Source organism: Paracoccus sp. BR5-17 (genome assembly GCF_055693925.1).
The window spans coordinates 55,967-143,678 of sequence record NZ_JBVFUV010000005.1 but is presented as its reverse complement, the minus strand read 5'-3'; the positions used below and the strand labels follow the sequence as shown (position 1 = coordinate 143,678).

Here is an 87,712-nt window from a genome sequence, read left to right as displayed (position 1 = left end):
CGCGCGAGCGCACCGACGCGGACTGGATCGTGGCCATGGACGACGACGGGCGCCCCCGGCCGGGCGCCTTCGCGGCCCTGCGCGCCCTGGACCTGAGCGGCTGGGACGCCATCGGCGCGGCGGTGTTCCATCCCGACGGCAGCATCTGCGAGATGAACCGGCCCTATCGCAACCCCTTCTGGAATCCCGGCGCCTTCCTGCGCACCCTGGCCCGGATGCCCCTGGGCCGCGGCCGCCGGGGCTTTCACCTGCCCGACGCGGATTACCGGCCCGATCACCCGGCAGGCGGCGCGGTGCGGCCCGTCGACATGACCAGCTTCGTGGGCTTCTTCCTGTCGCGCGACGCGCTGAAGGCGGCGGGGCTGCCCGATCCGCGGCTGTTCATCTATGGCGACGACCAGCTTTACACGCTGCAGATGCGCCGCAAGGGCCTGAGGATCGGCTTTGCCCCGCAGGTGCGCTTCGAACACGACACCTCGGCCCGGCAGGGCCAGTCGGGCGTGGTGCTGCGGCCGATGTGGAAGGTCTATTACATGTACCGCAACGCCCTGATCGCCTATCGCGTCGCGGCGGGGCCGTGGTTCTGGCCCCTGGTCCCGGTGCTGCTGCGCAAGTGGCGCCGCAAGGCCGGCGACTACGGCGCCGACGCGCCGCTGTTCCGCGCCCTTCTGGACCAGGCGGTGCGCGACGGCCTGGCCGCCCGCCTGGACCGCCCGCATGACGAGGTGCTGCGCCTGGCCGGGCGGCACTGAGGCGGATCCCCGGCTTGCGCGGGGAAAGCGCCCGGCGGACATCATCCAGGCGGGGGATCGTCCGCGGGAAGGTCGCGGGCGGGGCGGTCGTGGGCGGGGCGGTCGTGGGCGGGCGGCGCGGCCCCGTTCCCCGACCCCGCGGCCGGGCGGGCCGCAGCCCCGGTTCCGGCCCCGGCGCCGGTTCCGGCCTCGGGCTCGGACAGGTTGCGGATCACCTGGTCGAAGACCTCCAGGAACCGTGCCCGATCGCCTGCCGCCACCCCGTCCAGGGCGCGTTCCGCGATCTGGCGGGCGAAGGGCAGGATCGCCTCGGCGGTGCGCCGCCCGGCGGAGCTGAGCTGCAGGATCACCCGCCGCCGGTCCAGGCCGTCGCGGCTGCGCTGAACCAGCCCGTCGCGGGTCAGCGCCTCGAGAACGCCGGTCGAGGAGGCTTTCTCGATCCCCAGCCGGGCGGCAATTTCAGTTTGGGTCAGCGGCCCCGATTCCCACAGCGTGCGCAGGTGAAGATACTGCGCCGCCGTCATGCCGCGGCGGGACAGATGGTCCTGAAGCCTGCGGTTGTACAGTCGGTGCGCCATGCGCAGCGCCGCGCCAAAGCCCGAGGCGGTCGGGCGGGTCGGGTCCGGGGATGTCATGGCCTGCCTTCCAGCACTTTCTTCTTGACCGGGATAGTAAGGCAATCTTATCGTATGTCCACCATATGAATGGCCTGTGACTCAAGGGGGAGGGGTCTTCATGGCTCGCACCAGGTTGTGCAGCACCCGCGATCTGCCCGGGGACGGGGTGCATATCGTCCAGAGCGGCCGCCACGAGATCGGCATCATCCGCCACGAGGGGCGCCTTCACGCCTATCGCAACCTCTGCCCCCACCAGGGCGGCCCGGTCTGCGAGGGCGTGCGCATCGCCCGCGTCGTCGCCGTTCTCGACGAGGAGCGGCGCTTTGCCCGGCACGATTTCGACACCGGGCGGATGCAGATCGTCTGCCCGTGGCACGGCTGGGAATTCAGCCTTGAGACCGGCGAGGCCGTGGGCGATCCCGCCTATCGCCTGCGCCGCTACGAGGTCGAGGAATGCGACGGGGAAATCTATGCCGACCTCTGAGCCCATGACCGCCGGCGACGCCGCGCTGCGGCTGGCCGAGGCGCTCGAGGCGGGCGAGGCGCTTCCGGGGCCGGTGCTGCAGCGGGTCCTGGCGGCCCTGGTGCGCGACTTCGGGCGCCGCCGCGACCTGGACGGCCGGGCGCGCCCCTTCGCCCCCGGCGACGACGTGCCCGCCACCGCCGTGGCGCAGACCGCCCTGGGGATGCTGGAGGCCGCCGACATGGCGGTGTTCGAACTGGGCATGTGGCAGTCGATCAAGCGGGCGCCGGCTGGCGGCGCCGACAGCGGAATAGGACAGCGCGATGAAGGACCATCCGGCCTCCGATCCGGCCATCGAGGAATTCGACACCACGCGGCTGCTGGCCAATGCCGCCCGCCAAGCGCGCGAACGGCGCTATCGGGACTTCTTCATCATGGATGTGGACGCCCACCACTACGAGACGGAATCGCTGCCCGAGATCCTGTCCTATGCCGATGATCCGGTGATGCGCCACCAGGGGCTGTCGTCGGGCAATGTCGGCCGGTCGGGCCTGCTGCCTGCGCCGCTGGGGTCGCAGGACATGTCGGGCCGGGTGACGCGCTATCCCGGCCGCGCCCGCGAGAAGGTGCCCCCCTCGCCGCATCGCGACATCACCCTGACCCGGCGGTGGATGGACGCGCTTGGCGTGGACATGGCCTGCCTGTTTCCCACCCCGATGCTGATGCTGCCCACCCATCCCCAGCCCGATGTCGAGGTGGGCATGGCACGGGCCTACAACCGCTGGCTGTGCGAACGCATCCTCGAGGAAGACCCGCGGATCTGCTCGATGATCTACCTGCCGCTGAACGAGCCCCACGAGGCCGAGCGGATGGTGGCCGAATTCGGCGGCCGCCGCGGCGTCGTGGGCTTCTTGACCACCGGCTATCTGAAGCGCCCGGTCCATGACAATGCCAACATGCGCGTCTTCGCCGCCCTCGAGGAGCGCGGCCTGCCGCTGGGCTTCCACGCCGCCTACAACTGGTCGGACACCTCGCTGGCGCAGCTCAACCGCTTCATCTCGGTCCATGCCCTGGGATTTGCGTTCTGCAACATCATCCACATGACCAACTGGATCATCAACGGCATGCCCGAACGGTTCCCGCGCCTGCAGACCGTCTGGATCGAAAGCGGTCTGGCCTGGGTGCCGTTCCTGATGCAGCGGCTGGACAACGAATACATGATGCGCACCTCCGAGGCGCCGCTGCTGAAGAAGAAGCCGTCGGACTACATGCGCGAGATGTTCTATTCCACCCAGCCGATGGAGATGGTGAACAACCGCGACGCGCTTGAAGTCACCTTCAGGATGATGAACGCCGAAACCCAGCTGCTCTATTCCTCGGACTATCCGCACTGGGACATGGACCTGCCCTCGACGATCTACGACCTGCCCTTCCTGGACGAGAAGGCCAGGCGCAACATCCTGGGCGGCAACGCGCTCAGGCTGTTCGGGATCGAGCCGGTCCATGCCGAGTGGAAGCTGGCAGAGCGGGCGGCCGCGGCCGGAAAGGCCGCAGGCTGACAGCGACCGGCTGAAGGATGGCGGGCGGCCGGCGGACAGGCGCCGTCGGGCCCCCATCCGTCGGGCCCCCCATCCGGTCAGGCCCTCTCGAGCAGGCCGCCGCCGATCGCGGCCACATCCCGGCAGCCCAGAAGCCGCATCGTGCGGGCGAATTCCTCGGCCAGGATGGCAAGCGCCGCGGCGGCGCCCGCCTCGCCCCCGGCGGCCAGCCCGTAAAGCACCGCCCGCCCGACCATCACCGCATCGGCCCCGCGGGCCAGGGCGCGGGCGATGTCGGCGCCGCGCCGGATGCCACCGTCCATCAGCACCGCCGCCCGGCCCGCGACCGCTTCGGCGACGGCGGGCAGGGCGTCGATCGTCGCCACGGCCCCGTCCAGTTGCCGCCCGCCGTGGTTGGACACCACGATGCCCTCGCAGCCCAGGGCCAGGGCGCGGCGCGCGTCGTCGGGCGACAGGATCCCCTTTATCACCAGCCGTCCGTCCCAGCCGTCCCGGATCCGCGCCAGGTCGTCCCAGTCGAAGGCCGGGTTGCGTTGGCGGCGGGAATAGTCGGCCATCTGGGCGGCGGTCGCGCCGGGGGCAGGAAGCCCGCGACGTTCTCGAGCCGGGGCATCCCGCCGCCGGCCAGCCAGACCGAAGCCAGCCAGCGGGGATGGGCAAGCCCGTCCAGCACGATGCGCGGCGACAGGGTCACGTTGTGGGCGAAGCGGTTGCGCCGGTCGCGCTCGCGGTTGCCGGGCACCAGCGAGATCGACCGTGACCACGATCACCCGGCAGCCGGCCCCGGCGGCCTGCGCCATCAGCGCCGCCGAGAACTCTGGCCCGCCCCAGGGATAGAGCTGGAACCAGGGCGGCGACGGAACGGCGGCGGCGACGGTGCGAAGATCGGCGTTGGCGCCGGTGGACAGGGTGAAGGCCACCCCGGCGGCGGCGGCGGCGCGCGCCAGGCACAGGTCGCCCTGGTGCCAGAAAAGGCCGTTCAGCCCCGTCGGCGCGACCACCAGCGGCAGCGCCAGCGGCGTCTCCAGGACCGTAGTCGCGGTGTCGATCCGGCCCCCGCCAGCACGCGCGGGCGAAACCGCAGCGCGTCCAGGGCGGACCTGTTGGCGGCCAGGGTCGTCTCGTCCTCGGCGCCGCCGTCGAGATAGTCGAAGACCACCTTCGGCAGGCGCCGCCGCGCGTCCCGGCGCAGGGCCTCGACATTGATCGCCTGGCGGGCCATCGCGGTCCAGTCGCTGCGGGTCAGCCCGGCGATCATCTCGGGCGCGTAGCCCGGCGCCACGCGCGCGTCGATCACCACCGCGCGCCCCGCCCGGGCCAGCCCGACCGCCCGGCGCACCGCCTGGGCCAGTTCGCCCGCGGTCGTCACCGGGCCGATGCCCTCCAGCCCCTGGGCGCGGGCGATCCCGGCGATGTCGATGTCGGGCTCGCCGATGCGCTGACCGATCCAGCGGTTGGCCACCGGGCGGTCGCGCATCCGCGCCACCCGTTCCTGATGCACCTCGTCGTTGAAGAAGGACCGGTTGTTGGCCACCACCGCGACGAAGGGCACCCGGTAATGGGCCGCCGTCCAGAAGGCCGAGGCCGACATCATCGTGTCGCCGTCGCCCAGGACGGCGACCGCCAGCCGGCCGGGATCGGTCCGCGACAGCGCCAGGGCCGCGCCGATCAGCATCCCCGGACCCGAGCCGATGCCGCCGCCGCCGTCGCTGCCCAGATAGTCCAGCGGATGGCGGAAATGCCAGCTTTGCCCGACCCAGCCCAGCGGCAGGCGCACCAGCAGCGCGCGGCTTCCCGCCAGCCCCTCGCCCAGGGCGGCGGCAAGGACCGCCATGTCCAGCGGCGCCGCCGGATCGGCGGCGGGCAGCGCCGGCGCCACGGGACCGGCCTCGGGCGGGGTTCCCGGCCCCAGGGACAGCGCGTCGGCGATGGCATCGACCGCCGCATCGGGGTCGGTGGCCAGGTGCAGCGCCGCCCGCGGCAGGGCCTGGTGTTCGGTTCCCGGGCCGCGGTGCAGCTGGTGGTCCATCGAGGCGATCACCGTCGGCGCGCCGGCCCCCGCCTGGCGCATGGTGCCCGCCACGTCCACCCAGTCGAGCGCCAGCACCGCGTCGGCCTGGGCCAGGGCGGCGGCGCCGGCCGCATCGAGGAAATGGCCCGGCGCCCCGACATGCAGGGGGTGATCGGTCGGAAAGGCCGCGGCCTGCTTCATGTCGGTCAGGACCTGCGCCCCCAGGGCCTCGGCCAGGGCGACCCGCCGCGCCCAGGCATCCGCCCGCCGCGAGACGCGCCCGGCCAGGATCACCGGGCGCCGGACCCCGCGCAGAAGCGCGATGGCGGCGGCGACATCCTGGGGCGCCGGCAGGGGCGGGCGAGGGAACGGCAAAGGCCGCGGGATCCGGCAGGTCGGGCTCGCTCTCCAGCCGGCGTTCCTGCAGCGCGACGTCGAAATTCACGTAGCACGGCCCCCGCGGCACCGTCCGCGCCACGCGGTCGGCGCGGATCAGGGCCTCGGCCGCCGCCGGGATCGACATGGGCTGGTCGTCCCACTTGAGGAAGTCGCGCACCAGGGCCGCCTGGTCGCGCGAGGTGTGCAGCCAGTCGATCCAGGGCCGGCGCAGCGCCGCGTCGATCGGGCCGGTGGCGCCCAGGATCAGCATCGGCACCCGGTCGCACCAGGCGTTGAAGATGGCCATGCTGCCATGCATCAGCCCGACATTGGCATGAAGCGCCACCGCCATCGGGCTGCCGCTGACCTTGGCCCAGCCGTGGGCGATCGCGACCGCGTGTTCCTCGTGCAGGCACAGCAGCATCGCCGGGGCGCGGTTGCCGTTGAAGTTCACCAGGCTGTCGTGCAGGCCGCGATAGCTCGACCCGGGATTGAGGGCCAGGAAGGGAATGTCCAGCCGGCGCAGCATCTCGGCCAGGGCATCGCTGCCCCAGCGGCAGAGCCCGGCCGGACCCGTCCGCCGGCACCTGCTGCGGCAGGTCGATGCCTTCCGCCGGCCCTTCCGCAGGGGCCCGGCCCTCGTCGGGACTTTGCTTCATGCCTCGCTCCTGTCGGATCGGGCGGCGCTGTCGCCGCGGCCCGCGGGGAATGCAAGCGGACCCCACCGGCGCCGTCAATACGCCACCCGCCCCGCCGCGACGGATTTTCACTATGTGAGAGCGGGTTTGACAGGATGGGGCGGATGGTGTTCCATTCCCGCAGGGGGAAGCTCTGGGAGGAGGGGACCTGTGGTTCTGGAAATCTCTGCTGTCGGCAAGTCCTTTCCGGTGGCCGACGGTCCGGCGGTGAAGGCGCTCTCGGATGTGACGCTGTCGGTCGCGCAGGGGGAATTCGTCTCGATCATCGGCCCCAGCGGCTGCGGGAAATCGACGCTGTTCAACATCGTCGGCGGGCTGATCACCGAATTCGACGGATCGGTGCGCGTCGACGGCCACGAGATCCGCGGCCCCCACCGCGAGATCGGCATGGTCTTCCAGGAGGAATCGACCTTCCCCTGGCGCAGCGCCCTGCGCAACGTCGAACTGCCGCTGGAGATCGCCGGCGTGCCGCGGGCCGAGCGGCACGAGAGGGCGCGCGAACTGCTGCGCCTGGTCGGGCTGGAAGGGTTCGAATCCCGCTTCCCCCGCGAGATGTCGGGGGGGATGCGCCAGCGGGTGTCGATCGCCCGCACCCTGGCCTTCGAGCCGCGGATCATGCTGATGGACGAGCCCTTCGGCGCGCTCGACGAGCAGACCCGGCTTCTTCTGGGCGACAAGGTCCTGAAGATCTGGCAGAAGATCCGCCAGACCACCCTTCTCATCACCCACAACATCACCGAGGCGGTGCAGATGAGCGACCGCGTGGTGGTGATGTCGCACCGGCCCGGCCGGATCAAGCGGATCATCGACATCGACCTGCCGCGCCCGCGCGAGTTCCGAGGCCATGCAGGACCACAAGTTCGGCGACTATGTCGGCATGATCTGGACCGACCTGCGCGAGGAAGCCTCGCGGCACATGGAGGAAAGCGAGGAGGGGCGCGCGTCGCCTGAGCGGCGCCGGGCCTTCGCGCCCGCGCCCGATCGAGAAACCGCCGATGCCGCAGCCGGGGAGGGCCGGGCATCCAGCAGACCGGGGAGGAAACATGACTGCATTCAGGACCATAACCGCCGGGGCCATCGCCGTGGCCTGCCTGTCGGCCGCTCCGGCGGCCGCGCTCGACAAGGTGCGGATCACCAATGCCCAGGAGGGGTTCTGGGACCAGAACTTCATCGAATGGGGCGCCGAGGCCGGCATCTTCGAGAAGCACGGCATCGATCTGGAGGTCATCTGGACCGACGGCGGCGCCAATGCCCAGCAGGCGGTGATCTCGGGCAGCGTCGACATGTCCTTCGGCACCGGCGCCCTGGGCGTGATCAGCGCCTGGGCCCAAGGCGCGCCGATCGAGATCACCGCCGCGACCATGACCGGCGCATCGGATCTGTTCTGGTATGCCAAGGCCGACAGCGGCATCACCTCCATGGCCGACACCCAGGGCCGGACGGTGGCCTATTCGCGGCCCGGATCCTCGACCAACCTGATCGCCGCGAAGCTGGTCGAGATCGCCGGAACCGATGCCGAACTGGTCGGCATCGGCGGGCCGGCGGCGTCGATGACGGCGGTCATGTCCGACCAGATCGACGTGGGCTGGTCCTCGGCCCCCTTCGGCTATGACCGGATCGCGGCGGGCGAGCTGGTCCGGGTCGCCACCGGCAACGACGTGCCGGGGGTGGCCGAGCAGGTGGTGCGGGTGCAGATCGCCAACCGCAACTTCCTGGAGGCCAATCCCGACGTCGTGCGGCGCTATTTCGACGCGTTCCGCGAGACGCTGGAATGGGCCTATACCGAGGACGAGGCGCTGCAGAAATGGGCCGACATCCACGGCCTCGACCTGGAGACCGCCCGCCAGATCCGCGACGAGATCTACCCGCGCGAGGCCGTCGCCCCCTATCCGATCACCGGCCTCGAGGCCAATGTGCGCGACGCCGTCGAGACCGGGCGGCTGGACGCGATGCTGAGCCCCGAGGACATGGAGCGGATGCTGGCGGTGGCCGCCGAACTGCACGGGGCCGGCGCCGAGTGAGGATGCCGTCATGACCGCACGGCGCCCCGCCGCCCCCTGAGGCCGGTCCTTGCCGGCCTCGTGCTGCCGGTCCTCGTCGGGCTCGCGCTCGAGGTGGCGGCGCGTTCGGGCTGGGTCTCGCCCTTCCTGCTGCCGCCGCCAAGCCGGGTGATCGCCGCCGTCCCCGACCTGTTCCTGCGCGAGGGGCTGATCGGGCTTTTCGCGCTGTCGACGGGGATCACGCTGCTGGCCTCGCTGATCGCGGTGCTGATCGGCATTCCCGCGGGCTTCCTGCTGTATCTGCGCCGCGATCTGGGCGCGGCCTATGAAAGCTGGCTGGGGGCGATCTTCTCGGCCCCGGTCATCCTGCTCTATCCGCTGTTTCTGGTGATCCTGGGGCGGGGGCTGCAGACGCTGGTGGTGATGGGCGTGCTGGTCGGCGTGACCCCGGTGCTGCTCAGCACCTATCGCGGCCTGCAGGGGGTGCCGGCGGTCTATCTGCGCGTGGCGCGCAGCTTCAACATGCCGCGCCGCGAGATCTGGTGGAAGGTGCTGGCCCCTGCGGCCCTGCCCTCGATCTTCACCGGGATCCGGCTGACGCTGATCTACACGATGATCAACACCATCGCGATGGAGTTCCTGATCGCCATCGGCGGCCTGGGCTTTCTGGTCGGCAATCTCTACGACCGCTACCAGATACCCGACATGTACGCGGCCGTGGGCTTCGTGATCGTGGCCAGCATTCTGTTCTTCGCGCTTATCGACAGGGTGGAAAAATGGTCGACCCGAGCCTAGGCCGCATCGCCGGTCCGCGGCGGCGCATCCCGCTGGACCGGATCACCCGGATCCGGCTGGTCACGATCCTGCTGATCCTGGCCGCCTACGAGGCCGTGGCGCGGTCGGGCATCTTCTTCGAGGGCGTGATGCCGTCGTCGCTGGCGGTGCTTGCGGCCCTGGTCCGCACGCTGGCCGATCCCGGCTTCTACCCGCATCTGGGCCGCACGGCCCTGGAGGTCGCCATCGGCTTTCCGCTGGGGGTGCTGCTGGGGCTGGCCGCGGGGATCGTGTTCGGCATGTCCCGCGGCCTGGCGGCGATCTTCAACCCCTGGGTGCAGTATCTGGCGCCGACGCCGAAGATCGTCTTCTTCCCGATCCTGCTGCTGCTGTTCGGGGTGGACATGGGCTCGAAGATCGCCATGGCGGCGATATCGGCCTTCTTCCCCACCGCCATCGCCGCCTATGCGGGGATGCGCCAGATCCCGCCGATCTATCTGAAGGTGGCGCGGACGCTGAACGCGACGCGGCTGCAGATGCTGCGCATCGTCTATGTCCCGTCGCTGGTGGCCCCGATCCTCACCAGCCTCAGGCTGGCGCTCGGGGTGGCGATCGTCGGCACCCTGCTGGCCGAGATCAAGATGTCGAACCTGGGCCTGGGTTATCTGGTCATCCAGCACTACAATTTCCTGCGGATGCCCGAGATGTATGCCGTCCTGCTGCTGACCTTCGCCATCGCGGTCGGGGCGAATGCGGCGATGGAATGGCTGACCGGGCGCATCGAACACGATCGCCACGTCAACGGGGACTGACGGGCCTGCCGGGCAGGCCAGGGGGCACGCGGCAAGGCCCCCTTCAGGCGCCGCAGGCCGCCAGGGCTTTTCCAGGGACAGCGGGTCGGCCTCGAAGGATCCAGGGAATACCGGGTGAAGGGCGTGCCGATCCGGTAGGCGGGCCGGACATAGTCGGGCTTGAGGCGCCCGCGGACGCCGGCCCAGGCGCACCCGACCTGCTGGGCCATCACCCGATAGACGTCGGTCATGTGCCCGCAGGGCAGGATCTCGATCACCTGCCGCAAGCGGGCGTCGTGCTGGCGGTAAAGCAGCGGCGCAAGGCCGGCGCCGTGAACGGCGACAATGGTTTCGGCGTGGTGGAACAGGGCGAACTGGTCGGCGGGCGACAGGGTTTCGGGATAGACGGTGACATAGCCCCGGGCGGCCAGCATGGCCTCGATCTGGCTCTGGTTCGACAGGCAGCGGGTGCCGCGCCGGGGCAGGAAGACCCGCCGCGCGCCCGTGTCGCGGCCCGCCATCGCGGCAGACAGCACCTCCAGCATCCCCGAACCGACGACACAGTGGCGGCGCAGGGGGCGCAGGACGCTTCGGTGGTCCAGCTCGACGCCGATGCCCGGGCCGCTGATGGCCGCGTCCGAGGTCTGGACGCTCAGCCCCAGAAGCCGCGCCGCCTGCAGGATGTATCCCGGGATGGCCGCAGGCAGCAGCAGCGTGACCTGCGTAGGGCCCAGCCCGGCCCTGTCGCACAGCAGAAAGACCAGCGGCAGGTGGCTGTTGAGGAAATGCGCCCAGTTCTCGGGGCTGTTGAACCGCAGGTCGATCCCCACCTCGCCCTGCAGCGCCTCGCCTTGCCGCGACTCGGGGCGGGCGGGCCTGCGGGGCAGAAGGCGTGCCAGCCGCCGACGGCGTCCCGGCGCGGCATAGGCTGGAAAGCCCGGCACCGCCCGATAGCGGATCTGCCCGCCCGGCACGGTCTTGGCGGGCAGCAGGACATGTTCGCAATCGGGCACGAACCGGTCGATCAGATAGGACTGCGCCGTGAAAAGATCCGCGGCCGCCGCGGCAAGCGGCGCCACATCGACCTGGCCCGCCAGATCGGCAGGGATCATTCCATCATCTCCCGCGCCTGCTTGGCCGCCCTGTCCTGGCGATAGCCGTTCAGGACCACGCCCAGGACATTGGTGTATTCGGCCACCTCGCGTTCGCAGCTGTCGAAGTCGCCGTAGCGGGTCTGTTCGGCGCGCGCCACGATCAGCGCGCAGTCCACATGCTGCAGGAAGGCGCGCGCATCGTCGCCGATCAGGATCGAGGGCAGGTCGAAGATCATGATGTCGGGATCGTATTCGGCCTGCACCGCGGCCAGCGTCTCGCGGGTGGAGCCCGACATCAGCAGGCGCGTCGGGTCGGGATCCGGCACCCCCGACAGGGCAAGCGCCAGGTTCGGGCCGATGCGGCGGGCATGATCGCCAAAGCGCGTCTCGCCCCGCAGCAGGGGGGCGATCGCGGGCGGTTCGGCGATGCCCAGTTTCCGGGCGACCGCCGGATCGCGCAGGTCGAAGTCGAAAAGCATCGTGCGCAGTTCGGGCTGCCGTCCCAGCCCCAGGGCCAGGTTCAGGGCGATGGTTGTCTTGCCCGAACGCGGCAGGGGCGAGGTGATCGCCAGCCGCCGCCAGCCGTTCTGGCGCATCTGGTACAGGATCTTGGTGCGCAGCACGTCGAAGGGCGTGGATTCGGCCGAAGCCTGCCGGGACAGGATGCGCGCCTGGATCATCGCCCTGTGATCCGGCTTGGCCGGGGTCAGGGCCTGCCAGGCCGCGTCCGGGCCGGTCTGGCCGGGGCCGTCCTGGGCGGTTTCCGCAGCGCCGGGCGCCGTGCCGGGCAGCGGCCCGGGCGCGGCGGCCTGCGGCGGCGGGGGGCCGCCTGCCCGCCCTCGGCGCGCTTGCGGCGGGCCATCTCGAGGGCGGCCTGAAGTTTTTCCATTTCCGTTCCTCCGCGCGCCGGTTCAGCCAAGACCCAGACGCGACACGACTTTCTGTGCCAGAAGATCCAGCGGCATGTACTGGGTGTGGATCGCCCACAGCCCCAGGGGGATCAGCACCAGAACGGCCAGCGTCAGGGCCATCATGACCATCTGGCGGCGGCGCCGTTCCTGGCGGCTTTCGATATAGGGAATGACGGCCAGGGCCGAAACCTGGAACCGCGCCTGCAGTTCGGCGGGACGGCGGATGGCGTTGTTCAGAAGCTCCATCAGCGCGAAGAACCCGCCCGCCAGGGCCAGGCCAAGCCCCACCCCGGCCGCGGCGATCTTCAGCCGGTTGGGCCCCGAGGGCAGGCCCGGAACCGACGCCGCCTCGAGAACCGAGATGCGCTGCCCCCGGGCCGAGGCCTCGATCCGTTCGGCGGTGCGCGCCTGCCCCAGGCTGGCCACCGCCCCGTCGTAGCGCGCCCGGATATTGGCCAGGTCGCGCTCCAGCGAGGTCAGGGTGATGGCATTGGCGGCGGTGGCGGAAATGGACAGCGCCAGATCCTCGAGTTCGGCATTGGCCTGTTCAAGCTCGGCCCGCAACGAGGCCGCGCGGCTGTCCATCTGCGCCAGGTTCACGTCCAGCAGCGAATTGCCGGTCCCCTGGGCTTCGGCCGGCGCGCCCTGCGCCTCGACCAGGCGTTCGGTCGCGGCGATGCGGTTGCGCAGCGCCTGCACGCGCGGGCTGTTTTCCGCATAGATGCTGAGCACCCCGTTCAGTTCGGCCTGCAGCGCCGCCAGCTGCTGCTGTTCGGGCGTCGCCGGCGCCCCCGAGGCCTGGATGCTGCCGGTCTGTTCGAACAGGCGCAGCATGTCCTGGCGCTGCGCCTCGATCTGGGCCAGCTCGCTCTCCAGCCGGGCGGCGCGTTCCTGCAGCATCGCCTGGCGGTTCTGGCGGAAGGACAGGTTCTCGGGCAGCGCCTCGGCATTGGCGTTCTTGAATTCCAGGATCCGGGCGTTCTGCTGGTCCAGGTCGGCGCTCAGCCGCTCGACCTCCTGCTGGTAGAAGTTCAGCCGCTCCTCGGCCTGGCCCAGCCGGGTGCGGCTGTTGGCGGCCAGGATCAGGGTGGTGTATTCGTTGACCACCGCCGCCGCGATCCGGGGATCGGGGGAGCTGAAGCTCAGGGTCATCATGGCGGCCTGGTCGCGGCCCCCGGCGCGCCGGATCGAGGTGTCCTCCTGCATGAGGTCCACCTTCTCGTCGGCCGACAGGGTGCTGTCGCGGCCATAGACGTTCAGCTTGTTGGCCACGTCGATCAGGTTCGCCCGCGTCATCAGCTGCTGCTCGATCAGCTGCAGGGTCTCCTCGGACGACAGCTGGACAAGGCCATCCTCCTGGATCTGGGGGGCCTCGACCAGCAGCCGGGCCGAGGCCATGTAGATCGGCTGCGCCCGCAGGGCCCAGACCGCCCCGAAGACCGAACAGATGATGAAAAGCGCCAGCATGATCGGAAGCCGCCGCAGGATCAGGGACCAGTAGAAGCGCAAGTCGATCATGAGATGTCCCGTTTCACTTCCTGATCGCGCGCCAGCACCAGCCGCGGCACCTGGCGGTCGGCGCTGTCGGCCCGGGCCGTCAGGATCAGCCCGTCGGCGATCAGTTCGTCGATCAGCTCGGCGGTGACGACGGATTGCCCGCTTGCCGCCCCATAGACCAGGGCCAGATCGGCGATCTTGTTGATCATGCGCGGGATCCCCCCGGATTCTGCATGGATGCGCGCGGCCGCCGCCGCGTCGATTTCGCCGCCGTGCCCGCCCGCCTTGATCAGGCGGTGGCGGATATAGTCGCGCACGGTCTCGGCGTCGAAGCCGTTCAGGTGGAAGGTGGCGCTGACCCGCTGCGCGAACTGGCGCAGTTCGGGGCGGGTGATGATGTCGCGCAGCTCGGGCTGGCCCAGAAGGATCAGCTGCAGCAGTTCGTCGCTGCCCGAGTTGATGTTGGTCAGCATCCGCAGTTCTTCCAGGGTTTCGGCGCCCAGGTTCTGCGCCTCGTCGAAGATCAGCACCACCAGCCGTCCCGCCGCGTATTCGGCCAGGACGAAATCCTGGAAGGTCTGGAACATGCTCACATAGTCGGCCCCCGCCGGAACGGCGATGCCGAAGGCGTTGAGGATCCACCGCAGCAGGTCGCCCCGGTCGCCGCGCGCGTTCGAGATCAGCCCGATCGTCACGCGGTTGTCCACCTGCCGCAGCAGCGCCTGGATCAGCGTGGTCTTGCCGGTCCCCACCTCGCCGGTGACGACGGTCAGGGGCGCGCAGGTGACAAGCCCGTATTCCAGCACGGCGAACGCCTTGCGGTGCCGGTCGGACCAGAACAGCATGTCCGGATCCGGCAGGATCGAGAAGGGGCGGACCTTGAATCCGTAATGATCGAGATACAGCAGATCCTTGACCCCTGCGAATGAACCACGGCGACGATTATAGCAGGGATATAGACCACCGTCCCCCGCACTGACCAGAGCAGGCTTCGCAGCGGCGCCCGCCCGCGCCGGGTCCCGGCCGCCCGAGATCGCCGCGAAAACTGCCCGGTCGATGGGCTTTTGCAATCATTGGCTTAGCATTTCCGGAACTTTCAATCCAGGGATGCGGATCCGTGATGGAACCCAACCAGATCGGCAAAGTTTTAATAAAGTTTTAAAGTCTTTGTTCAGGTCCCCCGATGCGCGTGCTAGCCTAGCGATGTCCCGGTTCATGGCTGCAGACAGGGTTCCCGGACCCTCTGCCGGCCAAGGGTTCAACCCCGCCCGTGACGTGTTTTTGCAGTGTCACCTCTTTCAAGAGGAGTTTACCGAATGAATATGCGCGCCATCGAGATGGACCCCGCCGCCGCCAAGGAAATCCTGGCGGTTTCTTGTGGTGCGGGGGTCGAATCGAACCGGCCGCAGGGCCTGTACGGCAACGGCGCCAAGCGTGTCTTCGAGACCTGCCTGATCCTGGCGGCGGCGCCCGTCGTGCTGCCCTTCATCCTGCTGATGGCGATGATCATCGCCTGCGACGGGGCCAACCCGTTCTTCGCCCAGAAGCGGGTCGGCCAAGGCGGCAAGGTGTTCCGCATCTGGAAGCTGCGCACCATGGTCGCCAATGCCGAGGACGAGCTGGCCCATTACCTGGCGGCGAACCCCGAGGCCCGGGCCGAATGGGAACGCACGCAGAAGCTGAAATGCGATCCCCGCGTCACCTGGATCGGACGCTTCCTGCGCAAGACCTCGATGGACGAACTGCCGCAGCTGTTCAACGTGCTGAACGGCACCATGTCGCTGGTCGGCCCGCGCCCGATGATGGTCGATCAGGCGCTGATGTATTACGGCAAGGCCTATTACCGGCTGCGCCCCGGCATCACCGGGCTGTGGCAGATCTCGGCGCGCAACGAGATCCGAATTCACCGCCCGCGTCCGCTATGACGAGGTCTATGCCCGCAGCCTGTCATGCTGGAATGATATTGGCATTCTGGCGCGGACCGTTAAGGTCGTGCTGCGCGGCACAGGCTACTGAGCCGCGTCCCCTCGCGCGGCCGGCCGGTGATCGGCCACGCCCTGATCCATAGAGACCGCCTGCCATGACCCCCCAGAACGACCCCCGCCCCGCCCCCGCCCGCCGCGGGCGCGCCCGCCTGTCCGTCTCGGTGGTCCTGGCCCTGGGGCTGAGCCTGCCGCTGGCGGGCTGCAAGACCTCGGCCGAACGGGCCGACGAATATTACCGCTCGGGGCTGGAGCTTGTCGAACAGGGCGACATCGACCGCGCCATCCTGCAGTTCCGCAACGTCTTCAACGAGGACGGCACCCATTACGAGGCGCGCCGGACGCTGGCCGAACTGTATCGCGACCAGGGCCGCGACCGGGAAGCCTATGCCCAGTATCTGCGCCTGGCCGAACAGTATCCCGACGATCTTCCCACCCGCATCGCCCTGGCGCGGCTGGCCTTCGACAGCAACGACCGCCAGGAATTCGAACGCCACGCAAGCCGGGCGCAGGAACTGGCCCCCGACGATCCCGAGGTGCAGGCCATCACCCTGACCCAACGCTACACCGCGCAGCGCGAAGCCGGCGACACCGAGGCCCTGGCCGAGATCGCCCGGCAGGCCGAGGAACTGTCGCGCCAGCGTCCCGACGACGTGCTGCTGCTGGGCATCCTGCTGGACCAGGCGGCGCAGGAGTCCGACCTCGAACGGTCTGGCGCCATCCTCGACCGGCTGATGGCGCTGCAGCCCGACAACCGGCTGCGCTACGTGCAGCGCCTGGCCTGGCTGGTCGAACAGGGCGACCCCGCCGCGATCGAGGCGCATCTGCGCGCCACCATCGAGCGGTTCCCCGACGATACCACCGCCCGCGCCGACCTGGTGCGCTTCTATGTCTCGCAGGACCGCGACGCCGATGCCGAGGCCTATCTGCGCGATCTGGCCGCGGCCGCGGCCCAGGACGATCCGGGGCCGCGGGTGGACCTGATCCGCTTCGTCGAGCTGACCCGGGGCGAGGAGGCCGCGCGCGCCGAGGCCGAGGCCGCCCTGGCCGCCGGCGGCGATCCGCTGGTCTTCGACCAGATCCTTGCGAACTTCGATTTCCGCGCCGGCAATGCCGATGCCGCCATCGCGCGGCTGCGCGACCGGCTGGCCGCGGTTCAGGAACCCTCGCCGCAGGCCCGCGACATGCGGGTGCAACTGGCGCGGATGCTGCAGTCCCAGGGCGAGGAAGCCGAGGCCCAGGAGCTTGTCGCCCAGGTCGTGGCCGAGGATCCGGCCCATCTGGGCGCCCTGAAGATGCAGGCGAACTGGGACATCCGCGAGGATCGCATCGACGAGGCGGTGATGGATCTGCGCGCGGTCCTGGACCAGGCCCCGCAGGATGTCGAGGCGATGAGCCTGATGGCCGACGCCTATTACCGCGCCGGAGAGCCGGATCTGATGCGCGATTACCTGTCCCAGGCCGCGGCCGCCTCGGACCATGCCCCGGCCGAAACGCTCCGCCTGGCGCGCGTCCTTCTGGACGAGGGCCGCCACCGCCCGGCCGAGGACGCCCTGCTGCCCGCGCTGCGCAACAACCCCGATAACGTCGAGCTGCTTTCCCTGCTGGGCCGGGCCTATCTCGAGATGCCGGATCTGCCCCGCGCCCAGGGGGTCGTCGACCGCCTGAACGAGATCGGCACCCCGCCGGCGCTTGACCGGGCGCGCCAGATCGAACTGGCCCTGGTCGGGCGCGAGGGGGGCCAGCAGGCCGCCATCGACTATCTGGAGCAGTTTTCCGCCGAAACCGGCGAATCCGTCCAGGCGCAGCTGGGCCTGATGCGCGCCCGGCTGGGCGCGAACGACCTGCCGGGCGCCCAGGCGGTTCTGGACCGGCTGGTGGGCCAGCACCCGGACGATCCCCTGGTCCGCCAGGCCCAGGCCGCGATGGCCGCGGCCCGGGGCGAGGGCGACGAGGCCCGCCGCATCCTGGACGCGCTGATCGCCGAGGATCCCGACAACGGCGCCGCCCACATGATGCGCCTGCGCCTGGTGTCCCAGTTCCAGGGCGACGCCGCGGCGGCCGAGGTGCTGGAGGCCAGCCTGGCGCAGAGGCCCGATGACCCGGATCTGCTTTGGGCCAAGGCCGGGCTGCTGGAACGGCAGGGCGACATCGAAGGCGCCATCGCCATCTTCGAACGGCTCTACGACGAGGATTCCGATTCGGTCGTCGTGGCCAACAACCTGGCCAGCCTGCTGGCCACCCATCATGCCGACGATCCCGAACGCCTGGCCCGCGCCACGGCGGTCGCCCGGCGCCTGCGCGACACCACCTTGCCGCCCTTCATGGACACCTATGGCTGGCTGCTGCACCTGAACGGCGACAGCGAAGCCGCCCTGCCCTATCTGGAAGGCGCCGCCGCGGCCCTGCCCGAGGATGGGGCGGTCCAGCTGCACCTGGGCATCGTCCAGGCGGCTCTGGGCCGGACCGAGGAAGCCGAGGCGCAGCTGACCCGGGGGCTGGAGATGATCGGGGACCGCCAGGGCAGCACCGTCGTCATGGCGCGCGAGACGCTGGACAGCCTGCGCAACCCGCAGCCCGCCGGCACCGACGCCGGGGCCGGGACCGACGCCGGGACCCAGGACGGCGCCCAGGACGGGGCCGGGGCCGCAGCCCCTGCCGACACCCGGGCCGATGCGGGGGCCGGGGCCTCCGCGGGCTCGGCGCCCGGATCGGCCCCGCCTGAGACGAACTGAGGCGGGCGCTTGTGGCAGCAGGGTGACAGGAAGGATATTTCTTTCCGCGACCGGCGCCTGTTCACGGTCGATCAAACGAAAAAGGTGCAAGGCAATGGATGACATGGGCTATCGTCGGCAAAAGGGGAGAGACGGGGTGATGACGATCCTGCTGCGTATGCTGATGGGACTGGCGCTGTGCCTGCCCCTTTCGTGGACGACCGGGGCCGCGGCCCAGGAATACCGCATCCAGTCCGGCGACCGCCTGTCGATCGAGGTGCTGGAGGATCCGTCGCTGAACCGGACCCTGGTGGTCCTGCCCAGCGGAACCATAGACTTCCCCTATGCGGGCAGCATCCGCGTCGCGGGCCAGTCGCCGACGACGGTGGGCAGCCAGATCAGCCAGGCGCTTGCCGGCGTCCTGGCCTCGCCCCCCACGGTCTTCGTCACCGCCACGCCCCTGATCGAACCCGTCCTGCCCACCGAGGAAGTCCAGGACGTGGTCAACATCTACATCATGGGCGAGGCGAGCGCGCCGGGCCCCAAGGCGGTCCTGCCCGGCACCACCTTCCTGCAGGCGCTGTCGCAGGCGGGCGGGCTGACGCCCTTCGCCGCCACCAAGCGGATCCAGCTGCGCCGCGCCTCGAGGCCGGGGCAGGTCATCACCGTGAACTATGCCGCGATCATGCGCGGGGCGGGCATCAACCTCGATCCGGTGCTGGCCGAAGGCGACGTCATCATCATTCCCGAACGCGGCCTGTTCGAGTGACGGGGATGCGGCGCCTGGGCAACGGGGCGGGTCTGGCGGGGCTTCTGGCCCTGCTGCCTCTGGGCCTGCAGGCCCAGCAGGCCGACCCCGCCGCGCCCGAGGCGCGGCTGACCCTGGGCCAGCAGATCGCGGTCGAGGACGGGGATCTGATCGGCATCACCCCGGTGGACGTGCTGCTGCGCACCGGCACCCGGGTGCAGACGCTGGAATTCTCGCTGTCAGCGCCCTTCCGGCTGAACGACCCCGAGGAGGACAGCAGCTTCGCCCTGGGCGATCCCCAGGCCCGCCTGCTGCTGCGGCGCGGCGCCCGCAACTCCGCCATCGAGGCGGAACTGCGCTATCGCGAGAACGACCTGGACGAGGAAATCCTGTTCGATGACCTCAGCAACGAATTCGTCACCCTCGACGACGGGCGGCTGGCGCAGACGGATGCGCGCCTGACCTATGTCTTCGGCCGCGAGGCCAGGCTGGGCGGAGAGTTCGGTCTGTCCTGGCTGAAGCGCGACTACAGCGGCACCACCGACCCGGACCTGGACGACAGCGAGACCCGCCGCGGCGACGTCACCTTCTATCTGGAACCCACGCCCCTGATCCGCGCCCGCATCCTGGCCCAGGTCAGCCGCACGGATGGCGACGTGACCGACAGCCGGGCCGACCGCTATGGCGCAGGCGCGTCGCTGCAGGTGGACAAGCTGACCAACCTGGATGTCGAACTGGCCCGCACCGATATCCGGCGCGAGGAGACCGACGGCTCGATAGAGGAAGCCGAAGGCCCCTCGGTCCGGCTGAACCTGACCCGCTCGCGCCCCTTGGGGGACTGGTCGCTGGCCTTCGCCTCGGAGCCGGGCACGGCGGGGCGGCGCGAGGATCTCACCCTGGGCCGCAGCCTGGATCTGCCCCGCTTCGATCTGTCGGGCCAGGTCGGCGTGACGCGGTTCCGGGACAACTACGACCCGATCTTCCAGATCGCCTATGTCCAGCAGATCACCCGGCTGTCCGAACTGCGCGCCTCGCTCAGCCGCAGCGCGGTCACCGACGACGACGGGGACGAGGCGCTGAACACCGACATCACCGCCAACTACAGCCGCCAGATCTCCGAGGTGTCCAGCATCGCCGCCGATATCCGCTATCGCGAAAGCGAGGTGCAGTCGGGCGACAGCGAGGATGCGCGGTCGGTGTCCTTCGGCCTGAACTACAGCCGCGCCCTGCCCAACGAGTTTTCCCTGGTCGCCGGCGCCAACGTGATCCGCAGCCAGGACAGCGACGACGAAAGCGACGACGAGGAACGCATCTATGTCGGCGTGAACCGCAGCTTCAGCTTCCTGCCCTGACCCGCCAGCCTAAGCGGCCCGGCTGCCGCCCGGTCCGGGGCCGGAAGGGAGGTCCCTGATCACATCCTGGCCGCCCTTCCCGCAGAACTGACACGCGTCAGGCGACGATCGTCCTGATCAACAGGCTTGATGAATGACTAGCGCCTAAAGATATCTTTCAGATGACTGGTTGGCCGGAGGACAAGCCTGTCAAAGTTCTTAAACACGGGCGAACGCGCAGGCGTTTTACCATTGAACATCAAGCGCAGAACAGCCACACGGTCTACAAGAAGAACATGAATGAGAATCCCCCTGTTATTGCAACTAAAGTGTATGCGATGAAATTTAATTGACTGACATCGCCAAGTTTTTTATCAAATGCCCAAGCCAATATATACAGCAGTAGCGGATGAACAAGATAAACTGTATAAATTGAAGATGAAAGAACCCGGCTTACCCGGTTGCTGCTCGAGAAAAATCTCCAGAAGATCCAGTTAGCTGTGATGACAAGGATCACAGAAATGAAATATTTTGCCAAGCTGCCCGCAGGGCCCCAACCAGGACCACGGTATAGGTAGATAAATAGGCCTGCAATAATTCCCATCAACAAAAGAGCCAAATTCGGCGTCTGCATCGCTTTTCGCAGAGCTAGACAATGATAACTTACTGCTCCAGCAAGATAAAAAGGAAGGTGCGAGAAAATTGGTGTAGCTAGCCGAGGCAATGGATAGTTCCTACTGAAGATAGCGTAGATGAACATATAGACAACATAAACCACTGCAAATCCAATAGCCAATTTTTTAGCAGATATTGAATCGAGCAAAGAGGCATAATACCGGATAATATTTATGACTAATGCCAACAAGAATACATAAATAATGAGGACCAGCAGAAACCACAGATGTAGTTCTGGCCCGTCCCATCGACTATCAAGAACAGACTGCAGTGCTTGGTTGAAGGTATAGCTGCCGTAAGGAACGTTTTCAAGGAAACCGTATCTTAAATATATAATCGCAGGGTTTATTAGAATAAAAGTCGACAATAATGGCAGAGCCAGACCGGCAGTTCTATTTTCAAGAAATTCCCTGGCGCCATACCGTGCCAGAAGCATTGCTCCAAAGTATCCAGATACGAAAAAAAATGTTTCCATCCTGAAAATGGGTGACAATGCTGCTGCTTTCTCGATCCAGCCAAACTCGCCCATGGCTGCCGCGTGGTAGTAGACCCCAAAAATCATGCAAAATACCCGCAGATTATCAAGATGATGAAGGCGCACTGCGTCGGGTTGAATATTTGCTGTCATCACATGCTCTAAAAGCTACAGGTCACGCCACACTATAGCCTGCATTACCTTGGACGGGCTAGGCTTTGCACCTGTTGATGCTGCATGACTTGGTTCGGCCACCTCAGAGAAAAAGAGCGGGCGATCTTACGACAGTCCCTGCCGCGTCCCGGCGGCCGTCAGCCGAGCACGCGCACCAGCCCCAGGGTGATGACCGGGAAGGCGACCAGCACGGCGATGCGGATCATGTCGCTGATCAGGAAGGGCAGGACGCCCCGGAAGCTTTCCATCATCGGCACGTCGCGGGCCATGCCGTTGATGATGAAGACGTTCATCCCCACCGGCGGGGTGATCAGGCCGACCTCGACCACGACGACGGCCAGGATGCCGAACCAGATCAGCGTCTCCTCGCGCGGCATCCCGAAATCCAGCCCGCCGATGATCGGGTAGAAGATCGGGATGGTCAGCAGCAGCATCGACATCGAGATCCATGACGCAGCCCAGCACCAGATACAGGGCCAGCATCGCCAGAAGGATCATCATGGGCGACAGGCCCGGATCGCGGATCGCGGTGGCCAGCATCATCGGCGTCTGGGTCTGCGCCAGGAAGGCGTTGAAGATCTCGGCCCCCAGAAGGATCAGGAAGATCATGCCCGTCGTTCCGGCCGTGCCGCGCAGGCAGTCGGCGATGCCGCGCAGGCGCATCCCGCCATGCAGGACGGCCAGCACGCCCGTGCCGAAGGCGCCGACGGCGGCGGCCTCGGTGGGGGTGAACCAGCCGCGATACATGCCGACGATCACCAGGGCGAAGATCAGCATCAGCGACCACGTCTCGCGCAGGGCGGCCAGCCGTTCCGGCCAGCCGGCGCGGGGACCGGCGGGACCGTCCTGGGGGTTGCGGCGCACGAAGACCGCGACCGCCAGCATATAGCCCGCCGCCGCCAGGACCCCCGGCACCATCGCCGCCACGAACATCCTGGCGATGCTCATCTCGGCCATCAGCGCATAGAGGACCAGGATGACCGAGGGCGGGATCAGGATCCCCAGCGTGCCCCCCGCCGCCAGCGATCCGGTGGCAAGCGCGCCGCTGTAGTTGTAGCGGCGCATTTCCGGCAGGGCGACCTGGCTCATGGTGGCGGCGGTGGCCAGCGACGACCCGCAGATCGCCCCGAAGGCCGCGCAGCCGCCGATCGAGGCCATCGCCAGGCCGCCCCGGCGATGGCCCAGGAAGGCCGCCGCCGTGCGATACAGCGCGCGGCTCATCCCCGCCTTGGTCGCGAATTCGCCCATCAGCACGAACAGCGGGATGACCGACAGCGAATAGGTCGAGAACTGGTAGTAGGTCGAGGTCTTGAGGAAGGCCAGCAGCGGCGCCGTGCCCGTCCACATCGCATAGCCCCCCAGCCCCACGGCCAGCATCGCCACCCCGATGGGGATGCGCAGCGCCATCAGCGCCAGCAGCACCGCGAAAGAGGTCAGCCCGGCGCCGATCCCCGTCATGTCCGGGCCTGCCGCAGATGGCCGATCATGGTGGCCGCGCAGGTCGCGACCAGCAGCGCCATGGCCGGCATGATGACGGGAAAGGCCCACCACAGCGGGATGCCCAGCACCATGGTCTGTTCGCCGTACTGGCGCATCTCGGCGCCGCCGTGCAACAGCCGCCAAGCCAGAAGCGCGGCGATCAGCAGATACAGCAGGTCGCCCAGGGCCTCGAGCAGGTGATTGCCGCGCGGGCTGGCCTTGCTGGTGAAGAAATCGACCAGCACGTTGCCGCCGCTGACCTGGCACCAGGGCAGGAAGCAGAAGATCGCCACGGCGCTGCCCAGTTCGACCAGTTCGAAATCGCCGGGGACCGGCGCCCCCAGGACCGACCGCCTGACGACGCTGGCGACCGTCATCAGCATCATCGCCAGGACCACCAGCCCGCCGATGGCGGCGAAGACACGGCAGAGGGCGGCCAGCCAGCCGGGCACGGGGACCGGAAGGGCCCGTTCCGAAGGCTCTGCCGCGCCGGCCATGTCGTCGCCCCCGCCCGGCGTCACGGCGCGCGCGCCCTGTCCAGCATCGCGCGCGCGTCATCCAGCATCGCCTGCCCGTCATGGCCCGCCTCGGTCATGGACCTGACCCAGGCATCGATCACCGGCTGGCTGGCGTCGCGCCATTCGGCCAGGTCTTCCTCGGGGATGACGGTGATGGTGTTGCCGGCATCGACGGCCTTCTGGCGCTCGGCCGCTTCGGCCTCGTCGAAGGCCTTGCCGGCAAGCGCCGCCAGGGCCGCGCCCGAATTGTCGTCGATGACCTTTTTCAGGTCGTCGGGCAGGCCGTCATAGACCGCCTGGTTCATCACCAGGGCCATCACCGCCGAGGACAGGCCGCCGTTCTCGGTGCCGAATTCGGTGTGGTTGCGGGTGACGTCGTCGATCCGCAGGCTGCCGAACACCTCCCAGGGGATCACGGCGCCGTCGATCACGCCGGTGGTCAGCGCCTGGGGCACCTCGGGGACGGGCATGCCCACGGCGGTCGCGCCCAGGGCGTTCAGCCCGTCGGTCATGGTGCGGGACGGCGCGCGGACCTTCAGCCCGGCCAGATCGGCCAGCGAGGCCACGGCCTTGTCCTTGGTGTGCAGCTTGTAGGCCGAGGGCGCGTGGATCAGCAGCGGATGCACGCCCGCCAGCTCCTCGGCCATGTATTTCGCCTGGTATTCCTGCAGCGCGGCGGTGGTTTCCGTGGCGCTGCCCGACAGGAAGGGCAGCTCGAACACCTCGGACACCGGGAAGCGGCCGGGGGTATAGCCAAACAGCGTCCAGGCCACGTCCACCACCCCGTCGCGGGCCTGGTCGAACAGCTGCGGCGGCCTGCCGCCCAGCTGCATCGAGGGATAGATCTGCACGTCGATCCGCCCGCCGGACTGTTCCTCGATCATCCTTTCCCAGGGCTCCAGCACGCCGGTCTGGATCGGCGCGTCCGCCGACAGGAAGTGGTGGACGCGCAGCGTCACCTCTTGCGCCGTCGCGGCGGTGCCCAGGCAAAGCGCGGCCAGGGTGGCCAGCAGGGCCGTTCGTGTCATCTGGTCTTCCTCCCCCTTGGTGATTGCTCAAGACTGGCCGGTATGGCGGCCGGGCGCAAGGATGGCGGCCCAGTCGTGCCCGGGCTGCAGGCCCGTCAGCGCCGCAGCCAGGGTGTCGGCGTCGCCGCTGGCCAGCCGGCGCAGCGCCTCGGCGACGATCCGCAGGGCCTCGGGGCGCGGCATGTGGCGCGCCAGGTAGAAGCCCGCGGCCTCGGCCAGCATGGCGCCGCGGTCGGTCTCGAAGGTGCGGGCGATGCGGCCCGGATGGGCCCGCAGGCTGCGCGCCAGATCCAGGGCCAGGCGCAGGCCGGCGCCGGTGCGCACGACCATCGCGGGCAACGTCTGCCATTCCACGCCCAGGGCCGTGCCGTCGCGTTCCTGGGCGTGGATCATCGCCCCGTGCATCATCCCCGCGCCGCCCGCATTCAGGCGGGCGATGCTGACCAGGGCCTCGGCCGCCACCGGGTTCGACTTCTGCGGCATGGTCGAGGATCCGCCGCCGCTGCCGGCGCTGATCTCGCCGATCTCGGACTGGCCCAGCAGGATCAGGTCGGCGCCGATCTTGCCCAGGCTGCCGGTGACCAGCGACAGCCAGCCCGCCAGTTCCGCCACCGTGTCGCGCGCCGCGTGCCAGGGCACCCGCGCGCAGCCCAGGCCCAGGGCGCGCGCCACCTCTGCGCGCAGGGCGTCGGCCTCTGCGCCGAAGGCCGCCCCGGTCCCCGCCGCGCCGTGCAGCGAGACGGTCAGCAGGCGGGGCCGCAGTTCCCCCAGCCGGGCAAGATGCCGCGCCAGGGGGGCGCGCCAGACCGCGATCTTGGCGGCCAGCGTTGTCGGCGCGGCGATCTGGAAGCGGGTCCGGGCGGCGATGGGCTGGGCGCCGCAGGCCCCGGCCCGGTCCGCCAGTTCGCGGTCGAGCGCGGCCAGGCGATCCTCGATCGCCGCCAGGGCGTCGCGCAGCTGCAGGATCAGCGCGCTGTCCTGGATGTCCTGGGACGTGGCGCCGTAATGGGCAAGGGCGCCGTCGTCGCCGCAGGCCGCCTTCAGCGCGGCGACATAGGCCTGGGCGGGAATGCCCGCCGCCGCCGCCGCGGCGGTCAGCGTGGCGGGGTCGGGGGCGAAGCCTTCCGCGACCGCCGCGATCCGGGCTGCGGCCTCGGCGGGGATCATGCCCAGCCGCCCCTGCGCGCGCGCCAGGGCCGCCTCGACCCGGCCCATCGCGGCGATCTGGGCGGGCGCGTCCATGACGGCCTGCAGGGCGGGGTCGCCGAACAGCCCGTCGGTCAGCATCAGCCTGCCGTCCGCAGGCCCAGCATGGCGCGGGCCTGCTGCCAGGTGGCGACGGGGCGGGCGTATCGGGCGCAGAGATCGACCACCCGCCGCACGAGCGCCGCGTTCGAGGGCGCCAGCCGCTCGCGGTCCAGCCGCACGTTGTCCTCGAGCCCGGTGCGGGCATGGCCGCCCGCGGCCACAGACCAGTCGTTGACCGTCAGCTGCTGCGCGCCGATGCCCGCCGCGCACCAGGGCGCGTCGTCCCCGAACAGCCGCCTGACGGTGCGGATGTAGAAGTCGAAGACCTCGCGGTCCACGGGCATGGCGTTCTTCACCCCCATCACGAACTGCACGTAGGGGCGGTCCCTGATCTGGCCGGCCTGCCACATCTGGTGGGCCTTGAAGATGTGCGACAGGTCGAAGGCCTCGATCTCGGGCTTCACGTCATGGGCCAGCATCTCGGCGGCCAGCCAGTCCACCAGGTCGGGCGGGTTCTCGTAGACGCGGGTCGGGAAGTTGTTCGAGCCGACCGACAGCGAGGCCATGTCCGGCCGCAGCGGCAGCATCCCGCCGCGCGCCCGCCCGGCCCCCGACCGCCCGCCGGTCGAAAGCTGCACGATCATGCCGGGGCAGTGCCGCTCCAGCCCCTCCTTGAGGCGCGCGAAGCGCTCGGGGTCCGAGGTCGGCCGTCCCTCGTCGTCGCGCACGTGGCAATGCGCGATCGTGGCGCCGGCCTCGAAGGCCTCGTGGGTGGATTCGATCTGCTCGGCCACGGTGATGGGCACCGCCGGGTTGTTCTCCTTGGTCGGAAGCGAGCCGGTGATCGCGACGCAGATGATGCAGGGATCGGTCATGGAAGGGTCCGCGGTTGGGGGGTCAGATGTCGAAGAAGACGGTTTCGGCGTCCCCCTGCAGGCGGATCTCGAAGCGATAGACCGGCAGGCCGTCCCGGTCGTCCCCCCGCCTGGCGATCAGCGTGGCGCGGCGGCTTTCCCATTCGATCAGGTTCAGGACCGGATCGGCGGCGTTGGCCTCGGGCTCGTCGGGGAAATACATCCGGGTGTTCAGCCCGACATTGATGCCGCGCGCCACCAGCCACAGGTTCAGGTGCGGCGCCATCCGGGCCGCGGCCTCGTCCGAACGGCCCATCCAGTCGGGATGGGTGCCGATCACCCGCGAGGCCACGCCCGAGGCCGTCGGATGGCGCGCGGCCACGGCGCCGGGCTTGACGGTTTCGAAGGACCATTCGCCGGTGTCGAAATCGGTGATGACCCGGCCCCAGCCGCGAAATCCCTCTTCGACCGGCGCGCCGCCGGGGGTGGGGTAGATGCCGTCGGCATTGGCCTGCCAGACCTCCAGCAGCACGTCCCTGACGGGGCTGCCCATGCCGTCGATCACCAGCCCCTCGACCCGGATCCGCTGCCCCCTGGCGTTCGGCCCGGCGATGTCGCGGCCCAGTTCCTCGCGGTAGATGTCGAAGCCTGCGGCGCCGGGCGCCAGGCCGATATGGACATAGGGCCCTGCCGTCTGCGAGGCGGTCTCGCGCAGATAGTCCAGCTTCTGGCGCATGTCAGTTCCCCTCGAGCCGGTTTTCGAACAGGGTCGATCGGCGGCCCCGCAGAACGATGTCGAACCTGTAGGCGATGCAGTCCAGCGGCACGCTGGCATTCATGTCAAGCCGCGCGATCAGCTGCTGGATGGCGTCGGGATCGGGAATGGTGTGGACGATGGGGCATTGCGCGATCAGCGGGTCGCCCTCGAAGTAAAGCTGGGTGATCAGCCGCTGGCAGAAGGCCGTCCCGAAGACCGAGACGTGGATATGGGCGGGCCGCCAGTTGTTGACCCAGTTGCGCCAGGGATAGGCGCCGGGCTTGACGGTGCGGAAGAAGTAATAGCCGTCCGCGTCCGACAGCGTGCGCCCGCAGCCGCCGAAATTGGGGTCGATCGGCGCCAGGTAGCTGTCCTTCTTGTGGCGGTATCGCCCGCCCGCATTGGCCTGCCAGATCTCGACCAGGGTGTTGGGCACGGGGCGGGCGTTCTCGTCCAGGACGCGGCCGTGGACGATGATCCGTTCGCCGATCGGATCGCCGGTCCTGGCATGGTTCTTGATCAGGTCGTTGTCGATCGGGTCGATGTCGCCATGCCCGAAGGTCGGGCCGGTGATCTCGCTTGCGGTGTTTTCCAGCGAGATCATCGACAGCCGCGGGCTTCGCGCCACCGAGGTCTTGTAGTCGGGCGTCAGCGCGGGCGGATGCAGGCGGCGGTCGCGTTGATAGAACTCGGCGGGCGTCATGGCTGGCCTTTCGCGGGGGTGGCGTCCTGGGCATCCATCTCGGCATAGGTCTGCCGGGCCAGCTTCAGCGCGTGGTTGGCGCAGGGCACGCCGGCATAGATGGCGACATGCTGGAAGGCCTCGGCCACGTCGCGGCGCGATGCGCCGGTGCGGGCGGTGGCGCGGATATGCATGGGGATTTCCTCGAAATTGCCGGTCGCGGCCAGCAGCGCCAGCGTCAGCATCGAGCGTTCGCGCCGGCTGATGGCGTCGCTGGCCCAGACCGTGCCCCAGGCGGACAGGGTGATCAGATCCTGGAACGGCCCGTCGAAGTCGGACTTCGCGGCTTCGGCGCGGTCCACATGGGCATCGCCCAGGACCTGCCGCCTGACGGTCATTCCCCTGTCGTGCAGGTCAGACATGGCCAATCTCCTGAAGGAAGCGGGTGATGATGGCGGCGTGGCGCCCGGGCGTCTCGACGCAGGGGATATGGCCCGCCTCCTCGATCAGGTCGAAGCGCGCGCCGGGGATCAGGTCCGCCGTGGCGCGAACGACGTCGGGGGGCGTGGCCCCGTCCAGCCCGCCCGCGATCAGCTGCACGGGAAGGTCCAGGGCCGGCGCCGCGTCGCGCAGGTCGGCCGCCGCGATGGCCTCGCAGCAGGCGGCATAGCCCTCTAGGGGCTGGCGCTCCAGCATCCGCTGCCAGGGCCCGGCGCGGCCGCTGTCGCGGAACCCGGCCGAGAACCAGCGTTCCATCGTCGCGGCCCCGATCGCCGCCAGGCCCCCGGCGCGGATCGCGGCGATCCGGTCGCGCCACATCGCCGCCTCGCCGATCCGGGCCGCGCTGTTCGAGACGACCAGCCCCGCCAGCAGGCCCGGATGGCGCGCGGCCAGCGACTGCCCGATCAGCCCGCCGATCGACAGGCCCACGAAGACCGCGCGCGGCAGGCCCCGCTGGCGCATCAGCGCGGCGGCGTCGTCGGCAAGCTGCTCGATGGCATAGGGGCCGGGCGTCTCCTCGGAGAGGCCGTGGCCGCGCTTGTCGTAGCGCAGGATGCGCAGCCCCGCGGGCAGGTGCGGCAAAAGCGCGTCCCAGACCCGCAGATCGGTCCCCAGCGAATTGCAGAACACCACCGCCGGGCCGTCCGGCGGCCCCTGGTCGGCGAAATGCAGATCGACCCCGTTCACGCGCATGCTGTCCATCAATACGGCAATCCCACATAGTTTTCGGCAAAGGCCTGCTGCTGGGCCCGGTTGTCGCGAAGGAAGGCGATGTCGGCCTGCTGCATCTTGAGGTCGAAGGGCGACATGTCCGGGTAGCGGTGCAACAGCCCGCTGAACCACCAGCTGAAGCGTTCGGCCTTCCAGACCCGCAGAAGGGCGCGTTCCGAATAGGCGTCAAGCCCCGACCCGTCCCCGTCGCGATAGAACCGCGCCAGCCCGTCGTGCAGGTAATGGACATCGCTGGCCGCCAGGTTCAGGCCCTTGGCGCCGGTGGGCGGCACGATATGGGCGGCGTCGCCGCACAGGAACAGCCGGCCCCACCGCATCGGCTCGGTCACGAAGGACCGCAGCGGGGCGATGGATTTCTCGATGCTGGGGCCGGTGACCAGCCGCTCCGCCGTCTCGGGCGGCAGGCGGCGCTTCAGTTCGGCCCAGAAGGCGGCGTCGCTCCAGTCCGAGGGGTGGTCCGACAGCGCGCACTGGATGTAGTAGCGCGACAGGTTGTCGTTGCGCATCGAGCAGAGCGCGAAGCCCCGTTCGGAGGTGGCATAGATCAGCTCGTCATGGACCGGCGGCGTGCGCGACAGCACGCCCAGCCAGCCGAAGGGATAGGTCTTCTCGTATTCGCGCCGGGCCGCCAGGGGGATGGTCTGGCGGCTGATGCCGTGGAAGCCGTCGCAGCCCGCCACGAAGTCGCAGTCGATGCGGTGGGCGGCGCCGTCCCGGCTGAAGGTGACGTGCGGGCTGTCGGTATCGGCGCCGTGGATCGCCACGTCATCGGCCCTGAACTCGGTCGGCAGGCCCGCGGCCTCGCGCGCGTCGTAAAGATCGCGCGTCAGTTCGGTCTGGCCATAGACCACCACCGCGGTTCCCGTCAGCCCGCTGAAGTCCAGATGGAACATCCGGCCCTCGACGGCGATCCAGGTGCCGTGATGGACATGGCCCTCGGCATGAAGCCGGCCGGCCACGCCCGCCTGCTCGGCCAGCCGCACCAGCCCCGCCTCGAGCACGCCGGCCCGGATCCGGCCCAGCACGTAGTCGCGGGTCTTGCGTTCCACCACCACGGCGTCGATGCCCTGGCGGTGCAACAGCTGCCCCAGCAGCAGGCCGGCCGGTCCGCCGCCGATGATGGCAACCTGTGTGCGCATGACCCCCAGCCCCGGCAACGAACCCCGCCCGCGGGACCATGATCGCATGTGCAAACCGCAAGGTAAAATGAGATAACGGCCGGGATAGTTACCAGAACGGGCAAGCGATGGACCGCCGCATCAAGATCCGCCACCTGCAGGCCTTCACCGAGATCCTGCGCCAGCAGAGCCTGAAGCGCGCCGCCGCGCGGCTGTCGCTGACCCAGCCCGCCATGTCCCGCACGCTGGCCGAACTCGAGACGATCCTGGGCGCGCAGCTGGTGATCCGCGACCGGGGCGGCGCGGCGCCGACCCCGCAGGGCGCCTTCTTCCTGGCCCATGCCCAGGCCAGCCTGTCGGCGCTTGAACAGGGGCTGTCGGGGCTGCGGGACGGCGGCCGGGGGGTGCTGGCGCTGAGGGTGGGGGCGCTGCCCTCGGTCGCGGCCCGGCTGATGCCGCAGATCGCGGCCGAGATGGCGCGGCTGGCGCCCGACCTGCAGCTGACGGTGGCCGACGGGCCGCACGGGGCGCTGACGGAACAGCTGCGCGACGGCAGGCTGGATCTGGTGATCGGGCGGCTGGGGGATCCGGCGACGATGCGCGGCCTCAGCTTCACGCAGCTCTATCTCGAGGAGGTGGCGGCGGTGGTGCGGCCCGGCCATCCGATCCTGTCCGATCCCGACCTGCGGCGGATCGGCGACTGGACGGTGCTCTATCCCGCCCCCGGCGCGGCGATCCGGCCCATCGTCGAACGGCTGCTGATCGCCGAGGGCATCCCCCTGCCGCCGCGCCGGATCGAGACGGTCTCGGACGCCTTCGGCCGGGCCTTCACCGCGCAAAGCGAGGCGGTCTGGCTGATCTCGGCCGGGGTGGTGGCGGGCGAGGTCGCGGCCGGGCGGCTGGTGCGCCTGCCCGTGGCCACCCGCCTGACCGAGGGGCCGGTGGGCCTGATGGCCCGGAACGAGGCAGAGCCCGCGGGCCATTCCGGCACCGCGCGGCAGCTGTTCAGGACCGCGGTGGACCGGGCGGTCGCGGTGCTGGGCCTGGACGACGGCGCGGCGGCGGCGGCCGGCGCCCCCTGAGCGGGCCGGGGGGCATCCCAAGCGCGGGCCCCTCAGCGCAGCATGGCGCCGCCATCCACCTGGATCAGGTTTCCCGTCATCCAGGCCGCCTGGTCCGAGGCCATGTAGCGGATCAGTTCGGCCACATCCTCGGGTTCGCCGACCCGGCCCAGCGGGAACTCGCGGCCGCGGGCCGCCAGCAGGGCCTCGTAGTCGGTGTCGGTCATGCCGGCGCGAAGCCAGATCTCGCTGCGCACCAGGGCCGGGGCGATCACGTGCACGCGGATGCCGCGCTCGGCCACCTCGCTGGCCAGGGCGGTCGAGAAGCGCTCCACCGCGCCCTTGGTCGCGGCATAGAGGGCCGAGCCCGGCCGCGGCCGCGCCGCAAGCGTGCTGGACAGGTTCACCACCGTGCCCCCCGCGGCCATCAGCGGCAGAAGCGCGCGCAGCGCGCGGATCGTCCCGAAGGTGTTGACCTCGAAGATCCGCTGCATCTGTTCCTCGGTCGATTCCAGGAACGGCGCGCGGGGCAGGGCCATGCCGGCGCTGTTGACGACCGCGCCCAGGGGCGCCCCGTGGCGCGCCACCCGTTCGGCCAGGGCCTGGACCGAGGCCGGATCCGCCACGTCGCAGGCCACCGTCTCGACGCCCTCGGGCATCGCGGCCGCGTCCGGGGGCTGGCGCGAACAGGCCATCACGCGCCAGCCGTCGCGCGCCAGGGCCGCCGCCGTGGCAAGGCCGATCCCGGCGGTCCCGCCGGTCACCACCGCCAGCCTGGAAGCCGCCGCCGTCATTCCGCGGCCTCGTTCAGGAAGGCGACGCCGCCCGCCAGCGACAGCGCGGTGGTCATCGCCGCGATCATCGAGATCGGGTTGCGCGACGCCCTTGCCGGCGATGTCGAAGGCGGTGCCGTGGGGCACGGAAAGCTGCACATAGGGCAGGCCCAGATAGACGGTGCAGGCCCCCGCGAAGGCCGCGGTCTTCAGCGCGATCTGCCCCTGGTCGTGATACATCGAGACGACCGCGTCGTAGCGCCCCTCGATGCACTGGCGGAAGACCGCATCCGGCGAGACAGGCCCGGCGATGTCCAGCCCCTCGTCGCGCAGGGCGGCGACGGCGGGGGCGATGATGTCGCGGTCCTCCTCGAACATGCCGTGGGGGTTCAGCGCGGCGACGGCCAGGCGCGGGCGCGCCATGCCCCAGCGGACCAGATGCTCGCGCGTCAGGCGCGCCACATGGGCGATGCGCTCGGCCGTGACCGAGGCCGCGACCGCGCGCAGGGGCAGATGCTCCGCGATCGGGACCACCCGCAGCGGGCCGCTCATGCGGAACATGAAGGTGCCCTGGGGCTGCAGATCGTCAAGCTCCTGCAGCACGCCGGCCATGCGCATGGATCCGGTGTCCACGGGCGCCATGATCCAGCCGTCCAGCCGCCCGTCGCGGGAAAGCCGTTCGGCCAGGTCGATCCAGGCCTTCGCCGCCCGGCCCGATTCCGCCGCCGACCGGCCGATCTCGAAGGCGGCGCCGGGCTCGGCCCCGGGGTCGATCACCGCGATCCCCCGGACCGAGGCCGCCTCGTCGGGCGAGGAGACCGGCACCACCGGCAGATCGACCCCGGTCAGGCGGGCGGCGCGGCGCAGCACCTCGGCCGATCCGATCAGCACGATCCGGCCGTGCGCCTGCGGCCGCCCCGAAGCCAGGGCGCGGACGCAGACCTCGGGGCCGATCCCGGCGGGATCGCCGATCATCACGCCGATGCAGGGGTTCGCTGGCATGTGCTTCTCCTTCTGGGGTCACTCGGCGCGGAAGAAGTCCGACACCATCGCGTTGAACTGATCGCGCTTCTCGATCTGGGTCCAATGTCCGCAATTGCCGAAGACATGCAGATCCGAATTGCGCAGAAGCTGGTGATAGCGGAGGCTGGTCTCCAGCGGCACCACCTTGTCGTCGCGCCCGTGGATCAGCAGGGCGCGGTTGGTCAGCGCCGCGACCCTGTCCTCGGGGGTGGCAAGCGCGGCGATGTGGCGCTGCCGGGGGGCCGGGAACATGGCGGCGAAGCTTTCGTGGAAGCCCGGGCGGATGCTGGCCTCGTAGCGCGATCGCACCAGGTCGTCGGTGATGAGGCTGGCGTTGAAGGCGAAGTATTCGGTCATCATCCGGCGCATGTTCTCGACCGAGGGCTCGTGGCCCCAGACGGCGTCCAGGCCCTCGGTCAGCTCGAACTCCAGACCCGCGGCCCCCATCAGCACCAGGCGGTCCACCCGCTGGGGCGCGCGGGCGGCCAGGCCGATCGTCAGCGCGCCGCCGAAGGAGTTGCCCACGAAATGCGCCTTCTCGACGCCGACCGCGTCCAGAAACGCCTCGAGATGGTCCAGCCAGGCATCCAGGGTATAGGCCTGGCCCGGCTTGCGTTCGGTATAGCCGAAGCCCGCGGCGTCGGGGGCAAGCACCCGGAAATGCCGGGCCAGGACGGGAATGGTAAAGCGCCAGTTGGCATAGCCCGTCACGCCCGGTCCCGAACCGTGCAGAAGGACCACGGGAAAGCCGCTGCCCTCTTCCAGATAGTTGGTCTTCAGCCCGGCGGCCTCGACGCTCTTGCCGATTTCGGGGTCGGTCGTGGTGGATGTCATGGTCATTGCTCCTTATTGGGTTGTCTCTGCGACGTGATCGCGCTTCCGAAGAAGATCGAGCGCGACGTCCACGATCATGTCCTCCTGCCCGCCGATCATCTTGCGCCGTCCCAGTTCCTCGAGAATGTCGCGGGCGCGCACGCCGTATTGCTGCGCGGCGGTTTCGGCGTGGCGCAGGAAGCTGGAATAGACCCCGGCGAAGCCCAGCGTCAGGGTCTCGCGGTCGACGCGAACCGGGCGGTCCTGGATCGGGCGCACCAGATCCTCGGCCGCGTCCAGCAGCGCATAGAGATCGGCCCTGACCGGATGGCCGTCCAGCGAGGCCACCGCGACCAGCACCTCGATCGGGGCGTTGCCGGCGCCCGCCCCCTGCCCGGCCAGCGATCCGTCCACGCGCACCGCGCCTTCCTCGATCGCGGCGATGGAATTGGCCACGCCCAGCGACAGGTTGTGATGGGCGTGCACGCCCACCTGGGTCTCCGGGCGCAGCGCGTCGCGCAGGGCGCGCACGCGGGCGCGCATCCCGCGTTCGGTCAGCGCGCCGCCGGGATCGGTCACATAGATGCAATGCGCGCCATAGCCCTCCATCAGCCTGGCCTGCGCGGCCAGGGCCTCGGGCAGGGTCATGTGCGCCATCATCAGGAAGCCCGCGACGTCCATCCCCATCTCTCGCGCCGCGGAGATGTGCTGGGCGGCGACATCGGCCTCGGTGCAGTGGGTGGCGATGCGCACCGACCTGACCCCGGCCTCGTGGGCGGCGCGCAGGTCGTGAAGCGTGCCGATGCCCGGCAGCAGCAGCGTCGTCAGCCGCGCGTTCCGCACCACCTCGGCGACGGCGGCGATCCATTCCAGGTCGCTGTGCCTTCCGAAGCCATAGGTGAAGCTGGCCCCCGTCAGCCCGTCGCCATGCGCCACCTCGATGGCGTCGATGCCGGCCGCATCGAGCGCCGCGGCGATCGAGCGGACCTGATCCAGCGTGTAGCTGTGGCGCAGCGCGTGCATCCCGTCGCGCAGCGTCACATCCTGCAGATAGAGTGGCTTGCGGTCCATGTCAGGCGTGCTCCTTGATCCTGGCGGCGATCTCCTCGGCGGCGCGCAGCGCGGCCGAGGTCATGATGTCCAGATTGCCGGCGTAGTTCGGCAGATAATGTCCCGCGCCCTCCACCTCGAGGAAGACCGAGACCTGCAGGGGCGCGGCCAGGCCCGTCACGCCCATCCGCTCCAGCGTGTCGGCGGGGACGGCGCTGAACTGCACCTCCTGCTTCAGGCGGTAGCCGGGGACATAGCGCCTGACGGTCTCGGCCATGCGATGCACCGCGTCCCGGATCGCCTCGCGGTCGTCGCTGTCGGCCAGGCAGATCACCGTGTCGCGCATGATCATCGGGGGCTCGGCGGGGTTGAGGATGATGATCGCCTTGCCCCGCGCGGCGCCGCCCACCGCCTCGATGGCGCGGGCGGTGGTCTCGGTGAACTCGTCGATGTTGGCGCGCGTCCCCGGCCCCGCCGAGCGCGACGAGATCGAGGCGACGATCTCGGCATAGGGGACGGGCGCCACCGAGGCGACCGCCGCGACCATCGGGATGGTTGCCTGGCCGCCGCAGGTCACCATGTTGATGTTGGTGGCGCCCAGATGGTCCTGCAGGTTGACCGGCGGGATCACGTAGGGGCCGATCGCGGCGGGCGTCAGGTCGATCACCCGCTTGCCGTCGGCCTGCAGCAGCGCGTCGTGGCGGGCATGGGCGCCCGCCGAGGTCGCGTCGAAGACGATCTCGATCTCGTCATAGCCCGGCATCGCCCTGAGGCCCTCGATGCCCGCCGCGGTGGTCGGCACGCCCAGGCGGGCCGCGCGCTTCAGCCCCTCGGATTCGGGGTCGATCCCGACCATGGCGCCCATCTCGAGCGTCTTCGAGAGGCGCATCACCTTGATCATCAGGTCGGTGCCGATATTGCCGCTGCCGATGATCGCAACCTTGTGTCTCATGTCAGACCTCCAAAGCGAATGCGGCCTTGCCAAGGCCGGAAATGACGACTTCGACGGCCGTCCCGGGCGCGGGGGCCGCCATGGGGCCAAGCGCCCCGGACAGGATCACCTCGCCGGCGCGCAGCGGCGCGCCGAGGCCGTGCATCCGCCCGGCCAGCCAGGCCACCGCGTTCACCGGATTTCCCAGGCAGGCGCGCCCGGTCCCGGCCGAGACCTGCTGCCCGTCGAAGGTCATCTGCATGGCGCAGTCGGCGAAGTCGAAGCCAAGCGGCGCGCGGGCCGGGCTGCCCAGCACGAACATCCCCGACGAGGCGTTGTCGGCCACCGTGTCGATCAGCGAGATGTCCCAGTTCGCGATCCGGCTGCCGACGATCTCGATGGCGGGCATGATGAAGGCGGTGGCGCGCAGGATCTCGGCCGCGGTGGGCGCGGGCATGTCCAGGTCCTCGCCCAGGACGAAGGCGATCTCGCCCTCGGCCTTGGCCTGCAGGACGGCACCCGCGGCCAGGACGCCGCCATCGGGCACGACCATGTCCGACAGCAGCACCCCGAAGTCGGGTTCGTTCACGCCCAGCTGCTTCTGCACCGCCGGCGAGGTCAGCCCGATCTTGCGCCCGACCGGGCGCACCGACCGGTTCAGGCGGCGGGCGATGTTGATTTCCTGGACGCGATAGGCCGCATCGACCCCGTGCGCGGCCAGGGCCTCGCGCAGGGGCGCGCAGGGCCGGCCGCTTTCCTGCGCCTTCCACAGCGCGGCGGCGGCGGCCAGGATCGCGTCCTCGGGCGAAGAAAGATCTGCTGTATCGAAACTCATCGGTGTCGTCTTCCTGATCAGGTGTCGTTCAGGTCGGCAAAGACCTCGTCCGCCTCGATGCGGACCGGATAGACCCGCAGCGGGATCGTGCAGGGGGCCGAGGTCACCTTGCCGTCGCGGATGTCGAACGCCCCCAGATGCAGGCCGCATTCGATCTGGAAGCCATCCAGGATGCCCCCTTCGGTCAGCGACGCCTGCCCGTGGGTGCAGGTGTCGTCGGTCACGAAGACCGCATCGCCGACCCGCCATGCCGCCAGGGGCCGCGCCCGTCGCGGTCGATGCGCAGCCCGTCGTCTTCGGAGATGTCCGAGATGGAGCAGAGTCTTGTCCAGGTCACGGCGTGAAGGTCCCTTTCAGCAGCTGGAAACGTCGTCGGAAAGATCGGGGCGCCGCGACAGCACCGCCGCGGCCGCGGGGCCGAGCGCCCGGCGCACGAAGCCCGCGGGGTCGGTCTGCATGACCGCGAAGGGATAGTCCGATCCCATCACCAGCCGCCCCGTCCCCTGGCGCGCCGCCAGGAAGCGCAGCACCTCGGGGTCATAGACGATGCTGTCCAGGTGGAAGCGGCGCGACAGGTCGGCCGCATCGCCGCCGCATCCGGCCAGATGGGGCGGCGCCACGACGGCCTGCACCTGCGCCAGCCGCGCCGACAGGATCGCCAGCCCGCCGCCGCCATGGGCCAGCATGACCTTCAGCCCGGGAAACCGCGCCATCACCCCGCCGGTCAGCAGGGCCAGGGCGGCCAGCGTCGATTCCAGGGGAAACAGCGACACCGCGGCGTCGCCGCCCGCCCCGACGCGGTCAAGCCCGGCGGGGTGCAGGGCGTGGACCATCACCACCATGCCCTCGGCCTCGGCCGCCGCATAGACCGGGTCGAACCGGCGGTCGCCCAGCGGCAGGCCGTTCACGTGGCTGCCGATCTCGATCCCGGCGAAACCGGCCGCCGCCAGATCGCGGACCATCCCGGCGGCCAGCCGCGGCGCCTGCATCGGGACCGCGCCATAGGCGGCGAAGCGGTCCGGCCGCGCCGCCGTCATCTCGGCCAGCGAGGCGTTCAGATGCGCGCAGAAGGCCTGGGCCGGATCCTCGGCGAACCAGTAGGACAGCAGTTCCGGCATCGGCGACAGCACCTGCCTGTCCACCCCGTCCCGGTCCATGTCCGACAGCCGCGCCCCGCATCCCAGGACCGCGCGTCGATGCGCCGGAACACGCGCCCGGCGATCACCACCTCGGCCTCGCTGTCCGAGAGGCGGCGCATCGCGGGCCACAGCGGCTCCTCGCCCCTGGGAGGGGGAAGTCCGCGGGAACCGTGTGGGTGTGGAAATCCGTCACCGCCGGGCCGGTCATCGCGTCCTCCTCACCGCAGCAGCCGGAGGGGATCGCCCCCCGGATCGGCCAGGGCCGCGGGGTCGATCTGCAGGCCGCGCCCGATGGCGCGCCGCGCCAGCGTCGCAAGCTTGGGGTTGTCCAGGGCGGTGCAGCCGACCAGCCGCCCGTCGCGCAGGTAGAAGGCCGCGAACCGCCCGTCCGCCGACGGGCGCACGATCTCGGTCCCGGCGCAGACGCCCTCGGACTGCAGCCGCTGGCCAAGCTGGTCGGACCAGAACCCCGGCACCAGGTCGTCGCCCGCCGGGCCCGACCCCAGGATCGAGGCGGCGACGCGGCGGGCCTGCATCTCGGCGTTGCGCCAGCTTTCCTGCCGCTCGGGCCGGTCGGACCAGGGAACCACGGCCCGGGCGACGTCGCCCGCGGCCCAGATGCCGGGATGCGAGGCGCGCCCCTCGGCATCGACCAGGATCCCGTCCTCGCAGGCCACCCCCGCGGCCTCGGCCAGGGCGGTGTCGGGGACCACGCCGATGGCCGCCACGACCGCGTCGGCGGCGATCACGCTGCCGTCGTCCAGCGTCAGCGCGAAGCCCCCCGAGGCGTCGGGCCGGGGGTCGATCCGCCGCAGGGTGCGGCCCAGGTGCAGTTCGGTTCCCGCCGCCCGGTGCCGGGCCTCGATGAAGGCCGAGGCGGCCGGGCCGACCTGTCGCGCCATCAGCCGGTCGGCGGCCTCGATCAGGACCGGCCGGACCCCGCGGGCAAGCGCGCTCGACGCCAGTTCCAGGCCGATCACGCCGCCGCCGATGACGGCCAGGGTGGTCCCGGGCCGCAGCCGCTCGCGCAGGGCCAGGGCCTCGTCCATGCGGCGCAGGACCGGCAGCGGCCCGGCCGCGCCCTCGGGGACCAGGTGGCGCGGCCGGGCGCCGGTCGCCAGCACCAGGTCGTCGAAGTCCAGGCTGCGCCCGTCCTGCAGGTCCAGCCGCCGTGCCGCCACGTCAAGCCCCGTCGCCCGCGTCCCGGCGATCAGGGCGACGCCCGACTGCTCCAGATGCGCGGCAGGCGCCAGCAGGGTCGCCTCGGGCTCGGCCTCGCCGGTCAGCAGGCCCTTGGACAGGGCCGGACGCTCGTAGGGGGGATGGGCTTCCTCGGCCACCAGGGTGATGCGCCCCGGAAAACCCGCCTCGCGCAGCGACAGGGCGACGCGCCCGCCCGCCTGCCCGCCGCCGACGATGACCACGTGCCTGTCAGACATTCAGCCATCCCCTTGCCATCATGCTGATGCCCAGCAGGATCAGCAGCCAGTTCAGAAGATGCCGGAACCGCACCTCGTCGAGCCGCCGCACGAAGCGGCCGGCCACCATCATGCCCAGCATCGCCGGCACCACCGCCAGGGCCGAGACCAGCATCACCGTGGGCGGGATGCCCCCCACGAACAGCAGCCCGCCCACATAGGGCACGGCCGCCAGGAAATAGACCACCGAGATCGAGGTCAGGAACTCGGACCGCTCCAGCCCCAGGCTGGACATGTAGACGATGATCGGGATCCCGAACAGCGAACTGACCCCGCCGATCGCGCCGGCCAGAAACCCCACCCCGACGCCGATCGGCCGTTCCAGCCGGGCCGGGATGGTCCAGCCGCGCGCCGTCATCAGCACGATCACCGACAGCGTCAGGATGGCGCCGGCGATGATCAGCAGCACGTCGTTGTCGATCCGCTTCAGCAGGCTTGTGGCCACGATCAGCGTCAGCGCCATCACCAGCTGCATCGGCCAGAACCGCCGCACCACCTGCCGCAGGCGCCCGTTCACCACCGCCTGCCAGCCGTTCGTCACCAGGATCGGCGCCATGGTCAGGGCCACGGCCACCGGCACGCTGACGCCGAAGGACAGGATCGGCAGGGCCACCAGGGGCAGCCCGATCCCCGACAGGCCCTTGACGATGCCCCCGGCAAGGAAGGCGGCGGCGATCAGGAACAGGATCTGGGGGTCGATCACGACGAGCGCCGCTTTGCCGAAAGGGGCGCGGTCTCCAGCACCTGCTGCCCCGCGCCGAAGAAGGTGCTGGACAGCAGAAGGATCACGCCCGCGGCGGCGGCGCTCCAGGCCAGCCAGGGCATCGCGGCGCTGAACAGGGCGACCACCCCGAAGCCCAGCAGAAGGACCCGCAGCCAGCCGGAAAGCACCGTCCTGAAGAAGCCGACCACCGCCGGGGCCATGAAGGCCAGGGCCGCCGTGACGATCACCACGTCGCCCAGGATGGTGGCGGTGTCGCCCTGCATCAGCAGCCCCGGCCGCAGCACGAAGGTGAAGGGCAGCAGGAATACCAGGACGCCGAACCGCGCCGCCCAGATCGAGGTTCGCATCGGCTCGGCCGCGGCGATGGCTGCGGCCACATAGGCCGCGATCGCGACCGGCGGCGTCAGGTGCGAGGCCACCGAGAACCACACCAGGAACAGATGCGCCTCAAGCATGCCGAAGCCGGCCCCCGTCATGCCCGGCGCCAGCAGGATCGCGGCCAGGGCATAGACCGCCGGCACCGGCATCCCCATGCCGAAGATGACGGTCACGCCCGCGGCCAGCAGCAGGATCAGCGCCTTGTTGCCGTCGGCGAACTCGAACATCACGAAGGACACCTTCGAGCCCAGGCCGGTGACGTTCAGGACCTGTTCGACCAGGCCCGCGCCCGCCACCGCGGCGATCAGCGGCGCCATCATCGCGGTGGCCTCGACCAGCAGATCGACCATCCGGCGCGGACCGATCCTGTTCTCGCGCAGCCGGCTGAACCAGCTCAGCCCGATGACCAGGGCGATCGCCACCACGGCGCTGAACTGCGCCGACTCGCCGGCCTCGATCAGATAGACCAGGGCGGCGATGGGGATCAGGAACATCCACCCCTCGCGCAGCACCCGGGGGATGCGCGGGATCTCGCCCTCGAAGGCGCCCAGGTCGTAGCGGATCGAATAGAAATGCACCTGCGTCATCACCCCCACGTAATAGAGCGCCGCCAGCACGATCGAGCTCGAGATGATGTCGCCATAGGAGATGCCGGTGAACTCGACCATCATGAAGACCACCGCGCCCATGATCGGCGGCATGAAGCTGCCGCCGACCGAGGCCACGGTCTCGATGGCCGCGGCCGTGTGGGCCGGATAGCCCAGCCGCTTCATCATCGGGATGGTGATCGAGCCGGTGGTGACGACATCCGAGGTCGGGCTGCCGGAGATCATCCCGAACAGCCCGCTCGAGACGACGGCAACCTTGGCGACGCCGCCGCTCAGCCGCCCGGTCAGCGCCGCGGCGAGGTCGAAGAAGAACCTTCCGCCGCCGCTGGCCTCGAGGATCTTGCCGAAGACCACGAACAGATAGACATAGAGCGCCGCCGCCGCCACCGGGGTCCCGAACAGCCCCCCGTTCACGCTGATCACCGACTGCTCGATGATCTCCGCGGCCGAGAAGGGACGGTGATAGAGGAAGCCGTCGAAGACATGGCCGAAGGCCAGATAGGCCATCAGCAGCAGCACGATCAGCGTCATCCCCGGCCCGACCCGGCGCTTCATGATGACCAGGACGACGAACATCAGCACCGCGCCGGAAACGAGATCGGCCACCCCGAAGCGGCTGAGGCCGAGGATCCAGGTCGAGAAGCGGACGCTCTGGGTCAGCAGATAGGTCCCCGCCACCGCGACCGCCACCGCCATCGCGTATTCGAACCAGCCGACCCGCGTCGAGATCCGGCCGCGGCCCCGAGGTCAGCGTGGCGATGATCAGCATCGGGATCATGAACACGAGGCCGATCTGGATCGGCGTCAGGACCCCCCAGAGCGCCAGCCAGACCTGGAACGCGGCCAGCGGCAGGGCAAGGACCACCGCGACCAGGCGGGTAGTGGGGGTGAAGGGCACCCCCGCGCCTGCCGAGAGCAGGCCAGCAAGGAAATTACGCAAGGTCTTCTCCCTCTACAGGTCGATCTGCGGACCGGACGGAAACGAAGGCGGGTGGTGCGGGCGCCAGGCGCGGCGCCCGCGCTTCACAGCGTGCGGGAGGCGAAATAGGCTTCCGCGGCGGGATGCAGCGGCACGCCCTCGACGCTGGGGACGATGTTCTGCCGGGTGACCTTACTCAGCGCCGGATGCATCGAGTGATAGGTGTCCAGGCGGGTGTCGAGCGCCTTGCACAGCTTCCAGACCTGCTCGTCGGTCGCCGCGGGGCCGGCGATGACGATGTGCGAGCTGGCCGGGGTGTGCAGCTCCTCGGTCTGCCATTCATAGCTTCCCGCCGGAATGACGCCGACATTCACCGACATGATCTTTGCCGCGGCGGCCGCCTGTTCCTGGGTCATCGGCACGAAGGCCAGGGGATGGGTGCTGTTCAGCTCGATCATGGTGCCGACCGGAACGAAGCCGCCGGTGATCTCGATGTCGGCGCGCTGCTGGCGCATCAGGTCCATCGTCGAGCCGGTGTTCTGCTCGATCAGCGTGCCGCCCCAGGACACGATGTCGTCGGTGGTCATGCCGTGCGCTTCCAGGATCGCGTGGACATGGGCGCGCGCCCACAGGTTGCCCGGCTGGTTGATCCCCAGGCGGACGGGGATCTGCCGGTCGCGGATGTCGGTCAGGTTGGTGATGCCGTTTTCCTCGATGAACTCCTTGCGGCCATAGACATGGGCCAGCGTCAGGTCCGGGCTGAGCATCGTCACCATCCAGAAGCGGCCCTCGAAGGATTCGGGGAAGGGCTCCTCTCCGCGCGCCGCCATCAGCAGCTCGATGGTGGATTCCAGGGCGAATTCACGCTCTCCGTTGACGACCGCCACGAAGGATCCCGCCGGGTTGCCCGGCTCGTAGACCACGTTCGATCCCGGGAAGGCTTCCCGCACGACCGCCGCCTGGGCCTCGCCCAGGATGCTGACCATGCCGCGCGACGAATAGCCGGCGATGGTCGCGGTGATGGGGCCGTCGTCGAAGGACATGGTCTGCGCGCGCAGCGGCAGACCGCTGCCCATCAGGGCAAGGCCGGCAGAGGCGGTTCCAAGAAGGCGGCGGCGAGACAGTGTAAGCATAGAATTCCTCCCGTTTTTGTTGTGGTTGTCTTGCGGTTTCCGAAGCTGCGGCCTGCGGCCCGCCGGCAGGGCCGGACCCCGCGGGCGGGCCGCGCGGGCGGTCAGATCAGGAAGGTCATGTTCGGCATCGGGGTGTCGTTGTTCAGCACGAACACCTTCTTGCGCCGGATCCGCAGCCCCTCCTCGGTGCGGACCAGGGTGTGTTCGTTGCGGCCGAACCAGGTCACCTGGCGGTTCAGCCGCACCTCGCCCAGCACGAAGGTCGAATGCCCCGTGATGGTGCCGTCGTCGGCGGATTCGATCTCGATGTTGGACAGCACGCGGATCAGCCGGGACTTGGGCTGCTGGGCATGGGCGAACTTCCCGCCCAGGCGGCGCACCCGTTCGCGGATCTGGTCATAGCCCTCGTAGATGATCGAGAGCTGGCGGCTGGGGTCCACATCCTCGGCGTTGCAGGGCACCCAGTAGAGGCAGTCCCTGTCCCACAGCGCCAGCCATTCCTCGAGCCGGTGGCTGTCCATCAGGCGCGCCTCGTGAAAGAGGAACGCCTCGTATTCCTGCCCGATCTCACTCTGCCGGGCGATGGTCGCGTGCTTGTTCATCTGGATCGCTCCTCCCTTGCCCGCCGCCTCAGGCCATGCTCATCAGGCGCTTCCACTCGCGCATCTGGCCGCGCTGCGTGGTCTCGTCCGAGATGCGCCCGACGCGGGTGCCGTCCACGTCCACGATCTCGCGGTTGAGGCCGCGGGACATGTCGATCCAGGGGTTGACGGTGGCGTTCATCCCCATCTGCGCGCGCTCGAAGATCTCGGCATCGTCGGGCGAACCCGAGGACGAGGGGCCGTAGAAGGATTCGTGCTGGCGCATCCGCAGGGCGTTGATCTCGGGGGGGACGCCGTCCAGAAGCACCGGGAACATCAGCACCTCGGTCTCGTCGGGGCCGATCGGGTTCATGATGCGGACCTGGTTGCCGATCACCTGAAGGTTGGGGAAGACGCCCAGATGGGGGTCGCCCGCCAGCGACAGGTTGCGCTTGGCCTGTTCCTCGCCATAGGCGGCGAACATCGCGTCCACATAGTCCGACCCGCCGGGGATCGAGCGCATGAAGTCCACGTACTTGTCGATGCTGGCCATCCGGTGTTCGCGGAAGTCCAGCAGCACGTGGCCGCGGCCCAGATCGCGCGTGCGCGTCAGCGCGGTGTCGCTGAAGGGGTCGTTCTTGTGCATCGCCGCGATGCCCGAGTTCTCGTCGTCGTTCCAGCCCTCGACGACCGAGGCGTGGACGTAGTTGACGTGATAGCCGTCCATGCCGACCAGCTTCCAGTTGCCCCGGTACACGGTCTTGTTGACGCCCGCGTTCAGGGTGATCTTGCCGGTGGGCGAGAAGTCGATGAGGTAGTTCATCAGATCGGCCGCCTGGCCCAGATGCTCGCGCAGCGGCAGCACGTCGTCGGACAGGCTGGCGAAGACGAAGCCGCGATAGTCGTCGACCCGGGCGGGACGGGCCAGGCCGCCCTTCTTCTCGCAGAAGCCGGGCTCGTAGCCCTCGTCGGAGGTGACCTGGACCAGCTTGCCCGAGGTGTCGTAAGTCCAGCCGTGATACCAGCAGCGGAAGAACTTGGTGTTTCCGCTCTCGACCTCGGCGACCACGGCGCCGCGGTGCAGGCAGCGGTTCATCATGACGTTGATCGCGCCGTCCTTGCCGCGCACCATGATGACGGGCTGCCGGCCGATCTTGCGCAGCCGGAAGTCGCCCGTCCGGGGGACCTCGCTTTCGTGGCCGATATAGATCCAGGTGCGGTTGAAGATGCGCTCGATCTCGAGTTCGAAGATCTCGGGGTCGGTGTAGATGGCGGAATGAACCCGCCCCTGCTCGACGAGATCCTCGATCGACAGACCGCGCGAGATGGCGCCGCTCGAGATGGCGAGCTGGGCGGGAGAAGTCGGCTTGTTCACGGCAGGTATCCTTTCCTGAGAAGGGCGTGCAGCCCCGAAGCCCCTGGGTTAGCGGCGGAAGGCGGGTTGCGGCTTGGACCCCCACTTGCACAGGCTGGTCGGCTCGAAGCCGAACTGCCGCGGCTGGTGGCTGTCCTCGTCCGCGATGGCATCGACGCCGACCGAGTATTCGTAAACCATCCCGTCGGGGCCCTTGAAGTACAGGAACCGCGCCCCCGAGGTCGGGTGGCGCCCCGGTCCGAAGACGATCTCGACGTTGCGATCGGCCAGGAAGTGATAGGACCGCAGGATGTCGTCGTTGTTCGTGACCTGATGGTTGATGTGCTGGACGCCGGCCTTGTCGGATGCCAGCAGCGCGATCGTGTGGTGGATCTCGTTCACGCGCATCAGCGGGATGTCCCCGATCCGGTCGCTGACCCGGGCGTTGCAGACCTGGGTCCAGAAGGCCTCGTCGCGGACCGGGTCGGTGGTGTAAAGGCCGACATGGCTGAAGCCGGTGATGCCGGCGTCGCGGGTGGCGAAGTAGCGCTTTCCGCTGCGCTCGGGGCGGACGGCCAGCTCGATCCTGTTGCCGGTCGGATCGCGGAAGGCGACGAAGTCCTTGACCTTGCGGCGGGCGCATTCGTCGGCGGTGCCGCGCTCGACGCGGTGGTTCATGCGGTCCAGGGTGTCGGCGGCCGCCAGCAGCGCCGCCTCGTCCTCGACCTCGAAGGCCACGGTCTGGTCCTCGGGGTCGCCCTCGAAATAGCACAGCGTGTGGCCGCGTTCGTCGGACCTGAAATAGACGGCGTCACGGCGCCGCTCGGCCACCTCGAGTCCCAGGAACTCGGTGGCGAAGGTCGTGGCGCCCTCCAGATCCCGCGTGCCCAGACGGGCGTAGCAGACGTCCTTGAGTTCGATCATGTCTCATCTCCTCTTGTGCGGCGGCCGGATGGCGGCCCGGGCTAGAGTTCCAGTTCCGCCACGCCCTGCGCCCTGGACCCCCAGGAGCAGAGCGAGCGCGGGTCGGCGGCGAACTGGCGCGGACGGTGCCGCGCCGGATCGACCTGCGCGGTTTCGGTCACGAGGCTGTAGAGCAGGCGTTCGGGCCCCTCGGCCATCAGGAAGATCTGGCCCGATGCGGCCTGCCGCCCCGGCCCGAAGGGAAGCCGGACCTGCCGGGACTGAAGGTGATACTTGTTCTGCATCACCAGCTCGAGATCCTCGACCGCGAAGTTGATGGCCAGGATCCCCGGCCGGTCCGAGGGATAGAGGGCGATGCGGTGATGCAGGCTGTCGGTGCCCAGATAGACGATCTCGCCCACCCGGTCGCGCAATTCGAAGCCCAGCATGTCGCGCCAGAACGGCAGATCGCGCTCCGGAGAGGTCGAGCGCAGGGCGACGCCCTCCAGCCCCAGGATCCCGTTGTCGCGCTGCGGAAAGAAGCGGATGCCGGAATGATGCGGGCCCTGCACCAGGTCGATGACGTTGCCCGAGGGGTCCGACACCCTGATGCCCTTGCGCACGAACAGCCGGTCGCAGGCCGCGCGGTCGTGGCGCTCGACGGAATGGCCCGCCTCCTGCAGCTTCTCGGCGATCAGATCCAGGTGTTCGGGGTCGTGGAAGGCGATGCCCACCGACGACGGCCCGTCGGGGGTGAAGACCAGGGTGCGGCGGCGGATGTCCGAACGGAACCAGGCCTCTCCGTCGCCGCCGGGGACGGCCTGGAGGCCGATCATGTCCCCCGCGAAGGCCGCATGGCCGTCCACATCGGCCGTCGCCAGCCGCACGAATGCGATGTCAGCAGATTGCATTGTGCAAGATCCCTCCCCCGGGATGTCGTGCCTGGGCAGCCGCGCCGCCCGCCGCTTCGTCATGCGTCATGCCGCCTTCTCTCCCGGCGCTGCGCTATGGGCGTCAAATTACGCCGGGTCCCGGATCTGTCAATAGTTGCAAGCCGGACTTCCGGATATTAAGAAACCCCCTAGGGAAAAAGCATGACGGGGGATGCACATGGCCACGCCGACCAACGAATCCGTGGTGAAGGCCTTTCGCCTGCTGACGCTGATCGCGGGCGAACGCGACGGGATGACCCTGGGCGAGGCGGCCCGGCAGACGGGGATGACGGTACCCACCGCGCACCGGTTCCTCAAGACGCTGGTTTCTGGTCGGCGCCCTGGAACGGGACGACGACAAGCGCTATTCGCTGGGCGGTGCCCTGCTGCGCGCGGCGCCCCAGACGCCGCGGATCCCCGACGTGCTGGCCATGTTCAGCCGCCATTCCGAAAGCCTGTGCCACACCCTGCGCGAGACCGTCCACGTGGCCACCTTCGTCGACGACATGGTACAATACATCGTCAAGGCCCAGGCGCCGCGCAGCCTGCACATCTCGACCATCGTCGGCACCACGCTGGAAGCCTATTGCACCGGGGTCGGCAAGGCCCTGCTGGCCTTCATGCCGCCCGCCGAGGTCGAGCGCTACATGGGCGGCGGGACCTTCCACCCCCTGACGCCCCGCACCATCACCACCCCCGAGGCGTTCCTGGCCGAGCTCGAGAAGATCCGCGCCTGCGGGTATTCGATCGACGACGAGGAGTTCGAGATCGGCCTGCGCTGCATCGCCGCCCCGATCTTCGTGCGCGACAGGCCGGTGGCGGCGATTTCCTGCTCGGGCCCGTCCAGCCGGATCGAGCCGTCGGTCTTCGGGATGGTCGCCTCGGAGGTGATGCGCACGGCCGCGGCCATCGGGCGCGAGCTGTCCTCCTACGGGCTTGACGAACAGCAGATCAGGTTCCGCTGCCCCTGAGCTGCGGCGATCCGTCCCCGGCCGCCGCCCGGCCGGGCCGCGACAGCGCCTCGATCACCGCATCGGCCCCCGCGAGATCGGCGTATTTCGCCGCCATGTCGCGCAGCGACTGGTCGTGGGCGTCGGGCCAGCGGTCGCCCACCGCCTCGGGGACGACGATGGGGCGGAACCCGTGCTGGATCGCATCGACCGTCGAGGCGCGCACGCAGCCGCTGGTGGTGACGCCGCAGATCACCAGCGTGTCCACCCCCGGGACACCAGGCGGCTGGCCAGATCGGTGCCGAAGAAGCACGAGGCGTATTTCTTGACCAGCAGCGTGTCGGCGGGCGCCATCTCCAGCCGGGGGTCGATCTCGGGGCCGTCGCCCCGGGCGCCCAGGTCGGTATGGCCGCCGATCTTGCGGCCCCAGATGCCGGCATCCGAGAAGTCCGGGCTGTCATAGCGCACGGTCGAGAAGATCGCCGGATGGCCGGCGTCGCGGGCCGCGCGCAGGATGCGGTTGGTCTGCGCGATCACCGCGGTGCAGTCCACGCCCAGCGGGCGGCGCGGATCGGTGAAGGCGCGGCACAGGTCGATGACCAGGACCGCCGGGCGGCTGCCGAAGCCGATGCTGTTGCCGAAGGTCCGCCCCTGGGTGTCCGGGGCCGTCCTGTCCTGCGCGGTCCTGCCCTGCGTCGTCATGGCGCCGTTCCCCCCGGTCAGTTGAAGATCATCCCGCCGTCCACGATCAGGCTTTGCCCGGTCATGAACCCCGCATCCTGCGAGATGAGAAAGGACACCACCCCGCCCAGATCCTGCGGGACCTGGGCGCGCGGCAGGCTGCGCTGCGCGATGAAGGCGGCCCGCTGCTCGGGGGTGACGGTCTCGCGCTCGATCTCGGTCTCGACGGCGCCGGGCAGGATCGCGTTCACGGTGATCCCGAAGCCGCCCAGTTCGCGCGCCATGGCCCGCGTCATCCCCACCACCCCGGCCTTCGAGGCGACATAGTGCAGATAGTTCGCGCGCCCCATCGGCACCACGGCCGAGGCGATGTTGACGATCCGCCCCCAGCCCGCCGCCCGCATCGGGGCGATGGCATGGCGGGCGCAGATGAACCCCCCGGTCAGGTTGACGTCGATCACCTTGCGCCATTCCTCCAGCGGGATCTCGTAGAAGGGCCGCATCTTCAGGGTCGAGAAGATCGAGGCGTTGTTGATCAGCACATCAAGCCCGCCCAGGCGCGCCGCGATGTCGCCCACGGCGCCGGCCACCGCCGCGTCGTCGGTGATGTCCACGCCGAAGGCCAGGGCCTCGGCGCCGGTGGCGGCGATGGCATCGGCCACGGCCTGCGCGGCGTCGGCGCGCACATCGACGACCGCGATCCGGTGGCCCTCGCGGGCCAGACGCTCGGCGAAATGGCGGCCGATGCCCTGCCCGGCGCCGGTGATCATGATGGCCTTTCGGTCGGTTCCTTGCATCGGGGGTCTCCTTGGCGGTTGGTCAGATCAGCGACGGCAGGAAGGTCACGATCGAGGGGAAGGCGATCATGATCGCGATCCCCAGGACGAACAGGAAGACGAAGGGCCAGGCCGCGGAAAAGACCAGGGCAAGGCTGCCTTCGGCCCAGGCGCCCTTGAGCGCGAAGAGCGTGTAGCCGAAGGGCGGCGTGATCCCCCCGATCGTGATGTTGACCAGAAACAGGCACCAGAACCAAATCGGGTCGAAGCCCAGGTGCTGGACGACGGGCAGATAGATCGGGATCACGATCAGCATGATGGCGATCTGATCGACGAACATGCACAGCACGAAAGGCAGCGCCAGCAGGATCACGAGCATGACCAGCGGCGGCAGATCCACCCCGACCACCAGGTTGGTGACCGCCGTGGCCCCGCCGGAAAAGGCCAGAAGCTGGCTGAACAGCTTCGAGCTGGCCATGATCATCAGGATCATCCCGGAAATCAGCGCCGTCGAGGTGAGCGATTCCCACATCAGCCCCAGCGTCAGGCGGCGGTTGACCGCGGCGGCGAAGATCGCCCCCAGCACCCCCATCGCCCCGGCTTCGGTCGGCGTGGCGACCCCGGCCAGGATCAGCCCCATCACCATGATGATGATGGCGGTGAAGGGCAGCAGATCGACCACCGACCTGACCACGTCGCCGAAGGTCAGCCTGCGGTTCGGGCCGGAATCGACCGGCGCCAGCGACGGATCGCGCATGATGCGCAGAAGCGTATAAAGGATGAAGATGCCGGCCAGCATCAGCCCGGGCAGGATGCCCGCCACCAGCAGGCCCGAGATCGACACCCCGGCCAGCGTGCCGATGATGATGGTCAGGACGCTGGGCGGGATCAGCGGCGCCAGGCTGGCGCCCGCCACGATGTTGCCGGCGGCCAGACGCGGATCGTAGCCCCGCTGGATCATGCTGGGCAGCAGCGACCGGCCCAGCATGGCGGCCACGCCCATGGCCGCCCCCGACAGCGTGGAAAAGATCGCCGCCAGCAGGATGCTGAGGATGTATTGCCGCCCCCGGACCTTGCCCAGCAGCCGGTCCACCGCCCCCAGCACCACGTCCACGGCGCTGCTGCGGAACAGGATCTCGCCCATCAGGATGAACAGGGGCACCGTGACCAGCGACAGCGTCGTGGTGGTCTCGAACAGGCTGTTGACGAACATGCCGAAGCCGGCCTCGCCGATGATGAGGCCCACGGCGACGAGGTTCACGATCATGAAGGCCACGAAGACCGGCATCCCGGTGACCATCAGCAGAAGCAGGCCCCCCATGCCGATCGCGGTGGCGGCGATGCCGGAGGTCAAGACGCACCTCCGGAGGGAACGCCGGCGCGTCCGTCGGCCAGCCTTGCGGCCGCGGCGCGGATGAATTGCAGGCCGCAATCCGCAAGCCCGTAGGACATCACCACCATCAGCCACCATTTCGGAATGCGGAAGCTGGTCAGGGTCATGGTGCCGCGCCCCTGAAGCAGCACGGTTTCCGTCACGCACATCCAGGCCGCCCAGAAGCAGACCGCGGCCCCGACCAGATACCCCGCCGCGACCACCGCGCGCTGCGCGCCCGGGGGCAGAAGATCGGGCAGGATCGTCACCGCCACATGCCCCTGGGTCCGCGCCAGCCAGGGCGCCGCCAGAAAGACGGTCGCCAGCAGCAGGAAGGCCACGACATCGCTGGCCCAGAGGGTCGGGGCGGCCAGCAGATACCGGCTGATGACCTCGTAGGTGAAAATCGCCACCACCACGCCCAGGGCGATCGCCGCGCTGTACCAGGCGGCCCGCGACACGGCGTCGTGCAGCGCCAGAAGACGCGACAATGCGGGGCTTCGCGTGTGTTGTGGACTCATGATCTTTCTCTGGTTCGATCGCCGGCGCCGCCAGTTCAGGCATCCGGCAAGGCGGGGGTGCCGATGCGGCCCGGTTTCGGGCCGCATCGCCGTCGGCAGGGGGATCAGGGCGTCAGGCCGGCCTCGGCGCCCAGGCGCTTCACCTCGGCGATCAGTTCGGGATCCTGCTGTTCGGACAGGGCCATGACCCCCTCGTACCAGGCCTTGTTCACGACGGGGACGATGTCCTCGGGCAGCTGGGTGATCTGCATCCCCTCCTGGGCCAGGGTCTCGTTCTCGGCCTTGCCGACCTCGGCGAAGCGTTGGGCGGCCTCGGGCTCGTAGGCCTCGACGGCCTGCAGGATCTTCTCCTGCGTCGCCTGGTCCAGAGAGTTCCAGCGGTCGAGGTTCATCAGCACCGGATAGCCGCCCAGCCCGAACGAGGGGCGCATCATGTAGTCCGCCACCTCGAACCAGCGAAAGCCCACGGCGCCGATGGTGGGCCAGGCCGCGCCCTCGACGACCCCGCGTTCGAGAGAGGGATAGATCTCGGAGGCGGGCAGGACCACCGGCGCGCCGCCCAGGGCCTCGATGACCGGGTGATAGACCGGCGTGCCCCGGATGCGCAGCCCCTCGAACAGGTTCTCGCCCAGCGGCTGGCGCAGCAGGATGTGATAGCCGCCGTGGTCATAGAGAAAGCCCAGCAGCTTCAGGCCCAGCGTCTGGTAATGCGCGTCCACGGCATCGAAGATCCCCGAGGAGCGCAGGCTGGCGGAATCCGCGGTCAGCGCCTCGAGGGCCATCGAGGCGGCCGTCTGGTTGTAGTGATAGGCGCCGTTCGTCACCAGCAGGTCGAAGGCCCCGCGCGCGACGGGATCGAGCTGCTCGAAGGGCGGGATCGTCTCGGGGCCGAAGCGCGTCACCGTCAGCGCGCCGTCCGTGGCCTCGGTGATCTTGTCCATCAGCGGGTCGATCACCGCCTCGACGGGCGCATAGCTGGTGTCCCAGCTGGCCAGCAGCCGCAGTTCCTCGGCGGCGGCGGCGCCGACCTGGGCCAGCCCGATCGCGCCCGCCAGCATTGCCACGAATTTCCTCATCCTCAGCGTCCTCCCTGTTTTCTTGTCCAGTTCATGCGGCCGCGCCTCAGGGCAGCAGCCCGGCCGTCCGGCCGATCTCGGTCATCCGGGCGATCTCGTCGGGGTTCTGCTGGGCCGCCAGGGCCAGCACGCCTTCCGACCAGGCGGTGGCGATCGTCGCCACGCGCGCCTCGTCAAGCCGGGTCACCTCCATCCCCTCGTTGACAAGGGCCGCCTCCTCGGCGGCGACCATCGCATCGAAGATGGCGCCGACCGAGCGTTCGAACTCCGCGCCCGCCTGCATCAGGCCGTCGCGCTGAGCCTGGGGCAGCGCCTCCCACCGCGCCAGGCTGATGAAGACCGGATAGCCGACCCGCCCGAAGGCCGGCCGCATCATGTAGCGGGACACCTCGAACCAGCGGAAACCGTAGGGCCCGACCAGCGGCCAGGCGGCGCCATCGACGACACCGCGTTCCAGGGCCGGATAGATCTCGCTGGCCGGCAGCACGACCGGCGCCCCGCCCAGGGCTTCGATCAGCGGATGATAGACCGGCGTCCCGCGGATCCGGCGGCCGGCAAGCGCGCTGTCGGCCAGGGGCTCCTTCAGGATCAGGTTGTAGCCGTTGGGATCGACCAGATAGGCCAGAAGCTTGACCCCGAACTGCTGGTAATGGCTGTCCACATAGTCCCACAGGCCGGACTCGCGCAGCGTCTGGGGGGTGACGTCGAAGGCCTCGACCGCCATGGCGACCGCGCTCTGGTTGTAGTGATAGGCGCCGTTGGTGAACAGCAGGTCGAAGACGCCGCGCCCCACCGGGTCGAGCTGCTCGAAGGGCGGGATGGTCTCGGGGCCGAAGCGCCGGACGCTGGTGCCCTGCCCCGCCCCGGCCACAAGCGCCGCCATCAGCGGATCGACCACCTGGATGACCACCTCGGAGCGGTCGTCCCAGCCGGTCAGCAGGCGCAGTTCCTGGCCCTGCGCGCGGGCCGGCCGCGACAGCAGCGGCGCCGCCGCCGCCGCGGCCGCGCCAGACAGGATTGCCGTTCGTCTGTCCATCGTCGCCTCCTCCTTTTGCCGGGACCCGGGCGCGGGCCTGGCTGGCCGGCTAGTGTCCGGGCCGGTAATCCACGGCCTCGGCGGCCGCCCCGGCCATCGCGAAGCCCGCGGGATGCTCCATTTCCTCGACCAGATGCGCGATCAGGCCGGCGGTCCGCGCCAGGATCGGGATGCCCCGCATGGCCCGGGCCGGAAAGCCCACGTCCAGCAGCACCGCCGGTATGGCGCAGGACACGTTCAGCACCATCGGCCGCCCGAAGGCCGCGCCGGCGGCCCGTTCCAGTTCGGCGGCATAGCGGCAGTGCAGGCCCGATGTCCCCAGGCTCTGCGCCAGGTCGAACAGGCTCTGGGCGCGCGGGTCCCCCTGCCGGTGCAGCGGATGGCCGAAGCCCGGCAGCAGCCTGCGTTCGGCCCGGATCCGGCCCACCGCCGCGGCGGCCTCTCCGGCCAGCCGGTCGGGATCGCCGCCGCTGGCCTCGACCCCCTGCTGCAACAGCACGGCGGCCTCCGAGGCGGTCCCCAGGACCTTGCTGCCGCAGCCCAGGATCCCCGCGGCCACCGCGCCCTGCAGCGCCTCGGGCGCGGCCGCCAGCGTCATGCGGGCCGCCGCGACGCTGGGCGTCAGGCCGTGTTCGGCGATCGAGATCAGCGTCGCGTCCAGAAGGCGGCGCTCGATGTCGCTGGGCCTCCTGCCGGCCACGAGGATGAAGTAGAATTCCGAAAAGCTGGCCTGAGGCATCAGATCCCGGGCCAGATCCAGCCCGCGGACCGTGACCGAGGTCTCGTCGGCGGTCGATATCGCACTCTGGCCGCGGGCCTGTCCTACGCGCATCCCTGTCCCCCCAAGGCCCCCTCATGGCGGCGCGACGCGCCGCGACCGCCCTGCCCAACCCGACCGCATAAGGGGCCGACCTGTCAATCTGGCCCCCGGCCCGGCTTATCAATTAAAGAGAATACCACGCCTTCCCCGGCAGGCGTCACGGAAATGGCAGACATTCCCGCCGGTTACGGCGTCCGATTCTTTGATAATGAGATAACGGCCTCAGGCCGCGGCCAGGCTCCTTGCCATTGCGGGCGCAGGCTCGTGATAATGCGCCCGGGGATCCGCGCGCCGCAAGACGCCCGGATCCCGGACTGCAGATGCTGGCAGGGAGGCCATCAGATGCTGGAGGGCATACGAGATCATCGAAATGGCGAATGTCATCAGCGGCCCCTTCGCGGGGATGCTGCTGGCGGACATGGGCGCGGACGTGGTGAAGGTCGAGATGCCGGGCCGCGGCGATCCCTTCCGCGGCTGGGCCGGTTCGGACGACGCCATCGCCCCCTCGTTCGCGGCCTACAACCGCGGCAAGCGCAGCGTGACGCTGGAGACGCGCAGCGAATCGGGCCGGCAGGCCTATCTGCGCCTGGTGGCCCGCGCGGATGTGGTGATCGACAACTTTCGCCCCGGCATCCTCGACGAATCGGGGATCGGGCCGAAACGGCTCTGCGCGGAGTTTCCCGGCCTGGTCTATTGCTCGATCTCGGGGCTGGGCAGCACCGGGCCGGACCGGGATCTGCCGACCTATGACGCCATCGCCCAGGCGCGCAGCGGATTGTGGAGCCAGCTGACCGACATGGCGGCGCCCGAAGCGGTCGGGCCGCCGATCTCGGATCAGCTGACCGGGCTCTACGCGGCGCAGGCCATCCTGGGCGCGCTTGTGGCGCGCGGGGCCAACGGCGGCCAGGGCCAGCACCTCGAGGTCAGCATGCTGGCCGCCAGCCTGGCCTTCCAGCCCCATGCCGTCGCCGAATACCTGGCCAACGGGGCGGTTCCCGACCGCACCTCGCGGGCGCATGTCTCGCAGTCCTATGCCTTCGTGGCGGCGGACGGCGGCGCCCTGGCGATCCACCTGTCCTCGCTTCCGAAGTTCTGGTCGGCGCTGCTGGGGGTGCTGGACCGGCAGGATCTGGACAGCGACCCGCGCTTCAACCCGCGCACGCGGCGCCATGCCAACTACGACGCCCTGCGCGCCGAACTGCAGCGCACCATCGCCACCCGGCCGCGCGCGGAATGGCTGGGGATGCTGCGGGCGGCGGACGTTCCCTGCGCGCCGATCCACCGCCTGGACGAGGCCCTGGCGGATCCGCACGTGCAGTCGCAGAACCTGGTGTCGGTCTTCGGCCGGGGACCGCGGGCCACCCGGCTGGTCGGGCGCGGCTTCGCCACCACCGGCGCCGTTCCCGACCCGGCCGACCGCCCGGTGCCGCTGCTGGGCGAACACAACACCGAGGTGCTGCGCGACTGCGGCCTGGCGGACAGCGAAATCCGGGCCGTCACCACCGCGACGCCCTGAGCCCGGGCGGACCCGCGGCCGATGCCGCTGGCGCCGGACATCGGACATGAGGAGGAAAGAGAGGTCACATGCCCATCACCGCCGAGGAGATCAGCCGCATCCTGGAGCTGGTCGAGAAATCGTCCTTCGACGAGATACGGATCGACGACGGAGAGCTGCGCATCGCGCTGAGCCGCAACGGCGCGCTTGGGGCCGATCCGGTCCAGCCGCAGCCCCAGCCCGCCGCAGCCGCGCCCGCCCCTGCCGCCCCGGCCGCCGCTGCACCGGCGCCCGCCCCTGCCGCCCCGGCCGCCGCTGCACCGGCGCCCGCCCCGGCAGCCGCACCGGCCGCGGCCCCGGCGCCCCAGGCGCTGCCCGACGACAGCCTGATCGAGATCACCGCCCCGATCGTCGGCATCTTCTACACCGCGCCCGAGCCGGGGGCCGAGCCCTTCGTGACGCCGGGCCAGACCATCGACGCCGAGGCCACCGTCGGCATCATCGAGGTGATGAAGGTGTTCAACACGGTCCCCGCGGGCGTGTCCGGCACCGTCGTCAGGCGGCTGGTCGAAAACGGCGATTTCGTCGAATTCGGGCAGGCGATCTTCCTCGTGCGCCCGGACGGTGCCTGAATGGCGCTGCGCAGGGTGTTCATCGCAAACCGCGGCGAGATCGCGGTGCGCGTGATCCGCGCCGCCCGGTCCCTGGGGATCGAGACGGTGGCCGGCGTGTCCGAGGCGGACCGCCATTCGATGGCCGCCCGGCTGGCCGACAGGGCCGTGGTGATCGGGCCCGCCGCGGCCGCCAAAAGCTATCTGGACGGCGCCCGGATCATCGCCGCGGCCCAGGGGACCGGCTGTGACGCGGTCCATCCCGGATACGGCTTCCTGTCCGAGAACGCCGCCTTCGCCGCCGATGTCGAGGCGGCCGGGCTGGTCTTCGTCGGCCCCACCCCCGACAACATCCGGGCGATGGGCAACAAGCTCGAGGCGCGGCGCCTTGCCGTCGAGGCCGAGGTCCCCCTGGCCGAGGGATCCCCGCGCCTGCATTCGGTGGACGAGGCGCGCCAGATCGCCGGGTCGGTGGGCTTTCCGCTGCTGTTCAAGGCGGCGGCCGGCGGCGGCGGCCGCGGCATCCGCATCGTGCGCCATCCCGACGAGCTGGCCGCGGCCTTCGCCAACGCCTCGTCCGAGGCGCAGGCGGCCTTCGGCGACAACGCCCTGTTCATCGAGCGCTACATCGAGAACGCCCGCCACGTCGAGGTCCAGGTGCTGTCGGACGGCCAGGGCACGGTGCTGCATCTGGGGGCGCGGGACTGTTCGCTGCAGCGCCGCTATCAGAAGATGGTCGAGGAGGCTCCCGACTTCGGCCTGACGCCCGCCCTGCGCGAGGGCCTGCACGAGGCGGCGGTGACGCTGGCGCGGCGGATCGGCTATCGCAGCGCCGGCACGGTCGAGTTCATCGTCGATGCCGACCGCGAGGCCTTCTTCTTTCTGGAGATGAACACCCGCGTCCAGGTCGAGCATCCGGTGACCGAGATGATCACCGGCATCGACATCGTGGCCGCGCAGCTGCGCATCGCCGCAGGCGAGCGGCTGGATCTGACCCAGGCCGACATCGGCTTTCACGGGCACGCGATCGAATGCCGCATCAACGCCGAATCGCCGCTGCGCAACTTCGCCCCGACGCCGGGCCGGATCACCCGCTGGACGATGCCGGGCGGCTTCGGGGTGCGCGTGGACACCCATGCCGAGGCCGGCTGGCTGGTCTCGCCCTGGTACGATTCCATGCTGGCCAAGCTGATCGTCCACGCGCCCGACCGGGCCCAGGCGGTCTCGCGCATGGCTGCGGCGCTTGCCGGAATCCAGGTCGAGGGGGTGGAGACCACCGTCCCCTTCCTGCGCAGCGTCATTTCCGACCCGGACTATCGGGCCGGCCGGATCAACACGCGATGGCTCGAGGCGGCGGTCGAGCGGTTCGGCGCGGCGGCGCCATCGCGGTCGCAAGGATGAAAGACGGGGGGAAGACGGCATGAGCGACGACATCAGGATCATCGACACGACCATCCGCGACGGCCAGCAGAGCCTCTGGGCGCTGAACATGCGCACCGGGGTCATGCTGACCGCGCTCGAGCGTCTGGACCGGGCAGGCTACGAGGCCATCGAGTTCATCGTGCCGGCCGCGCAGATCAAGAAGTCGCTGCGCGACCTGAACGAGGACATCTTCCAGTGGCTTCGCCTGGGCGTGAAGCGCGCCAGCCGGACGCAGCTGCGCCTGCACGGCGGCTATCGCACCGGCATCGGCAAGGTCCCCGAGGCGATCGGCAAGCTGCTGGTGCAGAAGGTCATCGACGCCGGCATCACCCATGCCCGGATCTCGGATCCCTGGAACGACTTCGACACGCTGCACGAGGAACACGACACCATGCGGGCGATGGGCATGGAATCGGTCATCAACCTGATCTATTCCATCTCGCCCCGCCACACCGACGAGTATTTCATCGGCCGGGTGCGCAAGGCCGCGGCGATGCGGCCCTATCGGCTGTGCTTCAAGGACGTGGGCGGCCTGCTGACCCCCGACCGGCTGGCCGTGCTGCTGCCGCTGGTCCAGGAGGCGGCCGGCGACATCCCGATCGAGTTCCACAACCACTGCAACAACGGCATGGGCCCCTACAACGCCGTCGAGGCCGCCCGGATGGGCGTCCGCCACATCCACACCGCCGTCCCGCCGCTGGCCAACGGATCGTCCCAGCCCTCGGTGTTCGGCGTGGTGCGCAACCTGCGCGCCCTGGGCCACGACGTTCCCCTGGACTTCGCCCCGCTCGAGGAGGTGTCCGAGTTCCTGACCCGCATCGCCCGGCGGGACGGCCTGCCGATCGGCCAGCCCGTCGAATACGACCACACGATCTATGCCCACCAGATCCCCGGCGGCATGATCTCGAACCTGGCCTTCCAGCTGGCCAAGGTGGGCATGGCCGACCGGCTGGACGCCACCCGCGAGGAAGCCGGGCGGGTGCGGGCCGATCTGGGCTATCCGATCATGGTCACGCCGCTGTCCCAGTTCGTCGGCACCCAGGCCGCCATCAACGTCATCACCGGGACGCGCTATGGCCAGGTCACGGACGAGATCATCGGCTATGCGCTTGGCTGGTGGGGCCGCGAGGCCCTGGAGCATATCGACCCGGACGTGCGCGACCGCATCCTGGACCGGCCCCGGGCGCGCCAGCTGGCCGGCCACGTCTTCGAGGAACCGTCCCTGCAGGAGATCCGGGCCAGGTTCGGCCAGGGCCTGACCGACGAGGAACTGATCACCCGCTTCTACGTGGATGCCGACGCGGTGGACCAGATGCGGCGGCTTCCCGAACCCCAGGCCGAACCCCTGCATGGCAGTTCGCTGGTCGACATCGTCGAACGCCTTGCCCGGATCGAGGGGCGCCGCGAGGTGTCCTTCAGCGCCGGCGGGGTTTCGGTCCGGTTGCGCGGCACGGCGTGACCATGACAACCCAGAACAGGAACAAGCCGATGAATGCCCTGATCAATCCCCGCGACGCCCATCCCGGCGTCTTTCCCGCGCAGCGCGGGCTGTATTACGGCGGCGCCTGGCACGACCCGGTCGCCGGCGGGCGCCTTTCGGTCACCTCTCCGGCCACCGGGCAGGATCTGGGCACGGTCGCGGCCGCCGACGCGGCCGACCTGGACCGCGCCGTGGACGCCGCGCGGCAGGCGCAGCGCGACTGGGCCGCCCTGCCGCCCCTGGCGCGCGCGCGCATCCTGCGCGACGTGGTCGACCGCATCCGCGCCCATCGCGACGACCTTGCCATGCTGGACGCCATCGACTGCGGCAACCCGCTGAAGGGGATGCTGTTCGACGTCGATCTGGGCACCACGCTGCTGGAATACTTCATCGGCCTGGCCCCCGAGGTGAAGGGCGACAGCGTGCCGTCGGGACGCGGGCGCATGACCTTCGTGCGCCGCGAGCCGATCGGCGTGGTGGCGCGCATCATCCCCTTCAACCATCCGATGATGTTCGTCCTGGCGAAGATGGGCGCGCCGCTGGTGGCGGGGAACGCGGTGATCTTCAAGCCCTCGGAACACACGCCGCTGGCCGCCCTGCGCATCGCCGAACTGATCGGGGATCTGCTTCCGGCCGGGCTGTTCTCGGTGCTGAACGGGGACGGCCGTCTGGGCGCGGCGATGGCCGAACATCCCGGCATCGGCAATGTCAGCCTGGTGGGATCGGCGGCGACGGGCCGGGCGGTGATGCGCGCGGGATCCTCGACGCTCAAGCGGCTGACGCTGGAACTGGGCGGCAAGAACGCCCTGGTGATCTGGCCGGACGCCGATATCGACAAGGCGGTGGCGGGCGCGGTGAAGGGGATGAACCTGGGCTGGACGGGCGGGCAGTCCTGCGGCTCGACCAGCCGGGTCCTCGTGCATGACAGCGTCCATGATGCGGTGGTCGAGCGGCTGGCCGCCGCCTTCGAGGCCGTCAGGCTGGGCGATCCGACCAGTGCCGAGACCGAGATGGGCTGCATGTCCACCCGCCCCCAATACGAGAAGGTGCTGTCCTACATCGAGGCCGGCAAGCAGGAGGGCGCGCGCATGGTGGCCGGCGGCCCGGTGCCCGAGCCTCTTGCCGGCGGCTGCTTCGTGCGGCCCACGGTCTTTGCCGACGTGACGCCCGACATGCGCATCGCCCGCGAAGAGGTCTTCGGCCCGCTTCTGTCGGTCCTGCGGTGGAGCGACGAGGAGCAGATGTTCGCGATGGCCAACGCGGTGGAATACGGCCTGACCGCCTCGATCTGGACCCGCGACCTGGACACGGCGATGCGCGCGGCCGAACGCCTGGAGGCGGGCTATGTCTGGGTGAACAATTCGTCCGACCATTACCCCGGCGCGCCCTTCGGCGGGGTCAAGCAGTCGGGCATCGGCCGCGAGGAATGCCTGGAGGAGATCCTGGCCTATACCGAGCAGAAGACCGTGGCGATCACCTTCGGCTGAGCCGCGCCGCGCCAGGGCAGGCGCGCAGACGGAAAAAAGGGGGCGGCCCGGTGATCCCGGGCCGCCCCTTTTCCCGTTTCGGCCTCAGCCGGCGGCAGGCGCGGCGGTTACTCCGCCGCCGAGGTCAGGCTTGGATCGAGGTCGCGCCCGATCGTGCGCCAGTCCTGTTCCTTGGGGAAGATCCCCTCGCGCGAGGCGATCTGGCTGTGGGGGACGCGCGGCTCCTCGGTGCCGATGGCCGGGCCGCCCTCGGCCACGCGCCGCGCGGCATCCGCCATCAGCCTGCGGAACTCGACGATCGCCAGATCCGAGGCGCCCAGCAGGTCGGACGACCGGTCCACCCGCGCGCCCATCGACACCCACATCACCAGATCCTGGTTCGGGATGCCCTCGACGCCGGCGAAATGGCCCAGCTTCATCGCCTGGCGGTCCTGGAGGAAGTCGTTCTCCAGCGTCCGCACCGGGCGCCACATGTGGTCCACGTCGATGCCCGGCAGGGTATGGGTGAACTTGCGCCACTCGATGGTCGAGGGGCAGGCCTGGCCGCCCCAGGCGATGAAGTGGAAATGCGAGGTCTCGTCGTCGATGGGCACGATCACCGTGGCGACGTTGTAGTTGTTGTTGGGCGGGATCAGCGAGGTGAAGGGCGCGATGTATTCCGTGATGCGCAGATAGTTGTGCGTCGCGGCGTTGTGGATCGGCTTGCGGATGGCGGCGTAGTGGAAGCCGTAGGGGGTGGTTTCGGTCTGCATCCGCGGCGAGCGGTCGGTCGAGGGCCGGTACCAGGACTTGTCGTCCGACGCCGCCCGCGTCACCCGCGCCGGCTTCATGTCCGAGGAATGCAGCGACGAGGAATGGGCCGAGTCGATCTGCCCCTCGGTGATCTGCGCCCAGTTGGCGGGGATGCGCATCTTCAGGATCGCCACCGGCGTGTCTTCCGTGGGCGCGAAGGCGGGCGGCTGGAACTCGGGCGCCTCCCGGTCGCTGTCCAGCCAGGCCCAGACGAAGCCGCCCCATTCCCGCACCGGATAGGCCCGGTGCTTGACCTTGCTGTGCAGCGGCGAGTTCTCGGGTTCCGAGGCCATCGCCACGCAGTTCCCCTCGACGTCGAATTTCCAGCCGTGATACAGGCAGCGCAGCCCGCATTCCTCGTTGCGCCCATAGACCAGGGACGCCTTGCGGTGCGGGCAGAGTTCGTCCAGCAGGCCCAGCCGGCCGTCGGTGTCGCGGAAGCAGACGTATTTGCGGCCGATCGCCTCGACGCGCAGGGGCTTGCCGTCGGGCTCCTCGACCTCCTCGATCAGGCAGACGGGCACCCAGTGGCGGCGCATCAGCGCGCCCATCGGGGCATCGCCCTGGACCTTGGTCAGAAGGTCGTTTTCCTCCCTCGTCAGCATGGACAGTCCTCCTTGGTTGGATCAGGCCGGCTCAACTGAATCATGATTCCATCCGCCCATGAAAGGCAGACTTTCTCACTGATTAAAATGCCCGCACATTGACACAGCCTTACTCTAACCATCAAAGTCGGGCCTGAACAGCTTGCGGCAGGAGAAAGTTCTTGGATAGTGAAAGAACCCGGCTTCGCATGGTCGTCTCCTCCTGCCGTGCCGTGGCCCGCGACATCCGGGAATTCACCCTGCGCCCCGCCGATCCCGCCGACGGCCCGCTGCCGGGCTTCGAGCCGGGCGCGCACATCACCGTGCAGACCCCCAGCGGCGCGATGCGGCGCTATTCGCTGGTCAACGACGGCACGGATCCGCAGGAATACGTCATCGCCGTCAAGCGCGAACAGGGCTCGCGCGGCGGCTCCGCCTCGATGCACGACGCGGTCGAGGCGGGAACCGAGCTGCTGGTCGAGCCGCCCGAGAACGAGTTCAGGCTGGTTCCCGCCCCGCGCTATCTGCTGATCGCCGGCGGCATCGGCGTCACCCCGATCCTGTCCATGGCCGAGCATCTGCACCGCGCGGGCAGCCCCTTCAAGCTGATCTACTGCACCCGGACCGCCGACGAGGCGGCCTATCTGGACCGGCTGCGGGCCTTTCCCGGCGCGGTGATCCATCACGACGAGGGCCGGCCCGAGGGGTTTTACGACTTCTGGGACCATTTCGAGACGCCGCCCTCCAACACCCATGTCTATTGCTGCGGCCCCGGGCCGCTGATGGAGGAGATCAAGGCGCTGAGCGGCCACTGGCCCGAGGGCCGGGTGCATTTCGAGGATTTCGCCGGCGTGGCCGCGGTGCGGGCCGACGACCGCCCGTTCCACGTCACGGCGCAGCGGTCGGGCCTGGAGATCGACGTGCCCGCCGACCGTTCGCTGCTGGAAGCCGCGCGCGAGGCGGGCATCGCGACGGTCAGTTCCTGCGAAAGCGGCACCTGCGGGGCCTGCAAGACGCGGCTGATCGCGGGCCGGGTCGATCACCGTGACATGGTGCTGCGCGACGACGAGAAGGACGACTACATCATGATCTGCGTCTCGCGCGCGGCCGAGGGGGATCTTGTTGTCGATCTCTGAGGCAGCCCCGCCGCCCGGGGCCGCCCCCGTCGCCGACCCCATCCGGCTGGGGGTTGCCGGCCTGGGGCGGGGCTTCATGCTGACCCTGCCCAGCCTGCGCGCCGATCCCCATGTCCGCCTCGTGGCCTGCGCCGCGCCGCGCCGCGCCAGCCGGGATGCCTTCGTGGCGGAATTCGGCGGCACCGCCCACGAGCAGGTCGAGGCCCTGGCGGCCGATCCGGCCGTCGAGGCGGTCTATGTCGCCACCCCCCACCAGATGCACCGCGCCCATGCCGAGGCGGTGGCGCGGGCGGGCAAGCACCTGCTGGTCGAAAAGCCCCTGGCGATCGCGCTCGAGGATGCCCGCGCCATCGTCGAGGCCGCCCGCCGGGCGGGGGTCCAGCTTGTCACCGGCCCCAGCCACAGCTTCGACCAGCCGGTTCAGCGCGCCCACGAGATCATCGCCTCGGGCCGGCTGGGGCGCGTGCGCATGATCCACGCGCTGAACTTCACCGATTTCCTCTATCGCCCCCGCCGCCCCGAGGAGCTGCGGACCGATCAGGGCGGCGGGGTGATCTTCAGCCAGGCCGTCCACCAGATCGACGTGCTGCGCCTGCTGGCCCGGGCCCCGGCGCGCAGCGTCTATGCGATGACCGGCGCCTGGGATCCCGCGCGGCCGACCGAAGGCGCCTATGGCGCCATGATCGGCTTCGAAGGGGGCTGCTTTGCCAACCTGACCTATTCCGGCTATGCCCATTACCTCAGCGACACGATGCAGGACGGCATCGGCGAACTGGGCTGGCCGGCCGATCCGGCCGCCTACGGCGCGGCGCGGCGCGCCCTGGCCGCCGTGGGGCGGCCCGAGGACGAGGCGGCGCTGAAGGGCGACCGCAGCTATGGCGCGGCCCCGGCGCCCCCGCCCGCGCCCCATGCCGAACATTTCGGGCCGGTGATCGTCTGCTGCGACCGCGCCGACCTGCGCCTGACCCCCAAGGGGGTCGAGATCTGGGGCGATCTGGAACGCAGCTTCCTTCCCGCGCCGCCCGATCCCGCGCCCCGCAGCCCGGTCCTGCGCGCCCTGTACCAGGCCATCCGCCGGAACCAGCCGCCCCCCCAGGCCGCCGGCTGGGGGCTCTCCAGCCTCGAGATCTGCCATGCGATCCTGGCAAGCGCCCGCAGCGGGCAGCCGGTCGGCCTGGAGCACCGATGATGTCCCAGGACGTCCCCCGCCCTGATCCCGGCCCCGCCCTGATCCCGGCCCCGCCCCGATCCGGCCCCGCCCCGATCCGGCCCCAACCCGGCCCCGGCCTGCTGCCGCGGCCTCCCTTCTGGATGGTGACCCGATGACCCGCCTGACGCTTTCCATCGCCATGGGCGATTACGACCGCACCCGGCCGATCCACGATGGCCGTGTCCCCATCGACGGCGTCGATCCGGTGACCATGCTGCTGTCGCCCGAGGAGATGTTCTTCCGCGCCTTCCGCCACCAGCCTTTCGACGTGTCGGAACTGTCGCTGTCGTCCTATTGCGTCAAGCTGGCGCAGGGGGACTGCCCCTATGTCGGCCTTCCGGTGTTCCTGTCGCGCGCCTTCCGCCATTCCTCGATCTACATCAGGACCGACCGGGGCATCGAGGCGCCGCAGGATCTGCGCGGCAAGCGGATCGGGCTGGCGGAATGGCAGCTGACGGCCAATGTCTGGGTCCGCGGGATCCTCGAGGATCACGGCGTCGCCCCGTCCGATATCCACTGGATCCGCGGCGGGATGCACAAGCCCGGCCGGCCCGAGAAGATCCCCGTCGCCCTGCCCGCGGACGTCACCCTCGACCCCGCGCCCGAGGGGGCCACGCTGGACGGGATGCTGCGCGCGGGCGAGATCGACGGCTATATCGGCCCGCGCAGCCTGCGGTGCTTCGACGAGGGGCATCCGCAGGTGCGGCGCCTGTTTTCCGACGGCATCGCCGCGGCCGCCGACCACCATCGCCGGACCGGCATCTTTCCCATCATGCACCTGCTGGGGATCCGCCGCGACCTGGCCGAGCGCCATCCCTGGCTGGCGGGGGCGCTTCTGAAGGCCTTCGAGCGGGCCCGGATCCTGGCCTGCGAGGCCCTGGCGGACACCTCGGCCACCAAGGTGACGATGCCCTTCGTCGAGGACATCCTCGAGACCGCCCGGAAGCTGACCGGCGGCACTGACCTGTGGACCTACGGCGTGCCGGGGAACGAGAGGGTCCTGGAGGCCTTCCTCGACCTGCATCACCGCCAGGGCCTGTCGCCGCGCCGCCTGTCGCTGGGCGAACTGTTCCACCCCTCGGCCTACGAATCCTTTTCGCTGTGAATCCAGGAGCCGCCATGCCCGCCGCCGCCCCAGAAACCCTGCCCCCCGGATCGGTGCTGGAACTGGACACGCCCTCCGGTCCGCGCCACATGCAGGTCCTCTACCGCCGCGCGCCCTACCCCGAGGTGGTCCGGCTGATCCGGCCCTCGGGGCGGGCGGGCGACGACCCCGAGGCGATCGCCCGCCAGGAAACCGCCCGCATCGCCATGATCGAGGCCAGCTCGCACCTCCAGCAGCACCGCCTGCGCCGTCTGGGCGCGGCGCCGATCCCGGGGAATGCCGGGCCGACGGCGGCTTCCGGGTGCTGATCCGCGACCGCCGCGGCGAGGCCGTCTATTCCTGGATCTGGGACTGGGAGGGGCTTCACGTCGCCGAGGCGCAGGACGCGGCCGACCTGCCCCTGCGCGAGGTCCTGAGCCTGGATCAGGTCGCAAGGATCCTGGCGTCCCTGGGCTGAAGGGCGCCGGACGGACGACGTGACGGCAGGACCCGCGCCCCTGGCGCCATCGGGGCGGTTCGCGCGTTGGGGCGCGGCCGGGAAAGCCCCTTCGCCGGCCCCGATCCACGCCAAGGGAGAGACCAGATGGGATCCTTCGTCATCGCCATGGGCGCCGCGCCGCACATGAAGCTGGACCGTTCGGGCCGCAGCTTCAGCGCGGTCGAGCCGCCGATGCCCTTCGACAGCCACGACGCCGCCTATGACTACATCCTCCGCCATACCGAGCAGGAGCCGCTGAAGGGCGTCCGCGCCGAGATCCTCGAGGATCTGTCGCTGTAGGAAAGGCGCGGCACGGCCTTGGCGGCGGCGGGAAAACCTGCTGTCATGGCGCCTTTCCCGACCGGGATCCCTTCGGCAGCCTGGAGAGAGTGACATGGACTTCATCGCAAGGGCCACGGCGGCCGTGGGCGGCACGGTCGCGCGGCTGCGCCGCATCGGCGCGCCGCGCCATCAGGCCGTCGGCCCCAGCCCGCAGATCCCCGAGCCCCGGGCGCAAGGCATCATGACCCTGAAGATGCCGGTGGCGCGGGGCTGGCGGGACGGGCACCTGCCCACCTGCGCGCCGGGCCTTGCCGTCAACGCCTTCGCCACCGGCCTGGACCATCCCCGCTGGATCGAGGTGCTGCCGAACGGCGACGTGCTTGTGGCCGAATCCAAGGAACAGGCCGGCCCGCCCAGGACGCTGATGGACCACGCCGCCCAGGCCACCATGCGCCGCGCCAGGGCCATCGGCGACAGCGCCAACCGCGTCACCCTGCTGCGCGACGCCGATGGCGACGGCGTGGCCGAACGGCGCGAGGTCTTCGTGCGGGACCAGAACCAGCCCTTCGGCATGGCGCTGATCGGCGATCGCTTCTATCTGGGCAATACCGACGGCATCGTGGTCTTCGACTATGCGCCCGGCGCGACCTCGCTTTCGGGGCCGGGGCGGAAGCTGGTCGGCTTCAAGCCGCACGGGCACTGGACGCGCAGCCTGATCGCCTCGGCCGACGGCACCCGGATCTATGCGGGCGTGGGGTCGCTGTCCAATATCGGCGACAGGGGGATGGAGGCCGAGGAGGGCCGCGCGGCGATCTGGGAACTGGACCTGGCCAGCGGCCGGGCCCGCATCTTCGCATCCGGCCTGCGCAACCCCGTGGGCATGGCCTGGGAACCCGCGACCGGCGCGCTGTGGACCGTGGTCAACGAACGCGACGGCCTTGGGGACGAGACGCCGCCGGACTATCTGACCTCGGTCCGCGAGGGCGGCTTCTACGGCTGGCCCTATTGCTACTGGGGCGGCACGGTGGACGACCGGGTGGCGCAGGACCCGGCCCTGGTCGCCCGCGCGATCACCCCCGATTACGCCCTGGGCGGGCACACCGCGTCCCTGGGGCTGTGCTGGATGCCGGCGGGAACCCTGCCGGGCTTCGGCGAGGGCATGGCGATCGGCCAGCACGGATCCTGGAACCGCTCCAGGCTCAGCGGCTATCGGCTGATCTTCGTGCCCTTCGCGCAGGGCGTCCCCAGCGGCCCGCCGCGCGACATCCTGACGGGCTTTCTGTCCCCGGACGAGAAGCTGGCCTATGGCCGCCCGGTCGGCGTGGCCGTCGGACCGGACGGCCGGTCGCTGCTGATGGCCGACGACGTGGGCGACGTGATCTGGCGGGTGACGGGGGCCTGATACCCCCGGCCCCGGCGCGGGCGGCCATGAAACAAAAGCCGCCGCCAGCCGTTCTTCCCCAGAACAGGAGGAACATCATGTCCCAGCGGCTTCCACCCGTCCCGCCCGCGAACCGCAGCACCAAGGGCCCGGGCGGCCCCGCCGGGGGCCAGGCCCGGAAGGATGAGCCGATCCCCGATCAGCGCCAGCGGAACCTGGCCGAACAGGGCCGGCAGGGCAACATCAAGCAGAACACGACCAACCAGGGTCACCAGCAGGACAGGTGAGGCGATGTCCACATCCGACAAGACCGACGCCGCGAACCGCCATCACGGCGGCCCCGGCAGCAGCCATCAGCGCAGCGACCTGCCCGACCCGACCGAGGGCCGCGGCCCGAAGCCGGGCGAGCCGACCAACGGCCCGGATTCCGACGTCTCGGGCGGGGGCGGCGTGCGCGACAGCCACCATACCCACGACCCCAGGACGAAGGGCGGCCGCTAGCCAAGGCGGCCCCCGCAACGGCTTCGGGCCGGGCCGGGCATTTCCTGAAAACGCAGGCCCCGGACCCGCGAAACCGCGCTTTCCGCCAGATTTGCGGATCACCGGCGCCCCCTTGGGCCGGGGGTGCCGCCGGTTGCGACACGACCCCCCGCCACAGATCGACCGGCGGCCTGCCCCAAGACGGCCTTTTCGTCGCAAGGACCGGCGGCCGCAGCCGGAACCGCGGCCCCGGGCGCACAGAGGCCGGCTTGGCGCAGGCCCTCAAACGACCGTTTCTCCGCATATCGTGAAAGTGTATTTCCGGCCCGGCACCGCCGCCGCCGGGGGCCGCGGCAACGCCTAGAGGTCTTGCGGCACCAGCAGGCCGGGGCCGTGGGCGGCCCCGGCGCATCGCGACAGGAACCGCCGCGCCTGCCGGCCGCTTCCAAGCCGCTGGATCCTCAGGCCGGGCGGGGCCGTGGCGATGATCTCGCGGATCCGCTCCTGGTGGAAGGGCCGGGACTGCCAGGCATAGCGGATGACGTCGACCGTATGGAGGCCGAAGCTTTCGGGGCAGCCTTCGGCCATGCAGGGCCTGACCTTGCGGTGATGGCGAAGCGACCTGTGCAGGACCCGCCAGCCTTGCAGGAGGGGATGGGGGTCCAGCCAGATCAGCAGATGGGCCCGCGCCGCCCTCTCGCGGCCGGTTTCGTAATGGCCGCCTTCCAGGATCCAGTGGTCCCGGGCATGGATGTCGCGGGTCGCTGCGTCCAATTCGGCCGTGCTGCGGTGGACAAAGCCGGGGCGCCAGCTCAGCTGGTCCATGTGATGGCTGGGAAGACCGGAAAGCTGCGCAAGCTTCAGGGCCAGGAAGGATTTCCCCGATCCCGACCCGCCCATGATCATCACGCGCGTCGCCACCGTGCCGGAAGACAGGGATGAACCGGTGCCGAACTCTGCCCTGGCCTGCATCCATCCTCCCGACTAGCGGGAAATATCGCGGACTTTCCTCATGTTGTCCATATGCACGGCGATCGCATCCTCGACATCGGCATAGAGGGTCAGCCTGCCGTCCTCCAGAACCGCGCCGGCCTGGCAGGTGGCCCGCAGCATCCCCATCGAATGGGCGACGACGATCGCGCCGGCGTTGGACAGCCGTTCCTTGAAGACGTGGTTCGACTTGGCCTTGAAGGCGGCGTCGCCCACGGCCGAGATCTCGTCCACCAGATAGGTGTCGAAGGGGATGGCCATGGACAGGCCGAAGGCCAGCCGCGACCGCATCCCCGACGAATAGCTTCGCACCGGCAGGCGGAAATGGTCGCCCAGTTCGGCGAAATCCTCGACGAAATGCACAAGCTGGTCGGTGTCGATGCCATAGACGCGCGCCACGAAGCGGCAGTTCTGTTCGCCCGTCAGTTCGCCGTTGAAGGATCCGGCGAAGCCCACCGGCCAGCTGATCGTGCCGGTGGACAGGATCTTGCCCGATGACGGCAGCATCGCCCCCGAGATCATCCGCAGAAGCGAGGACTTCCCCGCCCCGTTGCGTCCCAGCAGCGCCACCGAGACGCCCGAGGGGAAGGTCGCGGTGATGTTGTCGGCCACCACCTTGTGGCGGCCGTTCAGCGTATAGGTCTTGCAGAGGTTCTGCAGGTGGATCATCGCCGGTCGCGCAGGCTGTAGAACATCAGGCTGCCGATGATCCACAGCAGCACCAGAAAGCCCGCGGTCATCGCCAGCAACTGGGCGCGCTGCGGGAACTCGGCCTCCTGGGCCAGGGTCGGGCGGATATAGGGCGCCAGATAGCGCGACTGCCGCACCGCCTCGGCCCGGGCCAGTTCATAGCTGGCCAGGGCGGTGGTGTAGCTGGTCTCGGCGAACTGGCGGTCCACGGCCAGGGTTTCGTACTGGCCGACCACGTCGGACAGGGCCACGCTCTCGCCGTTCGAGGCGAACTTCTGACGCTCGGCCTCGATCTGGTCGCGGATGATCGAGATGCGCAGTTCGGTCTGGCTGATGCGCGGGTCGTCGGGCTGGGCATTGGCCTGCAACAGCCCCAGCGAGACAAGCTGTTCGGCCAGCCGCTGCTGGAGCGAGGTGACCACGCCGATCTGGCTTTGCACATCGGCTGCCGGATCGACCAGCTGATAGCGGTTGCGGAACGCGGTCACGGCCTGGCGGGCCTCGCGCAGGCGTTCCTGCGCGCGCTCCAGTTCGTCGCGCGAATAGCGCAGCGCATCCTCGCGGGCGATGGCGTTCAGCTCGTTGATGACGATGCCGCCCTCGTCCAGGATGGCGGTCGCGATGTTCTGGGCGTCGTGGGGATCGAAGGCCAGGATGCGCAGGTCGATCATCCCGGTGTCGTAATGGATGCGCACCTTGCGTTCCCATTCGGCCACCAGGTCTTCCAGAGAATCGTCGCCGCGGAAGCCGAAGACCGGGTCGTCCGGCGCCTTGGACCAGATCGCCCGCAGATCCAGCCGCCTGTCCACCCGCTCGACCAGGTCGCGGCTCTGGATGAACTTGTAGAGGATGTCGGTATCGGTGGTCGAACTGGCCCCGACCAGCGACCCCAGGCCGCCCAGCACCTCGGCCGTGCTGGGCGCGGCCGATTCACTGCGCACCGAGAAGCCGACATACGAGGCGTACTGGTCCGCCGCGCGGGTATAAAGATAGAAGGCGCTGACCAGCAGGGGCAGGATGACCACCAGGACGAAGCTGACGGCCAGCCCGTAATGGCGGGGCTTGGCCTGGGCCGGGCCCGCCGGGGGCAGGACGGGCTTTTGCAGCGCCGCCTCGATCCGTTCCTGGATCTTGGGATCCAGCTTCTTGGCGGGCGGCTTCTTGCCCGGCGCCTGGCCGGGCCCCTGGGGCCTGGGCCGGGCGGGGGCGGGGGTCGCCGGGGCGGGGGTCGCCGGGGCGGCGGGGGCCGCTGCGGGCCTTTCCGCGGCCTCCCGGGGGCGGAAGCGGGCCGCGCGGCGGCCTCGCCGGCCGGGGCCGGGATCGAGGTGACGGGCAGGGATGCGGATTTCTGGTCGTGGGCGGACATGCGCTTACCCCGCCTGTCTTGTTGATCTCTTGCGGGTCCTCATACATAAGCCCGCCGAACAGTTCTAGCACCGATCCTGTCGCAAGGTCTTGAACAGCAGACGCGCTTGGGGGCGTTTCCATGTCTCAGATGTCAGAGCCCTTCACCCCGGCGCCCTTGCCGCAGCGCAAGCAGGCAGCCGCCCCCCGGTCCTGAAGGAGGTCCGCCAGCACCGCCGCTTCGCCAGCCTGCGCGCCATCAGCGCGCTGATCCTGCGCGAGATGCAGACCAGCCACGGCCGGTCCGCGGGCGGCTACATGTGGGCGATCGCCGAGCCGGTGGGCGGCATCATCCTGCTGACGCTGATCTTTTCGGTGGGCTTCAGGGTCCCGCCCATCGGCACCAACTTCGCCATCTTCTATGCAACCGGGGTGGTGCCCTTCATGGCCTATCTGGACGTCTCGGGGAAGGTCGCCAACTCCATCCGCTATTCCAAGCCGCTTCTGGCCTATCCGGCGGTGACCTTCGTCGATGCGCTGATCGCGCGCATCCTGTTCAACTCGATCACCCAGATCCTGGTGGCGGTGCTGATCTTCACGGGAATTTGCTGGTTCATGGAGACGCGCACCGATCCGCAGCTGGATCAGGTCGCGCTCGGGATGCTGATGGCGCTGCTGCTGGCGGCGGGCGTGGGCACCATGAACTGCTTCCTGTTCGAGGCGGTCAACTGGTGGCAGCCCCTGTGGTCGATCCTCATGCGGCCGCTGTTCCTGGTGTCCTGCATCTTCTTCATCTTTGACGACATCCCGCAGCCCTATCGCGACTGGCTGTGGTGGAACCCCCTGGTCCATGTCGTGGGGCAGATGCGCCATGCCTTCTATCCCCATTACAGCGGGGACTATGTCAGCCATGCCTACGAGCTGGGCCTCAGCCTGTTCCTGCTGGCCCTGGGGCTGGCGCTGCTGGTGCAGTATCACCGCGATCTTCAGAACAGCTAGGGCGGCGATGGCGGAGCGGCTTTATGGACGCGCCGCCCCGGCCCCGCTATGACGCGGGTTCTGCGACCGACCACCAGGCACCCTTTCCCCGGCTCAAGACGGATCCCATGAATCTTCCCCCTTGCGCGTTCCAGGCCCGTCGATGCGGAAACGGCCGCCCATCTGACCCGGCAGATCCGGGAGATCAGGGACATCTACGAAACCCTGTTTCCCACCCAGCACCTGCATTTCATCCTGAGGCTGGGCAACGACCCGCTGTGGTCCCATCCCGAGGTGACCGAAGGCCCCCATGTCCCGCGCCCCGGGGATCTGGGCGCCGATTTCCTGGGATGCCTCGAACGCCCCGGCAGCCGGGACGATTCCCCCGAGGTCACCATCCGCCTGTCGATCCCCCGCCCGCCCCTTCCCCAGGAGATCCGCCAGACCGCCGCGCCCTGGCAGCCCCCCGCAAGGCTGGGCTTCCTGTTCCGCGCCAGCCCCATGGCCTATGAATGGCTGCGCTATCAGGCCGAGATGCTGCGCAAGCGCCGCGCCGACCGCCGCCACGCCCAGTCCCCTCTGCCCCTGGGCGAGGGATCGGTCCTGATCCCGCGCGTCCAGGCGCCGGCCAGCGACAGGCGCCCCGCCATCCTGATCGGGATGCACTGGCTGGAAGTGGGCGGCGCCGAGAAGCTGGGCTTCGACACGATCGGCTGGGCCCTGGCGGCGGGCCTGCGGGTGATCGTGGTGGCCTCGGTGGCGTCGGTCCAGCGGCTTGCCGACCGGCTGCCCGACCACCCCGACCTGACCTTCATCCGGCTGGACCGCTATCTGCCCCATCATCTCTGGCCGCGCTATGTCGAGAAGCTGGCCCTGGCGCAGAACATCCGCGCGGTCCACATCCACCACTGCACGCCGCTTTATGAATCCCTGCCGATGCTGCGCGCCCGGCTGCCCTGGATCCGCACCCTGGACAGCACGCATATCCTCGAATACGCGAACGGGGGCTATCCGCGCATCTCGGGGGTGTGGACGAACTACCTGGACGTCCAGCACGTCATCAGCAGGCAGCTGGCCGACCATCTGCGCGACAGGTTCCACGCGCCCTCGGGGCGGGTGCGGCTGGGGCGGATGCTGGACCGCGCCAAGGCCGGGGGCAGCCCGCCGGTCCTGCGGATGCAGTCGCGCCAGACCGCCCTGCATGTCAGCTTCATCGGCCGCCTGTTCTACCAGAAGCGCCCGGTGGTGGCGGTCGAAAGCCTGCGCGCCCTGGACGGCTGGGCGCGGCGGAACGGCGTGACGCTGACCGCCAGCCTGGTGGGCGACGGCCCCTACGAGGCGACCGTCCGGCGGCTGCTGGCCCGATACGGCCTGGCCGGCAAGGTCGCCCAGCTTCCCGGCAACGCGGATGTGCCGGCCCTGCTGGAGCGGTCCGACATCCTGCTGCTGCCCTCGAACAACGAAGGCCTGGCCTTGGTCTGCTACGAGGCCATCGGCCACGGCTGCATCCCGGTCTCGACCCGCGTGGGGGCGCAGGACGAACTGCTGCCGCCCGACCTGCTGGTGCCGCTGGAGCCGCGGGCCACGGTCCGCGAAACCGTGGCCGTGATCGACCGGCTGTGGCGCGAGCCGGACTTCCTGGCCCGGCAGAAGGCCGGCCTCGGGGCAAGCTGGGCGCGGCTTTCGGCCGATCCCACGGCCGAGGAGGTGCTGGCGCCACTTTATCGCGAGATCGCTGAACAGGACCGGAAAGGCTGACCGATGGGCGCTCTGAACATGACCGTGGCGGTGATCGTCACCTTCAACCGTTCGGCCAAGCTAATGAAGGTTCTGGACGCGATCCAGGCCCAGACCCAGCGGCCCGACATCGTGCTGGTGGTGGACAACGCCTCGACCGACGACACCCCCGCCCTGGTCCAGGAACGGGCGGCCCGCGACGACACGATCCGCCATCTGCGCCTGCCCGAAAATCTCGGCGGGGCCGGGGGCTTCCACGCCGGCATGAAGGCCGCCTACCAGATGGGCGGCCAGTATTTCTGGGTGTCCGACGACGATGCCTATCCCCGGCCCGACGCCATCGAGCGGCTGCACGACGCCCTTGAACGGTTCCAGGGCCAGAACGGCTACCGGCCCAGCTTCGCCTGTTCGCGCGTCGAATGGATCGACGGCACCCTGTGCGAGATGAACTGCCCCCGCCCGGTCTGGGACTGGGCGCGCTTCGTCCATCCGGAGAAGGCCTGGGTGCTGGTGGACAGCTGTTCCTTCGTCTCGGCCCTGATCCCCCGCTGGGCGGTCAGCGACCACGGCCTGCCCATCGCCGACTATTTCATCTGGTTCGACGACGCCGAATACACCCGCCGCATCGCCCGCAGCTATCCCGGCATCTTCGTGCCCGAAAGCGTGGTCGTCCACGACACGCCCGACAACCGCGGCGTGAACTTCGGCATGATGGACGAGAAAAGCCTGTGGAAGTTCAAGTACGGCGCCCGCAACGAAACCTCGTGGCGCCGCCGCGAGATGGGGCTGATGGGGGTTCTGGCCTATGCCTACGGGGTGCGCCGGCAGATGCGCGGGGGCGATGTGCCAAGGCCCCTGCGCCGGGCCATCTACGGCGCGATCCTGAAGGGCGTCACCTTCCGGCCCGCGATCGAGCGCCTGTAAGGCTTATCGCGAAAGATCACAGGGGAAGCTCCAGGCTGTAGCCGAAGTGCTGGAAGTCCTTTGCATAGACCTTCCTGACGATATCGGCCGTCTCGTCCGTGTAATACTGGGCGACTTTCTCGTTCGATCCGGTCGCGTGCCTCTTGCCTGCAGTGAAGCTGAGATCTGACAGGCCAAGGCGGCGCGAGATGAGCGGGGCCTCCTCGTCCAGCGTTTCAAGCTTGGCGAAGAACGTATAGGGGATGATGTCGGCGCAGGTATGCTCGTATTGCGGCCGCCAGTGCTGGTCGAACTCGATGGGCCGACGGAACCTCGCCAGGGCCTGGCAGTATTCCTCGAAGCTGACGGAAGACGCCTCCACGGCTTCAGGCTCGACCCCGCGTATCTGCGCCACCTGATGCGCGATGTTGCTGAACATGGGCTCGTTGCGCTGCACCTTGTCCAGGTAGCCCGACAGGATGCGCGTGAAAGGGTTGCGGACGATCGCCCATTTGACGACGGACGGGTTTCTGATGAATTCGTCAAACCTGGCATGCCCCAGCTGAAACGGCTTGATCAGCATATGCTGGTGGAACGGGGCATGGGGATTGTGGTTGGCCTTCAGGAAGCTTTCGGGCAACGGAACATCCAGCATCTCCTGCCGCCAAAGCTCTTTCTTGGCGGAAGAGCAGCCCGACTTGGCCACCTCGCAAAAGAAGTACATGTTCTTCAGCGATATCGAGAAATGGTAGTTCATCTGCTGCGGGCCAAGCCGCTGCGTGCATTTCTGATAATAGAACATCGTTCCCTTCCCCGCAGAGGCCGGAATGAAGGATTTCATTATCTTGCGCAGCAACGCTTTCGGGCGCCGGGAAGGGAGGGGTGGCATGAGGTGATGCTATCCGTGTGATCGGGCTGTGTGATCGGAAGCTTCCGGAATCGAGAGGACGTTGTCCTGCAAAGCTCAGAGGGGGCAACCGCAAAAGAAGCCATCGGCTGGCCGCTTTGGGCGGCGGCGGTGAAGGCCTGCGCCGTGTCCAGGGCCTCGCGGATGGTCACGTCCATGTCCAGGTAGCGATAGGTGCCCAGCCGGCCCACGAAGGTCACGCCGGCGGTGTCCCGGGCCAGGGCGACATACTGCGCCAGCAGTTCCTTTTCCTCGACCATGCGGATCGGGTAATAGGGGATGTCGCCGGGTTCGGCGGCGCGGGAGTATTCGCGATAGCAGACCGAGCCCTCGTGCGTTTCCCAGGGGCTGAAATGCTTGTGTTCGGTGATGCGGGTATAGGGCACCTCGCGGTCGCCATAGTTCATCACCGCGCAGCCCTGGTAGTCGCCCTGGTAGGTGAAGCGTTCGAAGTCCAGCGTGCGATAGCCCAGCCGCCCCAGGCGATAGTCGAAATAGCCGTCCAGCGGACCCGACCAGAAGACGTGGTCGGCATCGCGCGCCATCCCGGGGGCATAGGGGGTGTCCAATTCGACCGTGATGGCGGGATGGTCCAGGATCGCCGCGATCATCGCGGTGTAGCCGTCCTGGGGCATCCCCTGGAAGCGGTGGAAGAAATAGTTGTCGTCATAGTTGAAGCGCAGCGGCAGCCGCTTGAGGATCGAGGCCGGCAGTTCGCGGGGCGAGCAGCCCCACTGCTTCTCGGTATAGCCCCTGAAGAAGGCTTCGTAGAGTTCGGGGCCGACGAAGCGCAGGGCCTGTTCCTCGAAGGTCTGGGGGTCGGCGATGCCGGTGTCGGCCTTGCCCTCGATGAAGGCGCGGGCCTCGTCGGGGCGCAGGGTGGTGCCGAAGAACTGGTTGATGGTCAGCAGGTTGACGGGCAGCGAATAGACCCGGCCCTGGGCGGTCGTCTTGACTCGGTTCTGGAAGGGCAGGAAGCGGGCGAAGCGGTTCACATAGTCCCACACCCCTTGGTCGTCGGTGTGGAAGATGTGCGGGCCATAGACATGCATCATGACGCCGGTTTCCGCGTCGCGTTCGGTGTGGCAGTTGCCCGCGATATGGGGCCGGGCGTCGATCACGCGGCACTGGTGCCCCGCCTCGGCCAGTTCGCGCGCGATCACCGCCCCCGACAGCCCCGCACCCACCAGAAGTATCCTCATCCTGTCCGTCCCGATCCTGACTGCCCGCGCGTTGCCTCGCGCCTGCCGCCGCTATAGCGCCAAGACGGGGCCAACCCAACCACCATCGCGACCTGCCGGCGCATCCGGGGATCGCCCTTCGGGCGGGCGGGCGCCGGGCCGCCTCAGATGATCGCCAGGTTGCCGCTGGCCACGGCGGCGGCGAAGACGATCAGGTTGGCCAGGGCATGGGCCGCGATGGCGTCGGCGATGCGGCCGCTGCGGCGGACCAGCAGGGAAAAGGCCAGGCCGGCCACGAAGGCCTCGGCCCAGCGGTCGTGCAGGGCGGCAAACAGCGCCGCGCTGCCCAGCATCGCCAGGGCGCTGCGCCACGGCGGGGCGGGGAGGCCCGGGCCCGCGCCGCGCAGCCGGCCTTCCAGGTAGTCGCGGAAGAACAGCTCCTCGACCAGGGGGACCAGGACCACGGTGCCGATGCCGCGGAACAGGAACCACAGCGCCACCATGCCCCCGGTCAGCGCGCCGTAAGGCGGCGGGGCCTCGGACGGCGCGACGGGGATCGCCGCCCAGATCAGGCCGATCGCCGCCCCCGCCGCCCAGGCGGCCGGCGAGACGCGCCAGGCGATGCCCCGCAGCGCCGGCCAGACCAGGGCCACCACCCCCGCCAGCAGGACCACCCGGATCGGATAGAGCATCGCCGGAACCGGGCTGACCGCCGGGGCCACCACGGCCGTCAGCATGAAGACCGCGAAGGGCAGGATCCGCGCCGCCACGGGATCGCGGCGCAGGGGCGGCAGGGGCGCGGCCGTGCCCGTGGCCGCTGGGGTGCGGTTGAACCAGGTCGCGCGCCGCGCCAGGGCGATGATGCCAAGCGCCACGGCCGTGAACATCACCCAGCCCGCATGGCTGTGAAAGCCGCCCACGGCCAGATCCGGCTGGCCCTCGATCCCCAGGATCAGCAGGGCGCTGATGCGCGCCACGTTCAGCACGGCACTGGCCGCGATCCCCAGCGGATAAAGCAGCAAGGCCCGCGGAAAGCGCAGTTCGGCCCGGAACAGCCACAGATACAGCGTGACGAAGATCGTCACCAGGGCGATCCCCTCGATCCCCGAACAGACCGGCGCCACCGAGATCACGAAATCGCCCGAGCCGATGTGCCGGCGGACCGGATCGGCGATCACGTCATAGCCCAGGCTGCCGACCAGCCAGCGGACGGCGTCGAAGGTGGCGCCGGCGATGCCGTCCAGCTGCCACAGCGGCTGCAGCCTTGTCGCAAGCGCCGGGGCGGCGGCGCCGGCCGCCATCACCACGGCCAGGGCCGCGCCGGCCTGCCCCACAAAGCCCCTCCACAGCGCGCGCGGCGCCAGCCAGCCCAGGATCCCCAGAAGGATCAGCGCCATGCCGGCGGTCCAGGCGGCAAAGGCCGGGGCCAGCATCGCCGCGCCCTGGCCCTGGCGCATGAACAGCACGGGCAGCATGGCCAGGGCGAAGCCGGCAAGGTTCAGGCCCAGCGGCCGGGCGTCGTGGCCGGCACAGGCCAGCAGGCCGCGAAACAGCGCCGGGCGCAGCAGGGCGAACAGGCCCAGGGCGGCGATCATGCAGTAAAGCCCCGCAAGGGACCGGCTGGCGGTCTGACAGGCGCGCGGCGGCCAGTTGTCCAGGCAGCGAAACTCGATCCCGTGCTTGAAGGTCAGGCCGATCGCCAGCAGTTCGGCCGCAAGCAGAAGGGCCGCCAGGGCCAGGGGGGCGGCGGGCAGGCGGCGGGGGGCAAGGGCGCTGTCGGACATCGGGAAACCACAGGGGGGAAGGCGAACGGATCAGGCCCGCCAGGGGCGGGCCCGTCAAGCGTCAGATGGCGACAATGCAACCCATCACTGCGCGCGGCGGCGGCGTTCCCAGGTCAGCAGCACGATGGCGGCCAGGGCCGCGATGGCGGCGGTGCCTTCCAGGGCGCTGATTTCCGGGACCGGGGTGACGCAGGTGCCGGCATCCTCGCAATCGGCCGCGAAGGCCACCGAGGCCGCAAGGCTGGTCAGCGAGGCCGTCAGGCCGGCAATCGAGAGTTTCTTCATGGCTATAGCTCCTAGTTACCAGCGGGAGTCCAGGTTCCCGCAACACGCCGGGCATGGATCCATTCCATGCCGATCCCGGGCCCTGGACGCCCGGAACATCCGCCCGGCGCCGCGCGGGGTTGCGGCGCCGGGCTGTCATTCGTCAGTAGCACAGGCAGTCCCGGGCCAGGTCGTCCCAGTCGATGCCGATGATGATGGGCTGCTGGTTGGGCAGCGCGTCGGGAAGGACCGGATCGAGGATCAGGCCGACGATGTCGCCCTCGCCGGCCTGGAACCCTTCGCCCTGGGCCAGGGCCATGCTGTAGATCTCGTTGGCATTGGCGATGGTGCCATAGGCGGGGATGCTTTCGTTCACGAAGACGAAGCCGTCGGTCAGCCCCCAGATCGCGCCCTGGATCTCGGCCTCGGTATAGGTGCCGCCCTCGCCGTTGCCCATCGCGCTGAAATCCTGGTTGAGGATCCAGTTGACGATGTCCAGGTTCTGGGGCCGCGGGATCGTCCCGGCCGGGATCGAGCCTTCGTCGGCCAGATGGATCTTTACCGGGTAGGTGCTGTTGATCGTCAGCGGATCAAGCCGCGACACGCAGTAGGTGATGGCGAAGGTCTTGCCGTCCAGACGGTCGTCGCCGGTGCCGGTGACGGTGCCGTTGTAGAAGGTGTCGCCCACGCGGTCGCGCGCCACCGTCAGGAAGCCGCTGTCGGGCAGGCTGGCCTCGATCGTCTCCAGCGTGTTCCTGGCGCCGCAGAAATCCATGTCCAGGGTGGCGCTGTCGAAGCCGCCATTGCCGTCGGACAGGGTATAGCTGATGTCCAGCTGCGCCTTCTGGCCGATCAGCAGGTCGGCATAGGCGTCCGATCCGTCGATCACCAGCTTGCCGCCGACCAGCGACACGATGACGCCGTCCACATCGACCGATCCGCCCTCGACGATGGCCTGGCCGTCCACCTGGGTGATGGTCAGCGGATCGCCGTCGGCATCGGTGTCGTTGGCCAGCACGTCCACGATCCTGGCATCCGTCGCGCAGGTGCCTGCCATGTCGTCGCGGGCGTCGGGTGCCAGGTTCTCGATCACCAGCCCCGCATCGACGGTCAGGTTCGCCTGGCCGATCGCCACGGTGATCGGCGCGGTCAGGCCGGTCAGCGCGTCGGCGTCGCTGTCCTGGGCGTCATCGCCCGCATCGGCGGCGGTAAAGTCGTGGCCCGCCTTTTCGGTGAAGCCCACCCTGTAGGTCCCGGCCTTCAGCCCGCTGAACAGGTATTCGCCCGCCGCATTGGTCACGGTGGTGGCGGTGGCCGCCCCCGAGGCGTCGTAGAGGGTGACGGTGACGCCCGCCACGCCCGTCTCGGCACCGTCCTGAAGGCCGTCCCTGTCGGCGTCCAGGAAGACGAGGTTGCCGATGCTGGCGGTGCCCGGATCGCGCAGCCCGGCGTCGTTGTCCGAGGCGGTCTCGCCGATCTCCAGGCTGATGGGGCCGGTGCGGCCGGTGGCCTGGCTGGCGTCGCTGTCGATGGTGTCGTCCGCGCCGGCATCGGCGTTGACCAGCACCAGGCCGTTCACGGTCTTCGGGAACTGGACGCTGTAAGTGCCGGCGTCCAGGCCGTCGAACAGATAGGATCCGTCGGCCGCCGTCACGGTGGTGGCAATGACCGCGCCCGCGGCGTTCAGCAGCGTGACGGTGACGCCCGCCACGCCCGCCTCGTCATTGTCCACGGCATTGTCGTCGGCATCGACGAAGATGCGCCCTTCGATGGCGGCGCTGCCGGGATCGACGACCCCCGCATCCACGTCCTTGACCACGCTGCCGGATGCGACCGCATAGGTGCCGGTTTCGCCGGTCGCGGTGTCGGCGTCGCTGTCCACGGTGTCGTTGCCGCCCAGATTGGCATCGGTCAGGACGCGGCCGTCCACCTCGGTCGGGAAGACCACCCGGTAGTCGCCCGGGTTCAGCCCGTCGAAGCGATAGCCGCCATCGGCCGCCGTGGCGGTGGTCGCCACGACCACGCCCGCCGCGTTCAGCAGCTGCACCGTCACGCCCGCGACGCCGGCTTCGGCCGTGTCGATGCCGTTCCTGTCGGCGTCCACGAAGACCCGGCCTTCCAGGGCGCCCGGCTTGATCTCGGGCTCCGAGGGGCAGATCCTGATCTTGTCGATGATCGCGTCTTCGCAGCCCTTGCCCTCGCCCTTCAGGGTGATGACGTCGCCCTTCTTCAGGTCCAGATCTTCCAGGGTGATCTCGGACCACCTGTTGGTCTCGGCGTTCAGGCGGACGGTCTCGACCAGTGTGCCGTTCACGTGGATCCTGATGCTGCCGTCGCCCTTGGCCGCGTCCCAGAAGCGCAGGGTAAGGTCGTATTCGCCCGCCGCCCCCTTGAAGGTGGTGCTGGCGCTGCCGCTGTAGCCCGCCAGCGAGACGTATTCCCCGCCCGAGGCCGAGGTCGCGCATTTCACCGTATAGCAGGACAGCTTCATGTCCTCGGCTTCGATGACCACGCATTTGGGGGCGTCTTCCCTGACGTCGCAGACGTTGACGGTCAGTTCCCTGGTGGTGACGCCGCCCTTGCCGTCGTTGACGGACACGATCACCTTGTAGCTGTTGTTGCCGTCGGCATCGGCGGGCTTTTCGTAATCGGGCGCGTTCACGAAGGACAGCACCCCCGTCCTGGCGTCGATGGTGAAGGCCGCGCCGTCGGCGCCCCTTCGATCCTGAAGGACAGCGCGTCGCAATCCTTGTCCGAAGCGTTCAGATCCACCACCAGCCTGGTGTTCTCATTGACGCAGAAAATGCCGTTCGAGGGGATGCTGGTGAAGACCGGGGGTGTTCGGGGGCGCCATGTCGCCCGCGCCGAGACAGGAATAGTCGATCCAGGACCCCTCGACCTTGCAGGTGTCGATTACCTTCAGCGTGGTGCCCGCCGGGGGCTGGGCGCCGTAATAGGTGAAATAGCCGTTGCCCGCGCCGGGGGAATCGTGGCCTTCGATCCTGATCTCGATCAGGTGATAGGTCCTGCCGTCCGACCCCTTCAGGACGTGGTACTGTTCGGCATACATCTGGCAGCCGACCCGGCAGCCGTTCACATGGCCGCCCTGGCCGATCGCGTCCTCGGCCCGGCTGTTCCACCACCAGCCCTCGCCGCCCGACAGCCTGGCATCGTTGTCATAGGTGGACAGCCTCACGGTGGGGGATCCGGCCACGAAGCTGTCGCCCTTGCCGAAATCGCAGCCGTTCCTGCCGGTCTTCAGCAGATCGGCCTCGGCAAAGGCGGACCATTCGAATTTCTTGAAAAAGTAACTCATGACAGTCTTTCCCGATCTGCCCCGACAGGGGCGACACACCGGACATGAGTCATGAGGAGCAGGGATGCGTTGCCCCTGCCTTATCCGGCCTTCTGGCCGGACCGGCCCCATCTTCATGTCTTGGGACGGTCATATCCGTAAAATTTGACCGATCCCATGGAAAACTGCCGGCAATATGGTTAATTTCCCTGAAAAATTAGGATGTTATTAACACGGCAGCCATTTCGCAACCCAGGGCTGAAATCGCGATCTGACGCTTTCGCAAGGAGATGCAAGTTGTCGTTCCAAGGTGGCCGGGCGGCCGGTTCAGGCGAATCGAGGCCGTTCCTTGGGGATGAGTATTTTCTTTGATATTCTACCTTAAGATGATTAAACCGGGGAACCGGAACAAGCAGAAGGTGTCCTTGACGATGGCCCTGCACGTGCAAGGCACAAAGCTTTCCTGCCAGACCGTCCTGCCATGATCGTCCTGGCGCTGATCCTGATCCTGATCGGGTCGATTTCCGGGGCATCGGGGATGTGGCTGCGGGACGCGACCTTCTGGCAGATCGTCCTGGGCTATGTTGCCGGGGGCTGGGCCGGGCTGATCCTGGGGCTTCCCCTGTGCCTTCTGGTCCAGCGGCTGGCCAGATGGCGCCGTCCCGGAATGCCCCTCGGCCTGCGCAAGCGCCCATCGCAATCCTGACGGGGTCTGCACGGGGCCCTTGATCCGCTTCCCCCGCAGGATCGGCAAGATGTTGACCTTCGGGGCAACATTCCGCCGAAAACCCGAAACCGGGAAGCGCCGGCGTTTTCAGACGAAAAATCTCTGCTATGCCCTTCGCCATCCTGGCCCCTGCAGCCCATGACGCAGCAAGGGGCATGGCAAAAATCAACATACCTCAGAACGAGGGACTTCCATGCTTATCAAAGATGTCGCCGTTACCCTGCTGGGACTCGTTCCGTCCTCCAGCACCAACCGCCTTCCGGCGGAAATGCTCCTGCCCTCGACCGACCTGGCGTCCTTCAGCGAAGCCAGCTCCAGCTCCAGTCCGGTCCTGAACTTCGTCCAGAGCAGTTCGCCGCTCCATCCTCCTGTCTCCGGCAGCCCTGCCCCGCAACCCCCGTCCCCACTCCTCCCGTCGCCACTCCTCCTGTCGCCACTCCTCCTGTCGCCACTCCTCCTGTCGCCACTCCTCCTGCCTCCAGCCCACCCCTTGGCGAGGACAGCTCGTCCGGTTCCCCTTCCGGGCCGGTCAGCCTGAGGGCAACGGCCGAAGCGGGCCGCGTCACGATCCTCGACCCTACCGAGGGCGACGGCGGGTCCATCGCCCAGATCAGGATCCTGTCGCAGGGGTCGCACGGGCAGGTCAGCGTCAACCCCGACAATACCCTGTCGCTGGTCCTCTCCGAGGATCCCACCGCCACAGGGCCGATCGGCTTCCAGTACGAGATCACCTACGAGAACGGCCGGACCCGCCAGGCCGAGGCCCAGGTCAAGGTCACGCCCGCCAGCCAGAAGGCCGGCTGGGGCGAGGGCGATTTCTACATGCTCGAGGAGGATGCGCAGGGACGCGTCGTCGTCGAGCACGGCGACAATCACCGCAAGATCCACGTGACCGAAGGCAGCAACGGCTGGACCCGCGCCGAGATCGCCCGGGCCGAGGGACTGGCTGCCGACAAGATCACCGCCAAATGGCTGGCCGATCATCCCGAATACGGCGCCACCCCCGACAAGGCGCTGTCCACCGACCTGGGCACGGAGCTGTGGTACCATCTGGACGACACCCCGTCGTCGAACTGGCTGCTGTTCGAACGCGGCTACGAATACGCCGACACCGGGCGCCTGGTCGGGCGGAGGGCCAGCGGCGAAAGCGCGCTTCACCCCCTTTATGTCGGCGCCTACGGAGAGGGAGACGCGCCGCGGATCCTGGACGAGCTCAACATCTATCAGAACGACTCGAACAACGTCGTGGTCCGGGATCTGGAATTCCACGGCGGGGTGCAGATCCTGCAGGGCTCGAACGTGCTGATGGAGAACCTGACCGTCGTCAATGACGGCCTGAACATCCAGAACGTCGACGGATACACCTTCCGCAACAGCAGCATCCTGGACGTGATCAAGGAAACCCCGGTCAACAAGGGCAGCACCTGGCATCCCTCGCCCAACCGCGATTCCGGCATGTTCGCCAAGGGAATCGAAGGGCTTCTGATCGAGAACACCTTTGCGGACCGCAACGGCTGGGCCGAAGGCTACGACTACAACATGTCGTCCAGAAAACCCATGCCGCCCAGCATGTTCAGCCACAACTACTATCTCCAGAACGACAATCTGGATGTGACCTTCCGCGACAACATCGTCATGCGCGGCGCCTCCTTCGGCGTCCAGCTCCGGTCGGGGGGTGATCGAGGACAACGTCTTCATCGACAACAACGCCGCCGTCAACTTCCTGGGCGGCAACTACAAGAAGGCCGGGCCGATCGGGCATTACACCCTGATGACCGACAACGTCATCACCTCGGCCGGCCACAAGCGCGTCGCGGCCCAGGAAGGCGCCTTGTCGATGGGCGTGGACGCCGCCGGCCGGAAATCGGCAATGATCGACAATATCATCGCCCATCTGGCCGATCCCAACAACGCAAGGGAGTTCGCGCAGAAAACCGTCGCCCATGACGCGCTCAAGGTGGCGGATGCGGTCTATGACGACACGATCGTGTTCAACTGGTTCTCCAGCGAGAAAGGCAACAAGCGGAATGTTGACACGAATGTCGAAGGCCTGTCCGGCTCGACCCTGAATGCCACGACCATTCAGAACTTCACCGCCGACCTGCTGAACCGCGACAAGGCCAGCATCGCGGATCTGGCCAACCATCTGCGCGCGCAAGCCGAAGGCCAGCTTGATCATGTCGTCGATGCCGACCTGATCATCGCCTTCTTCCAGAAGGGCTTCGGCATCGAGGTCGACAGGCGCAGCCTGGACACCACGGCCCGGTTCGTTCCCGACGAACTGGGTGACGGCATCCGCTGGGACAACAGGCTGAACTGGTCCACCGGCGAACTGCCCGGCAACGGCGCGGCGACCACCGTCGATCTGGGCGGCAACAGCGTCCATTTCGGCGCCAAGACGGTTGCGGTCGACGACTTCATCTTCGGCGACTTCGGACGGTTCACGGCCAGTTCGGGCCGGCTGGACATCGAGGGCGCGGTCGACGTGGCCGGCACAGGCGCCCGCCTGACCATCGAAGGCGCCGGCCAGGTCTGGATGAACGGCTATCGCGACAGCGACCTGCTGAAGGTGGATCTTTCAGGCGGCCGCTTCGCCAATGCCGGGGACATCACGGGCCAGATCCAGATCACCTCGACCGGCGACGCGCAGGCGCTTCTGGCCGTCTCGGGCGGCAGCTTCGATCTGGAGGCCGGCAGCAGCCTGACCATTCAGGGACCGGACGGCAAGACGGGCTTCGACGGCGCCAGCCCCGGCCCCGCCGTGCTGCGGATGCATGATGACGCGGTGCTGTTCTTCGATGCCCTGGCGGCAGGGATGGGACAGCTTTCGGAATTCCGTTCCGGCGCCTTCGGAGAGACGAGTCAGGTCACCTCGGGGGCGCATCTGGACGGAACGCTGCGCATCGACCTGACCGGATGGAAGGATGCCGCAAAAGCCGGAACAACCACCCTGATCGACGTGGATCAGCTGGTCGGCCAGTTCGATGATGTCATCGTCGATGGGCTGGGCAGGCGCCAGGATGCCCTGATCCGCATCGACTACGTCCGGGACGAGGTCCATCTGATCCTGGGGGATGCAGGCAAGGGAAGCGGCCAGGTTCGGGTCGCCACATCGGGGGACGAGGCCTTCACGGAGTATCGTGACGATGCCGCCCTGGTCCAGTTGTGGGACGCCATGAACGCGGCCTCCGGATCCCGGATCGACGATCCGCTGCAGTAAGATCTTTCGCGCGCGAAACCCGTGTTTCGCGCGCGAAACTATTCCCGTCCCTCCAGCCACTCGGCAAGATCGGCGATCAGCTTCTGGCTGACCCCCTTGCCGGTCAGGGTGATCCGCCCGACCCGGCCCTGAAGCCGGATCCCCTGCCCGATGTCCTGATCGATGCCCTCGTCCTGGCGATCAAGCCCCTGGGTCTTCTGGCTCAGGGCGCGCTCCAGCACCGCACGCTCCTCGGCCGCCGTCCCTGCCCGCTGCAGGTCGCCGGCGATCCGGGTCACCAGATCCGGGTTGGCTTCGATCACCTTGACCAGGGCCAGTCCCAGTTTTTCCGGAATGGCTTCGGGAAAGCGCAGCGCGTGGCCCAAGGCCTGGTGCAGGCTCACGAAGGACAGGATCTTCGACCGTCTGGGGGCGGGGGCGTGCTGGAACAGCATCCGCACCGCCGCCGCCGGGCTTTCGAAGACGCCCAGCCGGGCGGCTTCATGGGCCAGCCGGCCGCGTTCGTAGAAGGACAGGTCGGCGCGGATCTCGTTTTCCTCGACCATGGCCAGATAGGCTTCGGGCGCGGCCTCGAAGGGACGCAGCAGGGCCTTGACCCGGGCGAACCGGCTGTCGCCACCCTCGGCATGAAGGGCGGTCAGGGCGGCCAGCCGCCGCGCCCCCGAAATCAGCCCGTATTGCCCTTCGGACAGGGCGACGACCTCGATCGGCATCTGCTGGCCGCGGTCGCGAATGCTGGCTGTCAGCGATGCCATTCCTTCGGGGTCCATGTGCATCCGGTCACGCTGAAGATGCGTGGCCTTGACCGATGACAGGGGCAGTTCCAGCACCATGCGGCCGCTGTCGCGGGCCTGGCGCCATTCGTTCGCCAGTTCCTCGAGCGCAGCCTGGGTCGCGGTGTCGGCCGCGACGCGCGCGACGGGCGGAATGCGTGCGCCGCCTGCGGCAGCCTCTGCCTCGCCGATGATGCCCAGGGCGCTCAGCCGCTTGCGTTTGGCCATTGTCCTGCTCCGAAAAGGTTTCGCATGCGAAATCTAGTCCTTCCTGCTTGCCAGTTCCTCGCGCCGCCAGATGCCCAGCAGCAGCGACTTGAAGGCGGCATAGGTGCGGTCGAAGGTTTCGCGGCCCCGCGCATAGGTCTCGCGGTTGAAGTCGCGGTAATCGGCCTCGTAGATGCCGTGGACCTGCTCGCCGGCCTGGCCGATCAAGGCGGTGAAATCCTGGCGGTGCGGCGACAGGCTGGGGCCCAGATAGGACTGGATCAGCCCCGCCAGTTCGGCCTGCTGGCTGGCGTCATAGCGGGTCATCACCGCCCGCACGG

Annotated in this window: 82 protein-coding genes and 6 pseudogenes (1 of these 88 only partly in view); 36 read left to right on the top strand and 52 right to left on the bottom strand. The window is 69.1% G+C overall.

From position 1 onward, the window contains the following. Window positions 1-752, top strand: a 752-nt coding sequence (locus ACZ1HC_RS16800; RefSeq protein ID WP_472701114.1) for a glycosyltransferase family protein, incomplete at its 5' end; no start/stop codon positions are given. Window positions 753-793: 41 nt separating this feature from the next. On the opposite strand, the gene ACZ1HC_RS16795 is transcribed toward ACZ1HC_RS16800, so the two are convergent. Continuing rightward, window positions 794-1,387 (bottom strand): MarR family winged helix-turn-helix transcriptional regulator, encoded by a 594-nt coding sequence (locus ACZ1HC_RS16795; RefSeq protein ID WP_472701113.1) that lies wholly within the window; start codon window positions 1,385-1,387, stop codon window positions 794-796. A gap of 100 nt (window positions 1,388-1,487) precedes the next feature. Here ACZ1HC_RS16795 and ACZ1HC_RS16790 point away from each other — a divergent pair, with 100 nt between their 5' ends. The 3 genes from ACZ1HC_RS16790 to ACZ1HC_RS16780 are packed head-to-tail and all read left to right on the top strand — an operon-like array spanning window position 1,488 to window position 3,391. Further along, a complete protein-coding gene (locus tag ACZ1HC_RS16790) occupies window positions 1,488-1,853 on the top strand; it encodes a Rieske (2Fe-2S) protein (RefSeq protein WP_472701112.1) in 366 nt (121 codons plus the stop codon). After that, the gene (locus ACZ1HC_RS16785; RefSeq protein ID WP_472701111.1) at window positions 1,840-2,331 is read left to right on the top strand and encodes a hypothetical protein; all 492 of its coding nucleotides are present in this window, start codon (window positions 1,840-1,842) and stop codon (window positions 2,329-2,331) included. The genes ACZ1HC_RS16790 and ACZ1HC_RS16785 overlap by 14 nt, the downstream gene beginning before the upstream one ends. Continuing rightward, entirely contained in the window at window positions 2,213-3,391 is a 1,179-nt protein-coding gene (locus tag ACZ1HC_RS16780; protein WP_472701117.1) for an amidohydrolase family protein, read from the top strand. Before ACZ1HC_RS16785 ends, ACZ1HC_RS16780 begins: the two co-directional genes overlap by 119 nt. A 77-nt stretch (window positions 3,392-3,468) precedes the next feature. Here the strand turns inward: ACZ1HC_RS16780 and ACZ1HC_RS16775 are convergent. Next, a pseudogene (locus ACZ1HC_RS16775) lies at window positions 3,469-5,696 on the bottom strand (alpha-hydroxy-acid oxidizing protein). Between the two features lie 227 nt (window positions 5,697-5,923). Between ACZ1HC_RS16775 and ACZ1HC_RS16770 the strand changes: the two are divergent. Then, window positions 5,924-6,118, top strand: a complete 195-nt coding sequence (locus tag ACZ1HC_RS16770; protein WP_472701110.1) for a hypothetical protein — start codon at window positions 5,924-5,926, stop codon at window positions 6,116-6,118. Here the strand turns inward: ACZ1HC_RS16770 and ACZ1HC_RS16765 are convergent. Continuing rightward, window positions 6,070-6,309, bottom strand: a pseudogene (locus ACZ1HC_RS16765) (thiamine pyrophosphate-binding protein); the annotation flags it as partial. The gene ACZ1HC_RS16770 and the pseudogene ACZ1HC_RS16765 sit on opposite strands and share 49 nt — an antisense overlap. Window positions 6,310-6,628: 319 nt before the next feature. On the opposite strand from ACZ1HC_RS16765, the gene ACZ1HC_RS16760 reads away from it, so the two are divergent. The 4 genes from ACZ1HC_RS16760 (at window position 6,629) to ACZ1HC_RS16745 (ending at window position 10,064) form a co-directional block, all read left to right on the top strand. After that, window positions 6,629-7,429, top strand: a complete 801-nt coding sequence (locus ACZ1HC_RS16760; RefSeq protein ID WP_472701109.1) for an ABC transporter ATP-binding protein — start codon at window positions 6,629-6,631, stop codon at window positions 7,427-7,429. Between the two features lie 92 nt (window positions 7,430-7,521). Continuing rightward, window positions 7,522-8,499, top strand: a complete 978-nt coding sequence (locus tag ACZ1HC_RS16755) for an ABC transporter substrate-binding protein (RefSeq protein ID WP_472701108.1) — start codon at window positions 7,522-7,524, stop codon at window positions 8,497-8,499. A gap of 60 nt (window positions 8,500-8,559) precedes the next feature. Then, window positions 8,560-9,273, top strand: a complete 714-nt coding sequence (locus ACZ1HC_RS16750; protein WP_472701107.1) for an ABC transporter permease — start codon at window positions 8,560-8,562, stop codon at window positions 9,271-9,273. Further along, window positions 9,255-10,064 (top strand): ABC transporter permease, encoded by an 810-nt coding sequence (locus tag ACZ1HC_RS16745; protein ID WP_472701106.1) that lies wholly within the window; start codon window positions 9,255-9,257, stop codon window positions 10,062-10,064. Before ACZ1HC_RS16750 ends, ACZ1HC_RS16745 begins: the two co-directional genes overlap by 19 nt. A 281-nt stretch (window positions 10,065-10,345) precedes the next feature. Here the strand turns inward: ACZ1HC_RS16745 and ACZ1HC_RS16740 are convergent. From ACZ1HC_RS16740 to ACZ1HC_RS16725, 4 genes and pseudogenes are all read right to left on the bottom strand, one after another. After that, window positions 10,346-11,155, bottom strand: a pseudogene (locus ACZ1HC_RS16740) (glycosyltransferase family 61 protein); the annotation flags it as partial. Beyond that, on the bottom strand, window positions 11,152-11,817 hold the full coding sequence (locus tag ACZ1HC_RS16735) for a CpsD/CapB family tyrosine-protein kinase (protein WP_472701105.1): 666 nt from the start codon (window positions 11,815-11,817) through the stop codon (window positions 11,152-11,154). The gene ACZ1HC_RS16735 and the pseudogene ACZ1HC_RS16740, both read right to left, overlap by 4 nt. 231 nt (window positions 11,818-12,048) lie before the next feature. Beyond that, entirely contained in the window at window positions 12,049-13,566 is a 1,518-nt protein-coding gene (locus ACZ1HC_RS16730) for a GumC family protein (RefSeq protein WP_472701104.1), read from the bottom strand. Next, entirely contained in the window at window positions 13,563-14,390 is an 828-nt protein-coding gene (locus ACZ1HC_RS16725; protein ID WP_472701103.1) for an ExeA family protein, read from the bottom strand. Before ACZ1HC_RS16725 ends, ACZ1HC_RS16730 begins: the two co-directional genes overlap by 4 nt. Window positions 14,391-14,861: 471 nt before the next feature. Here ACZ1HC_RS16725 and ACZ1HC_RS16720 point away from each other — a divergent pair, with 471 nt between their 5' ends. From ACZ1HC_RS16720 to ACZ1HC_RS16705, 4 genes are all read left to right on the top strand, one after another. Next, window positions 14,862-15,470 (top strand): sugar transferase, encoded by a 609-nt coding sequence (locus ACZ1HC_RS16720; RefSeq protein ID WP_472701102.1) that lies wholly within the window; start codon window positions 14,862-14,864, stop codon window positions 15,468-15,470. A 155-nt stretch (window positions 15,471-15,625) separates the two neighbouring features. Beyond that, window positions 15,626-18,262 carry a tetratricopeptide repeat protein gene (locus ACZ1HC_RS16715; RefSeq protein WP_472701101.1) on the top strand — a complete coding sequence of 879 codons (2,637 nt, stop codon included), beginning with the start codon at window positions 15,626-15,628 and terminating at the stop codon, window positions 18,260-18,262. 139 nt (window positions 18,263-18,401) lie between these two features. Further along, window positions 18,402-19,010 (top strand): polysaccharide biosynthesis/export family protein, encoded by a 609-nt coding sequence (locus ACZ1HC_RS16710; protein WP_472701100.1) that lies wholly within the window; start codon window positions 18,402-18,404, stop codon window positions 19,008-19,010. Between the two features lie 5 nt (window positions 19,011-19,015). Beyond that, entirely contained in the window at window positions 19,016-20,341 is a 1,326-nt protein-coding gene (locus tag ACZ1HC_RS16705; RefSeq protein WP_472701099.1) for a hypothetical protein, read from the top strand. Window positions 20,342-20,603: 262 nt separating this feature from the next. Here ACZ1HC_RS16705 and ACZ1HC_RS16700 read toward each other — a convergent pair whose 3' ends face one another. From ACZ1HC_RS16700 to pobA, 11 genes and pseudogenes are all read right to left on the bottom strand, one after another. Further along, window positions 20,604-21,623, bottom strand: coding sequence for an acyltransferase family protein (locus ACZ1HC_RS16700; RefSeq protein WP_472701098.1), 1,020 nt, complete (start codon window positions 21,621-21,623; stop codon window positions 20,604-20,606). A 158-nt stretch (window positions 21,624-21,781) separates the two neighbouring features. After that, window positions 21,782-23,102: pseudogene (locus ACZ1HC_RS16695) on the bottom strand (TRAP transporter large permease). Next, window positions 23,099-23,644 (bottom strand): TRAP transporter small permease, encoded by a 546-nt coding sequence (locus ACZ1HC_RS16690; RefSeq protein WP_472701097.1) that lies wholly within the window; start codon window positions 23,642-23,644, stop codon window positions 23,099-23,101. Before ACZ1HC_RS16690 ends, ACZ1HC_RS16695 begins: the two are co-directional and overlap by 4 nt. Next, on the bottom strand, window positions 23,641-24,669 hold the full coding sequence (locus ACZ1HC_RS16685; protein ID WP_472701096.1) for a TRAP transporter substrate-binding protein: 1,029 nt from the start codon (window positions 24,667-24,669) through the stop codon (window positions 23,641-23,643). Before ACZ1HC_RS16685 ends, ACZ1HC_RS16690 begins: the two co-directional genes overlap by 4 nt. A 27-nt stretch (window positions 24,670-24,696) precedes the next feature. Then, entirely contained in the window at window positions 24,697-25,956 is a 1,260-nt protein-coding gene (locus tag ACZ1HC_RS16680) for a lyase family protein (protein ID WP_472701095.1), read from the bottom strand. Next, on the bottom strand, window positions 25,956-26,792 hold the full coding sequence (locus ACZ1HC_RS16675) for a 3-oxoadipate:acetyl-CoA acetyltransferase (protein ID WP_472701094.1): 837 nt from the start codon (window positions 26,790-26,792) through the stop codon (window positions 25,956-25,958). Before ACZ1HC_RS16675 ends, ACZ1HC_RS16680 begins: the two co-directional genes overlap by 1 nt. A 22-nt stretch (window positions 26,793-26,814) precedes the next feature. Then, window positions 26,815-27,507, bottom strand: a complete 693-nt coding sequence (locus ACZ1HC_RS16670) for a protocatechuate 3,4-dioxygenase subunit alpha (RefSeq protein ID WP_472701093.1) — start codon at window positions 27,505-27,507, stop codon at window positions 26,815-26,817. Window position 27,508: 1 nt separating this feature from the next. Continuing rightward, the gene (gene pcaH / locus ACZ1HC_RS16665) at window positions 27,509-28,231 is read right to left on the bottom strand and encodes a protocatechuate 3,4-dioxygenase subunit beta (RefSeq protein WP_472701092.1); all 723 of its coding nucleotides are present in this window, start codon (window positions 28,229-28,231) and stop codon (window positions 27,509-27,511) included. Further along, complete coding sequence (gene pcaC / locus ACZ1HC_RS16660; RefSeq protein WP_472701091.1) at window positions 28,228-28,632, bottom strand: 4-carboxymuconolactone decarboxylase; 405 nt, start codon at window positions 28,630-28,632, stop codon at window positions 28,228-28,230. The genes pcaH and pcaC overlap by 4 nt, the downstream gene beginning before the upstream one ends. After that, the gene (gene pcaD / locus ACZ1HC_RS16655; protein ID WP_472701090.1) at window positions 28,625-29,413 is read right to left on the bottom strand and encodes a 3-oxoadipate enol-lactonase; all 789 of its coding nucleotides are present in this window, start codon (window positions 29,411-29,413) and stop codon (window positions 28,625-28,627) included. The genes pcaC and pcaD overlap by 8 nt, the downstream gene beginning before the upstream one ends. Continuing rightward, window positions 29,413-30,582, bottom strand: coding sequence for a 4-hydroxybenzoate 3-monooxygenase (gene pobA / locus ACZ1HC_RS16650; RefSeq protein WP_472701089.1), 1,170 nt, complete (start codon window positions 30,580-30,582; stop codon window positions 29,413-29,415). Before pobA ends, pcaD begins: the two co-directional genes overlap by 1 nt. Window positions 30,583-30,689: 107 nt before the next feature. Between pobA and pcaQ the strand changes: the two genes are divergently transcribed. Continuing rightward, on the top strand, window positions 30,690-31,643 hold the full coding sequence (gene pcaQ, locus ACZ1HC_RS16645; RefSeq protein ID WP_472701088.1) for a pca operon transcription factor PcaQ: 954 nt from the start codon (window positions 30,690-30,692) through the stop codon (window positions 31,641-31,643). Window positions 31,644-31,675: 32 nt separating this feature from the next. On the opposite strand, the gene ACZ1HC_RS16640 is transcribed toward pcaQ, so the two are convergent. From ACZ1HC_RS16640 to ACZ1HC_RS16570, 15 genes are all read right to left on the bottom strand, one after another. Then, entirely contained in the window at window positions 31,676-33,397 is a 1,722-nt protein-coding gene (locus tag ACZ1HC_RS16640) for an SDR family oxidoreductase (protein ID WP_472701087.1), read from the bottom strand. 18 nt (window positions 33,398-33,415) lie between these two features. After that, window positions 33,416-34,252, bottom strand: coding sequence for an alpha/beta fold hydrolase (locus tag ACZ1HC_RS16635; RefSeq protein ID WP_472701086.1), 837 nt, complete (start codon window positions 34,250-34,252; stop codon window positions 33,416-33,418). 12 nt (window positions 34,253-34,264) lie between these two features. Further along, window positions 34,265-35,302 carry a 4-hydroxy-2-oxovalerate aldolase gene (gene dmpG, locus ACZ1HC_RS16630; protein WP_472701085.1) on the bottom strand — a complete coding sequence of 346 codons (1,038 nt, stop codon included), beginning with the start codon at window positions 35,300-35,302 and terminating at the stop codon, window positions 34,265-34,267. A gap of 1 nt (window position 35,303) precedes the next feature. Next, window positions 35,304-36,233: an acetaldehyde dehydrogenase (acetylating) gene (locus ACZ1HC_RS16625; RefSeq protein ID WP_472701084.1), complete on the bottom strand. Its 930-nt coding sequence runs from the start codon at window positions 36,231-36,233 to the stop codon at window positions 35,304-35,306. Window position 36,234: 1 nt separating this feature from the next. Further along, window positions 36,235-37,047 carry a 2-keto-4-pentenoate hydratase gene (locus tag ACZ1HC_RS16620; protein WP_472701083.1) on the bottom strand — a complete coding sequence of 271 codons (813 nt, stop codon included), beginning with the start codon at window positions 37,045-37,047 and terminating at the stop codon, window positions 36,235-36,237. Between the two features lie 17 nt (window positions 37,048-37,064). After that, a complete protein-coding gene (locus ACZ1HC_RS16615; protein WP_472701082.1) occupies window positions 37,065-37,271 on the bottom strand; it encodes a Rieske 2Fe-2S domain-containing protein in 207 nt (68 codons plus the stop codon). 129 nt (window positions 37,272-37,400) lie between these two features. Next, a complete protein-coding gene (locus tag ACZ1HC_RS16610) occupies window positions 37,401-38,315 on the bottom strand; it encodes an amidohydrolase family protein (RefSeq protein ID WP_472701081.1) in 915 nt (304 codons plus the stop codon). Window positions 38,316-38,404: 89 nt separating this feature from the next. Further along, a complete protein-coding gene (locus ACZ1HC_RS16605; protein ID WP_472701080.1) occupies window positions 38,405-39,625 on the bottom strand; it encodes an NAD(P)/FAD-dependent oxidoreductase in 1,221 nt (406 codons plus the stop codon). Beyond that, the gene (locus tag ACZ1HC_RS16600) at window positions 39,618-40,367 is read right to left on the bottom strand and encodes a sulfite exporter TauE/SafE family protein (RefSeq protein WP_472701079.1); all 750 of its coding nucleotides are present in this window, start codon (window positions 40,365-40,367) and stop codon (window positions 39,618-39,620) included. The genes ACZ1HC_RS16605 and ACZ1HC_RS16600 overlap by 8 nt, the downstream gene beginning before the upstream one ends. Continuing rightward, window positions 40,364-42,103, bottom strand: a complete 1,740-nt coding sequence (locus tag ACZ1HC_RS16595; protein ID WP_472701116.1) for a TRAP transporter permease — start codon at window positions 42,101-42,103, stop codon at window positions 40,364-40,366. Before ACZ1HC_RS16595 ends, ACZ1HC_RS16600 begins: the two co-directional genes overlap by 4 nt. Before the next feature lie 294 nt (window positions 42,104-42,397). Continuing rightward, the gene (locus ACZ1HC_RS16590) at window positions 42,398-43,426 is read right to left on the bottom strand and encodes a TAXI family TRAP transporter solute-binding subunit (protein ID WP_472701078.1); all 1,029 of its coding nucleotides are present in this window, start codon (window positions 43,424-43,426) and stop codon (window positions 42,398-42,400) included. 101 nt (window positions 43,427-43,527) lie between these two features. Beyond that, window positions 43,528-44,028, bottom strand: a complete 501-nt coding sequence (locus ACZ1HC_RS16585) for an aromatic-ring-hydroxylating dioxygenase subunit beta (RefSeq protein ID WP_472701077.1) — start codon at window positions 44,026-44,028, stop codon at window positions 43,528-43,530. 28 nt (window positions 44,029-44,056) lie between these two features. After that, window positions 44,057-45,382 carry an aromatic ring-hydroxylating oxygenase subunit alpha gene (locus tag ACZ1HC_RS16580; RefSeq protein ID WP_472701076.1) on the bottom strand — a complete coding sequence of 442 codons (1,326 nt, stop codon included), beginning with the start codon at window positions 45,380-45,382 and terminating at the stop codon, window positions 44,057-44,059. 48 nt (window positions 45,383-45,430) lie between these two features. Next, window positions 45,431-46,285, bottom strand: coding sequence for a VOC family protein (locus ACZ1HC_RS16575; RefSeq protein WP_472701075.1), 855 nt, complete (start codon window positions 46,283-46,285; stop codon window positions 45,431-45,433). 41 nt (window positions 46,286-46,326) lie between these two features. Next, entirely contained in the window at window positions 46,327-47,175 is an 849-nt protein-coding gene (locus ACZ1HC_RS16570) for a VOC family protein (protein ID WP_472701074.1), read from the bottom strand. 193 nt (window positions 47,176-47,368) lie between these two features. Between ACZ1HC_RS16570 and ACZ1HC_RS16565 the strand changes: the two are divergent. Next, window positions 47,369-47,515, top strand: a pseudogene (locus ACZ1HC_RS16565) (helix-turn-helix domain-containing protein); the annotation flags it as partial. A gap of 112 nt (window positions 47,516-47,627) precedes the next feature. Continuing rightward, window positions 47,628-48,167, top strand: a complete 540-nt coding sequence (locus tag ACZ1HC_RS16560) for an IclR family transcriptional regulator (RefSeq protein WP_472701115.1) — start codon at window positions 47,628-47,630, stop codon at window positions 48,165-48,167. On the opposite strand, the pseudogene ACZ1HC_RS16555 reads toward ACZ1HC_RS16560, so the two are convergent. The 7 genes and pseudogenes from ACZ1HC_RS16555 to ACZ1HC_RS16525 all read right to left on the bottom strand — a co-directional run bounded on the left by ACZ1HC_RS16555 (window position 48,148) and on the right by ACZ1HC_RS16525 (window position 54,440). Then, a pseudogene (locus tag ACZ1HC_RS16555) lies at window positions 48,148-48,848 on the bottom strand (isochorismatase family protein). The gene ACZ1HC_RS16560 and the pseudogene ACZ1HC_RS16555 sit on opposite strands and share 20 nt — an antisense overlap. A 17-nt stretch (window positions 48,849-48,865) precedes the next feature. Beyond that, on the bottom strand, window positions 48,866-49,624 hold the full coding sequence (locus tag ACZ1HC_RS16550) for an SDR family NAD(P)-dependent oxidoreductase (RefSeq protein ID WP_472701073.1): 759 nt from the start codon (window positions 49,622-49,624) through the stop codon (window positions 48,866-48,868). 22 nt (window positions 49,625-49,646) lie between these two features. Then, complete coding sequence (locus ACZ1HC_RS16545) at window positions 49,647-50,957, bottom strand: TRAP transporter large permease (protein ID WP_472701072.1); 1,311 nt, start codon at window positions 50,955-50,957, stop codon at window positions 49,647-49,649. Further along, a complete protein-coding gene (locus tag ACZ1HC_RS16540) occupies window positions 50,954-51,496 on the bottom strand; it encodes a TRAP transporter small permease (RefSeq protein WP_472701071.1) in 543 nt (180 codons plus the stop codon). Before ACZ1HC_RS16540 ends, ACZ1HC_RS16545 begins: the two co-directional genes overlap by 4 nt. A gap of 104 nt (window positions 51,497-51,600) precedes the next feature. Next, window positions 51,601-52,572: a TRAP transporter substrate-binding protein DctP gene (gene dctP, locus ACZ1HC_RS16535; RefSeq protein WP_472701070.1), complete on the bottom strand. Its 972-nt coding sequence runs from the start codon at window positions 52,570-52,572 to the stop codon at window positions 51,601-51,603. Between the two features lie 46 nt (window positions 52,573-52,618). After that, on the bottom strand, window positions 52,619-53,608 hold the full coding sequence (dctP, locus tag ACZ1HC_RS16530) for a TRAP transporter substrate-binding protein DctP (RefSeq protein WP_472701069.1): 990 nt from the start codon (window positions 53,606-53,608) through the stop codon (window positions 52,619-52,621). 49 nt (window positions 53,609-53,657) lie between these two features. After that, window positions 53,658-54,440 (bottom strand): citryl-CoA lyase, encoded by a 783-nt coding sequence (locus ACZ1HC_RS16525; protein WP_472701068.1) that lies wholly within the window; start codon window positions 54,438-54,440, stop codon window positions 53,658-53,660. 358 nt (window positions 54,441-54,798) lie between these two features. On the opposite strand from ACZ1HC_RS16525, the gene ACZ1HC_RS16520 reads away from it, so the two are divergent. The 5 genes from ACZ1HC_RS16520 to ACZ1HC_RS16500 all read left to right on the top strand — a co-directional run bounded on the left by ACZ1HC_RS16520 (window position 54,799) and on the right by ACZ1HC_RS16500 (window position 60,923). Beyond that, on the top strand, window positions 54,799-55,944 hold the full coding sequence (locus tag ACZ1HC_RS16520; RefSeq protein WP_472701067.1) for a CaiB/BaiF CoA transferase family protein: 1,146 nt from the start codon (window positions 54,799-54,801) through the stop codon (window positions 55,942-55,944). 68 nt (window positions 55,945-56,012) lie between these two features. After that, a complete protein-coding gene (locus ACZ1HC_RS16515; RefSeq protein ID WP_472701066.1) occupies window positions 56,013-56,555 on the top strand; it encodes an acetyl-CoA carboxylase biotin carboxyl carrier protein in 543 nt (180 codons plus the stop codon). Further along, the gene (locus ACZ1HC_RS16510) at window positions 56,556-57,935 is read left to right on the top strand and encodes an acetyl-CoA carboxylase biotin carboxylase subunit (RefSeq protein ID WP_472701065.1); all 1,380 of its coding nucleotides are present in this window, start codon (window positions 56,556-56,558) and stop codon (window positions 57,933-57,935) included. A 19-nt stretch (window positions 57,936-57,954) separates the two neighbouring features. After that, complete coding sequence (locus ACZ1HC_RS16505; RefSeq protein WP_472701064.1) at window positions 57,955-59,415, top strand: hypothetical protein; 1,461 nt, start codon at window positions 57,955-57,957, stop codon at window positions 59,413-59,415. A 29-nt stretch (window positions 59,416-59,444) separates the two neighbouring features. Further along, window positions 59,445-60,923 carry an aldehyde dehydrogenase family protein gene (locus ACZ1HC_RS16500; protein WP_472701063.1) on the top strand — a complete coding sequence of 493 codons (1,479 nt, stop codon included), beginning with the start codon at window positions 59,445-59,447 and terminating at the stop codon, window positions 60,921-60,923. Between the two features lie 107 nt (window positions 60,924-61,030). On the opposite strand, the gene ACZ1HC_RS16495 is transcribed toward ACZ1HC_RS16500, so the two are convergent. Next, a complete protein-coding gene (locus ACZ1HC_RS16495; protein ID WP_472701062.1) occupies window positions 61,031-62,320 on the bottom strand; it encodes a Rieske 2Fe-2S domain-containing protein in 1,290 nt (429 codons plus the stop codon). Between the two features lie 161 nt (window positions 62,321-62,481). Here ACZ1HC_RS16495 and ACZ1HC_RS16490 point away from each other — a divergent pair, with 161 nt between their 5' ends. From ACZ1HC_RS16490 to ACZ1HC_RS16450, 9 genes are all read left to right on the top strand, one after another. After that, the gene (locus ACZ1HC_RS16490; protein WP_472701061.1) at window positions 62,482-63,435 is read left to right on the top strand and encodes a PDR/VanB family oxidoreductase; all 954 of its coding nucleotides are present in this window, start codon (window positions 62,482-62,484) and stop codon (window positions 63,433-63,435) included. Next, window positions 63,422-64,624 (top strand): Gfo/Idh/MocA family oxidoreductase, encoded by a 1,203-nt coding sequence (locus tag ACZ1HC_RS16485; RefSeq protein ID WP_472701060.1) that lies wholly within the window; start codon window positions 63,422-63,424, stop codon window positions 64,622-64,624. The genes ACZ1HC_RS16490 and ACZ1HC_RS16485 overlap by 14 nt, the downstream gene beginning before the upstream one ends. Before the next feature lie 133 nt (window positions 64,625-64,757). Next, window positions 64,758-65,750: an ABC transporter substrate-binding protein gene (locus ACZ1HC_RS16480; RefSeq protein ID WP_472701059.1), complete on the top strand. Its 993-nt coding sequence runs from the start codon at window positions 64,758-64,760 to the stop codon at window positions 65,748-65,750. A gap of 14 nt (window positions 65,751-65,764) precedes the next feature. Further along, window positions 65,765-66,058, top strand: a complete 294-nt coding sequence (locus ACZ1HC_RS16475; protein WP_472701058.1) for a hypothetical protein — start codon at window positions 65,765-65,767, stop codon at window positions 66,056-66,058. Beyond that, window positions 66,052-66,207: a hypothetical protein gene (locus ACZ1HC_RS16470; RefSeq protein WP_472701057.1), complete on the top strand. Its 156-nt coding sequence runs from the start codon at window positions 66,052-66,054 to the stop codon at window positions 66,205-66,207. Before ACZ1HC_RS16475 ends, ACZ1HC_RS16470 begins: the two co-directional genes overlap by 7 nt. A gap of 126 nt (window positions 66,208-66,333) precedes the next feature. Continuing rightward, window positions 66,334-66,528 carry a hypothetical protein gene (locus tag ACZ1HC_RS16465; RefSeq protein WP_472701056.1) on the top strand — a complete coding sequence of 65 codons (195 nt, stop codon included), beginning with the start codon at window positions 66,334-66,336 and terminating at the stop codon, window positions 66,526-66,528. Between the two features lie 94 nt (window positions 66,529-66,622). Continuing rightward, the gene (locus ACZ1HC_RS16460) at window positions 66,623-67,912 is read left to right on the top strand and encodes a PQQ-dependent sugar dehydrogenase (RefSeq protein WP_472701055.1); all 1,290 of its coding nucleotides are present in this window, start codon (window positions 66,623-66,625) and stop codon (window positions 67,910-67,912) included. Window positions 67,913-67,989: 77 nt separating this feature from the next. Next, window positions 67,990-68,178, top strand: coding sequence for a hypothetical protein (locus ACZ1HC_RS16455; protein ID WP_472701054.1), 189 nt, complete (start codon window positions 67,990-67,992; stop codon window positions 68,176-68,178). A gap of 4 nt (window positions 68,179-68,182) precedes the next feature. Then, window positions 68,183-68,392 carry a hypothetical protein gene (locus ACZ1HC_RS16450; RefSeq protein ID WP_472701053.1) on the top strand — a complete coding sequence of 70 codons (210 nt, stop codon included), beginning with the start codon at window positions 68,183-68,185 and terminating at the stop codon, window positions 68,390-68,392. A 339-nt stretch (window positions 68,393-68,731) separates the two neighbouring features. On the opposite strand, the gene ACZ1HC_RS16445 is transcribed toward ACZ1HC_RS16450, so the two are convergent. The 3 genes from ACZ1HC_RS16445 to ACZ1HC_RS16435 are packed head-to-tail and all read right to left on the bottom strand — an operon-like array spanning window position 68,732 to window position 71,076. Continuing rightward, on the bottom strand, window positions 68,732-69,343 hold the full coding sequence (locus ACZ1HC_RS16445) for a P-loop NTPase family protein (RefSeq protein WP_472701052.1): 612 nt from the start codon (window positions 69,341-69,343) through the stop codon (window positions 68,732-68,734). Between the two features lie 12 nt (window positions 69,344-69,355). Then, window positions 69,356-70,030, bottom strand: coding sequence for an ABC transporter ATP-binding protein (locus ACZ1HC_RS16440; RefSeq protein ID WP_472701051.1), 675 nt, complete (start codon window positions 70,028-70,030; stop codon window positions 69,356-69,358). Continuing rightward, window positions 70,027-71,076 carry a KpsE/RkpR family capsule polysaccharide export protein gene (locus tag ACZ1HC_RS16435; RefSeq protein ID WP_472701050.1) on the bottom strand — a complete coding sequence of 350 codons (1,050 nt, stop codon included), beginning with the start codon at window positions 71,074-71,076 and terminating at the stop codon, window positions 70,027-70,029. The genes ACZ1HC_RS16440 and ACZ1HC_RS16435 overlap by 4 nt, the downstream gene beginning before the upstream one ends. A gap of 430 nt (window positions 71,077-71,506) precedes the next feature. On the opposite strand from ACZ1HC_RS16435, the gene ACZ1HC_RS16430 reads away from it, so the two are divergent. The 3 genes from ACZ1HC_RS16430 to ACZ1HC_RS16420 all read left to right on the top strand — a co-directional run bounded on the left by ACZ1HC_RS16430 (window position 71,507) and on the right by ACZ1HC_RS16420 (window position 75,034). Further along, the gene (locus tag ACZ1HC_RS16430) at window positions 71,507-72,394 is read left to right on the top strand and encodes an ABC transporter permease (protein ID WP_472701049.1); all 888 of its coding nucleotides are present in this window, start codon (window positions 71,507-71,509) and stop codon (window positions 72,392-72,394) included. A gap of 273 nt (window positions 72,395-72,667) precedes the next feature. Beyond that, entirely contained in the window at window positions 72,668-74,131 is a 1,464-nt protein-coding gene (locus tag ACZ1HC_RS16425; protein WP_472701048.1) for a glycosyltransferase, read from the top strand. A 3-nt stretch (window positions 74,132-74,134) separates the two neighbouring features. Then, the gene (locus ACZ1HC_RS16420) at window positions 74,135-75,034 is read left to right on the top strand and encodes a glycosyltransferase family 2 protein (protein ID WP_472701047.1); all 900 of its coding nucleotides are present in this window, start codon (window positions 74,135-74,137) and stop codon (window positions 75,032-75,034) included. Between the two features lie 16 nt (window positions 75,035-75,050). Here ACZ1HC_RS16420 and ACZ1HC_RS16415 read toward each other — a convergent pair whose 3' ends face one another. The 6 genes from ACZ1HC_RS16415 to ACZ1HC_RS16390 all read right to left on the bottom strand — a co-directional run bounded on the left by ACZ1HC_RS16415 (window position 75,051) and on the right by ACZ1HC_RS16390 (window position 82,465). After that, the gene (locus tag ACZ1HC_RS16415) at window positions 75,051-75,869 is read right to left on the bottom strand and encodes a sulfotransferase family protein (protein WP_472701046.1); all 819 of its coding nucleotides are present in this window, start codon (window positions 75,867-75,869) and stop codon (window positions 75,051-75,053) included. Next, window positions 75,854-77,122 (bottom strand): UDP-galactopyranose mutase, encoded by a 1,269-nt coding sequence (gene glf / locus ACZ1HC_RS16410; protein WP_472701045.1) that lies wholly within the window; start codon window positions 77,120-77,122, stop codon window positions 75,854-75,856. Before glf ends, ACZ1HC_RS16415 begins: the two co-directional genes overlap by 16 nt. 143 nt (window positions 77,123-77,265) lie before the next feature. After that, window positions 77,266-78,885, bottom strand: coding sequence for an exosortase E/protease, VPEID-CTERM system (gene xrtE / locus ACZ1HC_RS16405; protein WP_472701044.1), 1,620 nt, complete (start codon window positions 78,883-78,885; stop codon window positions 77,266-77,268). 84 nt (window positions 78,886-78,969) lie between these two features. Then, window positions 78,970-79,170, bottom strand: coding sequence for a VPEID-CTERM sorting domain-containing protein (locus tag ACZ1HC_RS16400; protein ID WP_472701043.1), 201 nt, complete (start codon window positions 79,168-79,170; stop codon window positions 78,970-78,972). 142 nt (window positions 79,171-79,312) lie between these two features. Beyond that, window positions 79,313-81,895 carry an SdrD B-like domain-containing protein gene (locus ACZ1HC_RS16395; protein ID WP_472701042.1) on the bottom strand — a complete coding sequence of 861 codons (2,583 nt, stop codon included), beginning with the start codon at window positions 81,893-81,895 and terminating at the stop codon, window positions 79,313-79,315. Between the two features lie 42 nt (window positions 81,896-81,937). Beyond that, window positions 81,938-82,465, bottom strand: coding sequence for a hypothetical protein (locus tag ACZ1HC_RS16390; RefSeq protein ID WP_472701041.1), 528 nt, complete (start codon window positions 82,463-82,465; stop codon window positions 81,938-81,940). 460 nt (window positions 82,466-82,925) lie between these two features. On the opposite strand from ACZ1HC_RS16390, the gene ACZ1HC_RS16385 reads away from it, so the two are divergent. The 3 genes from ACZ1HC_RS16385 to ACZ1HC_RS16375 all read left to right on the top strand — a co-directional run bounded on the left by ACZ1HC_RS16385 (window position 82,926) and on the right by ACZ1HC_RS16375 (window position 86,391). After that, window positions 82,926-83,150, top strand: coding sequence for a hypothetical protein (locus ACZ1HC_RS16385; protein ID WP_472701040.1), 225 nt, complete (start codon window positions 82,926-82,928; stop codon window positions 83,148-83,150). 843 nt (window positions 83,151-83,993) lie between these two features. Then, window positions 83,994-85,118, top strand: coding sequence for a right-handed parallel beta-helix repeat-containing protein (locus tag ACZ1HC_RS16380; RefSeq protein ID WP_472701039.1), 1,125 nt, complete (start codon window positions 83,994-83,996; stop codon window positions 85,116-85,118). Further along, window positions 85,042-86,391 (top strand): hypothetical protein, encoded by a 1,350-nt coding sequence (locus ACZ1HC_RS16375; protein ID WP_472701038.1) that lies wholly within the window; start codon window positions 85,042-85,044, stop codon window positions 86,389-86,391. Before ACZ1HC_RS16380 ends, ACZ1HC_RS16375 begins: the two co-directional genes overlap by 77 nt. A 38-nt stretch (window positions 86,392-86,429) precedes the next feature. Here ACZ1HC_RS16375 and ACZ1HC_RS16370 read toward each other — a convergent pair whose 3' ends face one another. Next, a complete protein-coding gene (locus tag ACZ1HC_RS16370) occupies window positions 86,430-87,392 on the bottom strand; it encodes a ParB/RepB/Spo0J family partition protein (protein ID WP_472701037.1) in 963 nt (320 codons plus the stop codon). Window positions 87,393-87,425: 33 nt separating this feature from the next. Continuing rightward, window positions 87,426-87,712, bottom strand: the final stretch of a protein-coding gene (locus ACZ1HC_RS16365) for an AAA family ATPase (RefSeq protein ID WP_472701036.1). 1,039 nt of this gene lie beyond the right edge of the window; the window shows 287 of its 1,326 coding nt (coding positions 1,040-1,326); its start codon lies beyond the right edge, outside the window; it ends in the stop codon at window positions 87,426-87,428.

Excerpts from the sequence above, each read along its gene's own strand:
- ACZ1HC_RS16620 (WP_472701083.1), bottom strand. The coding sequence starts at position 37,047 with ATGAGTTTCGATACAGCAGATCTTTCTTCGCCCGAGGACGCGATCCTG.
- ACZ1HC_RS16380 (WP_472701039.1), top strand. The coding sequence starts at position 83,994 with ATGCTCGAGGAGGATGCGCAGGGACGCGTCGTCGTCGAGCACGGCGAC.
- ACZ1HC_RS16590 (WP_472701078.1), bottom strand. The coding sequence starts at position 43,426 with ATGCTTACACTGTCTCGCCGCCGCCTTCTTGGAACCGCCTCTGCCGGC.
- ACZ1HC_RS16440 (WP_472701051.1), bottom strand. The coding sequence starts at position 70,030 with ATGATCCACCTGCAGAACCTCTGCAAGACCTATACGCTGAACGGCCGC.
- ACZ1HC_RS16675 (WP_472701094.1), bottom strand. The coding sequence starts at position 26,792 with ATGACCGATCCCTGCATCATCTGCGTCGCGATCACCGGCTCGCTTCCG.
- ACZ1HC_RS16525 (WP_472701068.1), bottom strand. The coding sequence starts at position 54,440 with ATGCGCGTAGGACAGGCCCGCGGCCAGAGTGCGATATCGACCGCCGAC.
- ACZ1HC_RS16475 (WP_472701058.1), top strand. The coding sequence starts at position 65,765 with ATGCCCGCCGCCGCCCCAGAAACCCTGCCCCCCGGATCGGTGCTGGAA.
- dctP (WP_472701069.1), bottom strand. The coding sequence starts at position 53,608 with ATGGACAGACGAACGGCAATCCTGTCTGGCGCGGCCGCGGCGGCGGCG.
- ACZ1HC_RS16510 (WP_472701065.1), top strand. The coding sequence starts at position 56,556 with ATGGCGCTGCGCAGGGTGTTCATCGCAAACCGCGGCGAGATCGCGGTG.
- ACZ1HC_RS16480 (WP_472701059.1), top strand. The coding sequence starts at position 64,758 with ATGACCCGCCTGACGCTTTCCATCGCCATGGGCGATTACGACCGCACC.
- ACZ1HC_RS16385 (WP_472701040.1), top strand. The coding sequence starts at position 82,926 with ATGATCGTCCTGGCGCTGATCCTGATCCTGATCGGGTCGATTTCCGGG.
- ACZ1HC_RS16755 (WP_472701108.1), top strand. The coding sequence starts at position 7,522 with ATGACTGCATTCAGGACCATAACCGCCGGGGCCATCGCCGTGGCCTGC.
- dctP (WP_472701070.1), bottom strand. The coding sequence starts at position 52,572 with ATGAGGAAATTCGTGGCAATGCTGGCGGGCGCGATCGGGCTGGCCCAG.
- ACZ1HC_RS16570 (WP_472701074.1), bottom strand. The coding sequence starts at position 47,175 with ATGCAATCTGCTGACATCGCATTCGTGCGGCTGGCGACGGCCGATGTG.
- ACZ1HC_RS16585 (WP_472701077.1), bottom strand. The coding sequence starts at position 44,028 with ATGAACAAGCACGCGACCATCGCCCGGCAGAGTGAGATCGGGCAGGAA.
- ACZ1HC_RS16720 (WP_472701102.1), top strand. The coding sequence starts at position 14,862 with ATGAATATGCGCGCCATCGAGATGGACCCCGCCGCCGCCAAGGAAATC.
- ACZ1HC_RS16625 (WP_472701084.1), bottom strand. The coding sequence starts at position 36,233 with ATGAGACACAAGGTTGCGATCATCGGCAGCGGCAATATCGGCACCGAC.
- ACZ1HC_RS16465 (WP_472701056.1), top strand. The coding sequence starts at position 66,334 with ATGGGATCCTTCGTCATCGCCATGGGCGCCGCGCCGCACATGAAGCTG.
- ACZ1HC_RS16725 (WP_472701103.1), bottom strand. The coding sequence starts at position 14,390 with ATGCTGTTCTGGTCCGACCGGCACCGCAAGGCGTTCGCCGTGCTGGAA.
- ACZ1HC_RS16370 (WP_472701037.1), bottom strand. The coding sequence starts at position 87,392 with ATGGCCAAACGCAAGCGGCTGAGCGCCCTGGGCATCATCGGCGAGGCA.
- ACZ1HC_RS16700 (WP_472701098.1), bottom strand. The coding sequence starts at position 21,623 with ATGACAGCAAATATTCAACCCGACGCAGTGCGCCTTCATCATCTTGAT.
- ACZ1HC_RS16540 (WP_472701071.1), bottom strand. The coding sequence starts at position 51,496 with ATGAGTCCACAACACACGCGAAGCCCCGCATTGTCGCGTCTTCTGGCG.
- pcaC (WP_472701091.1), bottom strand. The coding sequence starts at position 28,632 with ATGTCTGACCTGCACGACAGGGGAATGACCGTCAGGCGGCAGGTCCTG.
- dmpG (WP_472701085.1), bottom strand. The coding sequence starts at position 35,302 with ATGGACCGCAAGCCACTCTATCTGCAGGATGTGACGCTGCGCGACGGG.
- ACZ1HC_RS16575 (WP_472701075.1), bottom strand. The coding sequence starts at position 46,285 with ATGATCGAACTCAAGGACGTCTGCTACGCCCGTCTGGGCACGCGGGAT.
- ACZ1HC_RS16605 (WP_472701080.1), bottom strand. The coding sequence starts at position 39,625 with ATGTCTGACAGGCACGTGGTCATCGTCGGCGGCGGGCAGGCGGGCGGG.
- ACZ1HC_RS16455 (WP_472701054.1), top strand. The coding sequence starts at position 67,990 with ATGTCCCAGCGGCTTCCACCCGTCCCGCCCGCGAACCGCAGCACCAAG.
- ACZ1HC_RS16745 (WP_472701106.1), top strand. The coding sequence starts at position 9,255 with ATGGTCGACCCGAGCCTAGGCCGCATCGCCGGTCCGCGGCGGCGCATC.
- ACZ1HC_RS16685 (WP_472701096.1), bottom strand. The coding sequence starts at position 24,669 with ATGACACGAACGGCCCTGCTGGCCACCCTGGCCGCGCTTTGCCTGGGC.
- ACZ1HC_RS16795 (WP_472701113.1), bottom strand. The coding sequence starts at position 1,387 with ATGACATCCCCGGACCCGACCCGCCCGACCGCCTCGGGCTTTGGCGCG.
- ACZ1HC_RS16420 (WP_472701047.1), top strand. The coding sequence starts at position 74,135 with ATGGGCGCTCTGAACATGACCGTGGCGGTGATCGTCACCTTCAACCGT.
- ACZ1HC_RS16785 (WP_472701111.1), top strand. The coding sequence starts at position 1,840 with ATGCCGACCTCTGAGCCCATGACCGCCGGCGACGCCGCGCTGCGGCTG.
- ACZ1HC_RS16520 (WP_472701067.1), top strand. The coding sequence starts at position 54,799 with ATGGCGAATGTCATCAGCGGCCCCTTCGCGGGGATGCTGCTGGCGGAC.
- ACZ1HC_RS16495 (WP_472701062.1), bottom strand. The coding sequence starts at position 62,320 with ATGCTGACGAGGGAGGAAAACGACCTTCTGACCAAGGTCCAGGGCGAT.
- ACZ1HC_RS16635 (WP_472701086.1), bottom strand. The coding sequence starts at position 34,252 with ATGACATCCACCACGACCGACCCCGAAATCGGCAAGAGCGTCGAGGCC.
- ACZ1HC_RS16375 (WP_472701038.1), top strand. The coding sequence starts at position 85,042 with ATGATCGACAATATCATCGCCCATCTGGCCGATCCCAACAACGCAAGG.
- glf (WP_472701045.1), bottom strand. The coding sequence starts at position 77,122 with ATGAGGATACTTCTGGTGGGTGCGGGGCTGTCGGGGGCGGTGATCGCG.
- ACZ1HC_RS16505 (WP_472701064.1), top strand. The coding sequence starts at position 57,955 with ATGAGCGACGACATCAGGATCATCGACACGACCATCCGCGACGGCCAG.
- ACZ1HC_RS16390 (WP_472701041.1), bottom strand. The coding sequence starts at position 82,465 with ATGAGTTACTTTTTCAAGAAATTCGAATGGTCCGCCTTTGCCGAGGCC.
- ACZ1HC_RS16450 (WP_472701053.1), top strand. The coding sequence starts at position 68,183 with ATGTCCACATCCGACAAGACCGACGCCGCGAACCGCCATCACGGCGGC.
- ACZ1HC_RS16670 (WP_472701093.1), bottom strand. The coding sequence starts at position 27,507 with ATGCGCCAGAAGCTGGACTATCTGCGCGAGACCGCCTCGCAGACGGCA.
- ACZ1HC_RS16710 (WP_472701100.1), top strand. The coding sequence starts at position 18,402 with ATGACGATCCTGCTGCGTATGCTGATGGGACTGGCGCTGTGCCTGCCC.
- ACZ1HC_RS16550 (WP_472701073.1), bottom strand. The coding sequence starts at position 49,624 with ATGCAAGGAACCGACCGAAAGGCCATCATGATCACCGGCGCCGGGCAG.
- ACZ1HC_RS16735 (WP_472701105.1), bottom strand. The coding sequence starts at position 11,817 with ATGATCCAGGCGCGCATCCTGTCCCGGCAGGCTTCGGCCGAATCCACG.
- ACZ1HC_RS16445 (WP_472701052.1), bottom strand. The coding sequence starts at position 69,343 with ATGCAGGCCAGGGCAGAGTTCGGCACCGGTTCATCCCTGTCTTCCGGC.
- ACZ1HC_RS16680 (WP_472701095.1), bottom strand. The coding sequence starts at position 25,956 with ATGCTGACCGACGGGCTGTTCGGCGACCCCGCCCTGCAGGCCGTCATG.
- xrtE (WP_472701044.1), bottom strand. The coding sequence starts at position 78,885 with ATGTCCGACAGCGCCCTTGCCCCCCGCCGCCTGCCCGCCGCCCCCCTG.
- ACZ1HC_RS16730 (WP_472701104.1), bottom strand. The coding sequence starts at position 13,566 with ATGATCGACTTGCGCTTCTACTGGTCCCTGATCCTGCGGCGGCTTCCG.
- pcaH (WP_472701092.1), bottom strand. The coding sequence starts at position 28,231 with ATGACGCCCGCCGAGTTCTATCAACGCGACCGCCGCCTGCATCCGCCC.
- ACZ1HC_RS16790 (WP_472701112.1), top strand. The coding sequence starts at position 1,488 with ATGGCTCGCACCAGGTTGTGCAGCACCCGCGATCTGCCCGGGGACGGG.
- ACZ1HC_RS16715 (WP_472701101.1), top strand. The coding sequence starts at position 15,626 with ATGACCCCCCAGAACGACCCCCGCCCCGCCCCCGCCCGCCGCGGGCGC.
- ACZ1HC_RS16560 (WP_472701115.1), top strand. The coding sequence starts at position 47,628 with ATGTTCAGCCGCCATTCCGAAAGCCTGTGCCACACCCTGCGCGAGACC.
- ACZ1HC_RS16640 (WP_472701087.1), bottom strand. The coding sequence starts at position 33,397 with ATGCCAGCGAACCCCTGCATCGGCGTGATGATCGGCGATCCCGCCGGG.
- ACZ1HC_RS16515 (WP_472701066.1), top strand. The coding sequence starts at position 56,013 with ATGCCCATCACCGCCGAGGAGATCAGCCGCATCCTGGAGCTGGTCGAG.
- ACZ1HC_RS16500 (WP_472701063.1), top strand. The coding sequence starts at position 59,445 with ATGAATGCCCTGATCAATCCCCGCGACGCCCATCCCGGCGTCTTTCCC.
- ACZ1HC_RS16705 (WP_472701099.1), top strand. The coding sequence starts at position 19,016 with ATGCGGCGCCTGGGCAACGGGGCGGGTCTGGCGGGGCTTCTGGCCCTG.
- ACZ1HC_RS16400 (WP_472701043.1), bottom strand. The coding sequence starts at position 79,170 with ATGAAGAAACTCTCGATTGCCGGCCTGACGGCCTCGCTGACCAGCCTT.
- pcaQ (WP_472701088.1), top strand. The coding sequence starts at position 30,690 with ATGGACCGCCGCATCAAGATCCGCCACCTGCAGGCCTTCACCGAGATC.
- ACZ1HC_RS16770 (WP_472701110.1), top strand. The coding sequence starts at position 5,924 with ATGGGCTGGTCGTCCCACTTGAGGAAGTCGCGCACCAGGGCCGCCTGG.
- ACZ1HC_RS16460 (WP_472701055.1), top strand. The coding sequence starts at position 66,623 with ATGGACTTCATCGCAAGGGCCACGGCGGCCGTGGGCGGCACGGTCGCG.
- pcaD (WP_472701090.1), bottom strand. The coding sequence starts at position 29,413 with ATGGACAGCATGCGCGTGAACGGGGTCGATCTGCATTTCGCCGACCAG.
- pobA (WP_472701089.1), bottom strand. The coding sequence starts at position 30,582 with ATGCGCACACAGGTTGCCATCATCGGCGGCGGACCGGCCGGCCTGCTG.